Genomic DNA, 110,850 nt, shown 5'->3' on the forward strand with positions numbered 1-110,850 from the left:
CGAGTGCGATCGACCAGTTCGGATCGACCGTCGAGCACATCACGAAGGTGCTGCCGGCCGGCATCGCGGCGGCGGCACCGTTCTCGCCGAACAGCACCGATTCGGTCTGTGCCGCGTTCACGACCACCGACACCAGCACCGGGCAGGCGGCGGCCAGGGCGGCGGGCGATGCGCAGGCCACGCCGCCTTCGCTCGCGAAAGCGTCCGCCGCGCCGGGGCGCACGTCGCACACGTGCACGTTGAACCCGTTGCCGCGCAACGTCTTGGCAATGCCCAGGCCCATGGCGCCGAGCCCGATCACGCCGACATTTTTGGAAGTCATGCTGGATTGTTTCTCTGGAAGGATGAAGAGGGAAGGATCAGACGGCGCGGGTGACGCGCGTGGCGCCGTGCAGGAACTGCCGCAGGTATTGCAGCGTGCCGATCAGAAAGGGGTTGAGCGCGGCCTCGGCGATGGCGCGGTGAAAGCGCACGTCTTCGTCCGCACCGTTGCCACCGGCGGCCACCGCCGCATGCAGCGCCTCGATGGCCTCGCGGATGCGTTGCACGTCGTCGGGGGTGCGGCGCTCGGCCGCCAGCGCGGCCACTTCGGCTTCGAGCGCGCGGCGCAGCTCGACCATCTGGATCACCGCTTCGCGCGAGGCCACATGCGGCATTTCGAAGCGCAGCGGCTCGACGCCGGCGGCACGCACATACACGCCGCTGCCCTGGCGCGAATCCACGAGCCCCAGCGACTTGAGCCGCGAGACCGCCTCGCGCACCACGGTGCGGCTCACGCCGAACTGCTCGGCGAGCACCGCCTCGGTCGGCAGCCGGTCGCCTTCGGAGAGGCGCCCGCTGCGCACCTCGGCCGCGAGCGCATCGGCCACCTGGTCGGCCAGGCGGACGGTGGGGGCGAGGGATTGGAAGCGGGTTGCCATCGAACGCGCGACTCTAACGCAGGCCTGCGCGTCCTCCGCCCGCGGCAGGCTCAGCCCAGCGCGTGCCGCGCCGCCCGCGCGATGCTCTGCGCATCCACCCCGAAGAACCCGCGCAATGCCGCCCGCGTGTCGCTGCGGCCGAAGCCGTCGGTGCCCAGCGTGAGGTAGCGACGGCCTTCGGGCAGGAAGGCGCGCACGCTCTCGGGCACGCTGCGCACGTAGTCGGTGGCGGCGACGATCGGGCCCTTGCCTGCGCCGAGTTGCTGCGCGACGAACGGCACGCCGGCCTCTTCGCCGGCCTGTTCCCCCGCGATTGCCCGCTGTTCGCACGCCACGCCGTCGCGTGCGAGTTCGCTCCAGCTCGTGACGCTGAACACCTCGGCCTCGATGCCTTCGTCGGCCAGCAGCTGCGCGGCCTTCACGACCTCGGTGAGGATGGCACCCGAGCCCATCAGCGTGACCTTCTTCTTCGCCTTGCCCGAAGTGGGCGCGTAGACGCCGAAGCGATAGCACCCGCGCAGGATGTCGCCTTCCGCGCCCGCGGGCACGTCGGGCTGCGCGTAGTTTTCGTTCATGAGCGTGACGTAATAGAAAACGTCCTTCTGCTCGACCATCATTTCGCGGATGCCCGCGTCGACGATCACCGCCATCTCGCCCGCGTAGGCCGGGTCGTAGGCCTTGCAGTTCGGGATGGTCGCGGCCACCAGGTGGCTGCTGCCGTCCTGATGCTGCAGCCCTTCGCCGCCGAGCGTGGTGCGGCCCGAGGTGGCGCCCAGCAGGAAGCCGCGCGCACGCTGGTCGGCCGCGGCCCAGATGGCGTCGCCCACGCGCTGGAAGCCGAACATCGAGTAGTAGATGTAGAACGGCAGCATGGCCAGGCCGTGCACGCTGTAGCTGGTGGCCGCGGCCGTCCAGCTGGCGATGGCGCCGGCTTCGCTGATGCCCTCTTCCAGGATCTGCCCGTCGGTGGCTTCGCGGTAGCTCAGCACCGAGCCGATGTCTTCGGGCGCATAGCGCTGGCCCACGCTCGAATAGATGCCCACCTGCTTGAACAGGTTCGCCATGCCGAAGGTGCGTGCCTCGTCGGCCACGATGGGCACGATGCGCGGGCCCAGGGCCTTGTCCTTCATGAGGTTGCCCAGCATGCGCACGAAGGCCATGGTGGTGCTCATTTCCTTGCCGGCCGCAGCCGTCGCGAACTGCGCGTAGCTCGCGATGTCGGGCTTGGGCACCACGTCGCAGGCGGTCTCGCGGCGCGGCATGGCGCCGCCGAGCGATTCGCGGTGCTGGCGCAGGTAGCGCATCTCGGCGCTGTCTTCCGCCGGGCGGTAGAAGTCCATCGCGGTGGCCTGCGCGTCGGTGAGCGGCAGGTTGAAGCGGTCGCGGAATTCGATGAGGTCCACGTCGCCCATCTTCTTGTGCGAGTGCGTGGTCATCTTGCCCTGCGCGGCGCTGCCCATGCCGTAGCCCTTCTTGGTGTGGGCAAGGATGACGGTGGGCTGGCCCTTGTGCTTGGCCGCCGCGGCGTAGGCGGCGTGGATCTTCACGAGGTCGTGGCCGCCGCGCTTCAGGCGGTCGATCTGCTCGTCGGTCATGCCTTCGGCCAGGCGCGCGAGCTCGGGGTTCTGGCCGAAGAAGTTGTCGCGGTTGAAGCGGCCGTCCTTGGCCGCGAAGGTCTGCATCTGGCCGTCGACGGTTTCGGCGAACACGCGGGCCAGGGCACCGCTCACGTCTTGTGCGAACAGGCCGTCCCAGTCGCTGCCCCACACGAGCTTGACGACGTTCCAGCCCGCGCCGGCAAAGAGCTTCTCGAGCTCGTCGATGATGCGGCCGTTGCCGCGCACCGGGCCATCGAGCCGCTGCAGGTTGCAGTTGACCACCCACACGAGGTTGTCGAGCTTCTCGCGCGCGGCGAGCGAGAGCGCGCTCATCGACTCGGGCTCGTCCATCTCGCCGTCGCCGAACACGCCCCACACTTTCCGGCCTTCGCAATTGAGCAGGTTGCGGTGCGTGAGGTAGCGCATGAAGCGCGCGTGATAGATCGAGCTGATGGGGCCGATGCCCATCGAACCGGTGGGGAACTGCCAGAAGTCCGGCATCAGGTACGGATGCGGATAGCTGCTGAGGCCCCGCGCGCCGCTGCCTTCTGTGAAGGCCGGTGCGGTGAGTTCCTGGCGGTAGTGCTTCAGGTCCTCTTCGCTGAGGCGCCCTTCGAGGTACGCGCGGGCGTAGACGCCGGGCGCGCTGTGCGGCTGGAAGAACACCAGGTCGCCGCGGTGCTGCGCGCTGCGTGCATGGAAGAAATGGTTGAAGCCGGTCTCGAACAGGTCGGCCGCGCTGGCGTAGCTGGCGATGTGGCCGCCGAGTTCGCCGTAGGCCTGGTTGGCCTTGGCCACCATCGCGAGTGCGTTCCACCGCATCAGCGAGGCGAGCTTTTCTTCGAGGGCGAGGTCGCCCGGGAACGGCGGCTGGTCTTCCACCGCGATGGTGTTGACGTACGGCGTGGCCAGCTCGGGCTGCCAGCCGATGCGCTGCTGGCGCGCCAGGCGGGCCAGTTCGACCAGCATCTGCCGGGCGCGCTGCGGCCCCTGCGTTTGCGCCAGCGCCAGGAAGGCGTCGCGCCATTCGGCGGTTTCCGTGGGATCGGGGTCGTGCGACAGCGGGGTCTGCGACGTGTCGAGCAGCAGGGCGCGCATCTGGTCGGGCGAGATCGGGGCGTTCATACCGGCACTTTAGGCCGCACCCCGAAGAATTGGCTACCGGCGCAGGCAATTCCCTGCGCGCGTCGCAGCATAAAATTTTTCAAACACTATTGGAGACAGCATTTCATGCAACTCGACGCCATCGACTTGCGCATCCTCGACGAACTGCAGCGCGACGGCGCGCTGTCCAACGTGGAGCTCGCGCGCCGCGTGCACCTGTCGCCCTCGCCGTGCCTGTCGCGCGTGAAGGCGCTCGAAACCGGCGGCGTGATCGACCGCTACGTGGCGCTGGCGAACCCGAAGGCGCTGGGCCTGGGCCTGAACGTGTTCATCTCGATCAGCCTGCGCACGCAGAGCAAGCAGTCGCTCGCCGACTTCGAGCAGCGCATTGCCGAGCACGACGAGGTGATGGAGTGCTACCTGATGACGGGCGACCGCGACTACCTGATCCGCATCGCGGTGGCCGACATGGCGGCGCTGGAGAAATTCATCATGGAACAGCTCACGCCGATTCCAGGGATCGAGAAGATCCGCTCGAGCTTTGCGCTCAAGCAGGTCAGATACAAGACGGCGCTGCCGTTGCCGGCAGCGCCGTAAAGGCAGGCACTCCCCCAGGCTTCGCGCACTTCGTGTCGCTTCTTCTCCCCCCTCGCCGGGGGCAACACCGCAGGCCCGGCAAAGCCGGTTCCTCGGTGTTGCTGGAAAAGTGCCCGGGATTCTTCAGAGACCGATCAGGCCGCCATCGTTCTTGGTGATCACCACGGTCGCCGAGCGCGGGCGGGCGTTGCCGCCTTCCGGCCAGTGGCTGAGGAACTTGCCCGGGGTGCCGATGTCGGCCTTCGCCGTGTTCTCGCCCGGATGCTGGATGTTCACGAACAGCGCGCGGCCGTCGCCCGATTCGGCGATGCCGGTGATCTCGCAGTCCACCGGACCCACCAGGAAACGACGCAGGCCGTCGGTACCCGGGGCCTTGCCGACGAAGGTGGGCTGCTGGACCGTGGTGGCGCCGTTGAAGTTGGTGATGGTCTTGGCCCCACCGTCGCCGACCTTGCCCGGCAGTGCCGCCAGCAGCATGCAGTTGGTGACGTCGGTGTACTTGCCGTCGTCGGTCTCCAGCCACAGCAGGCCGGGCGCAGCCTGGCTGAACCACATGCCGTCGGGGCTGGAGAAGTCGTTGTCGGCACCCAGGGCAGACACATTCACGTCGGCAGACGCGGTCGAGCGCGCGCCGAAGAGGTACACGTCCCAGGTGAAGGTGACGGCCGCCGGGTTGTTGCCGGCGTCGGCGAAGCGCACGATGTGGCCGTTCGGGTTGCCCGTCTGCGCGGTCGCGCCCTTGGGGTCGTTGTAGTACCGCGGGTTGGCGGCGTCGATGGCGTTGACGCCGTTGATCGTGCGGGCTGCGTTGTTGGTCAGCGTGAGGTACACCTCGCCGTTCTTCGGATTGACCGCGGTCCACTCGGGGCGGTCCATCTTCGTGGCGCCAGCGACGTCGGCCGCCAGGCGGGTGTGGATCAGCACTTCGGTCGCGTCGGTGAACGCAAAGGCCGTGTTGGCCGCGGTGATGCCGTTGACGCCCAGCTTCAGCTCCAGCCAGTCGCCCGTGCCGTCGGCCTTGAACTTGGCGACGTAGAGCTTGCCGTCGTCCATGTACTTGTCGCCGGCCGCGATGCCGCCGCCGATGTCGGCCGCGTCCCAGGCCTTGGTGGAGACGAACTTGTACAGGTACTCGTTCTGCGAGTCGTCGCCCATGTACCAGACCAGCGGCTTGCCGGCCACGACCGGGCCGAGGCAGGCGCCTTCATGGCCGAAGCGGCCCAGCGCGGTGCGCTTCTTCGGCGTGCTGGCGGGCGCGAAGGGATCGATCTCGACCACCCAGCCGTAGGTGTTGGCGCCGTTGCGGAAGTCGTCGGTGGCGGTGGCGCCGAGCACTTCGGTGTTCCAGCGGCCATACAGGTTGTCGGCGGTGTCGGGCGTGACGGTGGCCCAGAGTTCGCGCCCGGTGCTGCTCACGCCGTAACGGCTGAAGGAGGCGAGCTCCTTGGCCGTGCGGTTGGCGTTGTCGTTCGCGGCAATGCGGCGGAAGTAGCCGGCCCAGTTCTCCTCGCAGGTCAGGTAGGTGCCCCAGGGCGTGGTGCCGTTGGCGCAGTTGTTGACCGTGCCGCGCGTCTTGCTGCCGTCGGAGGAGTACTTGGTCTTCAGGGCGTCGGTCTTGGCGGCCGGGCCCGAGAAGCTCATCTCGGTCAGGGTGTGGACGCGGCGGTTGAGGGCCGAGTCCTGCTTGTAGCTCCACGCGGTGCCGGCCTTGTTGACCTCGATCACGCTCACGCCGTGCAGGTAGAACTCGCGCAGCACCTCGTCGGCGACCGTGCGCACGGCCGCATTGCCGGTGCCGGTGGTGGTCTGGCCCGTGGGGTGCAGGAACACCGGTGTGATGGCTTCGTGGTTCATCACCAGCAGGCCGCGCGAGGCATTCACGGCGTCCCACTTGTTCGACGCGTTCATGCCGAAGAAGGTCATGCCGTCGTGGTGGTCGCCGGCGCGGCGATCGTAGGTGGTCGCGTCGTCGGTGCCGTCGTTCTTGTAGGCCGCGACGCCCGAGGCGATCGGGTCGCCCAGGCGGTAGAGCACGCTGGCGGTGTAGCCGGCAGGCACGGCGACCGCGTCGGCCAGGCTCTTGGCGACGGCATTGAAGCCGAGCTTCATCGGGGTGGGCGCGGGGGCAGGCGCCGGTGCCGGGGCCGGAGCGGGTGCCGGCGGCACGATCGGAAACGCCGCAGCGCCACCGCCGCCGCCACCGCCGCACGCCTGCAGCAGGGCCGTGCCGGCGGTACCCACACCCAGGCCGAACAGGCTGCGGCGGCTCAGGCGCGAGGCGATCAGGTCGGAGAACGAGGGGTTCGACGTGGGGTTGGTGCCGATGTCGTCGAGGTCGACCGAGAGATCGTCGGTGCGGGTGTTTGCGGTCATGCGCAATGTCTTTCTTCGTGGGTTGGAAAGGAAACCAGCCCGCGAAGTTAGGCACTTCGTATGACGACTTGGTGAAACGTTCAGCTGGCCGTCAGGTTGAATTGATCCACCTGACGGGTCGTGGGTTCAAGGCGCGGGCAGTTGCCGCGGCCACAGCGCCCACAGCCGCAGCGACTGGTTCATGCTCGCAGCCAGACGCCCGGCATCGGCGCCGGTGCCCGCGAAGTAGTCGGCGCGCACGGCGCCGAGGATGGCGCTGCCGGTGTCCTGCGCCACCACCAGCTTCTGCAGCTGCGCCGCCGGCCCGTTGGACGCAAGCCACACCGGCGTGCCGTACGGAATGCTTTCGCGGTCGACCGCGATGGAGCGCCCGGCCGTGAGCGGCACACCCTGTGCACCGCGCGGACCGAAGGCGGCGTCGACCTCGCTCATGGTTTCCTCGCGGAAGAACACGTAGCGCGGGTTGCTCCACAGCAATTGCGGCACGCGCTGCGGGTTTTGCACGGCCCAGGCCTTGGTGTCGTCGGGCCACTTGCCGACCTTGCTCACGCCCTGGCTCATGAGCCACTGCTGCACGCTGCGGTAGGGCTGCTCGTTGGTGGCCGAGAAGGCCACGCGCACGGTGTGCTGGTAGCCGTTGGCCTCGGTGATGCGCAGCCGCCCCGAGCCCTGGATGTGCAGCATCAGCGCGTCGATGGGGTCGGCCATCCACGCGATCTCGCGCCCGCGCAGGGCCGCCTGCGCCTCGGGCAGGGTCTCGATTTCCTGGCGGGTGTACCAGGGGCGGCGCGGCACAAGGCCGTCCGGCGCCTGGTAGATCGGCACGCTGAAGGCGGCGCTCGGCACGCGCGAGGCCTCGTACACGGGCTCGTAGTAGCTGGTGAGCTTGCCTTCGGTCTGCCCGTTGAGCGCCTCGACGCGGTACGGCTGCAGCCGGTCGGTCATCCACTGGCGCTGCTCTTCGGGGGTGGCGATGGTGAGCTGGCGCACGTCGCGGCACAGCGGCGCGAAGGCGGCGTTGGGACGCGCGCAGTTGGCCAAGAGCGCGATCCAGGCCTCGTGCAGCGGGTCTTCGCCGAAGCCCGGCAGTTCCGCCCAGCCGACCGGCACCCAGCGGCTCTTGGGGTGCGCGAGCGAACCGGTGAGCGGACCGAGGTCGCGCGGCGGGGTGATGACGGGAGGGCGGGTGGGTGCGTCGGGCGCACGCGGGCCGGTGGAACAGGCTGCGAGCGTTGCTACGATCACGAGCCCTACCAGCCACTGGAGTCCATTTCTCATGGGTTTGATTCTGCTTGAAGCCCTCGCCGCGGGACTTGTGTTCATCTTGATCATCTGGTGGACCATGTTTTCCGGCCGCAGGAAGGGTGAATTGCACGACGAGGACGAGGCCGATGCCGGCCACGACGCCTCCGGGCCGAAAAACCCACCGCCGAAACCGTGAATTGCTCGTGTAGCCCGATGCCGCTGGAAGGTGTGGGAGAAGCACCTCGACGCTATTACTTTAGTAGCAATCATCGCAGCATTCATGCGCGTTTGCGACTCTTTTCTTATTTTCCTTAGGGCTTTGAGGTCGTACCATCGCGTGCGCCCCTGCCGCTAAGCTGCATCCCGATTGATTCAACCTTGAAAGGGCAATGCCATGAAAAAATTCGTACTCGCCACCTGCGCCACCGCCGTCATCCTGTCCGGCTGCGCCGGCGGCATGAGCGACACCCAACGCAACACCGGCATCGGCGCCGGCATCGGTGCCCTGGGCGGCGCGGCCATCGGCTCGGCCACCGGCGGCAACCGCGGTGCCATCGGCACGGGCGCGGTGGTCGGCGCGGCAGCCGGCGCACTGGGCGGCTACCTGTGGTCGCAGCGCATGGAAAACCAGAAGCGTCAGATGGAAGCCGCCACGCAGGGCACCGGCATCGCCGTGACGCAAACGCAGAACAACGAACTGAAGCTGCAGATTCCGAGCGACGTGTCCTTCGACGTGGGCCGCGCCAACATCAAGTCGAACTTCGCGCCCGTGCTCGACCAGTTCGCCAACGGCCTGCGCAACAACCCGAACGCCGAGGTGCGCATCATCGGCCACACCGACAGCACCGGCTCGGACGCCATCAACAACCCCCTGTCGGTCGACCGCGCGGCCAGCACGCGCGACTACCTGGTGGCGCGCGGCGTGAACGCGGCTGCCTTCCGCATCGAAGGCCGCGGCTCACACGAGCCGATTGCCGACAACAACAGCGACGCCGGCCGGGCGCAGAACCGCCGCGTCGAGATCTACGTGGGTGAACGCGCGCCGCGCGGCTGATCGGCGTTCACACCGCACCGGGAAACCGGCCGTGCCTGAAAAAAATAAAAGGCCGGTTCCCGCTACCGTTCCATTGGTCCATAGAGAGGGAAACTCATGAGGAAGTTTGTTGTTGCGAGTGCGGCCGCGGCCGCGCTGGTGTTCATTGCGGGCTGCGCATCGCAGACGCCGCCACCGGCTGCCGCCGCGCCGGCAGCCGCCCCGGCGGCGCCCGCCAACAGCTGGACGGCCCGGCTGGCCGCGCTGAAGACCGACCTCGAGACCTCGACCAAGGGCACGGGCGTGGTGATCGAACAGACCGCAGACAACCAGCTGCACGTGGTGATTCCGAACGAGCTGTCGTTCGACACGGGCCGCTCCAACGTCAAGCGCAACCTGGCGCAAGTGCTCGACAAGGTCGCCGAAGGCCTGAAGAGCGCCACCGCCGCCAGCGTGCGCGTGGTGGGCCACACCGACGCCACGGGCAGCGAGGAAGGCAACGAACGCCTCTCGGTGAGCCGTGCCGACAGCGTGCGCAACCACCTGGTGGGCCGCGGCGTGTCGACCACCGTCATCACCACCGACGGCCGCGGCTCGCGCGAACCGCTGGCGGACAACGGCACGGCGGCAGGCCGCGCGCAGAACCGCCGCGTAGAGATCTTCGTGGCGGAAAAAGCCTAAGCGCTCTAGAGGTCCCTGAGACGGTTCGCCAGCTCGACGGCCGACTTCACTTCCATCTTGTCGAACACGCGCGCGCGGTGGACCTCCACCGTGCGCACGCTGATCGCGAGCTGGTCGGCAATCAGCTTGTTGGGCAGGCCTTCGACCACGAGCCGCATCACGTCGCGCTCGCGGTCGGTCAGCTCGGCGACGCGCTCGGCCAGCCCGCGGCGCTGGCGCTGCACCTCGAGCGCCTGCAGCGACGCGCCGAGCGCATGCTCGATGCGGTCGACCAGGGCGTTGTCCGAGAACGGCTTCTCGCAGAAATCGAAGGCGCCGCGCTTCACCGCGTCCACGGCCGTCGGCACGTCGGCATGCCCCGTCAGGAAGATCACCGGCATCGCGGGCAGCAGGCCGCGCTCGGCCAGGCGGTCGAACAGCACCAGCCCGCTGGTGCCGGGCATGCGCACGTCCAGCAGCAGGCACAGCGGTTGCTCGGGCAGCGGCCCTTGGTCGAGGAACAGCTCGAACGCCTCGGCACTGCCGAAATGCTCGCTGGCCAGGCGCCGCGAGCGCAGCAGCCAGGCCAGCGCCTCGCGCACGCTGGCGTCGTCGTCCACGATGAAGATCAAGCCATCGATCAGCGGTTGCATGCCATGAAGTCCAGCAGAAAAAATGGTTGATGGAAAGCGCCGTCAGCCTGCGGCCGGAAGCGTGAATCGGAAGACGGTGCCCCGGGGCTTGTTCGGCTCGAACACCAGCGCCCCGCCATGTTGCTCCACCACCGTGCGGCACAGGCTCAGGCCTAGCCCCATGCCGTCGGCGCGCGTGGTGAAGAAGGGCGTGAAGAGCCGCTCGGCGACCTCGGTGCTGATGCCGCAGCCCAGGTCGGCCACCGAGAACTCGATCCAGCGCCGGCCGTCTTCCTGCCCGGTGCCGCCCACCGCCACGGCGCGCGCCACGCGCAGGCGCAGCACCCGGCTGCCGACATTGTCGGGGCCGTCCATGGCCTGCATCGCGTTGCGCGCCAGGTTCAGCAGCACCTGCTCGACCAGCGTGCGGTCGCACATGGCCGCGGGCAGGCGGTCTTCGAGCACCACCTCGATGATCACGCCCAGCTTGCGCGCCTGCAGCCGCACCAGCGGCAGCACGGCGTCGATCAGCGCCTGTGGCGCCACGGCCTCGCGCGTGCGGTCGCGCCGGCGCACGAAGTCGTGCACGCTGCGAATCACCTGGCCCGCGCGGTCGGCCTGCTCGGCGATGCGCTTCACGGCCATGGCCACCTCGCCCTGGTCGCCCGTCGCGTGCGGCCCGAGCAGGTTGAGCGAGCCGCTCGCATAGCTGGCAATGGCGGCCAGCGGCTGCGTGAGCTCGTGGCTCAGCAGCGAGGCCATCTCGCCCACGGTGGCCAGCCGCGCGCTGGCCTGCAGGCGCTCCTGGCTGGCGCGCGAGAGCTCCTCGATGCGGCGCTGCTCGCTCACGTCGATGAACGCGCTCATCCAACCGGTCTGCACCTTGTGCGCGTTGATCAGCGGCGCCTCGAAGATCAGCACCGGAAAGCGCGTGCCGTCCTTGCGCATGAAGACCGACTCGAAGCCCTCGCGCGGCGGCATGCCGCCGGCCAGGCGACGGGCCTGACGCTGCTGGTATTCGTGCGCCAGTTCGGTGGGCCAATAGGGCGCTTCCGTGTTGTCGGCCATGAGCTCTTCGGGGCTGAAGCCCACCATCTCGCAGAAGGCCGGGTTCACGTAGGTGATGCGGCCCTGCAGGTCGCGCGCGCGCAGGCCGGTGATGACCGAGTCTTCCATCGCCTTGCGAAAGGCCAGCGCGTCGGCCAGGTCGCGCTCGGCGCGCAGCCGGCGGCGCGTGTCGCGCGCCAGAAGCACCAGCACCGACACCAGCGCGATGGAAATCGCCGTGACCAGCGCGGTGAGCATGTTCGGGAACAGGTCGGGCGCGGCGCGCCAGCCGTCCACGCGCAGCATCAGCGCGGCGCCCGGCAGGTCGATGAGCTGCTGGGATGTGAACACGCGCGTGCCGGTGCGCCGCGAGGTGCCCAGCGCCACCAGCCGCGTGCCGTCGGCCTCGGTGAAGGCCACTTCCTGGCCGCGCGTGAGGGTGGGGCCGACCAGCTCGATGAGCGCGTCGCGCAGCGAATAGCTGGCCACGAGGTAGCCGCCCGCGTCGATCGGCACGCACAGCTCCATCACCTCGACGCCGCCGCCGCCGGCGATCGGCACGTAGTGGCTCGGCGAATAGGCCGGCGCGCCGAGCTTGCGGGCGGCAGCGCAGGCCAGCGCGACGTCGGACTGATCGGAGCCGCGGGTCGCCTCGTCGAGGATGCGCATGCGGTAGGGCGTGTTGACGGCCTGCAGCGGACGCAGCGCGGCGTCCCGCCATTCCAGGCGCAGCCATTCGCGGTGCTCGCGCAGCAGCGAGGCCGCGATGTCGGGCCACAGCGCGCGGTCGGCGCCCGGGGCCTGCGTGGCGCGCAGGCTCTGCGCGTTGCGCTGGAAGCCGCTGCGCAGGTCGGACACCGCATCGGCGGTGTCCCGGTCGAGCGCGGCCTGCACCTGCTCGACCTCGTGCCGCCCCGCGAGCCACACCACCGTGACGAGCAGCGCGGACACCAGCACCGCCAGCAGCAGCCACAGAAACCAGCGCTGCCACAGGGAGCGCAGCCGCGCGAACGCCAGCAGCGCCCCGCGCGGCGGCGCGACGGTCGGCAACGCGTCGGACATCGCTAGAGCACGCAGTGCGACAGCACGGGCAGTTGCGCCCGCATGCGCTCGACCTGCGCCGCGTCGATGTCGAACAGCACCACGCCTTCTTCGGTGGCCTGTTGCGCCACCACCGTGCCCCAGGGGTCTACGACCAGCGACTGGCCCCAGGTGTGGCGGCCGTTTTCGTGCGTGCCGCCCTGCGCGGGCGCGACCACCCAGGCCAGGTTCTCGATGGCGCGGGCGCGCAGCAGCACCTCCCAGTGGGCGGCGCCGGTGGTGCGCGTGAAGGCGCTGGGCACCAGCAGCAGGTCGGCGCCCTGCCGTGCGAGCGCGCGGTACAGCTCGGGAAAGCGCAGGTCGTAGCACACGCTCATGCCCACGCGCCAGCTGTGGCCGTCGCGCGAAGGCAGGTCGAACACCACGGGCTCGGTGCCCGGGGCGATGACGCGGCGCTCGTCGTAGCGCTCGGTGCCGTTGTCGAAGAAGAACAGGTGGATCTTGTCGTAGCGCGCCACGCACCTGCCCTCGGGCGAGAAGGCCAGCGAGCTGTTGAACACGTGCTCGGCGTCGGCGCTCTCGATGGGCAGCGTGCCGCCCACGATCCACAGGCCGAACTCGCGCGCCGCATCGGCCAGGAAGCCCTGCACCGTGCCCGCGCCGGCGGTTTCGCGCAGGCCCAGCTTGTCGGTGTCGCGCGCGCCCATCATGCAGAAATACTCGGGCAGCACGGCGAGTTCGGCGCCGGCCGCGGCGGCCTGCGCGAGCAGGGCGTGGGCGCGCGCGAGGTTGGTTTCGCGGGCGATGGCCGACACCATCTGGACGGCTGCGACTTTCATTGCGTGGTCTCCGGTTTCTTGCCTTCGTTCACGCCGGACAGGCCCGGCATCGAAGGAATGCCTTGCGGCAGCAGTTGCAGCGAGCGCGGCACCTTGGCGATCTTGGGGTCGGCCCAGGTGCCTTCGATGTGGAACTCCTGCGTGGCGGCCGCCGACAGCGGCTTGCTCAGCACCCATTGGGCCAGGAAGGTGCCCAGCCCGATGGCGGGGTTGATGGCCGTGGCCACCAGCGCGGCCGTGCCGGCGTTGATCTCGGGCACCACCACCACGCGCAGGTCCTGCGTCTCGCGCACGATGTCGGCCGAGCCGTCCATCAGCGCGGCGGCGTTCACACCCTTCATCTGCAGGTTGTTGGTGCTCGCGATGCCCTTGTTGATCTTCGCGTCGCCGCGGATGAAGTCGAAGGCGAAGCCCTGGCTGAACACGTCGCGGAAGTCGAGCGTGAGCCGGCGCGGCAGCGCCTGCAGGCTCAGCACGCCGAGCAGCTTGGCAAGGCCCGGGTCGGCCTTGAGGAACTGGCCCTGCTCCACGTCGACCTGCAGCTGCCCGCCCAGGCTCGGGTAGTCGAGCGAGAGCGGCGAGCCGCGCCAGTTGACGTCGCCCTCCAGCCGGCCCTTGCCGCGGCGCAGCACGCCCGGCATGCCGAAGCGCGCGAGCAGCTCGCCGGCGTCGGCAATGTCGAGCCTGAAGGTCATGCCGGTGCGGCGCTGGCCGGCCGCGCCGCCGGGCACGCCGGCCCAGGTGCCCTTGGCGGCGAAGCTCGCCTCGGGCATGGTGAAGGCAAGCTTGTTGAGCGCCCATTCGCGGCCCGCGCCGCCGCGGTTGACCGCGTCGATCTCGGCGCGGCCCAGGCGCTTGCCCAGCAGCTCGAAGTCGTCCACCACGATGTCGAGGGCGGGCAAGGTGCCCGGCTGTTCGTCGAGCAGGGTCTCGACCTGGGTGGCTTCGCTGGGCGCGATCTTCAACCGCGCAAGCCGCGCATACAGCCGCCCGGCCTGCGTGTGGCGGTACTCGGCGTAGCCGCTGAGTTCGGTGGCGTCGATGTTGGCGCGCCAGAGGTCACCGTCGCGCGTGCCGCCGAGCACCACGTTGTGCAGCGTGCGGCCTGCCACGGCGAGCTGCTGCGCGCGCACGGCGATGCGCGTGGGCAGGTAGGCCAGGGACGGGTCGTCGGCGCGCTCGCTGCCCTCGGCCGCAGTGGCGCCTGCGCCCGTCGTGCCGGTCGCCTCGCCCACCAGCGACTGCCAGGCGCCCATGTCGAGCTTGCCCACGTTGATGTTGGCGAACACGCCCTTGTCGGACTGGCTGGCGGTTTCGCCCGCCGCCAGGCCGATGCCGATGCTGCCGCGCACCACGCGCGCTTCGTTGCCCACGAGGTCGCGCACGTACTGCACGGCGCCGATGCGCCCGAGGTCGAGCGACAGCTGGTCCTGCGTGGCGGTGCCCGAGGCAACGCCGGCGCCCTGGCGGGTTTCGCGCGCCAGCACCTTCTTCTCGATGCGCAGCGGCATCTGCTCTTCGGCGCTCTTCACGAGCGGGGGCGGCAGTTGCAGGGCCAGGCCCTGCAGGCTGCTGGTGAGCGAGAACTCGGGCGTGCCGTCGCGCATCGAGAAAGTAGCCGCATACGGCGTGCTGCCGGTGGCCTTCTTCGCCAGGCGGGCGAGCCAGCCGACCTCGCGCGCGCCGCGCAGGCCGTCGGCGGTGGCGGTGCCCTGTGCCTTCAGCGCGACTTCGCGGTTGGGGCCGGTGAAGCGGCCGCGGCCTTCGATGCGGATGTCGCCGCCGAGCAGCCTGGCCTGCACGTTGGCCATCGTGAAGCCGGTCTCGGTGAAGCTCAGCGTGCCCTTGGCCTGCGTGAAGGTGGGGGCCTCGGGCACGATCTGCAGCTCGTTGCCGGACAGCACCACGCTGGCCTGCACCTTGGCGTTGTCCATGGCGGCCAGGGGCAGTTCGAGGTGCAGCTTGTAGTCGGCGGAGCCGGTGGCGCGCGCGCGCAGCATGATCTCGCCGGTGTCCCCGGCCAGCGGCGCGCCTGCGCGCAGCACCTCGCCCAGCGGCCCCTTGGCCTGGGCGTCCACACGCAGCGTCGAGGCGTGATGCGACATGTCGGCAATCTGCGCCTCGGCCCGGGTCACCTCGACGCCCGGCGCGCCCACCAGCCGGCCGCGCGCATTGCGCACCAGCATGCCGGCGCGCTCGAACACCAGTTCGCCCGACAGGCCGGTGAGCGGCGGCCACACCGGGGGCGGCACGCCGTTGCGCGCGGCGGATTGCGCGGTGCCGCTCGGGGTGTGGGGCGGCGCGTAGGCGTAGTCGACGTCGGCCACCTTGGCGGCGATGCGGAAGTCGCCCTGCTTCGGGTCCATGAAGGGCATGTCGTGCAGGTCGCCGCGCACGCGGAAGTCGACGCTGCTGGCGGTGCCCTTGGTGACGGCGTCGCGCACGTAGTCGCGCGTGTGCTGGGGAATGTCCAGCGGCAGGTAGCGGAACACGCGCGTGCCGTCGGCGCGCGTGAGCTTGCCCTGCAGGTCGAGCACGCCGGGGTAGCGGCCCTTGCCGCTGGAGACGGCCGGGTCGCTGGTGCGCCAGCTGGCCTCGGCATCGCCCTCGGCGTCGGCGTTGGCGAAGCGCAGCCTGGACACCTGCAGCTGCGCGTTGCCGTTGTCCAGCTTCCATTGCAGCTGGGTCGAGAGCCGGTCGATGGGGACCACGGGCTCTTCGAATACGCCGGGGAATTCGAGCGTGCCCTGTGCGATGGCCAGCGTGGCGGTGCCCCCGGTGTGGGTGGCGTCGAAGTCGACGGTGGCGCCGCTGAGGCCGGGGGTGCCGGGGTGGGCCCTGGGGGGAGCGGCGGTTGCGGCAGTGGTGGTCGTGGTCGCGGTCGTGGTGGTGCTCGCCGCGGGTTGCGAGGCCACGCGCAAGCCGCTGATGCGGCCCTTGGCCTGGTAGCGGTCGGGCGCGCCCGGCGAACCCTGCCAGTTCAGGTCGATGTGCTCGACCAGACCGCGCGGCGCATAGGCCTCCAGCACGCGGTGCGTGGCATCGCCCAGCGGCAGCCGGTCGGCGATGAGCGCCAGCGCGGCCAGGTCGAGGCGGTCGGCGCGCATGGCGCCGTGCTCGGGCGTGCGGCCCTTGGCCGGCGTGTGCTGCAGCCACAGGTTGCCGCCCGGCCAGCGCATGCCGTCGCTGGTGTCGAACTGCAGCGCGGTGGTCGAGAACTCGAGCGTGTCCTCGGTCCGCTGGCCGGCCAGGCGGCCGGTGACGGCGCGCAGCACCAGCGGCTGCAGGCCCTTGTCGAGCGAGACGTCGACCGTGTCCAGCCCCAGGTCGGCCGCGCCGCCGACGACCTGGCCGTCGTCCACGTCGGCCCACACGCGCAGCGCGCCGTTGCCTTCGCGGATGCGCGCGTCGAGCGACACGTACTGCCCCAGGCGCGTGACGTCGATGTAGGGCAGGTCGGCATAGAGCTGGCCGTCCCAGGTCTGCCAGTGGCCGCTGCGTATCGACAGCAGGGGCTGACGGAACTGGCCGCGCAAGGTGAAGCGCTCGCCCCAGCCGGCCGGCGGGGTGGCGTCGAGCCGCAGCCCGTGGCGGCGCGACGTGTTGCGCGCGACGAAGCGCACGTCGGTCAGCAGCAGGGGTTCGGCCTGTCGCTGCTCGTCGGTCCAGCGCACGGTGCCGCCTTCGATGACCAGCTCGCGCTGCGCGAAAAACCAGTCGGCGCCGCGGGTCTCTCCGGTGGTGTCGGTCGACATGTGCAAACCAGCCACATGGAGTTTTCCCTGAGTGTCGCGGCGCACGTCGAGCTGCGGGCCCTCGATGTAGAGCTGCTCGAAATTCAGCCGCCACAGCGAGCGCGGCGACACGCTGGCCACCACGCGCACGAGGCGCAACGCCTCGCGCTGGTCGGCGTCCTGCAGCACCACGTCGCGCAGTTCGAAGGCTGGAAAAAGCCCTTCGGAGCGGGCGGTGATCGAGCCGATGCGCACCGGCACGCCGATGGCCTTGCTAGCCTGTGCTTCCAGGGCGCCGCGAAAATCGCCGATTCGCGGCACAATCCACGCGTGTAGGACAACGACTGACAGCGCCAGAAGAAGCCATGCAGCGATCAACAGACCCAGCAGCCAGCGCGCCGTCACAGCGGTGATTTTGAGCAGACGTGAAGGGGGAGACGCCGTGTCGTTCATTGAGGATCGCGCTGTGTCGGGAATTATGACCGCCAGCATTCAGAGGGGTTCCACGGAAACCGACAGCAGTGTGAACCAGTTGCAAGCCACATCGACGCAAACCGCGTTCTCCTCCTACTCGCGCTTCGTGCAGCGCCTGCGTCGCAGGTACGCGGCCGAGCTTTCATGGCTTCCCCCTGGCGCGCCGCGGCGCGAATCGATGACTGTGGCTTACGAGGCATTGCGCCGACGTGGGGACAGCGTGGGCGATGCACTGCGAATTGTGCGGCAGCTGGTGATGGAGCGGCTCGTCACCCTCGATTGCGACGCGCAGGCGCCGCTGGCCGTGGTGACCACCGCGGTCACCGAGCTGGCCGAACTGGCCCTCGATGTCGCCTGCCAGGACGCCTGCCATGAACTCGATGCGGTGCACGGCGCCCCGCTCGGCCCCGAGGGCCAGCGCGCGCAGCTGTGGATCGTGGGCATGGGCAAGCTCGGTGCGCGCGAGCTCAACGTGTCGAGCGACATCGACCTCATCTACCTCTACGACGTCGACGGCGAGACGAAGGGCGACGCCGACGGCCGCGGCCGGCTGTCGAACCAGGAGTACTTCTCGCGCGCGGTGAAGCGCATCTACGCGCTGGTGGGCGACACCACCGAGCACGGCTTCGTGTTCCGCGTCGACCTGGCGCTGCGGCCCAACGGCAACTCGGGGCCCAGCGTGGTCTCGCTCGATGCGCTGGAAGAATATTTCCAGGTACAGGGCCGCGAATGGGAGCGCTTTGCCTGGATGAAGAGCCGCGTGGTGGCGCCGCGCGACATCGTGCTGGCGGGCCAGGCCCAGGGCCTGCGCGGCGCGGTGCTGCCTTTCGTGTTCCGCCGCTACCTCGACTACAGCGTGTTCGATGCGCTGCGCGTGCTGCATCGCCAGATCCGCGAGCAGTCGGCGCGCCGCAGCGCGGGCCGGCCCGAGCGCGCCAACGACGTGAAGCTGTCGCGTGGCGGCATCCGCGAGATCGAGTTCACCGTGCAGCTGCTGCAGGTGGTGCGCGGCGGCCAGTTCCCCGAACTGCGCACGCGGCCCACGCTCGACGCGCTGCAGCGGCTGGCGCGCGCCGGCCTCATGCCGCAGGAAAGCGCCGACGCGCTGGCGCAGGCCTACGAGTTCCTGCGCCGCGTGGAGCACCGCATCCAGTACCTGGACGACCAGCAGACCCACGTGCTGCCGGTGGCAGACGACGACCTGCGCTGGATCGCCCAGACCATGGGCTATGCCGACTGCTGCCCGTTCCTCGCGCAGCTCGACACGCACCGCGAGTTCGTCGCGCAGGAGTTCGACAAGCTGCTCGGCAGCGACAAGCCCTGCAGCGGCAAGTGCAGCGGCAAGAAGGCCGCCGCACCCGCCGAGCTGGCCGACCTGCTCGGCGACCTGCCCCCCGCCTTCGCCGAGCGCATCCGCGACTGGTGCGAGCAGCCGCGCGTGCTGGCCCTGCGCGAAGACACCCGCGCACGGCTGCGCCAGCTGGTGCAGCGCACCGGCGCGTGGTTGAAAGAGCCCGACGGCGACGGCGAAGGCCAGACGCCGCGCCACGTCGATGCCGCGCTGCGCTGGGCCGACTGGATCGAGCCGCTGATGCGCCGCGAGAGCTACCTGGCGCTGCTGGTCGAACGCCCGGCCGTGCAGGAGCGCCTGCTGCGCCTGCTGGGCTCGGCCAAGTGGCCCGCGCGCTACCTGATGCAGCACCCCGGCGTGATCGACGAGCTGGCCAGCGACGAAATGCTCTCGGGCCGCTTCGTCGCGGCCGAGTTCGAGCGCGAGCTCGAGGCGCGCCACGCCTCGCTCACCCGCACCGGCGAGGCCGACGAGGAGCGCCTGCTCAACCTGCTGCGCCATGCGCACCACGCCGAGGTGTTCCGCACCCTCGCGCGCGATGTGGACGGCCGCATCACGGTGGAGCAGGTGGCCGACGACCTGAGCGCGCTGGCCGACACCACGCTGCGCGTGACGGCCCGCTGGTGCTGGCCGCATGTGCGCAACCGGCACCGCGAGGTGGCGCAGTTCGCCATCATCGGCTACGGCAAATTGGGCGGCAAGGAGCTGGGCTACGGCAGCGACCTGGACATCGTGTTCGTGTACGACGACGACGACGAGCGCGCCGGCGAGGTCTACGCGGCCTACGTGCGCAAGCTGATCAACTGGCTCACGGTGAAGACGCGCGAAGGCGACCTGTTCGAGATCGACACGGCCCTGCGGCCCAACGGCAACTCGGGCCTGCTGACCACCAGCTTCCAGGCCTACGAGAAGTACCAGCTCGGCCGCGGCAGCAACACGGCGTGGACCTGGGAGCACCAGGCCATGACGCGCGCGCGCTTCGTGCTGGGCAGCGAGGACCACGGCGCCGAACTGGGTGCGCGCTTCGACCAGGTGCGCGAGGCCGTGCTGGTGGCGCCGCGCGACCGCGAGGCGCTGAAGGCCGAGATCATCGCCATGCGCGACAAGCTGCGCGGCGCGCGGCCGGTGAAGGCCGGGCGCTTCGACGTGAAGCACAGCCCCGGCGGCATGGTCGATGCCGAGTTCGCGGTGCAGTTCCTGGTGCTGTCGTCGTCCGGCGAACACCCCGAGCTGATTCCGAACGTGGGCAACATCGCGCTGCTGCTGCGCGCCGAACTGGCCGGCATGCTGCCCGAGGGCGTGGGCCGCAGCGCGGCGCGCGCCTACCGCGAGCTGCGCCGCGTGCAGCACCGCGCACGCCTGAACGAAGAACCGACGCAAGTCACCCCGCCCGCACTGGCCGCCGAGCGCGACGCCATGCTGGCGCTGTGGAAGGCCGTGTTTGGCTGATCTGGCTCACCCCCGGGCTTTGCGCACTTCGCGTCGCTTCGCCACCCCGCTCACCGGGGGCAACACCGGCGGCCCGGCAAAGCCGGTTCCGCGGTGTTCCTGGCGCGACCCGCGACAGGCACTCGCTGTGTGCGCAGTCGTGGTCGCCGTACTTCTGGCCGGCTGCGCAAGCAGCACACGCACCGGTGGCGGCGTCGCCAGCGGCCGCGACGGCCCCGGCAGCCACATTCCGCCGGACCTCGCCAGCGTGCCCGACGCCGAGCCCCGCATCGAGCCCATCCGCACCAGCGGCGGCACCAGCAAGCCCTACACGGTGCTCGGCCGCGGCTATGCGCCGGTCACCGACGACCGGCCGTTCCGCGAGTCCGGAATGGCCTCGTGGTATGGCAGCAAGTTCCATGCGGCGTCGACGTCCAGCGGCGAGCCCTACGACATGTACGCCATGACGGCCGCGCACAAGACACTGCCGCTGCCCAGCTATGTGCGCGTGCGCAATCCGGCCAACGGGCGCGAGGTGATCGTGCGGGTGAACGACCGCGGGCCCTTCGTCGACGGCCGCGTCATCGACCTGAGCTACACGGCCGCGCTGAAGCTCGACCTGCTGCGCGGCGTGGCACCGGTGGAGATCGAACGGATCACCAACGAGGACATCCGCACCGGCGCCTGGCGGCGCGACTCGGACGCGGCGTACGCCGCCGCGGCACCTGCTGCCGCGCCCACTGCCGCACCCATGGCCGTTCCCGTGCGCATGCCGGCGACGCGCGTGGCGAGCGCCCCGCAGGTGCGCGTGCCGGCCGAATGGGTGGCGCCGGTCGGTGCGGCGTACAACGACATTCCACCGCCGGCCTCGACGATGCCGGTCGCGCCGCAGACGCCGATGACAGCGGCCCCATCCGCCGCGTCCGGTGCCTCGGCGGGGGCCGAGACGGAATCGGCGCAGTGGCCGCCCTCCACGCCGCCGTCGCGGCCGGCCATCGTGGTCAACGACCTGGCGCCGCTGCAGGCGGCGCCGTCGTCACCCCCGCCGTTGCCGCCCGGCGCGCCCGCGCCGTCCGCCGCGCTGCAGGGCTTCTGGGTGCAACTGGGCGCGTTCCGCGAACGCGACGGCGCCGAGAGCCTGCTGAACCAGGCCGCGCGCGGCCTGCCTTCGCTGGCGCCGCAGTTGCGGGTGTTCAGCGAAGCGGGCACGCACCGGCTGCAGGCCGGGCCCTTCCCGTCGCGCAACGCGGCCGGCGAAGCCGTCACGCAGCTGCGCGACAGCCTGCGCATCTCGCCGATGGTGGTCGAGCGGCGCTGACCGAGCCCACGCCCGTACGGGGCAGCACCGCTCAGTCGATCGGCTTGGCAGCCACCGGCAGCTGCATGCCCACGCCCAGCCGGTTCCATGCATTGATCTGCGCGATGGCCACCGAGAGCTCCACGATTTCGAGCTCGTTGAACTGGGCCTTCACCGCTTCGTACTCCACGTCGCGCGAGCCGTGGTCGCTGGACAGGCGCGTCAGGCTCTCGGCCCAGCCGAGTGCGGCGCGTTCGCGCGCGTCGTAGAAGCTCACCTCGCGCCAGGTGGCCAGGCTGTTGATGCGCTGCCAGTCTTCGCCCTGCACGCGCAGGTCGCGCACATGCATGTCCAGGCAGTAAGCGCAGCCGTTGATCTGCGAGACGCGGGCGAAGACCAGGTCGACCAGCTTCTTGCCGAGCGTGGTCGATTCGATGGCGCCGTTGACGCCGAGCATGGCCTGGAAGGCCTTGGGCGCGATCTTGAACCAGGCGAGGCGGGGGGCGGTGTTCATGGTGACTATCTCCAGGGTGGTTGACGATGAAATCTGCTTACCCACTGAAGACGGGCGAACCCTGCGCCCTGTGACACGCCGCGCGAATTATTTCGATGCAACGCCCCGGGCGATGCGCGCGAGCTTGTCCGGATTGCGCTGCGCGCGGATGCGCACGATGCGGTCGTTCTCGATTTCGAAGGTCTGCGCCGATTCGAGCTGGCCGTCGATGAAACGCAGCAGGCCGGGCTCGCCATTGATGTCGACCACCTCCACGCGCACGGCCGCGGCCCCCATGCGCCGCCAGACGGCGAAGTAGAGCTGGGCCAGCCGCTGGCTGCCGCGCAGGATCTTGCCGAAGCTCGGCACCTTGCCGCCGCCGTCGCTCAGCAGTTGGGCGTCTTCCGACATCAGCGCCTTCAGGTCCTGCAGGCTGCCGCGCGCGGCCGCATCGGCGAAGGCGCGCAGCAGCCGCTGGTGCGTCTCGCGCGGCACGCTGAAGCGCGGGCGCGCGTCCAGCACCTGGGCCTTGGCGCGGTGCACCAGCTGGCGGCAGGCGGTCTCGGTCTTTCCGAGGGTGCGGGCAACGTCCTCGTAGTCGGCGTCGAACACCTCGCGCAGCAGGAAGGCGGCACGCGCTTCGGGCGCGAGGCGTTCGAGCACGGCCAGGAAGGCGACCGAGACGTTGTCGGCGCGCTCCAGCAGTTGCTCGGGGGTGTCGGGGGCGCCCGTCAGGGTGGGCTCGGGCATCCAGGTGCCGATGTAGTGCTCGCGCTCGACCTTGGCGGCGCGCAGCCGGTCGATCGACAGGCGGGTGACCACCGTCACGAGCCAGGCGTCGGCGCTGTCTAAAGTGTCCCGGGCGGCTTCATGCCAGCGCAACCAGGCGTCCTGCACGACCTCTTCCGCCTCGGCCATGGAACCGAGCATGCGGTAGGCAATGCCCTGCAGCCGGGGGCGCAGGCGGTTGAAAGTGAGGGTGGCGTCGTCCATGAGGGCTAGACGGCTGGCAGTGCCCGGTTGTGACGGCGGCCTCAAAAAAAACGCCCCGGGGTGCGGGGCGTTTCTTGAATCAGGCGCCCTGGTATTCGGGCTTGGGGCCGAGAGTGGCCGAGATTTCCTTGCGGTAGCGGTTGAGCTCCTGCACGGTCTTGAAGCTGCGGTCCATCAGCAGGCTCAGGTTGTGCAGGATGCGTTCGCCCACCTTGGTCTCCCAGACGGCGTCGAACTTGATCTGCTTGTCGAGCCAGTGCTCCAGCCAGTCGGGGTCGGGCATGCGGCTCTGGATGGTGTCGTTGGGAAACAGCGCCTTGTTGACGTGCAGGTTGGTCGGGTGCAGGGCCTGCGCGGTGCGCCGGGCGCTGGCCATCAGGACGCCGACCTTGGTGAACGCGGCACGGGCCTCGTCGCCGAACTTTTCCATCGCGCGCTTCATGTAGCGCAGGTAGGCGCCGCCGTGGCGGGCTTCGTCCTGGCTCAGCGTGGTGTAGATGTGCTTGATGACCGGCTCGGTGTGCCACTGGGCGGCACGGCGGTACCAGTGGTTCAGGCGGATCTCGCCGCAGAAGTGCAGCATGAGGGTTTCGAGCGGGGGGGCCGGGTCGAAGTCGAAGCGCACTTCGTGCAGTTCCGCCTCGGTGGGCGCGTGCTGGGGGCTGAAACGCTTCAGGTACTCCATGAGCACCAGCGAATGCTTCTGTTCCTCGAAGAACCAGATCGACATGAAGGCGGAGAAGTCGCTGTCGTGGCGGTTGTCGCGCAGGAACATCTCGGTGGCCGGCAACGCCGCCCACTCGGTGATGGCATTCATCTTGATGGTTTGCGCCTGCTCGTCCGTCAGCAAGGAAGCGTCGAACGATTGCCAGGGAATGTCTTTTTCCATGTCCCAGCGGACGGATTCGAGTTGTCTGAAGAGTTCCGGATAGAGCATCAATGTCTTTCTATGGCCGTCGATTTTAGTCGGCACGTTTGGCGCGACCATGACAGAAGCGCGATGATGCGAATACGTGCGCCGTGGCAACGCGGATGCACACCCCCCTTTTTCGAACCTGGAGCCCGCCATGCGACCCCTCTCCCGATTGTCGATGCGGTGGCACTGCGTACCGGCTATTTCCCTCGTGGCGAGCCTTATTTCAGCCCTGCCCGCCGGTGCCCAGACCACACCCGCCGCCTCCGCCGCGGTGCAACCGTCGGGTTGCCCCGTGGTACTGCAACACACCTTCCCGCGGCTGCAGGATGAAAAACCCCAAAGTCTCTGCCAGTACTCCGGCAAGGTGGTCCTGGTCGTCAATACGGCCAGCTTCTGCGGTTTCACGCCGCAATACAAGGGTCTGGAGGCGCTGGACCTGAAATACCGCTCGCGCGGCCTCGTGGTGCTGGGCTTCCCGTCGAACGATTTCTCGCAGGAATCGGGCTCCAACAAGGAAATTGCCGACTTCTGCGAAAGCACCTTCGGCGTGAAATTCCCGATGTTCGCCAAGTCGTCGGTGCGCGGCACCGACGCCAATCCGCTGTTCAAGCAGCTGGCGCAGGCTTCAGGCACCACGCCGAAATGGAATTTCTACAAGTACCTGATCGGGCGCGACGGCAAGGTCGTGCAGGCATGGTCGAGCATGACGGCGCCGGACGAAAACGGGTTCGTGAACGTCATCGAGAAGCAACTCGGACCAAATTAAGACTGAACAGTTCACAGAACGACGCATCGGTAATATTATCTACCGATGCGTCCAAGCCATTGTGAACTCGTAGAAACAAACGTTTACCAAACGCGAGGGAACCGTGCCTCGGGTGCCGCGCTCCTAACTCGAGTGGGCAGTGAGTGCCCACAGGTTTTCATGTTGCGAGGTCTTCCGGGCGCCTGCCGTCCGGTCGAAATCCCGAGGCGATTCTTCTCCTCCTCCCTCCCTCCCTCCTTCGCGTCGGGGCGCCTCGCAACATTTTTGTCTTCCGGCCGGACGGCGGGTGCCCCGTGACGCACACCACCCGCATCGCCGTCGTCGGCGCCGGCATCTCGGGACTGGCCGCTGCCCACGCCCTGCGCGACGTGGCCGCCGTCACCCTCTTCGAAGCCAGTGACTACTTCGGTGGTCACGCCCACACGGCGACGATCGAGCTTGCGCGCTCCGCCGCAGACGCCACCCGTGTCGCCCATGGCGTCGACACCGGCTTCCTGGTCTACAACGACCGCACCTACCCCCAGTTGATCCGCCTGTTCTCGGAGCTCGGCGTCGAGACGGCGCTGTCCGAGATGTCGTTCTCGGTGCAGGCCACGCGCGACGACGGCGGCGGCCCGCTCGAGTGGAGCGGCAACAACCTGGGCACCGTGTTCGCGCAGCGGCGCAACCTGTTCGACGCCCGCTTCCTCGGCATGCTGGGCGACCTGCTGCGCTTCAACCGCCTGACCACGCGCATCGCGCAGGCCGGCACCGAGGGCGAACTGGCCCAGCCGCTGGGCGAGTTTCTCGACGCCCATCGCTTCGGCGCGGCCTTCAGAGACTGGTACTTCCTGCCCATGATGGGCTGCATCTGGAGCTGCTCGACCACGCAGATGCTGGCGTTCCCGGTGGCCACCATGATCCGCTTCTGCCACAACCACGGCCTGATCCAGATCGCCAACCGGCCGCAGTGGCGCACCGTGCGCGGCGGCTCGCGCAACTACGTGCAAAAGATCGTCGCCGGCTTGGCCGACAAGCGCCTGAACACACCGGTGCGCCACATCAGCCGTTCGGGTGTCGACGTGCTGGTGACCACCGACGCAGCCGGCACCGAGCATTTCGACCACGTGGTGATGGCCACCCATTCAGACCAATCGCTCGCCCTGCTGGGCGACCCCAGCCCTGCCGAGGCGGCGGTGCTGGGCGCCATCCGCTACCAGGCGAACCACGCCGTGCTGCACACCGACGCCGCCGTGCTGCCGCAGCGACGGTCGGCCTGGGCCGCCTGGAACTACGAGCGCGCGGCCGCCGGCGAGCGCGAAGCGGGCCGGGTCTGCCTGCATTACCTGCTCAACAAGCTGCAGCCGCTGCCGTGGGAGCAACCGGTCGTCGTTTCGTTGAATCCGGTGCGCGAGATCCAGCGTAGTCAGGTGATGGCCGAATACGACTACGACCACCCGGTGCTCGACCTTGCCGCCATCCGCGCGCAAGGCGAGGTGCCCGCCCTGCAAGGCCAGCGCAACACCTGGTTCGCAGGCGCGTGGATGGGCTACGGTTTCCACGAAGACGGCCTGAAGGCCGGGCTGGCCGCGGCCCAGGGCCTGCGCGAGCACCTGGCGCGCCAGGACGCACCGATCGACGCCATGGGGAGTGCGCTGGTATGACCCAGGCGCAGCCGATGCCGACCCCGCTGGTGGGCTTCGGCGAGGTGCGCCACACGCGCTTGCGCCCGGCGCGCAACGCCTTCGCCTACCCGACCTATTTCCTGATGCTGCCGATGCGGGCCCTGCGCGCGCGGCCCGCCGGCACGCTGGCGCTCAACCGGTGGGCGCCGCTCTCCTTCCACGACGTCGACCACGGCGACGGCCGCGCGCCCGCGCAGGGCGGCGCGCTGGGCTGGCTCGACGAGCTGCTGGCCGCGCACCAGATCCACGACGCCACCGGCGAAGCCTGGCTGCACTGCTACCCGCGCGTGTTCGGCTACACCTTCAAGCCGGTGAGCTTCTGGTACTGCCACACGCCCGAAGGCGTGCTGCGCACCATCGTGGTCGAGGTGAACAACACCTTCGGCGAGCGCCATTGCTACCTGCTCGACCGGCCCGTGTACGGCGCGGAACTGAAGGCGACCAAGGCCTTCCACGTCTCGCCGTTCTGCCGCGTCGCCGGCGACTACCGCTTTCGCTTCTTCGTCGATGCCGACCTCACGCGCACCGTGGTGCGCATCGACCACGACGACACCGACGGCCCGCTGCTGCAGACCAGCGTGAGCGGCGACCTCGTGCCGATGACCGCGGCCAGCGTGCGGCGCGCGCTGTGGCGCTACCCCGCCATGACCTTCGGGCTGATCGCACGCATCCACTGGCAGGCCGCGAAGCTCTGGCTCAAGCGCGTGCCTTTCGTGCCCAAGCCGGCACCGCCCATCCATTTCGTTTCACGCGACAACCCCCAGCAGCAGGCGAATTCGCGTGCGGCGCGCCGGGCCGCCCCAAGCAAGCTCGCACCATAGTGCGACGCACGAAGGCATTCGAATGACCTCCACCACCACGGCCTCCCGCTTTTCGCTTCCTCAGGACGCGCCCGGTTCCGCGCGCACCGTGCTCGGCCTGCTGCAGCGGCTGTCCTACGGCTCGCTCACCGTGCGCCTGCCGGACGACTCGGTGCGCCATTTCGGCGCCACGCCGGGCAGCGGCCCCACGGCCTCGCTCACGCTGCGCAACTGGAACGTGTGCCAGGCGGCGCTCAAGTCGGGCGACATCGGCTTTGCCGAGAGCTACATCGCCGGCGACTGGACCACGCCCAACCTCACCGAGCTGATCAAGGTCTTCATCGCCAACCGCCGCGCCATCGAGGACGTGGTGTACGGCAGCTGGTTCGGCCGGCTGGTGTACCGCGTGCGGCACATCATGAACCGCAACAGCAAGGCCGGCAGCTCGCGCAACATCCATGCGCACTACGACCTGGGCAACGCCTTCTACAAGCTCTGGCTCGACCAGACGATGAACTATTCGTCCGCGTGGTTCGAAGGCGACCTCGCCAAGCCGATGCCCGTGGCGCAACGCGCCAAGGTGCGCCGCGCGCTGGAACTGGCGCGCGTGAAACCAGGCGACCGCATGCTCGAGATCGGCTGCGGCTGGGGCGCGCTGGCCGAGATGGCCGCCACCGACTTCGGCGCCTCGGTGACCGGCGTGACGCTGTCCACCGAGCAACTGGCCTTTGCCCAGAACCGCACCGCCGGCATGGGCACCGACCTGCGCCTGCAGGACTACCGCGACATCAAGGACGCGCCCTTCGACGCCGTGTGCTCCATCGAGATGGTGGAAGCGGTGGGCCGCGAATACTGGCCGACCTACTTCCAGAGCGTGAGCCGGCTGCTCAAGCCGGGCGGGCGTGCCTGCGTGCAGAGCATCGTGATCGACGACGAGCTGTTCGACCGCTACATCGACTCGACCGACTTCATCCAGCAGTACATCTTCCCGGGCGGCTGCCTGCCGTGCCCGCGCGAGTTCCGCCGCGAGGCCGAGGCCGCGGGGCTGGACGTGGTGGACGAATTCGCGTTCGGCGCGGACTACGCCGAGACGCTGCGCCGCTGGCGCGAGAGCTTCCTGGCGCAGCGCGCCCACATCCTGCAACTGGGCTTCGACGAGCGCTTCATGCGCATCTGGGAGTTCTACCTGGCCTACTGCGAGGCCGCGTTCTCGCAGGCCAACATCGACGTGGTCCAGTACACGCTGCGCAAGCGATAGAAACACGCGGCCCTTCGTGCCCCCTGCCCCTTCTTCCTCCCGCTTCGGAACCGTCGACGGCCTGCGCTACGGGCTGCTCGGGCTGCCGCTCGCGTTCGTCGCGCTGCCGCTCTATGTGCTGCTGCCCAACCACTACGCACGCGCCTTCGGCGTGCCGCTGGCCACGCTGGGCGCGGTGCTGCTGGGCGCGCGGCTGCTCGATGCGCTGATCGACCCGCTGCTCGGGCGGCTCAGCGACCGGCTGCATGCGCGCTCGCCGCGGGCGGTGCTGGGCTTCGGCGCCTTCGCAGCGGGCGTGCTGCTGCTGGGCTTCGGGCTGCTGTTCTTTCCCCAGCTGCTGGTCGACCCCGCGCGCCACGGCGCGCTGCTGGCGGCGGCGGCCGTGCTGCTGGCCGTGACCTATGCGGGCTACAGCATGCTGAGCATCGCGCACCAGTCGTGGGGCGCGATGTTGGGCGGCGACGCGGTGCAGCGCGGACGCATCGTGGGCTGGCGCGAAGGCATGGGCCTGGTGGGCGTGGTGCTGGCGTCGGTCGTGCCGACCGTGGCGGGGCTGCCCGCGATGGTGGCGCTGTTCGGCGTGCTGCTGGCGGTCGGCTGGCTGATGTGGACGCAGGCGCCGCGCCCGGTGCGCACGCAGGCCCCGCATGTGACGGTCGACCTGCGCCTGCCGCTGCGCCGTCCGGCGTTTCGCCGGTTGCTGGCGGTGTTCGTGCTCAACGGCATCGCCAGCGCGGTGCCGGCCACGCTGGTGCTGTTCTTCGTGCAGGACCGGCTGCAGGCGCCGGCCTCGCTGGAGCCCGCGTTCCTGGGGCTGTACTTCGTGATGGCCGCGGCATCGATTCCCGTGTGGCTGCGCATCGTGCGGCGCTTCGGGCTGGCGCGCTCGTGGCTGGGCGGCATGTGCATGTCGGTGGTGGTGTTCGCATGGGCCGGCGCCATGGGCGCGGGCGACGCGGTGCCCTTCCTGGTGGTGTGCGCGCTGTCGGGCTTTGCCATCGGCTCCGACCTGGTGCTGCCGAGCGCGCTGCTGGCCGGAATCATCGCCGAGGCCGGCGACCAGCCCAACGCCGGCGCCTACTTCGGCTGGTGGAACTTCGCGACCAAGCTCAACCTGGCGCTGGCCGCCGGCTTGGCGCTGCCGTTGCTCGGGCTGGCGGGCTACGTGCCCGGCGCGCGCGAAGCCACGGCGCTGCAGGCGCTGTCCCTGGCGTATTGCCTGTTGCCCTGCGTGCTCAAGGTGGCGGCGGGGCTGGCGCTGTGGGCGCTGGTGATACGGCCGGTCCCCGCCCCTTCTTCTTCCTCGCCCCTGCCGAAAGTCTCTCCTTGAAGCCACTCAATCCGCCGCTGACCGACTGGCAGGGCAAGACGGCGTGGGTCGTGGGCGCGTCCTCGGGCATCGGCCGCGCCACGGTGCTGGCGCTGCTGGCGCGCGGCGCGCGCGTGGGCGTGTCCGCGCGCAGCGGCGAGGCGCTCGACGAACTGGCGGCGCTGCACAACGAGGCCGGCCAGCCGCCGCGCGTGATCGCGCTGCCGCTGGACGTGCGCGACGCCGCCTCGGTGGCCGCCGCCCACGCGCATCTGCTCTCGGTGACCGGCGCGATCGACTTCGTGCTGCACAACGCCGCCACCTACGACGCCCTGCGCGCGGACGCGTTCGCGCTCGACACGATGCTGGTGCACCAGCAGGTCAACTACGTCGGCGCGCTGCATGTGCTGGCGGTGGTGCTGCCCGGCTTCGTGGCGCGCAACGCGGGCCACATCGCCATCACGGGCAGCGTGGCCGGGTTCCGCGGGCTGCCGAAGAGCCTGGCCTACGGGCCGACCAAGGCGGCGCTGACCAACCTGGCCGAGGTGCTGTACGTGGACCTGCATGCGCGCGGCATCGGCGTGAGCCTGGTGCAGCCGGGCTTCGTCGACACGCCGCTCACGGCGAAGAACGATTTCAGGATGCCGGCACTGATCACGCCCGTAGCCGCCGCCGAAGCCATGCTCGAAGGCTGGCGACGCGGCCATTTCGAGATTCACTTTCCGCGCCGCTTCACCTTCTGGATGAAGCTCATGCGGCTGCTGCCGTACCGGCTGTACTTTCCGGCGGTGTCGCGGCTCACGGGGCTCTGACAACGAAAAAGGCGCCTTGGGGCGCCTTTTGTCAGGGTTTCGTGTCGATGAAGCTGGGCCGCAACATGAGCTTGTCGTACAGCTTGGCCAGGTTGCTGTGGTCGGCGCGCCAGTCGATTTCAGGAAAGCGCAGGGCCAGCCAGCCCAGCGTGCAGCCCACGGCGATGTCCGACAGGCTCAGGTGAATGCCGCTGCAGAAAGGCTTGTCGGCCAGGCCCTTGGCCATGGCGGCGACGCCGTCCTCGACCTTGGCGCGCTGGCGCTCGATCCAGGCGGCGCTGCGCTCGCCGTCGTTGCGCCCGGCCCAGGTGGCTTCCAGGCGCCAGAGCACGCCGGCGTCCATGACGCCGTCGGCCAGCGCTTCCCAGGTCTTGACCTCGGCACGCTCGCGGCCCTGCTGCGGAATCAGCTTGCCGACCGGCGACAGGGTGTCGAGGTACTCGACGATCACGCGCGAGTCGAACATCGCCTCGCCGCCTTCCATGATCAGGCAGGGCACCTTCCCCAGGGGATTGGAGCTGGAAATGGTGGTCTCGGGAGCCCAGACGTCTTCGATGACAAACTGGTAATCGAGCCGCTTTTCGGCCAGCACCACGCGCACCTTGCGCACATACGGGCTGGCGGCGGATCCGATCAGTTTCATGAAGGCTCTCTCCCTAAGATTTACAACATTCGTTAATAGTCATTTTAGGTGAACGGGAAAACCAGGGCCCCAAATCGACGCCGATGTGTAGGTACCGCCCCACGGAGCGGCAGCCGCCTAAAATTCGGGCATGAGCTTTTCCACCGTTTCCGCCCTCTCCCCCCTTGACGGTCGCTACGCGGCCAAACTCGCGGCGTTGCGCCCGCTGATGAGCGAGCAGGGCTATATGCACCGGCGCGTGCAAGTCGAGGTGGCGTGGTTCATTGCGCTGTCCGACTGCGGCTTCGCCGAATTCAAGCCCCTGACGGGCGGCGCCCGCAAGTACCTGCTGGGCCTGGTCGCACACTTTTCCGAGGCCGACGCGCTGGCCATCAAGGAAATCGAAAAAACCACCAACCACGACGTGAAGGCGGTCGAGTACTGGATCAAGTCCAAGTTCGAAGCCCGCCCGGAGCTGCTGGCCGCGGCCGAGTTCGTGCACTTCGCCTGCACCAGCGAAGACATCAACAACACCAGCCACGCCCTGCAGATCCAGGCCGCGCGCGAAAAGGTGATGCTGCCGGCCATCGACGGCCTGATCGCCAAGCTGCGCGAAATGGCGCACCAGTTCGCCGATGTCTCGATGCTCGCGCGCACCCACGGCCAGACCGCCAGCCCGACCACGGTCGGCAAGGAAATCGCCAACGTGGCGGTGCGCCTGGCCAAGGCCCGCGCGCAGATCGCCTCGGTGCAGCTGCTGGGCAAGATGAATGGCGCGGTCGGCAACTACAACGCCCACCTGGCCGCCTGGCCCGAGTTCGACTGGGAAGCCTTCAGCCGCAAGGTCATCGAAACGCCCGCGCCGCTGGGCCTGGGCCTGAGCTTCCAGCCGTACAGCATCCAGATCGAGCCGCACGACTATATGGCCGAGCTGTTCGACGCGGTGGCCCGCGCCAACACGATCCTCATCGACTTCTCGCGCGACATCTGGGGCTACGTGAGCCTGGGCTACTTCAAGCAGCGCCTGAAGAAGGGCGAGATCGGCTCCTCGACCATGCCGCACAAGGTCAACCCGATCGACTTCGAGAACGCCGAAGGCAACCTGGGCCTGGCCAACGCGGTGCTGCGCCACCTGAGCGAGAAGCTGCCCATCAGCCGCTGGCAGCGCGACCTGACCGACAGCACGGTGCTGCGCAACATCGGCGTGGCTATCGGCTATGCCACGCTGGCCTATGCGAGCCTGGCCACGGGTCTTGGCAAGCTCGAGCTCAACGAGGAGGCGCTGGCCGAAGACCTCGACGCCTCGTGGGAAGTGCTGGCCGAGCCGATCCAGACCGTGATGCGCCGCTATGGCGTGCAGGGCGCCTACGAGCAGCTCAAGGAAGTGACGCGCGGCAAGACGGTGACGGCCGAGGCGCTGCACGGGCTGATCCGTTCGCTGGAAATTCCGGAAGAGGAAAAGACCCGTCTGCTGGCCATGACGCCGGCCAGCTACGTCGGCAAGGCTGCCGAGCTGGCCAAGCGCATCTGATGGCCCTCAAGTCCACCATCTTCAAGGCCACCCTCGCGGTGGCCGACATCGACCACGGCTACTACGCCGACCACGCGCTGACCCTGGCGCGCCACCCCAGCGAAACCGACGAACGGATGATGATCCGGCTCGTGGCGCTCGCGCTCAATGCGCACCAGCTGCAGGACATCTGCAACGGCGACGGCACGCTGGCCTTCGGCGCCGGCCTGTCGAACGTCGAGGAGCCCGACGTGTGGCTGCGCGACTTCACCGGCCAGGTCAAGATCTGGATCGAGGTCGGCCAGCCCGAGGACAAGCCCGTGCTCAAGGCCTGCGGCAAGGCGGACGAGGTGATCGTCTACTGCTTCAACCACGCGGCCGAGATCTGGTGGCGCGGCATGGAGAACAAGCTCGCGCGGCCGAAGAACCTGAAGGTCTACCGCGTGCCGACCGATGCCTCGCAGGCGCTGGCCGCGCTGGCGCAGCGCAGCATGCAGCTGCAGGCGACCATCCAGGAAAACACGCTGACGCTGGGCGACGGCACGAACAGCGTCGACGTCGAACTGCTGCGCTGGAAATAGCGCCGCGCGGCTAGGCCGCCGGCATCATCTCGCCGCACTGCCAGCACTGCTCGAAGCCGCCTTCGACCTGCTCGCCGCACACGCACAGCCAGTTGCGCTGCGGCCGGTTCTGCAGTTCGTGCAGCAGGCGTTGCGCCAGCTCGAACTGGGTCTCGTCGTCGATCCATATCTCGGGCAGGCACTGGTCGGGCGGCAACTGGCCCATGACCGCCCCCAGGAACTCGCGCTGCACCGTGGCGGCCACGCCCTCTTCGCGCAAGGCGTGCGCCCACACGGTGGCGATCGCGAGGTTGGGGGCTTGCGCGAGACGGCGCATCGTCAGGGCGCCCGGTTCTTTTCGTCGTCGGGGTCGAACTCGGGCTCGGCGGCGGACGCCGGCCCCTCGTCACGCGCCTCGCGCGCCCGCTCCGCATAGCGGTTGAAGCGCCAGGCCGAATCTTCCATGGTGATGCGGCGCCACGTGGCGCGCTTTTCGACCGCGGTCATGGCGGGCCAGAACTGCACTTCGTCGAAGCTGCGCCCGCAGCCCTTGCATTCGTCGTCGCCCTGGCTGGTGGAGCAGATCGCGATGCAGGGCGTGTCGGGCGTGCTCTCGTACCAGGCCATCCAGGCGGCCCAGGCCTTGGGCGGAAAGCCGACCTCGTCGACCTCGTCCTCGTGGTGAAAGACCATCAGCGCGTAGACCTCGGCCAGCGCGCGCAATTCGGGACCGAGCGTGATGCCGTCGGGCGAGGGCGTCTTCTCGCGCCAGTGGTTGATGGCGGCCTCGATGTCGGTGATGTGTATGGCGGCCATGAAAGGTGAAAAAACAGCGGACGGCGATCATAGTCCGGCAATGTCCCGAAGCGTCGAAGGGACAAGATCGCTACAAAAGAAATAGCATCACACGCCCTGTTCATGCGCCTCTCCAGGCTGTTCTCTTCAAGCCCCTGAAAACTTTCGATTGCGCGGCCGCGGGCTTCGATGCTCTAATCCGCCCCACGAAGGGGAGTAGCTCCCGACCGCTGTCCACGGCAGCGCGAATCGTCAGGTCGTCAATACGAAGCAAAACACTTCCGGCCTGCCGGGCAACGTACGCGCGCTCGCGCGGGCGCTGTCGAGCAAGACCTTCGATTTGAACCTGTGCAGGTTTGGTCGAAGCGTTTGCAAGCTCCCGGCGGTCCCCAAAGTCTCCGGCCTTCATCCCCCGCTTTCGATCCTTCCCGCCCAGGATGAATCGAAACGCATCGGCATGCGCCTTCCGTCGTCACCCCTGCAGGGAGAGACAGGGGCGCGAAGACAAAGAGGAATCTATGGAACTGTTCATGACCCCGGAATTCTGGGTCGCTGTCGGTCAGATCATCATGATCGACATCCTGCTCGGTGGCGACAACGCCGTCGTGATCGCGCTGGCCTGCCGCAAGCTGCCGCCCGCACAACGCACCAAGGGCATCCTTTGGGGCACCGCCGGCGCCATCATCCTGCGCGTGATCCTGATCTTCTTCGCGCTCACGCTGCTGGCCATTCCGTTCCTGAAGCTGGTCGGCGCGATCCTGCTGGTGTGGATCGGCGTGAAGCTGCTGGCGCCCGAGCATGACGACGCGCACGGCAACATCACCGGCAGCGACAAGCTGTGGGGCGCCGTCAAGACCGTGATCGTTGCCGACCTCGTGATGAGCGTGGACAACGTCATCGCCATTGCCGGCGCCGCCCAAGGCGCGGGTGAAGGCCACCAGATGCCGCTCGTGATCTTCGGCCTGCTCGTGAGCATCCCGATCATCGTGTGGGGCAGCCAGCTCGTCATCAAGCTGATGGACAAGTTCCCGATGATCATCACGCTGGGCGGCATGCTGCTCGGCTGGATCGCCGGCACGATGGCCGTGTCCGACCCGGCCCTGGCCAACGCCGCGGCCTGGACCTGGGTGCCGAAGGTGCCGCAGACCGACGTCATCAAGTACGCTGCCGGCATTGCCGGTGCGCTGCTGGTGCTGGCCCTGGGCAAGTGGATCGCCGCGCGCAATGCACGCAGCCGGCCCGCAACGGCCGTGGCGGCCGACTGAGCCCGCGCCACCGCCCGGAAACCTGCCGCCCCGCACAGTCTCTGTCACTCTAACTACCTGAAGGAGCACGCCATGGAAAAGATCATTCTTTACGTCGACGACGTCACCTACGCCAGCGAGCAGTTCGCCGAACTCGCGCCGGACGCGGGCAGCGTCGTGGCGCGCCATTGGGTGCTGGTGGCCTGCGCGCCGCGCATGACGCATCGCATCAGCAAGTGGGTGAGCCACAGCGCGCGCGAGAACTGGCGCGCCAAGTGGTTCAGCAAGGTGCAGGCGCAGATGCTGCCGCTGCTGGAGCGCAACGGCGGCCAGGTGACCCCGGTGCTGGCCAAGGGCCCGCTCACCGAGCTCACGGCGCTGCTCAAGCGCGAGCATGGCGCGGTCCACGTGGTCGATGCGCGCCGCCCGAAGATCGGCGTCGACATGGAGCCGGTCACACCCGACCAGAAGCCTGCGCACCAGTCGGGCTGGGCTTTTCCCGGCGCCGTGATGGGCATGGGCGCGCTGCTGGTCTTGGCGAACGAGCTGGCCGAGTAAGACAGGCCCGGTCATTCGTGCAGCGAGCCCCGGTGCGGCAACGCACCGGGGCTCGTTGTTTTTCGGGCCCTGCGTTATCCTGCGCCGCATGCGCATCATCATCAAATGGCTGCTCAGCGCTGTCGCGCTGCTGGCGGTGGCTTATCTCTACAGCGGTGTCCAGGTCAACAACTTCGGCTCCGCGCTGATCGCGGCCGCGGTGATCGGCCTGCTCAACATGATCGTGCGGCCGGTGCTGGTGGTGCTGACGCTGCCCGTCACCATCGTCACGCTCGGGCTGTTCCTGTTCGTGATCAACGCGCTGCTGTTCTGGGCGGCTTCGGGCCTGCTCGGCGGCTTTCACGTCAACGGCTTCGTGGCCGCGCTGATCGGCTCGCTGCTCTACTCGCTGCTGGGGCTGGTGATCGAGGCCGCGCTGGGCGGCCTGCTTTCCAAGCGCTGAGCGTCCCGGCTACCTGAGAGGCGGCTCTGCCGCCTGCTCCTTCACCAGCGCCTCCACGGCCCGCGCACGGGTGTCGATGATCGACGCCTCGTAGTGGTCGACCACCCTGGACTGGCGCACCAGTTCCTGCGCCGCCTTGAAGCGGTCGCGCGCGGCGGGGTAATCGAGGATCGCGACGTTCGCCTCGGCATCCGCACGCACCGCGCGCAGCGTGTCGTTCTCCGCGCCATACAGGTTGCCGAGCGCACGCCAGGCGGTCGCATCGCGCGGGTTCGCGGCGACCCAGTCGCGCAGCACCGGAACCATCGGCGCGGGCTGGCGCGTGGCGGTGGCGGCTTCGGCGGACAGCAGCATCTCGGGGCGCTCCTTCGACCTGGCGTCGAGCAGCGCCGCCGCCCTGGGCGCGGCGCCCGCGGCCAGTTCGATCTCTGCAGCGAGCCAGCGTGCCTGCCTGGCTGCGGCCTTGTCGTCGGCCGTGCGCGCGATCAGCCGCTCGGCCAGGGCACGCGCCGTCTTGTAGTCGCGCATCTCCTTGGCCGACAGCGCCGCCGCGTAGAGCATGCCGGCCTGCTGGGCGGGCGAGCTCCTGGCGAACTCGCCGCTGGAGGCGGCATCGATCCACAGCCGCAGCACGTCGACACCCGGGCGCGTCAGCACGCGGGCGCGCGAAGCGACCATCGCGTGGTCCATCACCAGCGGGACAGGCGGCGCCGCGTCCATGCGGAACTGGAAGCGGCCCTGCATGTCGGAAATGCGCTCGGTGGTCAGCGGGTGGCTGCGCAGGTAGGGAAACGAGCCGTTGTCGTTCAGGCGCGAGGCGTACTGCAGCCGCTCGAACATGGCGGCGGCGCCTTGGGGCGCGAAGCCCGCCTGTGTCATCACGCCGAAGCCGATGCGGTCGGCCTCGCGCTCCATGTCGCGCGAGAAGCTCAGCTGGCTCTGCATGAACAGGGCCTGGCTGCCCATGATCACGGCCTGGCCGGCGTCGCCGCTGCGGCTGCGGCCCGCGGCGATCATCCCGAGGATCAGCCCGGCGATCATGAGCGGCATCTGCTTGCCCTGCTTGTCCATGATGCGCGAGATGTGGCGCTGCGTGACGTGCGAGAGCTCGTGCCCGAGCACCGTGGCCAGCTCGTCGCGGCTGCCCACCGCGGCCACCAGGCCCAGGTTGAGCCCCAGGTAGCCGCCAGGCAGCGCGAAGGCGTTGATGTTGCGGTCGCGGCCCAGCAGGATCGTCCAGGCAAAGCGCTCGTCGAGTTCGGGCGTGAGCTCGCCGCGGGCGCGTGCGGCGGCCAGCAGGCGCTGCCAGATGTCCTGCACGTAGGCGGCGATCACCGGGTCGTCGATGTAGTCGGTGTCGCGGTACAGCTCGCGGGCGATCTGGTCACCCAGGTGGCGCTCGGCGCTGGCGGTCATTTCGCCGCCGTCGCCCAGGCCGGGCAGCACGGTTTGAAAGGGCTGCAGCTGCGCCAGGGCCGGCGTGGGAAGCAGCGCCTGCGACGCTACCAAAACAGTAGCGCACAACGACCGCAGGACGTGCGTCAATTGTCTTTTTTGGGAATGTTCGGGAGTCAAGCGCGGCAGTCCTCGTCAGTGGCTCGGGCTCGTATGATGCATCTTCAACTCGATTGTTCAACCATGAGCTCTCTCACCCATTTCGACGCCCAGGGCCAGGCCCACATGGTCGACGTCGCGGCCAAGCCCTCCACCCACCGCGTGGCCGTGGCCACGGGCCGCATCGAGATGCAGCCGGCGACGCTGGCGCTGATCGAGTCGGGCACCGCGAAGAAAGGCGACGTGCTGGGCATCGCACGCATCGCGGGCATCCAGGCGGCGAAGAAGACCAGCGACCTGATTCCGCTGTGCCATCCACTGGCGCTGACGCGGGTGGCGGTGGCGTTCGCGCTGGCCGACGCGGGCAGCGCTCCCCAGGTGGCCTGCACGGCGACAGTCGAGACCGTCGGACCCACGGGGGTCGAAATGGAGGCGCTGACGGCGGTGCAGGTGGCGCTGCTGACCATCTACGACATGTGCAAGGCAGTGGACCGGGGCATGCGGATCACCGATGTGCATGTGCTGGAGAAGCATGGGGGGAAGTCGGGGAGCTGGGTGGTGAAGGAGCGGGTGGGTGGGGAATGACGCCAATCGGCCCCCGTTGATTTGTATGATCCAGAAGTTTTTCTGCCCAGGGTCCGACATGCCGAAGTCTTTCATCTTGGTGAGCCTTGTTGCTCTACTGTCCTCTCCCGCGTTCGCCAACACGCTCAGCGACAAGGTGGATGCCATGTCCGAAAACGGGCGTCGCAACTTCACCGCCGTGCTGGTGCAGCAGAGCGGCGCGCAGTGCCCCGCCGTGCAGCGGGTGTTCTTCCAGGGCCTGCTGGACAAGGCAGCCGTGTGGAACGTGCGGTGCAGCGGCAAGAACGCGGACTTCGGCGTCATCTTCTACGACGACCAGGCCAACACCACCCGCGTGATGCCGTGCGCGCAGCTCAAGGAGCTGGGCGCACCCGGCTGCTTCAAGAAATTCTGACCGGCGCTGCGCGTTCAGCGCGGCGGGGCCGCCGGCTGCAGCGGCGCGGCCGACCCTGAAACCGACATGCCGGTGGCGCTGTACTGCACCGCCACCCGCATGCGCGCCGCTGTCGGCACGCCGGCACGCATGCCGGGTGCGAACCGGGTCCCGACGAAGGCGGAAATGGCGGACGCCTCGAACAGGCCCACGGGCGTGGCCTCGATGATCTTGACGTCTTCCACCGCGCCGCCGGCACCGATCAGAAGGTCCAGCACCACTTCGCCCTGGCGCATGCCCGCACCGGGCGGGTACACCAGCCGTATTTCGGTGAGCGGTCGTGGGGGCGGGTCGAGTTCGGACGCGGGCAGGTAGGCCGAGGTGGGCGCCGCGGAGGCAGCGGCGTTGGCTTCCGATTGCGCGGGCGAAATCGATGGCGACGATGCAGGCGGCGGAGCCGGCACGGCCGCTTGCGGCGTCGGCGCCTCGGCGGGCGGTCGCTTCTCCGGCTGCGGTGTTGACGGGAGCGGCGATACCGGTACGGACAAGGCCGGTGCCTCGCGCGCCGGCACAGGGCTCTGCACGGGCAGTTGCGGACTCGGCACCGAGGGCTGTTCTACAACCAAGGGCGTGGCGTCCGCCATCGGTGGCGCACTGGCCGCCGCCGCCTGGGCCGCAGGCGGCGCCAGCAGCCGCGCCTCGATCACCCGCACCTTCGACTGTGAGGCGACCGGCGGCCGCGGCCACGCCGCGTACAGCAGCACCGCATGCAAAGCGACCGACCCCAGCACCGCGGCAGACAGGGACCGGCGCGGCGCCGGGGCAAGCCTCAACGCACGAGCTCGCGCCAGCTGATGCGCTTGCCCTGCGGCGGTGGGCTGCCGACCGGAATGTTCACCGACCGGGTGTTGCCCGAGGCGTCGCGCCCCAGCGCCCGGAACGTGCCGTCCGGCAGCCCGATGATGCCCAGGCCCACCACCACCGAGTTGGCGAAGAACTGCACCGACGTCACGCCGTTCGGGCTGGAACTGACAGGCAGGCCAGTGATGAGATCGACGTAGTTCAGCCAGCTGTAGCCACCGCCCGAGCACATCGTGTTGCTCGGCACGTTGGACGCGAACACCAGGGTGCCGAGGACGCTCTGCATGTCCACGTTCACGCGCTCGCCGTTGTCGGGCAGGTCGATATACCAGCCCTTGGTCTGCTGCGTGCAGGCGCCCACGCCGGTGGTCGCGCACGCCACAGTGCGCGTTGCCGAGCTGCCCGAACCGCTCTGCACCAGTGCCAGGCCTTTCAGCTCCGTTCGCAGGTCGGCGTAGACCGAGGGACCCGGATCCGCCGCCGTCAGCGCGTCCTGGAACGCGTAAACAGTCTGCGCGCTAGTGTCAGTCAGGTCGTCCGTCGACAGCAGCCGTCCCGTGGCCACCAACACCATGGTGGTGCCGTTGACCTCGGCCAACTCGGGCCGCGTGGTGATCGGTTGCGGGTTGTCGCTCTTGTCCTTCGCCGTGGCGAGCAGCGTCGCCTCGTACCCCGTCGGCGCAACGACATTGTTGATGTCGAAGCGCCAGACGTTGCCCAGCAGGTCGACGCCATAGGCGCGCTCGGCTGTGTTGTTCAAGGCGTAGTTGTTCACGAAGATGTTGATCTCGCGCAGGCCGCTCGGCGTCGTGCTGTCGCCCGCCGTGGTGGCGATGCGCTGGATGATCGCGCCGGTGCCGGCGTTCAGCACATACAGATAGCCTTTGCCGTTGCCGCTTACAGAGTTGTTGTAGCCGGACGTGACCAGCACCACCCATGTGCCGTCGCGCAGCTTGGTGATGATGGGGCGTCCGTAGCTCAAGCCCACGTTGCAATCCGAGGTCTCACCGATCGGGTTGCCCGCACAAGCGGCGCTCATGTTGAACTCCCACATCGACTTGGGCGCGGCCGGGTCGGTGACGTCCAGCGCGTAGAAGCCGTTGCCGCCATGGCCCAGGCCGCCGACGATCATCGTTTTCCATTGGCCGCCGGTGTACACGTCCCCGGCAATCGGCGAGCCGTCCACGAAGAACTGGTGCTTGTCGGAATAGTTCGTGTCGGCCAGCTTCCACATGTCGGGCATCACCACCTGCGGGACATAAGCCCAGGCTTCCTGGCCGGCCTTGGCGTAGTTGGCGTCGGCCGAAGTCGCCGGTGCATAGAAGGCATGCACCATGCCGTCGTTGGCCCCCACGTACACCATGGGGGTGCGGTCCTTGTTCGTGGTCTTGAAGGTGTCGTAGCCGGCGTCCTGATAGAACTGGCTGGGCGGCTTCACGAAGGCCGGCTGCGAATTGACGATATCGCCCAACACGTGCGCCCGCGCCCGGTAGAGCTTGGGGGTGTTGTAGACATAGCCTTCGCGCTTGCGCTGGCCGCGCAGGTAGTTCAACAGGTTTGCACCGGTGGTGGCGCCGCGTTGATCAATGGTGCCGGAGCTGCCGTCGCTCATGAACGGGTACTGGCTCAGCCCGGTGGCGATGCCCGAGGCGGTGAACGCCGCCTGCATGGCGCTGCTCAGCCCGGTTGCCGCCGCGCCGGTGGGCAGCCCGCTGGTGGTGTCGCAGGCCTTGGTGTTCCAGGTGAAGTCGACCAGCGCACGGGTCGCCGGATCGCGTGCATAGATCTTCCGGTTGTCGCACTCGTCGCCCACCTTGGCGTCCAGCAGTCCGCGGGCCGTCCACCTCACCGTGGTCGACAGGCTGCCGGTGATGGTGTCCAGTTCTTGCGCCTGGACTTCACCGGTCCAGTCCAGCGTGGTGAAGCTGGCGGTATAGGCAATGTTGTCGCCTGCGGTCGGCGTGAGGCTGGAGGTCGATGCGCCCGCGCCGGCACCGGCTTGCGCCTTGATGCCCGAGAGTGCTTCCTTCAGGCCGTCCACTACCGACTGCGGATCGCGCGCGCTGAAGTACTTGCCGCGGCCGTTGACGGCGGCATGCCAGAAGTCGTCAATGGAGCGCGGGTCGTTGTACTGCAGCTGCGACAGATTGGTGCCGTTGGGCCAGATCGGCCAGTTGACCGGCGGCGTGTTGGCGTAGTCGCGGATCTTCGAGAAATCGCCCGTGGTCGCGCTCTTGTAGTTTTCCAGGTAGTTCAGGTTCCCGGAGACGCCCAGGCCGACGACGAAGGTGGTCATGTGCTGCCACGGGGCACGGTCGTCCTCGATGCCTTCGCCCAGGCGAGGAATGTCATCGGACATACCAGGACGCAGGTCGTTGACGTAGTAGTACTGCGCCACGTCGGCCAGTGAATCGATGCTGCCCTGCACGCCGCTGCCTGTGACCGGTCCCTTGGCCGTCGTCGTTCCACCCCATGCGCCGGACACATCGACCACAGGCGGGGAGGCCGGGCTGGCGTAGCAGATGCCGGTCGCGTCGGTCCAGTCGGTCTCGGTGGTGGACTTGTCGCGCACGCTGGAATCGATGGCTGTGTCGCCGCTCACGTCATAGGTCGCGGTGATGGTCTGCGTGCGGCGCTGCACTTTCGTGCCCGGAATGGCCACGCAGGTCGTGGAACGGTAGCCGTTGTCTGCCGTCGGCGTAACGGGCGAGCAGCTGGTCACGCGGTCCGGGCCTTGCGTGTCGGCGGTGCAGCTGGTCGTCAGGAAGCTGGCGTCCGTGCCGGGCGTGCAGGCCGCCACCGGCGTCGGGGTGGTGGTTACCGTTGCGCAGGACACGACCGGCAGCACGCCACGCGGCGAAGGCACGCAGGTGTCCGCAGGCACACCGACCGTGGTGTCGACCGCGGTGCAGGTGGTACGCGTGAAATTGTTGCCGCTGGTCGGTGCTTCGCTGGTGCAGGCGGTGCCCGGCGTCAATTGCTGCGGCTGCGAGGTGTTGACCGTGCAGCTGGTGACCTTGAAATTGGCATCCACGCCGTTCGAGCAGGCCGCCACCAGCGTGGGGCCCGTATTCACCGTGTTGCAGCTGGTGGTGGTGAAGTTGCCGCTGGTGCCGGCGGTGCACGAGCCTTGCGCGACGAAGGTCGGGCCGGTCGTGACCGTGTTGCAGCTCACTTGCGTGAAGCCGTTGCCCGAGGCAGCCGTTTGCGCCACGCAGCTGCCGGCAGACACACCCACCGTCCTGACATTGGGAACGCAGTTCACCGTGGTGAAGCCATTGCCGGGCGCTGCCGTTTGCGCCGTGCACGACCCCGGGACCACATTGGTCACCGGCGTGTTGTTGGTCGAGCAGGTCGTGATGGTGAAGTCGGTAGGGTTCGTGCCGCCCGTGCAGCTCGCCACCGGCGCGGGGGTCGTCGGCCCGTTCATCGTGCAGATCGTTTGCGTCCAGCCGTTCCCCACTGTTGCGGCTGCGTTCGTGCAGCTCCCGAGCGCTACGCCGGTCGGTCCGGTTGTCGCGGGTGCGGGGCAGGTCGTGGTGACCCAGTTGTTGCCGAGGTTGCCGGTCTGGGGCACACACGTCCCGGGTGCGATCGGCTGGGTGTCCGTGTGCGGGTAGCACACGGTCGCCGTGTTGCCGTTGCCCGTGCCGGCGTTCGCCGGCGTACAGGTCTGCACATTCTGCTCGGGCGTGTCCGCCGTGCGGCAGCTCGTGATGACCCAGTTGGTGCCCGCGCCGCCGCCAGGCGTGCACGATGCGACCAGCGTCTCAGGCGTCGTGACGGTACGGCAGCTCACGAAGCTCGGACCGGTGGTGTTGGGTGTGCACGACGACACCGCGGTCTCGGGCAATACCACAGGGGTGCAGGTCGTCTTGACGCCGCCGCCGGTGGTGTTGGGGGTGCATTGCGCCGGCAAGACCTGGGTCAGCGTGGGCGTGGTTTCCTGGCATGCGCGCTCGAGAAAACCGTTCAATGCAGTGGGCGCTTGCGCGACGCAGCTTCCCACGTTGCTCCAGGCGCTGAAGGCTGTACCGCCGCAGGCGGTCTTCACGTGGTTATTGGCATCGGTCGCGTTCGCGGCATTGCAACTGTCGACCGCCTGGTTGGAAACCAGTGTCTCGGTATCGCACACCGTTGCAATGAAGTTGGGCGACGAGCCCGCGTTGGCAGTGCAACTGTTGACCAAGGTCCGCGGGCTGATGGTGGCGGTGTTGCACGCCGTATCCGTATAAGCGTTGCCCGAGCCGGCGCCTGCCGGCGTGCAAGACGTCTTCTGGGTGAAGGTGGGGGTGACCTTGGTCGTGCACGATGTCGTCACCCAGTTGTTGGCAGCATTGGCCGATGACTGGTTGCACGACTGCACGCCCGTCGGCCCGCTGTTGTTGTTGCCGCAGGTGGTAACCACTTTCGTGGACGCATTCGTTCCTGCACTGCAGGACTGCACAGGCGTGCTGGAGCTCGTCGTGGTGCAGGTCGTGGTCGTGAAACTGGCGTCCGTGCCCTGCACGCAAGCCGATGCGGGCGCGATCGGGGTGGCAGGGGTGGAGTTCGCCGAGCAAGTGACCTGGGCCCAGCCGTTGCCGGCGCTGGGGCTGGCCGGCGTGCAGCTGGCCGCGGCGGTCGGACCGACTACCCGCGGAGCGCAGGTGGTGCTCACGAAATTGTTGCCCTGACCCGCCGACTGTTGCGTGCACGTCTGGACCGCTGTCGGTCCCGTCGTCGTTGGCGTGTCGCAAGTGCGATTGACGTAGTTGTTTCCCGAATTGGCAGACTGCGCCGTGCATGAAGCGACCGCCGTCGGGCCCGTCGTAAGGGTGAGGCAGGAAATGTTGCCGCCGTTGGTGCACGAGGCCACAGGCGTCGTCGTTTCGGTGGAACCGTTGTACGCGAGGACCTGCGTCGTACGCTGGAATTCCTGGCGAGTCGACTGCATCTGGTAGGTCTGGGTGACCAGCGGCTGGTTTGTGGAACGCTTGGTCAGCGTGTCGATCTGCAGTGCCTGGGCCGTGGTCCGTTGCAGCTGCGTCGTGGTCTTGGTCGTCTGCTCCTGCGTCTGGAATTGACGCGTCTGCGTCATCGTCTGCGTCCGGGTCCGCGTCTGGATCTGGGACACCGCCTTTTGGGTGTAGGAGGTGGTCTGCAGCTGCTGCGTGGTCGTCGCAAACACCTGGCGCGTGCCCCGGCCTGTCCAGGTGCGGGTCACCAGTTCCTGTCGCGTTGCGCGGGTCTGCTGCTGCGTGCTGGCCAGGTTCTGCAGGCTCTGGCGTGTTTCGGTGCTGGTGGTCTGCCGGTCTTGCGTGGTCGAGCGGCTGGTCTGCACAGTAGAGGCAAGGACTTGTTCCGTGGTCTTCGTCAGCGACTGGACGCGCTGCGTCGGCTGCGAAGTCGAACGCGACACCACCGAGCTCGTGCGGAAGAACTCGCCGCTGATGCAAGGCTGGTAACGGTTCATCGTCGACGTGGTCGTGTCGGTGCGGCTGCCGGACGTGGTGCCGTCCCAGATGGGGCGGTGGCTGTACAGCAGCGGGTCGAAGCGGTCCAGGATGGTCTTGGGCGTGAGGTTGCCGTCCTGGTTGCCCACGCGCGTCGTGCCGTCGATGCCGACCGGGCCGCGCGTTTCCTGCGCGGTGTTCCAGTAGCCGTCCGTGGTCATGATGGTGAAGTTCTGCTGGCAGCTGTACCGCACCGGGTCGGGCGTCATCTCGGCATTGATGCCGTCCGTGCGGCCGGCGTAGTGCCGACCCACCCGGGCCAGGCCTTCGCGGGCCGGCGACGAACCGTCGGGCGTCTGCCCGTACAGCTTGGCGTACCACGCGGACTTGTGCGTGTCATTGAAGTCGTCGATGGCCAGGTACTTGGTCGGGCTCACGCCGCTGTCGGCGTTGGCCGAGTCGCGCAGCGGGTTCATGCTCACCAGGCCGACGCGAAAGCCGTCGTTGATGGGGTTGAACGCAAGGCTGATGCTGCTCTTCACCATCGCCATGCGGGTGCGATAGAAGGTATACCAGACCGCGAAATTGCGCCTTTCGTCGGCGCCTGCCGCACCCGTGCCCGAGCTGGCGGTGACCAGCTTGCGGCGCCACAGGCCGCCCGTGGTGTTGGCCGTGACATTCGACTGCGTCAGGTTGACGCCGGCGAAGCGCACGCTTTCCATGTCGGTGCAGGGCGCCGCGTCGTAGCGCAGTGACTGGGTGCCTTCGTACGTGTAGTAGTACGCGGCCTGCGCCGGGTCTTCGGCGTCGTTCGCAACCTGAAGCTGGCGCGTGTTGCGGTCGTAGGCCCTGAAGCTGGTCGCCAGGTTGGTGCTGGTGGTGGCGGCCGAATAGAAGTCGTAGCGCGCGGCCCCGAAATCGACGTTGGTCGGCGGGTTCACCAAGTAGTAGCCGTCAGCGCCGCGCGGCACCTCGTAGACCTTGGCCGGGTCGTAGTACAGCGCATTGCACTGCGCGCTGCGATAGCCGATGGGCATTTCGTAGCTTGGGTTGCCGCCGGGAAACTCCAGCTCGTCAGGCATGTGCGTGAACGCCATGGACCGCGAGGTGTCCATCAGCAGCATGACATTGGGCTTGGGCACGGCCTGACCCGTTCCGGCAACAGGCACGGTGGACAGTTGCGTCTGCGCTGCCTGCACGTCGGTCGTCGACGCCCCGTTCCCCCACAGGAGCACGCCGGCAATGGCCGACGCGACAACCGCAAAACCCTTGGAGCGATTCATTTCCCCGGCCCTCATAGCATGATTATTTGTGTGTAGCTGACAGCGCCTCGCACTCCGTCCACGCGCGCCGTGATGCGGTAGTAGGGCGACTTGGGTCGCGAGAATCCCCCCCCGACACCGCCACCGGTGCCCAACCCTGCCGTGGATTGCGGGATGACGCACTTCTGGCTCGCATCAGTCGGCGGCCCCGGCGTGGCGCAAAGCCGGTGGATCACGTAGCGCACGCGATTGCCCGTGCCGTCGTTTGCCGTCACTTCCTTGGCGGTCGACCAGTCGAACGTCATCGGGTCGAAGGTTTCGTTCCAGGTCGCGAAATACGCCGCGGCGGGAACGTCGGCATTGAGCACGTTGGGGTTCGTGCGCTGGTCGTAGACCCACTTGAACCCCGACTCGGTGCCCAGGTCGGCTATCGAGGTGGCGTTCTGCTTGAAGCCCACGTTGCCGGCCACCTCCACGCCAGTGCCGGTGCTGCGGAACATCAGCAGGCCGGTGACCGTCATGACGACCAGCACGACCAGCGCAATGATCAGCACGATGCCGTGCTGCGCCTTCGCGCGCGGTCGCCCCTGTGCACAGGTTCTTCTCATGGCGCAGTTCCCCAGATCATGTTGCGCAACGGCACGACCGTGTCGTACACCCGGTACCGGTAATTGCGCCAGTTGTTGGCTGCGGTATCGCCGTCGATGCCAGAGGCACCCGAATCGGCGGTGTTGTCGACGTTCCTCATGGCGAAAGAGATCGAGCCATTGGCCCACTTCGGCGCCGACGCGGTCACCGGCACGGACGGACTCGTCTCCGTGTTCGGCCGCTCGAAAAGCCGGCTGCGAATCAGCAGGCCGAAGCGCACGGCGAGCAGGCGGCTGTAGTCGGCGGAACCGGGCAACGCGTCATACCACTCGTTGGCAGCGATGATGCCGTCGCCGGAGGCGTCGTAACCGTACTGCGCCTTGAGCGTGACGACGTCCGTGACCACGTCGGATACATCCGTAGGGTTCTCGGTCAGGCTGTTGTAGCGCTGAAGCGACTGGCGTGTCGGGCTGACCTTCCAGACCGTGAGGGCCGGTGCCAGCCCCAGGTTGAACGCGTAACCCGTGCCGATGTTGGTTTCGGTGCCGGTCGCGCTGTTCATCACAGCCGTCTTGTTCACCCCCTGGTTCGTGGTGTACGTATAGGCCGCCTTGTGCTCGACGGCGTTCAGGTCGCTCAGCGACATTCCGGTGAGCTCGACCAGATAGCATTTCAATGCGCCCGAGCTGGTGCTGGTCAGGATTGTCTTGTCGCCGGCAAGAAATCCCTCGCGCGACTTCAGCGTATTGCTCTCGGCGGTCGACGACATGATCGGCTGGCGAGAGACGAAAAACGCCGAGTTTCCGTAGAGCACGTGGATCTCGTCAGGCTTGTCGTCCTCCTTGATGATCTGCACCGGAACAAGGTCGAAGCTGATGTCCTGGGTCGCGAGGCTCGTGTTGATCGCGTTCACCCTGCACCCCATCACGCCGCTGTTGGCCTCGTCTGGATCGCCACCGGCCAGGCCGATGCCGAAGCCTGCCTGCCGAAGGTCACGGTCTAGCGCGAAGGCGCCCAGGGTGCCGCTGATCTGCGCGTCGTTGCCTGCGCCGACCGAGCGCTTGCGCGCGTCCCACAAGGTCTGCAGCTGCACGATGATGAGCACGCAGACCAGCCCGACAACAAGGCCGACCATCAGTTCGATCAATGACACGCCGCTTTGCCGGCGCGCGGAGCCGCCCAAGAAATGCGAACGAGGATGCATGTCGTCTTTGCGCACGGTACTTTTCTCAGTTGATCAGGGTGGCAAAAACATGGCGGCGCTTGACCGGATTCGACGGCACTTTCCAGCACACCGTGATGGTCAGCTTGTTGTGGCCGTCGGCGGTCGTATCCACGCGGATCTGCTGCATGAACGAGTCGGAGCCTGGCAAGCCGCCGTGGGCCGCATCCTGCACGGCCGCAGCCCACGAAGTCACCACGGCGCTGGTCGCAGCACCGCCGGAGAAGTTGCAGTCATCACCGGTGGCCTGGTGCTGGAAGGTGGCAAGCGCGGTCTGCACCGACGTGGCGCGCGCCGCGCTGTCCACGCCGGCCCGGCTCACGCTGATCCACGCCTCCTGGCCGATCTGGCTCGCCCATTGCGCGGCCAAGGTGCGGTACTCGGCATCGGACTGCGTGGCAACGGCCTGCGCGCTGAGGCCCACCATGCCGACGATGCCCAGCATGAACAGCAGGATGGCGACCACGGCCTCGATGAGGAACATGCCGCGTTGGCGCAACGGGCCGCGCCTCATGCGCGGACGCATTGGTATCCGGTTCGAACGCAGCTTCAGCATTTGCGTGTTTCCCCCGCGCCTGTGGCAGCCGGATCGCACATGCGTACCTGGCCGCCGGCGCTTGCCATCACCCGCAGGCAACGTGCAGGGCCGCCGGCGTCCGCGCAAGTGGCGCCCTGCTGTCCGAAGTTCACGACGGCACCCGCGCCGACCAAGGCGCCCGCCGCATTGAAGCGGATGCTGGAAGCGCCGGTCGTACTGATGACGACCGACGTTCCCTGCCCGGAGCGCCCTCCGCCCTCTGCGCCAGCCTTGCCCTCGATAAAGACATGCGGATCGTCAGCGGTCTCGGGTGTCTGGCGTACCAGCCAGTTGGGGCCGCTGGTGGTCAGCGCCGAGGTTTCCACATTGGCGGGCACCGGAGAAGCGGTGGTCAGGACCAGTTCCACCGGAACGTTTCGGCGAATCGCCTCGGCGCGCGCTTGCTGCAACGAGGCAGAAAAGGCCTCCGCGGTCGCGAGGGTCTTCATGTTCTCGGCGTACTGGCGCATCGAAGGCACCGCCATCGCCGCCATCACCGCGAAGATGACCAGCGTGACCATCAGCTCGATGAGCGAGAAGCCGCTCTCACGAGCGGAGTTCAGCATGTGCCGCCCTTGCTCGTGATCCAGCAAAGATCCGTGGGAGCCCCAGTCCAACCGGCGTCGAGGGTCGCAGTGCCTTTGGCTCCAGTTTCTTTCAGGGTATACACAAAGCCTGCTGTGCTCGTGCCGGTTTTACCAGTTGCAGTGATCGTGTATGTGGTGGCGGTCGGAGTGCCACAGTCAAAGTCGAACCCTTTCGTACTGGCTGGCTTCGTTGCAACAGTGCCTGAATCGCAAGCCCCTGCAAAAGTACGGTTGTCTTGAAAGAACTGCTCCATCCGCGGGCGCATGCCAGCCAGCAGCCCAAGCGCCTCGGAGACCCGCGCACGACGCACATAGTCCGAATACTGCGGAAGCGCAATCGCAGCCAGGATGCCGATGATCGCGACAACGATCATGACTTCGACAAGCGTGAAGCCGGCGCGGCGATGGCGGTTTTTGTAGATGGTCATGAACAAGGCCCAAAGCACCCACAGGGGGCGACAGACACAAATGTGTATCTTTGTGGCCTAGCTTACGCTTCTTTACCTTCTGTAAAGAAGCCGCTTATCTGGAGATAAACGCCGCTCGTCATACCCAAGGCGACGCTGGACAGTGCTCAAAGGGCGGAAGAATCGACCGGTTTGCCTTGGAGCCAATGTTCGTACTGACGTGGAAACGCAACGCTGAAACGTTGCGCTTCCGCCCGCGCCTCGTCGTGCATGCCCATCAGTTCGGCGCTTTCTATCAGCTTCACGATCACACGAGGTTCGGGCGAAAAGTGCACAAGTCGTCGAGCCAGCGCATGGATTTCCGTCGCGTTGGAGGCGGTCACCGTGGTCAGGGTGAGCCTGGCAAAGTCGACCTGATTCGCAAACAGCCACGAGCCTTGCGCTGCTTCGAGGGGATGCTCCTCGTACTGAGGCAACCGCTCGTCCCGAGGCAGATAGATCTGGCTGATGCGGATGTAGTCCCAGCTTGCATAGCCGACGGTGGCGATCAACACCGCCGCAGCTACCGACGAAAAGGCCTGAAGCCTGGGCCGGGGTCGATCTCGATCTGCTACCGCTCGCTTGGCGGGCCAGAGTACGCCGAGGCAAAGACCGAACACCATCTGGAACGGCCCGTACCACAACGGATATTCGAGCAGGCTGTGCAGGACGATCACGCCCAGCAGCCCCCAGGCCATGACGCGGAACGGATCGCGCTCGCGCCACGGCTGCGCGGTGATGACGAACCAGATGAAGCCACCACACACGAGCACCGCCGCCGGAATGCCGAGCTCGACCGCAAGGTGCAGGGGCAGGTTGTGGGCGTTGTCGAGGATCTCGACGAAGCGCGCTCCCGGGTACAGCGTGCTGTGCATGTAGTGCGCGAAGCTCAGTTCGCCCCAGCCCCATCCCCGCCACGGACGCTCCGCGATGAGCGTCAGCACGTTGTGCCAGAGAATCAGCCGGCTGTGGCTGACCGGTGCCCCTTCGCTCAGGCGCTGCGCCATGCTCTCGGTTCCACTGCCGACGAGTTGCGGCAGGACCCAAGCGGCTGCGAAATACAGGGGAATCAGGGACAGGAGAGCCAGCGGGGCGGGCAAGCAGGGCAACGCCTCCGGCCGGGCCTCCCCCCGGGCCTCCCCCCTGCGGCGCGGGTCACGTCTCTCACGACGCGCCATCCAGGCTGCGGTGCCAACGATCAGCAGAAACTCCAGCAGGCCCGTTCGCGACGTGGACGCTGCGGCGGCCAGCACCAGCAAGACGACCGCTACAAGCCACGCGAGGCGCTTGAAGGAGGCCCCATTTTTTCGCGTCGCGTGAAGCCAGAGCGCCGCAATCAAGGCCATGCTGATCAGGCTGGCGAACTGGTTGCGTTGGCGCAGGTTGCCGAAAGCCTGTCCGACTGCCGGCGAGGTCGTCCAGGGCTCAAGATGTTCTGCCAACCCGTAGTATTGGAGCAGGCCGAGCACAGTGCTGATGAGTCCGGCGCCTAGTAAGCCATGTGCGATGACCGCGTGCCATCGAGCACCACGATGGACAAAGCTCGCGCCAACGTAGACAGTCATGACGGTGACCATGACGACGATTGCTGCGGGGATGCGAGCGCTGAGGCCGAGCCGGGAGTCGGGAGAAGCGGCGACAAGGAGCGCAATTACGGTAAGCCAAGCTACGGCCCAAGGGCTCACGAGACCGAACCTTGCCTTCGCCAAGACCAGCAAAGGCGCTACGCAGAGCCACGACGCCAACTGCTGCCAAACGTTGACCGAAGGGCCTGCAGCTACAGGAAAGATGAAAGGTAACGCGATCAGCGCGCTACATAAAGCTGGTGCGCCAACTGGATCGGGCAAATTCTCTGTGACGAAGCAAGATGACGGCGCCAACTTCATTGGACTGATTCTGCCCTCGATGCTATTGGTGTTTAACGCGATGTGCGTCGAGCGTCGACGTAGTTGCGATATCGGGCAGAGAGGTAGCCACACCAAACCCCAGAAAACGCGATGGGCGAAAAATACGTCGCCATATTCGCGTTTTGGTTTACCAAAGATACGTGGCTCTTCAACTCGATTAGCCAACTTTTGTCAATAAACGCTGGAATAGATTTAGTCTAACCTTTTCAGATTCACAACTTATTGAATACTTTTTTTGCCATGGCATCAATGATTAGGAACACTGAAACAAAAAGCCGCCCGAAGGCGGCTGATCGCAGAACCGATGTGAAATTTACGACGAGGCTGCAGCTACGCCCGGGCATTCCTTCGGAGCCAGCTTCGCTGCCACAGTCGATGCGCAAGTCCAAGCGCCGGTGGTCCCAGAAGCGCCTTGCGTGTCGGCTGCACGAGTCCAAGTAATTGAAAGGCCGTTGACTTGAGCATTGCCCTTCAACGTGCAAGCGATAGTGCCACCCGAGTTTGCGGGAGATGTCGTGCCTTGAAAGCCGGTGATCGCGATAGCCGAGCAGCGCGCTGTCGATGCTTGAATACCCAAATCCGTCACTGCGGTGGGAGGCGTGCCGGAAGCGATGCGATCTTCCACATTCACTTTGGCGGGAGTAATTTCTGCGAGGCCACCAGCGACTTGGGACTTCGCAACATAGTCCTGATACGCCGGCAGAGCCACAGCAGCCAAGATGCCGATGATCGCCACAACGATCATCAATTCGATAAGGGTAAAGCCGGCCTGTGCGCGGCGGGCGAGAGTGCGATGGTTCATGAACTAACTCCAGGTTGGTTGGTTGAGCCCGGGAACCTGCCCGGAGCGCAGTACCTTCCGCAGCATCTGTGCCAAGCGGCTTTCAATCGTTTACAGATTGAAAGTAGTGCATTTGTTCACACTTCAGTTACAGAGAGTGACACTTCTTGGCCGTGCTCGCAACAACAGGTGACAAATTTGTCACTCTCAACGACCCGCGAACTCAAAACGTCAGCACCCCATCCGCCTTCAGCCAGCGAATGTCCCGCTGCGCCAGCCCCGCCACCTGCCGGGCCGCCAGCCCTTCGATCTGGCTCATGATTTCCTCGGTCTCCGCGGGCTTGGTGTGCGTGATGTAGATCGGGTACTGCTTGCCCGGATCGATCTGCGCCAGCTCATCGGCCAGCACCGACGGCGACAGGTGCAGGCTGCGCTCGGCCAGCGCCTGCTCGCGGCTGCTGAAGGCCGTCTCTATCACCAGCATCGCCACGTCCAGCGCGTTCACGCGCTTCCAGAAGGGCGCGTTGCGCTCGGTGTCGCCGGTGAAAACCCAGTGAGCGCCTCCTTCGGCGCGCCGTACGGCGAATCCGCAGGCCGGCACGGTGTGCACGGCTGGCAGCACCTCGATGCGCTTGGGCACGCGGCTGCCCAGGTGCAGCGACTGCCCCACCGCGATGTCGTGAAAGCTCACGAAGGGCGCGTCCTGGCTCGGAATGCTCTCGAAGTCCGGCCAGATGACGTTGTTGAACACATGCGTGCGCAGTGCCTCGATGGTGGCCCTCAGCGCATGCACCCGCAGCGGCTGCGCGCGGCGGCTGCCGACGGCGTCGAGCATCAGGGGCAGCGCGGCAATGTGGTCGAGGTGGCTGTGGGTGAGCACCACGTCGTCGATGGCGGCCATTTCATCGAGCGTGAGGTCTCCGACCCCCGTGCCCGCATCGACGAGCAGGTCGGTGTCGACCAGAAACGAGGTGGTGCGGCAGCCTTTGGCGATGGCGCCCGAGCAACCCAGCACACGAACCTGCATTGTGAGAGACCCCTTGTGTGTGTCTGCCGTCATTTGGTTTCGAACCGGGTTGCGCCGTCCCAGTTCGGGTCTTGCGGACGCAACGCCATCGAGGCTAAACGCTGGGCGTAGAGCTGGTAAAGGACTTTTTTGGCATCCTCGGCGAGCAAGGGGGCGAGCAGGCTTCGGCCCAGGGCCCAGTCCTGGCGCCGGTAGGCGGCGAGCACGTCGCTCCAGCGCTCGAGCATGCGGCGGGCGTGCTCTACGGACTCGGGGGTGCGTGCGACCAGCGGCGTGAACACGGCCACCGCCTGGGCCTTGCCCTTGACGCGCACGCTGTCGAGCTCCTGCCAGAGATGGCCCGGCGCCATGGCCCGGGTCGCGCTGCTGGCGACAATTTCGACGCCGTAGTGCCCGCTCAGGCCCTCGAGCCGGGACGCAAGGTTGACCGCGTCGCCCACCACGGTGTAGCTGCGGCGCTCGGTGGAGCCCATGTCGCCCACGCTCATCACGCCGCTGTTGATGCCGATGCCCACGCTGATCTCCGGCCGGCCGCTGTCGCGGTGGATGCGGTTGATGTCGCGCACGGCGTCGCCCATGTCCAGGGCGGCCTGCACGGCGAGCGTGGCGTGGTCGGGCGTGTCGATGGGCGCGCCCCAGAAGGCCATGACGCAGTCGCCCATGTACTTGTCGACGGTGCCGCGGTGCGCGCTGATGACGTCGGTGAGCCGGCTGAACACAGTGTTGAGAAAGGCCTGCAGCTCGGCCGGCGCCATCTGCTCCGACAGGCGGGTGAAGTCGCGCATGTCGCAGAACAGCACGGTCATGGGCTTGCTCTCGGCGCGCATGCTGTAGCGGTCGGGGTGCGCCATCATTTCGTTGACCAGTTGCGGCGGCACATAGGTGCCGAAGAGCCGCGCCAGCCCCCGCCGGGCGCGCGATTCGACGAAGTAGCCCCAGCTCATGTTGAGCACGAACGCCAGCGCCGTCATGGCCAGCGCCGACGCCAGCGGCAGGACGAGCCCGTGGCCCACGTAAAGCCAGAGGTTGAGGCCGACCAGCGCGGCGACGGTGCCGGCGGCCAGCAGCACGGCGCGCGACGCCGACAGCAGCGACAGCCCGAAGGCCAGCACGAGCCCGGCCGCCAGGACCAACAGCACCTCGTAGCCCGGCGCGTAGTCCGGCACGCTCAGCAGGCGGTGATCGAGCAGGCCGGAGACGACGTTGGCATGCACCTCGACGCCCGGAAACGCTGCGTCCACGGGGGTGGCGCGCAGGTCCTGAAGGCCCGGCGCGGTGGCGCCGAGCAGCACGATCTTGTCTTTCAGCTCGCCCGGTGCGAGCTTGCCTTCCAGCACCTCGGCGGCGGGTACGTAGCGAAACGATCCGCCGTTCGCGCCGCCGGGTCCGCGAAACGGCACTTGCATGCTGGCGCCCTGGTCGACCGGAATGCGCAACGGGCCCAGCCGCAGCGACGCGAGCCGGGGCAACCCCGCGCCGGCGCCCGACGCGAAGGCCGGCAGCACCGCCGGCGAGCCGTTGGCAAGCCGGTAGACCGCGAGCCCCAGCGATTCGTAGTACCCAGGCTGCGCCTGGTCGCCTTCGTAGCGGGCGAGCAGCGGCACGCTGCGGATCGCGCCGTCGCCGTTGGCGCCGACCAGCATGTTGAGAAAGCCGGCGGCCGGCGCGGCCTGGGCCAGCGCAGGCAGGCTGGCGCCGAACCCGTTCCAGGTCGTGCCGTAGGTGCCGCCCGCGGGAAAGGCGCCGGCCGGCAGCAGCGGCGTGGCGGGCAACTGGCCCTCGGCGCGGGGCGGCTGCGTGCGGTTGAAGTAGTAGCCGAGCGCCACCCGCTGGCCTTTCAGGGCTCCGGCAAAGGTGGCATCGTGGTCCAGCGAGGGCGCCAGCCGCTCGACCTCCGACGCCAGGCCGGGCATGCCCTGCAACGGCCCGTTCGCCATTTCGCGCAGCCGTTCGAGGCCGGAGCTGCGGTCGGGTTCGAGAAACATCACGTCGAAGCCGAGCACGGCGGCCTGCTGGCGGGTCAGCAGCTCGGTGGTGAGGCGGGCCATCTTGTCGCGCGGCCAGGGCCACTGACCCTGGCGCGCCAGGCTGGCGTCGTCGACGTCGACGATCACCACGCGCGGATCGGCCGTGCGCGGCATGGTGGCGCGCAGGCGGATGTCGTAGATCAGCAGGTCAAGGCGTTCGAGTGCGCTCAGCGGCCAGGCGCCGGTGGCATGCGCCAACGCCAGCAACAGCGGCAACAGCGTGATGGCGATGCGCGGCCAGTGGCGCCGCAGCTCGCTCCACTTGCTCACGACAGCCCGTCCTTGCGGGCGTTGCCGCGGCAGGCCACGGGGGGAAATTCAGATGCGAACGAACTGCATGCGCGTGGCGCCGCCGAGCTCGAGCACGTCGCGCTCCTGCAAGGCGACCGCCTCGGTGCCCAGCTGCAGGCCGTTGAGCGTGACGTTGCCCTCGACGCCAGCGGCCACGTAGCCCTGCCGGCGGCGCGTGACGACGGCCACGGCGACGCCGGGCTTGCCGATGGTGGTGACGACCTTCTGCAGCGCAACGTCCTGGCCTTCGTTGGCGCCAGCCAGCACCCGCAGCACCGGAATGCCCAGCTCGACCAGCGCGCCGGACTCGGTGGGCGCCGACGACAGCGGCACGGCACCCGAATGCCCCGAGTGCTCGGGCAAGGTGGTGCGCACGGAACCGGGACCGATGGCCAGGTTGCTTCGCGCCCGGAAGTGGATGCGGCAGCCACCGACCTCGATGACGTCGTTGTCCTTGAGCGCCTGCTTCTGGATGGCGAGCGCATTGACGTACGTACCGTTGGTACTGTTGAGATCTTCAATTTCGACTTGACCATCGCCATCGCTCATGTGCAGCACGGCGTGCTCGCCGCTGACCGCCAGATTGTCGATCACGATGTCGTTGTAGGCACGTCGTCCCAACGTCGTGCGTTCCTTGGCGAGTGCCACTTGTCCGATGACAACGCCATCGACAGAGATGATCATCTTCGGCATTGCCGACTCCCCGATTGCAAAGCTTGAGTGAGGGCAAGCGGGACGGTGGGGTGCCGTCCAGGCCTGCTACTTGGCCGCGCGAGACGTTTCCAGGACGCTCGCCCGTGCCAGAACAACCGAAATATTGTCCCGTCCGCCATTGTCGTTTGCAATTGCAACTAAAAGTGAAGCTTTTTTCTGAAGCGCGATATCGTGCGCAAGAAGCGTGAAAAGCTGCTCATCGGAAATCATCTCGCTCAGTCCGTCGGAGCAGAGCATATAGAGATCGCCCGGTCTTGCGCTGTGTTCGTGCATTTCCAGCATGACCTGCGGCTCCACGCCCACCGCGCGGGTCACGAGGTTGCGGGTCGGCGAATTGAGCGCTTCCTCGGCGGTGATGGCGCCGGCGTCGAGTTGCTGCTGGCGCAGCGAATGGTCGCGCGTGAGCAGTTCGAGCTTGTCGTTGCGCACGCGGTAGCAGCGCGAATCGCCGATGTGGCCGACCACCACGCGCTGCGGCCGGAAGGCCGCCAGCACCAGCGTGGTCCCCATGCCCTGCAGCTCGGGGTTGGTGGTGCCGGCGTGCAGGATGGAGCCATTGGCCTCGTCCGTGGCGGCCTGCAGCGCCCGGCGGACCACCCGGGCCGGCGCCTGCATGCCGGCCTGGGCGAACCAGCGGCCGAAGCTGGCATGCATCAGCGACACGGCCATGGCACTCGCCACTTCGCCGCCCTTGTAGCCGCCCATGCCGTCGGCCAGCAAGGCCAGCCCGAGCGCGGAATCGACGTGGACGGCGTCTTCGTTGTGGGCGCGCAACCGCCCGACATCGGTCAGGGAGGCGAACTCCCAGGTCAGCGCGGGGCGGGTCGAGAACAGGGAAACGCCGACACTCGCCATGGTTTGCCAGTGCCGACTTCTCAGAAACTCAGTGTGCCGCGGCGTGCGCGCGCCGTTGCAACAGGCGGCCGACGGCCACGACGAACAGGGCACCGGCAGCAGCTGCCGCATAGTGCAACCAGGGATTGGCCGCGAGCGTGTCGCGCAGCGCCACGTCGCTCACGATGGTTTCGCCACCGACCCAACCGATCAGCGCGGCACCGAGCATGACGATGATCGGGAAGCGTTCCATGAGCTTGATCATGAGGGTGCTGCCGAAAATGACCAAGGGAATACTGATCGCCAGGCCCAGCACCAGCAGCACCATGCTGCCCTGCGCGGCGGCCGCCACGGCAATGACGTTGTCCAGGCTCATCACCAGGTCGGCCAGCAGGATGGTGCGCACGGCGACCATCATGCTGCCGTATTCCTTGGACTCGCCCTCGCCCTCGTCGTCGCCGCTGAGCAGCTGCGTGCCGATCCACAGCAGCAGCAGGCCGCCGACGATCTGCAGGAAGGGCAGCGCGAGCAGCTTGGCCGCCACCACCGTGAGCACGATGCGCAGCACCACGGCCGCGCCCGAGCCGAACATCACGGCCTTTTTCTGCTGTGCGGGCGGCAACGAGCGCGCCGCCATGGCGATCACCACGGCGTTGTCGCCCGACAGGATGATGTTGATCCAGACGATCTTGAGCAGACCTATCCAGAAATCTGTGCTTTGAAGGAGTTCCATGTCTCTGATCCCACTGTGTTTTATTTGAAAAAAGCGCCCGCAATCCAGTGCGGGCGCTTTTTTTGTTTCTGCGTGGTCCTCGCATGACCCGGCTCTGCGGCCGGTGTCGTGGAGCGTCTCTTACAGACGTGCCTTGAGCAGCTTGGCCAGCTCGGAGAAGTTGCGCGTCACGGTGAAGCCGCACTCTTCCATGATGGCGAGCTTGGCATCGGCCGTGTCGGCGCCGCCCGAGATCAGCGCGCCGGCGTGGCCCATGCGCTTGCCGGGAGGGGCGGTGACACCAGCGATGAAGCCGACGACCGGCTTCTTCATGTTGTCCTTGCACCAGCGGGCGGCGTCGGCCTCGTCGGGTCCGCCGATTTCGCCGATCATGATGACGGCGTCGGTGTCCGGATCGTCATTGAAGGCCTTCATCACGTCGATGTGCTTCAGGCCGTTGATCGGGTCGCCGCCGATGCCGACTGCCGACGATTGGCCCAGGCCGATTTCCGTCAGTTGAGCCACGGCTTCGTACGTCAGCGTGCCCGAGCGCGAGACCACGCCGATGCGGCCCTTGCGGTGGATGTGGCCGGGCATGATGCCGATCTTGATTTCGTCGGGCGTGATCAGGCCGGGGCAGTTCGGGCCCAGCAGCAAGGTCTTCTTGCCGCCGGCCGCTTCCTTGGCCTTCATCTTGTTGCGCACTTCGAGCATGTCGCGAACAGGAATGCCTTCGGTGATGCAGATCGCCAGGTCCAGGTCGGCCTCGACGGCTTCCCAGATGGCGGCCGCTGCGCCTGCCGGCGGCACGTAGATCACCGACACGGTGGCGCCGGTCTGCGAAGCGGCTTCCTTCACCGAACCGAAGATCGGGATGTTGAAGATCGACTCGCCGGCCTTCTTCGGGTTCACGCCCGCCACGAAGGCGTTCTTGCCGTTCGCGTATTCCTGGCACTTTTCCGTGTGGAACTGACCGGTCTTGCCGGTGATGCCTTGGGTGATGACTTTGGTGTCTTTGTTGATGTAGATCGACATGACTTGTTCCTTAGGCCTTCTTGACTGCTGCCACGACCTTCTGGGCCGCGTCCGCCATGGTGTCGGCGCTGATGATCGGCAGGCCCGAATCGGCAAGCAGCTTCTTGCCTTCGACTTCGTTGGTGCCCTTCATGCGCACGACCAGCGGCACTTGCAGGTTCACGGCCTTGCAGGCCGCGATCACGCCGGTGGCGATGGTGTCGCACTTCATGATGCCGCCGAAGATGTTCACGAGGATGGCTTCCACGTTCTTGTTCTTCAGCATGATCTTGAAGGCTTCGGTGACCTTCTCGGGAGTGGCGCCGCCGCCCACGTCCAGGAAGTTGGCCGGCTCGCCGCCGAACAGCTTGATGGTGTCCATGGTGGCCATGGCCAGGCCGGCACCGTTCACCAGGCAGCCGATGTTGCCGTCCAGCGAGATGTAGGCGAGGTCGAACTTGGAGGCTTCGACTTCGGCCGCGTCTTCTTCGTCGAGGTCGCGCAGGGCCACGATTTCGGGGTGGCGGAACAGCGCGTTGCTGTCGAAGTTGAACTTGGCGTCCAGCGCCATGACGTTGCCCTTGCTGTCACGGTTGAGCGGGTTGATCTCGACCAGCGAGGCGTCCGTCTCCATGTAGCAGGTGTAGAGCTTCTTCAGGATGTCGACCGTTTGGGCGGTCGAGTCGGCCGGCATGCCGATGCCGTCGGCGATCTGCTTGGCCTGTTCGTCGGTCAGGCCCTTTTCGGGGTCTGCGAACACCGTGATGATCTTCTCGGGCGAGGAGTGGGCCACTTCCTCGATGTCCATGCCGCCTTCGCTCGAAGCGATGAAGGCCACCTTCTGGGTGGCGCGGTCGGTCACGGCGGAAATGTAGTATTCCTTGTTGATGTCGGCGCCGTCCTCGATGTACAGGCGGCGGACCTTCTGGCCTTCGGGGCCGGTCTGGTGCGTCTTGAGCTGCATGCCGAGGATTTCACCGGCGAGCTTCTTGACGTCTTCGATGGTCTTGGCGACCTTGACGCCGCCGCCCTTGCCGCGGCCACCCGCGTGAATCTGGGCCTTGATGACCCAGACCGGGCCTCCAAGTTTCTGGGCGGCTTCGACCGCCTCCTGGACCGTGTAGGCCGGAATGCCGCGCGGCACTGGCACGCCGAACTTGGCAAGGATTTCCTTGCCTTGGTACTCGTGAATCTTCATGAGGGATGTCTCTCGGAAGGAGGAGGTTGAGAACGGGAATCTGCGGGTGAGAGTGTTTCTGCTCTGTTGCTCGCGGGCGACGGCAGCCTGACGGCTGGGGGCGGCGAACAACCGCGGACTGTATCATGGTGCGCCGCACCAATACTGTACGTGGGGTTGCGGTCAATACGTACTTTCTTCTAGACCCCCTCCCCCGGAACACAGAGCACTCCACCATGGCCAAGGTTTTCATCGACGGCGAAGCCGGTACCACCGGCCTGCAGATTCGCGAGCGGCTCCAGACGATGCCCCAGATCGAACTCGTGAGCATCGCGCCCGAGCTGCGAAAGGACGTCAACGCCAAGCGCGACCTGATGGCCGGCGTCGACCTGGTGGTGCTGTGCCTGCACGACGACGCGGCGCGCGAGTCGGTGGCGCTCATCGACCAGTTGCCGGGCGCCAAGCCCAAGATCATCGACGCCTCCACGGCCCACCGCATCGCGCCGGGCTGGGTATTCGGCTTTCCCGAACTGGCCGAAGGCCACTGGCAGGCCGTGGCCAAGGCCGAGCGCGTCGGCAACCCCGGCTGCTACGCCACCGGCGCCATCGCCATGGTGCGCCCGCTGGTCGACGCAGGCATCCTGCCGGCCGACTTTCCGATTTCGCTGCCCTCCGTGAGCGGCTACTCGGGCGGCGGCCGGACCATGATCGAGGCCTACGAAAAGGGCGAGGCGCCCCTGTTCGAGACCTACGCGCTGGGCCTGAAGCACAAGCACATTCCTGAAATCATGGCCTACACCGGCCTGACCCGCCGCCCGGTCTTCATTCCGTCGGTGGGCAATTTCAAGCAGGGCATGCTGGTGCAACTGCCGCTGCACCTCGACCTGCTGCCCGGCAAGCCGAAGGCCGCCGACCTGCACGAAGCGCTGGCTGCGCACTACGCGAAGAGCAACACGCCCGAGCAGTTCGTGAAGGTGCTGCCGCCTACCGAAGACGGCAAGCTAGAGCCGCAGGCGCTCAACGACACCAACGAACTCGAGATCCGCGTGTTCCCGAACGAGGACCACCACCATGCCGTGGTCATCGCCCGCCTGGACAACCTGGGCAAGGGCGCCAGCGGCGCCGCGGTGCAGAACCTGAAGCTGATGCTGGCGCTCTGAGCGCCCGGCCTCGCTTCCCCTGGCTCAGTTGACGAGCCAGAGCCCCACGCCCAGCAGCGCCGCGTGCGCGCCCAGCGCGATGTACAGCGGCGTGCGCGAGGGCTCCGCCATGTCCTGCAGGGTTTCGTTGATGCGGCGCGTGAGCAGCGCACGCAGCGCCGGGTCCTGCACCGGGCCTTCGCCGGGTGAAACGACCGGCTCGCCATGCGCGGCACGGCTCTCCTGCCACTCGGCCATCATTTCGCTCAGCGGCAGCCGGTTGAGCACAAAGCCCACCACCGAACGCACCGCCTTGCCCTCGCCCAGCACGGGCGCGAGCTGCTTGCTCAGCGCATCGGCCGACAGCCAGTCTGCCGCGCGGTGCAGCGTGCCGTGGGCGCGCGGCATCGCCTCGATGCGGGCGGCAATCGCGCCGGACAGCCGCTGCGACACCGCCTCGCCGCGCGCCGCGACCAAGTGCTGCATCGCGCGTGCGCGCCCTTGCGCCACACCCAGCATCACGTAGACGACCACGAACAACAGCAGCAAAAACGCCACCAGCACCGACGGCGTGGTGATCAGCGCAACGATGGCGCCCGCACCGCCGGCCCGCGCCGCGACGTTGCCCGGCCCATTCAGCTGGCTCAGGTAGAAAAAGAAGACGCCCCCGCCCAACACCACGCCGAGCAAACCGCCCTTGACGACGGAGCCGGCAAAAGCCAGCCCGGCCTTGGCGCCGGTGCGAACAAGGGACGGCTGGGCATCGGGACCGGTAGAACCTGTGGACATGCGGGAACTCCTCCAACTAATTTATTAATTCAGTTCCGCAAAGCACTTGGGATAGATGCGGATCGGTACGGATCGACGCTGAAAAATTCAGCAAATGCGAACAAGTGCAGCATCGCACACACGCGTTGGATCATGCCATCGGCCCGCTCCACCAGAATCGCCCTCCACAAACACAAAGGGAGGAATTCAATGGACCGCACATTTCAAAAACCCACGGGCGCCTTCATTGCGGCGTCCTGGACCGCGCTGCTCGCAGGCGCGGTCGCTTACCTGATCGGGCTCTGGAATGCCACGATGCAGCTCAATGAAAAAGGCTATTACTTCACCATCCTGACGTACGGCCTCTTTGCCGCCGTGTCATTGCAAAAGAGCGTGCGCGACCGGCTCGAGGGCACGCCCGTCACGGGCATCTATTACGGCCTGTGCTGGATTTCTATGCTGCTCGCCATCGGGCTGCTGGCTGTCGGCCTGTTCAATTCGACGCTGGCCCAGAGCGAAAAAGGCTTCTACGCCATGGCCTACCTGCTCAGCCTGTTCGGCGCCGTGGCGGTCCAGAAGAATGTGCGCGATCTCACGGCGCGCCGTACCGAGGCGCCATCGGCCGCGGAGATGCCCGAAGCCGGGTGACGCCCACCCCGCGCCCACGCCCCGCGGCTCACTCGTTGTCGTTGTAGCCGCTCGCCCCCATCAGCGCCGACAGCCGCGCGGCGATGTTGCCGACGATGCCGCGCACCTGCACCGCGTCGGGCGCCGACTTCTGGTCGATGCGCTCGATGTACGGCACGTTGATCGACGCGATCACGTGGTCGGCCGCACCCATCACCGGGTACGCGATGTTGGTGATGCCGCGCGTCTGCTTGCTCGGCATGGCCGAGTAGCCGCGCGCGCGCACCTCCTGAAGAATGGCGAACAGCTCGCCCGGGTCCATGTCGAGTTCGCCTTCCACGCCGATGTGGGCGCGCAGCATGCGGGCGCGGTCGATCTCGTCGCGAAACGCCAGCAGCACGTGGCCCGAAGACGTGTCCGTCAGCCCCATCACCACGCCCACCTTGAGCCCGAACGACCAGCGCTCCGGGCTCTCGACCTGCGCTATGACGACCACGCGCCCGCCCTGGTACATGGTCAGGTGGCACGACTGGCGCGCCCGGTTCGCCAGCTCGCGCAGCAGCGGCAGCGCGGCGCTCACCAGGCTTTTCAGCGGCTGCTGGCGGTGCGCCAGCTCGAACATGCGCAGCGTGAGCGTGTAGCGGTCGTTCTCGTCGACCTGCACGTAGCCGCGCCGCTGCAGGGTCACGGCCATGCGGAAGATCTCGCTGACCTTGCGCCCCACCTTCTGCGCCAGTTCGTTGAGCGTGTAGCCCCCGGGGCTGTCGGCCAGCGCCTCCAGGATGTCCAGCCCCTTCTCGAGCGCCGGCGCGGCATAGCGCAGCGCGCCCTCGCCCTCAGGCGCTGCCTCGTCCTGGCCCTGTTGTTCTTCCGGCGCTGGTGCTTGCTTCATTGTTCCCTGCTCAGTTCGACCATCCACCGTCGATCATATGGACCGCGCCGGTGGTGAAGGCCGACTCGTCGGACGCGAGGTAGACCACCAGCGCCGCGATCTCTTCCGGCTTGCCGACGCGCCCCAGCGGCTGGCGGGCCACGAAGGCGGCGCGGACCGTGGCCTCGTCGGCACCGGCCTGCTCGGCCTGCGCCGCGATGCGGTCGCGCAGCGAGGGCGACTCGACCGTGCCCGGGCAGATGGCGTTGCAGCGTACGCCCTGCTGGATGAAGTCGGCCGCCACCGCCTTGGTCAGCCCGATCACCGCCGCCTTCGAGGCGCCGTAGACGAAGCGGTTCGGCACGCCCTTCACGCTCGACGCGGCCGAGGCCATGTTGATGATCGAGCCGCCGCGCTCCAGCATCGCCGGCAAAAAGGCGCGGATGGTGCGGTACATCGACTTGGCGTTGAGGTCCATGCTGAAGTCCCAGTCGGCCTCCTCGCAGGCCAGGATGTTGCCGCTGTGCACGAAGCCGGCGCAGTTGAACAGCACGTCGAGCCGGCCCGCGGTCGGTGCGAAGGCCTGCAGTTCGGCGCTGTCGCGCACGTTGAGCGTGGCGGTCTTCAGGCCCGACAGGCCTTCTTCGTGGGCCAGCGCGGCGAGCTCGGCCAGCGCCGCCTCGTCCACGTCGGTGGCCCACACCGTGCCGCCTTCGCGCGCCAGCGCCAACGCGCTGGCGCGGCCGATGCCCTTGCCGGCGGCGGTGACGAGGATGTTCTTTCCCTGAACGCGTGAAGTCATTGCGCAATGTCCTTGAGTGAGTTGTCGGCTGTTTCGATGCACAAGTGAAATACATATTTCACTGATGAAATTGAATATACGCGACATATCCGCGCTGGCAGCCTCTCAGAAACCCGCGCTTGTCTGCCAATTCATTGGTAATTACCCTCGAATTGGCGCAAACCCCAGCCGCAATCGCGCACGCCGCTGCTAACCTTATTTCTGAAAATTAGTTTCACCTAAGAAAACGAAAGCCGCCATGCCTCACGATTCCGCACTGCTCCCTCGCCTGCAAGCCTGCTACACCGGCATCCTTCACGACGTGATGCGCGCGGCCGGCCTGCGCGACTTCACGCTGCCGCCCACGCTGCGCCCGCTGATCGCCGGCCAGAAGCTGTGCGGTCCGGCTTTCACCGTGAACGGCCGCGTCGACCCCACGGCCGATCCGCACGAGACGCTGATGGCCTGGACCGGCTTTCTCTCGCGCGCCAAGCCCGGCCACATCGCCGTGATCCAGCCCAACGACTCGACCGTGTCGCACATGGGCGAGCTCTCGGCCGAGACGCTGGGCCGCAAGGGCGTGCTGGGCGTGATCGCCGACGGCGGCGTGCGCGACGCCGAATTCATCCTGCAGCAGGGCTTCCAGGTGTGGCACCGCTACTTCACGCCGCGCGACATCGTGGGCTACTGGCTGCCTGACGCGATGGACGTGCCGGTGCGCATCGGCGAGGTCACGGTGAACCCCGGCGACCTGCTGCTGGCCGACACCGACGGCGTTGTGTGCCTGCCGCTGGCGCAGGCCGAGGCCATCGTCACCGAGGCCGAGCACATGATGGGCCGCGAGAACCTCGTGCGCACGGCCATCCTTGCGGGCACCGACCCGCAAGAGGCCTACCTGAAGTACCGCAAGTTCTGAGCGCCGGATGCCCCACACATCCTCCACGCCCGCCATCGACGCCCGGCTGGTGCTGCTCTCGCCGGCCGACAACTGCCTGATCGCCTGCACCCACCTGGCCGCCGGCACCGCCGTGCAGCTCGAAGGCGGCACGGTGGCGCTGGACAAGGACATCGGCCTGGGCCACAAGCTCGCGCGCCATGCCATCGCCGCCGGACAGCAGGTGCGCAAGTACGACGCCGTCATCGGCAGCCTGCGCACGCCGGTCGAGGCCGGCGCGCACATCCACACGCACAACCTCGACAGCGACTACACGCCCACCTACACGCTGGACGAGGGCAAGACCTTCGTCGGCCACGCCTGAGGCGCCCCACCTTCGCATGAACGGCATGAACACTCCCAACCCGCTCCAGATCCAGGGCTTCCCGCGTGCCGACGGCCGCAAGGGCATCCGCAACGTGGTGGTCGTGGCCTACCTCGTCGAGTGCGCGCACCACGTGGCGCGCGAGATCACGCTCAACTTTCGCCAGCAGGACGGTGAATCCGAAGTGCACCTCGTGGGCTTCCCCGGCTGCTATCCGAACGAGTACGCCGAACGCATGATGGAGGCGATCGCCACGCACCCCAACGTGGGCGCGACGCTGCTCATCTCGCTGGGCTGCGAGAGCATGAACAAGCGCAAGCTCGAGCAGGCCGTGGCGGCGTCGGGCCGGCCGGTGCACACGCTCACCATCCAGCAGAAGGGCGGCACGCGCAGCACCATCCGCGAAGGCACGGAATGGGTGCAATGGGCGCTGGCCGAGCTCGCGCAGCAGCAGCGCGTGCCCATGGAGCTGAGCGAGCTGGTGGTGGGCACCATCTGCGGCGGCTCCGACGGCACCAGCGGCATCACCGCCAACCCGGCCGTGGGCCGCGCCTTCGACCTGCTGATCGCGCAGGACGCGCGCTGCATCTTCGAGGAAACCGGCGAGCTGATCGGCTGCGAGTTCCACATGCAGCGCCGCGCCGCCACGCCCGAGCTGGGCCAGGCCATCGTCGACTGCGTGGCCAAGGCCGCGCGCTACTACAGCACCATGGGCCACGGCAGCTTCGCGCCGGGCAATGCGGATGGCGGCCTCTCGACCATCGAGGAGAAGTCGCTCGGCGCCTACGCCAAGAGCGGCGCCTCGCCCATCAACGGCATCGTGAAGCCCGGCGACGTGCCCGCGCAACCCGGCCTCTACCTGCTGGACGTGGTGCCCGACGGCGAGCCGCGCTTCGGCTTTCCGAACATCAGCGACAACGCGGAAATCGTCGAACTCATCGCCTGCGGCGCGCACCTGATCCTGTTCACCACCGGGCGCGGCTCGGTGGTGGGCTCGGCGGTGTCGCCGGTCATCAAGGTCTGCGCCAACCCCGACACCTACCGCCAGCTCGGCGAGGACATGGACGTGGACGCCGGCCGCATCCTCGAAGGGCGCGGCACGCTGCAGGAGGTGGGGCAGGAGATCTTCGACGCGGTGCGCAGCGTGGCGAACGGCGCGGCCAGCAAGTCGGAGGCGCTGGGCCATCGCGAATTCATCCTGACCTACAAGGCCTTCGAACCGATCGGGCCTGCGTGCCTGCCTATCGCCCAAGTGGCTCGCGTCGCGCACGCCGCCTGAGCGTCTTGCGCCGCGCCCTCCCCGCCTTTTTGCTGGCCTTCCGGAGCCCCCATCCTTGAACTACCAGTTCGACTTCGCGCCCGTGCTCGCGCAGTGGCCCTTGCTGCTCGACGGCGCCTGGACCACCGTGCAGCTGTCGTTCATTGCCACCGTGCTGGGCTTCGCGCTCGGCACGGCCTGTGCGCTGGGCCGCAACAGCCGCCATGGCTGGCTGCGCCACCTCACGGGCGGCTACGTGGAGGCGGTGCGCAACACGCCGCTGCTGATCCAGAGCTACTTCCTCATCTTCGGCCTCTCCAGCGCGGGCGTGACGATGCCGATCATGGTGGGCGCGGTGCTGGCGCTGGTGGTGAACATCGGCGCATACAGCTGCGAGATCATCCGCGCGGGCATCGAGTCGATCCACAAGGGCCAGCTCGAAGCGGCGCAGTGCCTGGGGCTGTCCAAGCTGCAGGTGTTCTGGCACGTGATATTGCGACCCGCCGTGGAGCGCGTGTACCCGGCGCTCGCGAGCCAGTTCGTGCTGCTGATGCTGGCCTCCAGCATCATGTCGTCGATCGGCGCGGAAGAGCTGTTCGGCGTGGCCAACCGCATCCAGTCGGACACCTTCCGCAACTTCGAGATCTTCATCGTGCTGTGGGTGGTGTACCTCGCGCTGTCGTACGCCATGCGCCTGGGCTTCTGGCTGCTGGGCATGCTGATCTTCCCGCGCCGGCGCAAGCTGGGCACGCCTCTGTGAGCCGGGCGAAAGAGGTTTCGACATGAGCTTCATGCCCATCGATCACTTCGGCTTCCTGTTGATGGGCGCGTGGGGCACGGTGCAGCTGTCGGCGCTCGCGTTCGTGGGGGGCGGGCTCATCGGCCTCGCGGTGGCGCTGGCGCGCGTGTCGCCGATCAAGGCCGTGCGCGTGGCCGCCGCGGGCTACATCCAGGTCATCCAGGGCACGCCGCTGCTGGTGCTCATGGGCGTGTGCTTCTTCGGGCCCAACATCGCGGGCATCGGCTCGGTGCCCGCGCTTGCCGCGGCGGCGCTGGCCATCACCATCTATGCGAGCGCCTTCCTCGGCGAGATCTGGCGCGGCTGCATCCAGTCGGTGCCGCGCAGCCAGTGGGAGGCGGCCGAATGCCTGGCGCTCACGCGCTGGGAGCGCATGCGCCGCGTGATCCTGCCGCAGGCGCTGCGCATCGCCACGCCGCCCACCGTGGGCTTCCTGGTGCAGATCATCAAGAACACGTCGATCGCATCGCTGGTGGTCGGCTATGCCGAGCTTTCCTACAACGCCAAGGTGCTGAACAACTCGACGTTCCAGCCCTTCCTGTATTTCGGGTGCGCGGTGGTGCTGTATTTCATTCTTTGTTATCCGCTCTCGCGATGGAGTCGCGCCCTTGAAAGGAAGCTCAATGCAGCCCGTGGTTGAACTGAACGAGGTCCACAAGCACTTCGGCAAGCTGCATGTGCTGAAGGGCGTGTCGTTCTCCGTCACGCGCGGGCAGGTGGTGGCCATCATCGGCCAGAGCGGCTCGGGCAAGAGCACGGCGCTGCGCTGCATCGACCGGCTGGAGACCATCGACAGCGGCACCATCCAGTGCTGCGGCCACGCGGTGCACGACAACGCGCTGAACCTGCGCGACCTGCGCCAGGACGTGGGCATCGTGTTCCAGAGCTACAACCTGTTCCCGCACCTCACGGTGAAGCAGAACATCACGCTCGCGCCCAAGTCGGTGAAGAAGATGAGCGGCTCGCAGGCCGACGCCGTCGCCATGGAAGTGCTGGAGCGCGTGGGCCTGGCCGAGAAGGCCGACGCCTACCCCGAGCAGCTCTCCGGCGGCCAGCAGCAGCGCGTGGCCATTGCGCGCTCGCTCGCGATGAAGCCCAAGCTGATGCTGTTCGACGAAGTCACCTCCGCGCTCGACCCGCAGCTCACCGGCGAAGTGCTCAAGGTGATGGAGAAGCTCGCGGCGGAGGGCATGACCATGATCCTCGTCACGCACGAGATGGCCTTCGCGCGCGGCGTGGCCGACAAGGTCATCTACATGCACCAGGGGCTGGTGTGGGAGCAGGGCGACGCCAGCATCCTCGGCAACCCGCAGACGGCCGAGCTGCGCGAGTTCATTGGCACCGGGCTTTGATTTTTTCTTCTTCAGACAACTCCAGGAGACTCTCGATGACTTCCCCCTTCTCGTTCCCGCGCCGCGGCGCCCTGCTCTCGGCGCTGATGCTCGCGCTGCCGCTGGCCTTTGCCGGCGCCTCGGCACACGCCGACCAGCTCGACACCATCACCGCCGCCAAGAAGATCCGCATCGCCATCGACCTCGCAGTGCCGCCCTACGGCCTGAAGGACGAGAAGCTCAACGCCACCGGCTCCGACGTGGAAACCGCGCGCCTGCTGGCCAAGAGCCTGGGCCTGGAGCTCGAGATCGTGCCCACCACCGGCGCCAACCGCATTCCGTTCCTGCAGACCGACAAGGCCGACATCGTCATCTCCAGCATGTCGGTCACGCCCGAGCGCGAGAAGGTGGTCGACTTCTCGGTGCCCTACGCCGCCATCCTGGCCGTGGTGGGCGCACCCAAGAGCATGACCATCACGGGGCCCGCCGATCTGGCCGGCAAGAAGGTGATCGCCACGCGCGGCACCACCAACGACCAGGAACTGACCAAGGTGCTGCCGGCGGGCGCGCAGGTGATCCGCTTCGACGACGACGCCACCTCCATCACCGCCGTGGTCAGCGGGCAGGCCGACATCTTCGCGACCGCGCCGCCGCTCTTGAAGACCATCAACGAGAAGAACCCGGCCAAGCAGATGGAGCCGAAGTTCACCATGAAGGTCAACTTCCTGGCCATCGGCATGCGCAAGAACGAGCCGCGCCTGAAGGCCAGGCTCGACGACTTCGTGAAGGCGCAGCTCAAGAGCGGCGAGCTCAACACCATCTACAAGAAGTTCCATGGCGCCGACCTGCCGGCCGACGTGACGCGCAACGGCGCCTGAGCACGATGGCAAAGATCGACCAGGTCGAAATCGCGCAGATCGACATCGCGCCCAAGGTCAAGCGCACCGACGCCATCCAGTCCTTCGTGACGCAGGAGACCGTGATGGTCACCGTGCGTTGCGACGACGGCTCCGCGGGCACGGGCTACACGTACACCATCGGCACGGGCGGATCGTCCATCGTGGCGCTGCTGCAAGACCACCTAGTGCCGCGCCTGATCGGGCGCGACCCGCAGCAGTACGAGGCCATCTGGCGCGACCTGTTCTTCCACACGCACGCCACCGCCGTGGGCGCCATCACCAGCTTGGCGCTGGCGGCCATCGACACCGCGCTGTGGGACCGCAATGCGCGCGCGGCGGGCCTGCCGCTGTGGCGACTGGCGGGCGGTGCGCAGCCGCGCGTGCCGGTCTACACGACCGAGGGCGGCTGGCTGCACATCGAGCCGGCGCAACTGGTGGAGCAGACGCTGGCCGCAAAGGCCGACGGCTTCCTGGGCGCGAAGATCAAGGTCGGCAAGCCGCACGTCGCGCAGGACATCGCGCGCCTGTCGGCCGTGCGCGAGGCCGTGGGCGCTGGCTTCGAGCTGATGGTCGACGCCAACCAGAGCTTCACCGTGGCCGAGGCCATTCGCCGCGCGCGCCAGTACGCGCCGCTCGACCTCGCGTGGTTCGAGGAGCCGATGCCGGCCGAGCATGTGCGCGGGCATGCGCAGCTGCTGGCGAGCACCTCGGTGCCGATTGCGGTGGGCGAGTCGATGTACCACCCTTCGCAGTTCGCGGAATACATCCAGCAGGGCGCCTGCTCCATCGTGCAGGCCGACGTGGCGCGCGTGGGCGGCATCACGCCGTGGCTCAAGATCGCGCACCTGGCCGAGGCGCACAACATCGCGATGTGCCCGCACTTTCTGATGGAGCTGCACGTGAGCCTGTGCGCTGCGGTGCCGAATGCGCGCTGGGTGGAGTACATCCCCCAACTCGACGACCTGACGACGAGCCGGCTGCGCATCGAAGGCGGCCACGCGGTGGCGCCGGAGACGCCGGGCCTGGGCATCGAATGGGATGCGGACCAGCTGAAGGCGCGGCGCAAGTTCGCGCCGATCGTGGTGCGCGGCTGAAGAAGCCCGGCCGCCTCGCTCAGGCTTCCAGCAGATTGCGCAGCGCCAGCAGGTCGCGCGCGATCCACTGCGCATCGCGCTCGAAGGCCGCGTCGTCCATGTGCGGCTGGCGCAGCAGCGTGAACTGCAGCTCGCAGGCGTCGGGCGCGACGCCGATCACGCGAAAGGGCAGGTAGACCTCGCTCACGCCTTCGGGCGTGACCCAGTGGTCGAGCACGCCGAAGTCGTTGCGCGGCGCGAAGCGCATGCGGGCGTCGCCGCTCTCGGGCGTGCGCACGATCCAGTGGTCGCCGTGCGGCACCAGCGCGCTCTTCGCCAGGCCGCTGGCCCAGTCGGGCAGCCGCTTCGGGTCGGCCGCCAGCACGTAGGCGCGGCGCCATTCGCAGGCCACGCGCAGCGTGATCACGCGGGAGGGCGCGCCGGGGTCTTCATTCGTCTGCTGTTTCATCGAAATCGCTCCTGAGGACCTTGGACACGACGGCGCCGGAGAAACCGCGCGCCATCAGGAACCGCATCTGCTTCGCTCGCGCCTTCGCATCGGCGGGCGGGGCGTCGAAGCGGCGGCGCCACAGGGCCGTGGCGCGTTCGACTTCCGTTTCCTGCAAGCTGGCCACCGCCTGCGCGATGGCCTCGGGCGCGATGCCCTTGGCCTGCAGCTCCTGCCTCACCCGCAGCGCGCCCGAACGGGCCGCACGCTGGTGGAGCACCGAGGCCACCACGCGCGGCTCGCTGATGAAGTCCTTGGCGGCCAACTCGTCGAGCGCCTTGGCCAGCGTGCCGGGCTCTTCTTCGTGCTTTGCGAGCTTGCGCTCCAGTTCCAGGCGCGAATGCTCGCGCTGGCTCAGCAGGCGCAGGGCGCGGCCTTTGAGGGAGGGGGCGTTGAATGCCATGCCGGGGTCGCTCGCGCGGCCCCGCATGAGGCCGCGGAGCCGCGCGGGGTCTTATTCGCCCTTGTCTGCCTTCTCGGCCTTGTCCGCCTTGGCGGCCTTCTGCGGCTTCTCGGGCGTGGCGCCGGCGTCGGCGGCCAGCAGCGGGATGCCCAGCGACTCGCGCACCTTGTTCTCGATCTCGCGCGACAGCTCGGGGTTCTCGCGCAGGAACTCGCGGGCGTTGTCGCGGCCCTGGCCGATTTTTTCGCCGTTGTAGGCGTACCAGGCACCCGACTTGTCGACGATCTTGGCGGTGACGCCCATGTCGATGATCTCGCCTTCGCGGCTGATGCCCTCGCCGAACAGGATGTCGAACTCCGCCGTCTTGAACGGAGGGCTGACCTTGTTCTTCACCACCTTCACCTTGGTTTCGTTGCCGATGGCCTCGTCGCCCTTCTTGATGGTGCCGATGCGGCGGATGTCCAGGCGCACCGAGGCGTAGAACTTCAGCGCGTTGCCGCCGGTGGTGGTTTCGGGCGAACCGAACATCACGCCGATCTTCATGCGGATCTGGTTGATGAAGATGACCATGCAGTTGGTCTTCTTGATGGTGGCGGTGAGCTTGCGCAGCGCCTGACTCATCAGGCGGGCCTGCAGGCCGGGCAGCGAGTCGCCCATTTCGCCTTCGATTTCGGCCTTGGGCGTGAGCGCGGCGACCGAGTCGATGACGATCAGGTCCACGGCGCCCGAGCGCACCAGCGAGTCGACGATTTCGAGCGCCTGTTCGCCGGTGTCGGGCTGGCTGATCAGCAGGTCGGACAGGTTCACGCCGAGCTTCTGGGCGTACTGCACGTCGAGCGCGTGCTCGGCGTCAACGAAGGCGCAGGTGCCGGCCTGCTTCTGCATGGAGGCGATGACCTGCAGCGTGAGCGTGGTCTTGCCCGACGATTCAGGGCCGTAGATTTCGATCACGCGGCCGCGCGGCAGGCCGCCGACGCCCAGGGCGATGTCCAGGCCCAGCGAACCGGTGGAGACCACCTGGATGTCCTCGAGCGCCTCGCCTTCGCCGAGCCGCATGATCGTGCCCTTGCCGAACTGCTTTTCGATCTGCGCCAACGCGGCCTGCAGGGCCTTGGCCTTTTCACTGTTGGCGACCGAGATGCTTGCGCCCTTGACAACTGCGTCCATGTGGAAATCTCCTTGAATATCAACGGTTTGTGTGAGGTTTCATCCGATCTGCTTTTAACCACAGGCTGGATGCTTGAACAGTAGTGTAGGGGCTCATTGGTTCGAGTAAACCCATTTTTTGATCAGTTTGCTTTACCATTTGGCGCCATGTCCGAAGCCGCTTTTCCGCCCGACACCGACGCCTGGCGCCAGACCCACCTGGGCCGCCTGCTCGGCCATGCCATGCGCCGTTTCGACGCGCGCGTGCTCGAACTGATGGCGCACGACGTCGACGTGCCGCTGGCGCTGTCGAACCTCGCGGCGCGCGCGCAGGTGAGCGCGGCGCACATCCACATCACGCGGCACCTGGCGCGCGAGGGCTCGCGCCTGACCGAACTGGCCGAGCGCGCGGGCATGACCAAGCAGGCGATGGGAGCGCTGGTCGACCAGTGCGAGGCCTGGGGCCTGGTCACGCGCGGGCCCGACCCGCTGGACGCGCGGGCGCGGCGCGTGCTGTTCACGGCCGACGGCCTGGCCTGGCTCGACGCCTTCCGAAGCGCGGTGACGCAAGCCGAGCGAGAGTTCAGAAACAGCGTGGGCAACGACATCGCCACCGTGGTAACCATCGGTCTGGAAGCCTATACGGCCGCGTAGACTCCGCCGCAGAGACAAATGTGAACGGCGCCGGCACGGCGCCCGAAACCGGCCGGAGGTGCCTCATGCGGATTCTGATTGCCGAAGACGACCAGGTGCTTGCCGATGCCCTGCTGCGCAGCCTGCGCACCTCGGGCGCGGCGGTCGACCACGTGGCCAACGGTTCGCAGGCCGACACCGCGCTCATGACCCATGACGAGTTCGACCTGCTGATCCTCGACCTCGGGCTGCCCGGCCTGCATGGCATCGAGATCCTCAAGCGCCTGCGCGCGCGCGGCTCGCAGCTGCCGGTGCTGGTGCTCACCGCGGCCGACAGCGTGGAAGAACGCGTCAAGGGCCTGGACCACGGCGCCGACGACTACATGGCCAAGCCCTTCAGCCTGCAGGAGCTCGAGGCGCGCGTGCGCGCCCTCACGCGGCGCGGCATGGGCACCACCAGCAACACCATCCGCCACGGCCCGCTGGTGTACGACCAGGGCGGTCGCGTGGCCACCATCGACGGCAAGATGGTCGAGCTGTCGGCGCGCGAACTCGGCCTGCTCGAGGTGCTGCTGCAGCGCGCCGGCCGGCTGGTAAGCAAGGACCAGCTGGTCGACCGCCTGTGCGAATGGGGCGAGGAGGTGAGCCTGAACGCCATCGAGGTGTACATCCACCGCCTGCGCAAGAAGATCGAGAAGGGCCCGGTGCGCATCGCGACGGTGCGCGGGCTGGGCTACTGCCTGGAGAAGATCCCGGGCTGAACCCTTCGGGCCCCTGCGCCTTGGCCGTTGCGCCTTACGGCTGCTTGCGCAGCGCCGCCGACAGGGTTGCGCCGGTGGTCGTCTTCACCATGAAGAAGATGCTGCGGAAATAGCCGTTGCTGTCGAAGTTGCCCGCGGGCAGCAACACGATGGCGGCGGGCCCCGAATAGGGCAATACGGCCGTGAGCTTGCAGGCATCCTTGCCGTCGGCATTGGCATCGACCGCGGTGAACTTCAGGCCGTACATGTTCTTGGAGGTGCCGGGCTGCGCCTGTGCGAGCGTGCCCGAGATGCTGCAGTTGCCGACTTGCACGCCGGCCGTGGTGCCCGTGAACGCGCCCGAGGCGTCGACGTCGATCGACAGGCCCACGCCAAAATTGCGGTCCGGGTTGGCCCACTTGCCGACCACGCTGTCCTGCGTGACCGCCAACGCGTTTTCCTTGATGTAGTCCAGCGGACCGAATGCCGAGGGCTCGCGCGTTCCGTAGGCGTAGGTGCCGCTCATCGTCTTCCTGGGTGCGAAGGTGCCCGAGCCCGTGACGGGCGAGGCCTTGATGAAGTAGTAATTCGTGTCGGGGTTGAAGGACCAGCCGAGGCCGTCGACCTTGATCGATCCCCACATCGTGCCGATGTGATCCTTGCTGGCAATCGATCCGTCGGCGCCGACCAGGGCGACATCGAGCAGCGAGAGGTAGATGCCTTCGCTGTCGTTGCCGGTCTGCGCGGTCGATCCGGGCTGGGGTGCGTCCAACGACGGCATCGGCTCGCTGCCCGGCACCGGATCGCGGTTCGGCGCGGGCGCCGGCGCGGGGGGTGGCGCGGGCGCAGGTGCCGGGGCCGCCGCAGGCAAGACCGGCAGCATCGGCATGCCGCCGCCCTCACCGCCTCCGCCGCCCCCTCCACAGCCCGCAAGGCCCGCGACACACACGGACGCGACGATCCACAACGGCTGCACGCAGCCGTTCAATGACTTGTTCTTCATGACTCACTCCCTGATGCTTTTTTGAATTGCAGAAACTGCACGCCGAGACTACAGCCGGGCCCCGCAGGGACGCCGCTGCGCGGGCTCACCACCACACCACTAAGTCACGCCCGGCGGAGATTTCTTGCCTGCCTCTGCGAACGGGGCGACCCGCAGCGGAGGAGCCGCGGCGCGCCGCTGTGCCACCGCGGTCGACGACAGCCAGCCGACTCTCCGCCGGCGGATGCGGCAAGAAAACCCGCCTCAGCACTGCTCAGCAATGCGCAGCATTGAGCTTCTGAAAAACCTCGCGAACGCTTGTTGCCCCGGCCCCCGGCACAAGCGTCAACAAGATCCTGGATTTCCTCGGGCAAAGAAATCCGGCCATCACCATCCCGTTGGCAGCAAGATCGATTTCTCCGCCCTTGTACCCATAGGTTTTCTCCGCTGTCGGTCCCGCGCCGGTCCTGGAGGACACGACGACCGGCATCTTCCTGGCCACCGCTGCAAGCGCATCGGCCCACTGCACGGACACGTGACCCGCTCCGAAAGCCCCGATCACCAAGCCGTCGTAGCCAGAATTCCCGACGTGCTCGATCAAGTCGGTATCGGCGGAAAGGGTGGCCTCGATCAATGCGACCTTCCGTGTGACCCGGGCCGGCGCTGGAAATGTCAACCGTGCAGCTGGCGGGCGGTAATAGCGAATGGCGTCTTCGATCAGCGCCCCGCACGCGCCAAAAATCGGGGACTCGAACGCCGCAACCGACAGGGTGTTGTTCTTGCGTATGCGTTTGGCCTCATGGACCTGATCGCTGAACGCGACCAGCACGCCCCGATGGCGACTTTCCCGCTCCAGGGCGACCAGCGCGGCCGTCCACAGATTGGCCGGGCCATCCGCGCCAGGCTGAGATGCGTTGCGCATCGCGCCTGTCAGAACCAGCGGCTTTTCGCTGTCCCACAGCAGGTCGAGGAAGAACGAGGACTCCTCCAGGGTGTCCGTTCCCTGCAGGATCACCACGCCGTCGGCGCCGCTGGCGACTTGCGTTTTCGCCCACTTCAGCACATCGAGCAGGATCGAGAAATCCAGCGACGCGCTGGGAAGAAGCTGGATGGTCTCGGCCCTGAAGCGCGCAACGCCTGCGAGCTGGGGAACCGTCAACAGCAACTCCTCCACCGAAAGGGTAGGCCTGACGCCGCTGTGCGCGGCCTGCGCCTGCATGCTGACAGTCCCGCCGATGGAGCCGATGGCGATGAGTGGAAGCGTCATTTATCTCGCTCCCTTTGGTCCGGCCATCACGCCCGGACGAACGACCAGCATGGCCAAGGCGCCCACCGCGGCTGCAACGGATGCCGCGACGAACATCGAGTCGTAGCCGTACTTCGCAACGAGCACGCCCGTCAGCGTGGGCGCGAGAACCACGCAGCTGTTGGCGAGGAAATGCGTGATGCCGCTGAAGGTGCCGACCCGGGACGACGGCACCGTGTCGATGACGACGGCCCAGAACACCGCGTTGGGCAGCGCATTCAGGGCATTGCCCAACGTCATCAATGCAATGACTGCCACCGCGCTGTCGGCCATCGAAATGGAGCCGAACACCAGCGCCGTGCAAACGAGCGACGCCGCGGCAAACCAGCTTCTCGCGATCCTGAGGCTGGACGTGCGCCGGTAGAGCCAATCCGAGAGCTTTCCACCCAGCAGGACGGTGAAACATGCGCCCACCCAGGGAATCATGCCCAGGTACCACAGCGAAGAAAGGCTGTAGCCGAAGTGGTCCTGCAGGTATTTCGGCGTCCATGTCAGCAGCAGAAAATTGACATAGATGTACGCGCCGTAGCCCAGGGCATTGAAGACGAGCGTGCTGCTGCGGAAAAATTTCCACCAGGGCAGTTCCTTGCCAGAGACGGATGCGCCCGGCTGGTTCTCTTGCTGGCGGCCCGCACGGATCAATGCGAGTTCTTCAGCGCTCACCCGGGAATTTTCCTCGGGGCGGCTCGTGAAGACGCGCATGAAGAAAACGAGGAACAGAAGCCCGCTCACCCCCAGGACGATCAACATCACGCGCCAGCTTCCGGTGAAGACCAGCAGGCCGACGGCAATGGGCGCGGTGAGCAGGGCACCCAACGGGGTGGAAAGCAATCCGATGCTCACCACGAGGCCGCGCTCGCTTTGGGTCGCCCAATTGGAATTGGTCTTGTTGATGATCGAATACGCCGGCCCTTCGGCCAGTCCGAAAAGTATTCGAATGCACGCAAATCCCGCCAAGGCGGACCCACCAAAGAACATCAGGCCGATTTCGCCGGCAAAGGCCGTCGCCACCTCGAAGATCGACCAGGCCACCCCGGCAATGATCCATACCTTTCGCGGCCCGAGGCGGTCCGCCATTGCGCCTCCGAACAGGGCACCGAACATGTAGCCATAGCCGAAATAGCCCATGACGGCACCCCAGGAGGCCTTGTCCAGGCCGTATTCCCTGATGATGTCTCCGGATGCATATGAAATTGCGCCCCGGTCAACATAGTTGATCAGTGCGAGAACAAACACCATGAAAAATATGGTGTATCTGTAATTTGGCGAACCTGCCTTCATTCCACCGGCCTCCATCTGAAAATCAAAATGAAAATGCCGCGCAGTGTCTACTTCTGGACGTCAACGCGGCTTTGAAAAAGCCGTCATTGTTTCGAACCCTTAATCACACGACAAAAATTAACCATTGCCGCCTATTAAAGGCGAAGAATCACTGAACGCAGCTTGTGTGCGGATTCTAAAAACAGGAATCTGACCCACAATCCACATTTTGGTTTTTTCAATGTGCACACTTCATGAACAATATGCCGACACCCGAAGATTTGAGGGTGTTTGTCGCCGTGGTTCGAAAAGGCGGTTTTTCTCTTGCGGCAAATGAAATGGGTACGTCGCCCGCCTACATCAGCAAGAGGATCCGCATTCTCGAGGAAATCTTAAATTGCAGGCTTTTTGCACGGACCACGCGCGTGGTGGCCATCACGCAGACAGGGGAGCGCGTCTATCGATGGGCCGAGAAAATACTGAACGACGTCAACCTCCTGTATGAGGAAATATCGGACCACAAACAGCAGCCTCGCGGCCCGATTCGCATCTGCAGCAGCTTCGGGTTTGGCCGAAATCACGTAGGGCCCGCAATTTCATCGCTGATGGACAGATATCCGCTTCTGAGCGTACGGTTCGAAGTCTTCAGCCACCTTGTGGATCTGGCGGAGCAGGGCTTCGACCTCGACATCAGAATTGGCGACGAAATTTCTCCGCAACTTATTGCAAAACGCCTTGGAAGCAATCACAGAATTCTCTGCGCCTCGCCGTCTTATCTGAAAAAATTTGGCGCGCCCGCTTCCATCACGGAATTGGAACTGCATGATTGCCTGATCATCAAGGAGCGCGACCACCCATTCGGGATTTGGCGTCTTTGTGGTGCAGCCGGAGAAGAATCCGTCAAGGTCAAAGGAAAACTCTCGACGAATCACGGTGAGATAGCGGTTGCCTGGGCTATTGAAGGCCACGGCATCGTGCTGCGTTCGGTATGGGATTTGAATCCTCATATCGACACCGCCCAGCTGATTCAGGTGCTTCCGGCCTATTCGCAGCCGGCCAATATCTGGGCCGTCTATTCCGAGCGCGCCGACAATTCCGCAAAAATATCCGCCGCGGTCGCATTTTTTTCGGACTACTTCTCGAAGTTCGAGTGAGGCTTCCCCCATTGAACTGCAGGCACCGGCGGTACGAACACATTCGCGCCGCCCTTCGAGCGGATCACGAGCAATGCGGGCGCGGGCACCTGCGTGTCGGTGCGCCCTGGTACCTCTGCATTGCGGAAACTTCGCACCGAAGCTACAACCGGTCGCCCTCCTCAACGGCACGCAGCCCTTGCGGATCAGCACCTTCGTTCATGCGCGTCAGCGTTGTTTCGTCCAGCCAGGAAGCCCCTTGAAGCTCTTTCAGCGCGCCCAGCGTTCTCTTTTCGGCGAAATCCTCGACTGGATGCTCACCCCGCTGCTGCTGCTCGTGCCCGTGAGCATCGGCGTCACCTGGCTGGTGGCACAGGGCATCGCCAACGCACCGTTCGACCGCGCGCTCGAGCACAACGTCAAGGCGCTGGCCGAACTGGTGACGGTGAAGGACGGGCAGACGCAGTTCGTGCTCTCGCAGCCCGCGCGCGAGATCCTTCGCGCCGACAACGCCGGCCACGTGTACTACCAGCTGCTCGATGGTCATGACACGCTGCTCAGCGGCGATCGCGAACTTCCGATGCCCGGCCTGGACGAGCCGCTGCCGCCCGGCCAGGTCTTCCTGCACAACAGCGCCCTGCACGGCAAGGAGGTGCGCGTGGCCTCCCTGTGGATCGCCAGCGGCAGCGACGACGTGCCGCCCACGCTGCTGCAGCTGGCCGAGACGCGCGAGAAGCAGTCGGTGCTGGCGGCCGAGATCATCAAGGGCGTGCTGCTGCCGCAGTTCGCGATATTGCCGCTGGCGGTGCTGCTGATCTGGCTGGCGCTGGTGCGCGGCATCAAGCCGCTGTCGGTGGTGGAGGCGCGCATCCGCGAGCGGCGCCCAGGCGACCTGAGCCCGCTGGACGAATCGTCGGTGCCGCTGGAGGTGGTGCCGCTGGTGTCGTCGGTGAACGAGCTGCTCGACAAGCTCAACGACTCCATCGGCACGCAGAAGCGCTTTCTGGCCGACGCGGCGCACCAGCTGAAGACGCCGCTGGCGGGCCTGCGCATGCAGGCCGACCTGGCGCAGCGCGAAGGCGCCAATGCCGACGAACTGAAGCAGTCGCTCAAGCAGATCGGCCGCGCCAGCAAGCGCGCCACGCACACGGTGAACCAGCTGCTGTCGCTGGCGCGCGCCGAAGGCAACAGCGCCCACGCGCACCACCAGCCCTGCGACCTGGCGCGGCTCACCATCGAGGTGGTGCGCGAGGCCGTGCCGCGCGCGATCGAGAAGCGCATCGACCTGGGCTACGACGGCGCGGAGGCCGGCGCGCCCGGCGTGGTGTTCGACGGCAACGTCACGCTGCTGAAGGAGCTGGTGCGCAACCTGGTGGACAACGCGATCAACTACACGCCCTCGACGCCCGAGCGCCCCGGCCTGATCACCGTGCGCGTGCTGGCCGACCCCTTCGGCCATGTGCAGCTGCTGCAGGTGGAGGACAACGGCCCGGGCATCGCCGAGACCGACCGCGAGCTGGTGTTCGAGCCGTTCTATCGCGTGCTCGGCAACGAGGCCGACGGCTCGGGGCTGGGGTTGCCGATCGTGCGGGAAATTGCCAACCAGCACCGTGCGCGGGTGAAGCTGGAGGATGCGCATCCGGGCAAGCATCCGCCGGGGGCGCTGTTCACGGTGCGCTTCGAGGGCGAAGCGGCGCCTTGAGCCGCGGCGTCAGGGCGAGGGCGCTTGGGCTGGCGCCGAGGCGGGCGCGGGTGTCGATGCGGGCACGGCCGCGGCCGGCTTGACGTCCTTGCGGATCTGCAGCCACTCGGGGTGGATCTGGCGCGCAACGCGCTGCGGCTCGCGTTCGTACAGGCTCGCGGGCGCCAGGCCGAAGCCGGCGAGATCGCCGCGCGTCCACAGGAAGTAGCCGGCGTTGGCCAGCAGCAAGACGACGAGCAGTGCGCGCAGCTTCATGCCGGTCAGAAGGCCATGCCGCGAGGGCGCACGCTCACTTCGTCGCTGGAGATCAGCTGCAGGCCGGCGTCGGTGCGCACCTGCAGTTCACCGCCCCAGGCCACGCCTTCGCACATGCCGGCGGTGCCGTCGCTGAGCACCACCTCGCGCCCGCGCAGCACGTCGCGCGCGGCAAAACGTTCGGCGAAGGGGGCGAAGCCGCGGGCCTCGAACTCGCGCACGCTGCGCACCAGCGGCTCGGCCAGTTCGCCCAGCACTTCGGGTGCGCTGGCGTCGGGACGCCACTGGCGCAGCCACGCGGGCGGCGTGCGCATGCCGTCGGCTTCGCGCGGGCCGATGTTGATGCCGATGCCGATCACCACGTAGCGCTGCGCACCGGGTCTGCCGGCGTGCGGCATTGCGGTTTCGATGAGGATGCCGACCAGCTTGCGGTCGTTCACCCAGATGTCGTTGGGCCACTTGAGGCCGATCCCGTGCTCGCCCGACGGGTCGAGGCTTTCGGCCACGCTGACGCCGACGGCGAGCGACAGGCCCGACCAGTCGGCCGGTGCGAGAGGCAGGCCAAGCGAGAACAGGAGCGACGTCTGCTCCCGGCTCTGTTGCTCGCTCTGCCACGCGCGGCCAAGGCGGCCGCGGCCCGCGGTCTGGTGCTCGGCCACCAGCAGCACGGGCTCGACGCGGCCGGCGCGCGCGCGGCGCATGAGCTCGGTGTTGGTGGAATCGATCTCGGCCACGGCCTCGACCGCGAACCCGGGCAGCAGCGGCGCCACCGCAGCGGCGATCCGGTCCTCGTGCCAGGCAGCCGTGGTGTTGCCCATGCTCAGTCCTTGTCGGACTTGTCCTTTTCGGACTTGTCCTTTTCGGACTTCTTTTTCCCGTCTTTTTTCTCAGCCTTCTTGTCGGCTTTCTTGTCGGCCTTCTTGGCTTCCTTCATCTCGGCCTTCTTTTCGGCCTTCTTTTCGGCCTTCTTCTTTTCAGCCTTCTTCTTGGCTTTCTTCTTCTTTTTCTTTTCTTCGTCCTCATCCTTGGGTGTCAAGAGCGTGCCGCGGCACTCTTCGGAGCCGCACCAGCAAGGAAACTCCGACAGCAGCTTGGGCGTGTACGGCTCGTCGATGATCAGGCCGTAGTCGTAATTGAGCTCTTCGCCTGCAGCGATGTTGCGCAGCGCCTTGATATAAACGCGCCCATCGACTTCGTCGGCCTCGCAGTTCGGTTCGCACGAGTGGTTGATCCAGCGTGCGTCGTTGCCCTTGACGTTGCCGTCGATCACACGCCCGTCATCGATGTGGAAGTAGAACGTGTGGTTCGGCTGGGCCGGGTCGTGCGGATGGCGACGCAGCGCCTCCTTCCAGTTGATGACTTCGCCCTTGTATTCGATCAGCGTTTCGCCTTCGGCCAGGTCCTGCACGGCGAAGACGCCGTTGCCGTGGACATCGGAGCGGCGCATCTGAATTCGGCGGCCGCCGGAAATGGGGGTTTTGGAAGGCATTGCCGAAGTCTGTTAGTTTGAATGTGCACACATGCGCGTGTACGCGTGCGCACGCGGGAAGCCGCACAGTATAGAGAGCCCTTAGATGACAAAGACGTTGGTAATCGCAGAAAAGCCGTCGGTGGCACAGGACATCGTCCGTGCCCTCACGCCGGTGGCCGGCAAATTCGACAAACATGACGAGCATTTCGAGAACGACAGCTACGTCGTGACCAGCGCCGTCGGTCACCTGGTCGAAATCCAGGCGCCCGAGGAGTTCGACGTGAAGCGGGGCAAGTGGAGCTTTGCCAACCTCCCCGTGATTCCGCCGCACTTCGACCTCAAGCCGGTCGACAAGACGAAGACGCGCCTGAACGCCGTGGTCAAGCAGGCCAAGCGCAAGGACGTGACGCAGCTCATCAACGCCTGCGACGCGGGCCGCGAGGGCGAGCTGATCTTCCGCCTGATCGAGCAGTACGCCGGCGGCAAGACCGGGCTGAACAAGCCGGTCAAGCGCCTGTGGCTGCAGTCGATGACGCCGCAGGCCATCCGCGAGGGCTTCGATGCGCTTCGCACCGAAAAGCAGATGCAGGGCCTGGCCGACGCCGCGCGCTCGCGCTCCGAGGCCGACTGGCTGGTGGGCATCAACGGCACGCGCGCCATGACCGCGTTCAATTCGCGCGACGGCGGTTTCTTCCTCACGACCGTGGGCCGCGTGCAGACGCCGACCTTGTCCGTCGTCGTGGAGCGCGAGGAGCAGATCCGCAAGTTCGTCTCGCGCAACTATTGGGAAGTGCACGGCAGCTTCGCCGCCGAGGCCGGCGCGTACCCCGGCAAGTGGTTCAACCCCGACTGGAAGAAGGCCAACGCGCCGCTGCAGGCCAACGGCGAGCCCGACCCCGAGCAGCGCGCGGACCGCGTGTGGAACGAGCAGGAAGCGCTGGCCATCGCCAACGCCGCGCGCGGCAAGCCCGCCACGGTCACCGAAGAAAGCAAGCCCACCACGCAGGCTTCGCCGGGCCTGTTCGACCTGACCTCGCTGCAGCGCGAGGCCAACGGCCGCTTCGGCTTCAGCGCCAAGACCACGCTCGCGCTGGCGCAGAGCCTGTACGAACGCCACAAGGCGCTGACCTACCCGCGTACCGATTCGCGCGCGCTGCCGGAAGACTATCTGCCGGTGGTCAAGGACACCATGGCCATGCTCGCCGACAGCGGCATGAAGCACCTGGCGCCGTTCGCCAAGCAGGCGGTCGACGGCAACTACGTCAAGCCCAACAAGCGCATCTTCGACAACGCCAAGGTGTCGGATCACTTTGCGATCATCCCGACCCTGCAGGCCCCCAGCGGCTTGAGCGACGCCGAGCAGAAGCTCTACGACTTCGTGGTGCGCCGCTTCATGTCGGTGTTCTTCCCGAGTGCCGAGCACCAGGTGACCACGCGCATCAGCACGGTGGAGCAGGATGGCAAGAAGTACCCGTTCCGCACCGACGGCAAGGTGCTGGTCAAGCCGGGCTGGCTCGCGATCTACGGCAAGGAAGCCCAGGACGACGAGAAGGAAGACGACAAGGACGGCAAGCGCCTCGTGCCGGTGAAGCCGGGCGAGATCGTGCAGACCGAATCGGCCGACATCAAGGGCCTGAAGACACGCCCACCCGCGCGCTATTCCGAGGCCACGCTGCTCGGCGCCATGGAAGGCGCGGGCAAGACCATCGACGACGACGAACTGCGCGAAGCCATGCAGGAGAAGGGCCTGGGCACGCCCGCCACGCGCGCGGCCACCATCGAAGGCCTGATCGCCGAGAAATACATGCTGCGCGAAGGCCGCGAGCTCATTCCCACGGCCAAGGCGTTCCAGCTCATGACGCTGCTGCGCGGCCTGGGCGTGGAAGAGCTCTCCAAGGCCGAGCTGACCGGTGAATGGGAATACAAGCTCGCGCAGATGGAGAAGGGCGCGCTCAGCCGCGACGCCTTCATGCGCGAGATCGCCGCGATGACCGAGCACATCGTGAAGAAGGCCAAGGAGTACGACCGCGACACCGTGCCGGGCGACTACTCGACGCTGCAGACGCCGTGCCCCAACTGCGGCGGCGTGGTGAAGGAAAACTACCGCCGCTATGCCTGCACCGGCAAGAGCGGCACGGGCGAGGACGCCTGCGGCTTCTCGTTCGGCAAGTCGCCGGCCGGGCGCACCTTCGAGGTGGCCGAGGCCGAGGCGCTGCTGCGCGACAAGCACATCGGCCCGATCGACGGCTTCCGCTCCAAGGCCGGCTGGCCCTTCACCTCCGAGATCGTCATCAAGTACGACGAGGAGGCGAAGAACTGGAAGCTGGAGTTCGACTTCGGCGACGACAAGAACGCCGAGAGCGGCGAGATCGTCGACTTCAGCGAGCAGGACACCGTGGGCCCGTGCCCGGTGTGCGGCGCGCCGGTGTTCGAGCACGGCAGCAACTATGTGTGCGAAAAGTCGGTGCCCACCAACGCGCAGCCCACGCCGAGCTGCACCTTCAAGACCGGCAAGATCATCCTGCAGCAGCCGGTGGAGCGCGCGCAGATGGAAAAGCTGCTCGCCACCGGCAAGACCGACCTGCTCGACAAGTTCGTGAGCATGCGCACGCGCCGTGCCTTCAAGGCCTTCCTGACGTGGAACGCCGAAGAGGGCAAGGTGACCTTCGAGTTCGCGCCGCGCGAGGGCGGCAGCAAATTCCCGCCGCGCAAGACCTTCGGCAAGCCGGCGGCGAAGACCGCGGCCGCCAAGAAGGTGGCCGCCAAGAAGACGCCCGCGGCCAAGAAGGCACCGGCCGCGAAGAAGGCTGCGGCACCCCGCAAGCCGGGCGCGGGCCTCAAGCCCAGCGACTCGCTGGCCGCGGTGATCGGCGCCGATCCGGTGGCGCGCACCGAGGTCATCAAGAAGCTGTGGGACTACATCAAGGCCAACGGCCTGCAGGACGCGACCAACAAGCGCGCGATCAATGCCGACGCCAAGTTGAAGCCGGTGTTCGGCAAGGACCAGGTCACGATGTTCGAACTCGCGGGCATCGTGGGCAAGCACCTCTCGGCGCTGTGAGCCGCATGCAGCGCCGTCACTTCGCCACCCTGGCCGCGGCCGCGGCCGCGATGCTGCTGGCCGCCACGGGCGCGGCGCAGGCCGCCGCCTGGCCCGACAGGCCGATCAAGCTCGTGGTGCCCTTCCCGCCCGGGCAGGCCACCGACATCTTCGCCCGCGCGGTGGCCGAGCAGCTCGGCAAGCGGTTGGGCCAGCCGGTGATCATCGACAACAAGGCCGGCGCCGGCAGCAACATCGGCACCGAGTTCGTGGTGCGTTCGGCGCCCGACGGCTACACGCTGGTGGTGGCGGGCAGCGCGATGGCGGTGAACCAGACGCTCTACGCCAAGCCGGGCTTCGACCCCAGAAAGGACCTGGTCGGCATCTCGCTGGTCGCCAAGGTGCCGCTGGTGTTCCTGGCCACGCCCGAGAGCGGCATGCGCACGCTGGCCGACCTGACCGCGCGCGCCAAGGCCGAGCCCGGGCGCCTGAGCTATGCGAGCGCCGGCATCGGTGGCACGCAGCACCTGTCGGGCGAGATGTACAAGGCGGCGGCGCATGTGTTCATCACGCACATTCCCTACCGCGGCAGCGGGCCGGCGCAGTCGGACTTCCTGGGCAACCAGGTACCGTTGATGATCGATTCGGTGACGGCCGCGCTGCCGCACATCAAGTCGGGCAAGGCGGTGGCGCTGGCCGTGACCTCGGTCACGCGCTCGTCGCAGCTGCCCGAGGTGCCCACGGTGCGCGAGACCGGCGTGCCGGGCACCGCGAATTTCGAGGCCGTGGGCTGGCTCGGCCTGATGGCGCCGCGCGGCACGCCGGCAGACATCGTCGAGCGCCTGAACCACGAGGTGACCGACATCCTGAAGGGCGAGCAGATGGCGCGCTTCATCCGCGAGCGCGGCTCGGAGCCCGCCCCCACGACGCCGGCCGAGTTCGACCGCTTCGTGGCGAGCGAGATCGGGGTCTGGGGTGCGGCGGTGAAGGCGTCGGGCGCCAAGCCCGAGTAATCACTGCAAGGGCAGGGCGCGGGCACCTTGCCGCGCCTTGCCCGCGCCTTGTCGCCGTCAGCCCGGCGCGGCGGTCAACGCGTCCTTGCCCCGGTCGACCTCGGCCAGCAGCCAGCTGCGGAAATGGTCGAGCGTGGCCAGCTGGCCCCGCCCTTCGGGGTAGCAGAACCAGTAGCCCTGGCCGCCGCGGTAGCCGCCGCCGGGCAGCGGCTCGTCCACCAGCCCCGAGGCGATCTCGTCCTGCACCAGGCAGCGCGGCACCAGCGCCACGCCCATGCCCACCATCACGGCGCGGATCATGGTCTGGAACTGGTCGAACTGCGGGCCGGCGAGCGGGTCGAGCCCGCGCACGCCGTGCGCCTCGCTCCATTGCAGCCACGACTGCGGCACCGTCACGTGGCGCAGCAGCGTGCAGCGCGCCACGTCCTGCGGCGAGCGGATGACCACCTCGGCCTGCGCCGCGCGCGGTGCGATCAGCGCCACGTCCTGTCCCGCGAGGTAGTGCGAACGGGCGCCGGGCCAGTGGCCGTCGCCGAAAAGAATGGCGCAGTCGAGTTCGGGCCGCTCGAAGTCGTAGCCGTGCACGAAGGGCACGAAATGCAGCGTGATCTGCGGATGCAGGCGCTGGAAATCGGGCAGCCGCGGAATCAGCCACTTGGCGCCGAAGGTGGGCAGGGTCGACAGGTGCAGCGCGCCACCGCCGTCGCCGCTGGTGATGAGTTCCAGCGTGGCCGCCTCCAGCTGCGCGAGCGTGGCGCGCACCGCCTTCTCGTAGCGTTCGCCGGCGGGCGTGAGTGCCAGGCGCTTGCGGCTGCGCTCGAACAGCGGCGCGCCGATCCAGCGCTCGAGCTCCTGCACCTGCTTGCTGACGGCGCCCTGCGTGAGGTGCAGCGCTTCGGCCGCGCGCGAGACGCCGCCGAAGCGCACCACGGTCGAAAAGGCGCGCAGCAGATTCAGGGGAGGGTTGAGACGGCGCAGCGACATGGCAAGGACCTTGAAGGATCGCGATTAAAACATTCCGAATCGGAATATTAGCGGGTATATCCTTTGCTTCAAGTGAGGTGGCAAATCGCTTCTTCACCCTCAATGCACATTGGAATACACCCCATGCAACGTCGTCATTTCATTTCCACGCTGGCTGCCGCTTCTATCCTTCCAGGAATATCCTTTGCCCAAGGCAAGCCGATCCGTCTGGTCGTGCCTTTCCCGCCCGGCGGCGCCACCGACATCACGGCCCGCGTGCTCGGCGAGCCCATTGCCAAGATCCTGCAGCAGCCCGTGGTCATCGACAACCGCGCCGGCGCCGGCGGCTCCATCGGCATGGCCGAGCTGGCCCGCGCCACGCCGGACGGCCTGAGCTTCGGCATTGCCACGCTGTCCACGCACGGCGTGAACCCGGCCGTGTACCAGAAGCTGCCGTACGACCCGATCAAGGGCTTCGCCGCCGTGACCGAGATCGTCAAGGCGCCGGGCGTGATCGTCATCAACCCCGCCAAGCTGCCGGTGGCCAACTTCGCCGAACTGGTGAAGTACCTGAAGGCCAACCCGGGCAAGGTGTCGTACGCCTCGCCGGGCAACGGCACCATCGGCCACATGTGGGGCGAGCTGTTCAAGAGCAGCACCGGAACCTCGATGGTGCACATCCCCTACCGCGGTGCGGGCCCGGCCATCAACGACGTGCTCGCGGGCGAAGTGCCGGTGTACTTCGACCAGGTGGCCTCGTCGCTGCCGCACGTGAAGTCGGGCAAGCTGAAGGCGCTGGCCGTGTCCTGGACCGGCCGCCTCGACGTGCTGCCCGACGTGCCGACCTACGGCGAGCTCGGCTACCCGGCGAACAACGACCCGTCGTGGTTCGGCATGATCGCGCCCGCCGGCACGCCGGCCGACCTGGTGCTGCGCATGCAGCAGGCCGTGGCCACCGCGCTGAAGGACGCCTCGGTGCGCGAGCGCCTAGCGCTGCAGGGCCTGTACGCCTCGGGCACCACGCCGGCCCAGTTCACCAAGCAGATCGCCAGCGAGATCGACAAGATGAAGAAGGTGGCCGAATTCGCGCGCGTCCGATTGGACTGAGCCGCACCTGCCTATGCATCCAGTCCTGAAACTGATTCAAAACCGCGCCCAGGTGACCAGCGTCGCCGGGCACACGCCGCTGGTGCTGGACTCCCCGCACAGCGGCACCGTCTACCCCGAGGACTTCGGCACGGTGCGCGAACTCGCGACGCTGCGCCGGGCCGAGGACACGCACGTGGAGAAGCTCTACGCCTTCGCGCCCGAACTGGGCGCGGCCTGGGTGGAGGCGCACTTTCCGCGCAGCTACCTCGACGCCAACCGCGACACGACCGAGATCGACACCACGATGCTCGACGGCGAATGGACCGACCCGGTCTCCACCGACCCGCGCGTGCTGTCGAAGGTGCGCCTGGGCAAGGGCCTGATCTGGAAGCTCACCGACGAGGGCCTGCCGATCTACGACCGGCAGTTGCCGGTCGACGAGGTGCGCCGGCGCATCGACAGCTGCTGGCGCCCGTACCACGCGGCCGTGGCGCAGGCGGTGGACGAGGCGCATGCGCGCCACGGCTACGCCATCCACATCAACTGCCACTCGATGCCGGCCATCGCGGCCAGCCACGCGACCGACTTTCCGGGGCTGGCGCATGCCGACTTCGTGATCGGCGACCGCGACGGCAGCACGGCCGACCCGGCGCTGTCGCGCAAGATCTGCGAGCACCTGCGCGGCCTGGGCTACAGCGTGGACTACAACCACCCTTACAAGGGCGTGGAACTGGTGCGCCGCAACGGCAACCCGGCGGCGAACCGGCACAGCATCCAGGTGGAGATCAACCGCAAGCTCTACATGGACGAGGCCACGCTGGCGCTGGACGAAGCCGGTGCGGCACGACTGCAGGCGCACCTGCAGTCGATGGCCGAGATGCTGCTGGCCACGGACCCGCGGCGATGAAACCGGCCCTGTCACAACAACCCTGCCGCTGGCGGGCTTGTTGTGACAGGGCGGGCCGCCGCGCGGCCTATAGTGAACCGGCAGTGTCCATCCCCTCTCTCTTGGAGTTTCCAGTGAAGCCATTCATTTCAGCCGTGTTCGTGATCGCCATGGGCGCGCTGGTGTCGGGCTGCGCGGGCACGGGGTCGGCCGGCAGCGGCGCGAACGCATCGGGCGCGACCGGCGGCAGCGGCATCACGGTGTTCGGCACCATCGACGCCGGCGTGAGCAACACGACGAACAAGTCGCGCTGACACGCCCGGCCGCTCAGGCCACGCCGGCCAGGTAGCCGTGCAGCGCGCCGCGCAGCTGCCGTGACAGCGCCTGCAGGTCGGGCCGCCCGCCGGTGCCGATGTACGTGTGCGCCACCAGGCCGTAGAGGAGGGTCTGGCACACGCGAGCCATCTCCTTCTTCTCGATGCCGTTCCTGCAGCCGTCGGCCGCCAGGTCGCAGGCGGCGTCGAGCGCGCCCACCCATTCGCCCACGAAGCGGTCGTACATCTTTCGGTAGGCCTCGGGGCTGGAGAGATGGCGCTCCAGCAGGTAGTGCGCACCCCAGGCCAGCGGCTGCTCGCGGTGGGCGTCGAGCTGCGCATCGATCACCGCGTCCACGATGTCGCGCAGCGGCCGGCCCGCATGCGAGGCGACCGCCGCGCGCATGCCCAGCAGCAGCGCCTTGGAGCGCAGGTGCAGGCACACGCGCGCGAGGTCGTCCTTGTTCTCGAAATACTCGTAGAAGCTGCCGAGCCCCGTGCCGGCCACGGCCGCGATCTCGCGGATGGTGACTGCCGCGTAGCCCTTCTCGACCCAAAGCCGAACAAAGGCCTCCTGCAGCGCCTGCGAGGTGTGGCGCGCGCGGGACTGGCGCGGCTTTCTCCTCGGGGCGGCGGCCGCGGCGCGAGGGCTTGTCATGCGCACCGAACCCGAACACCCTGCGGGCGTGTTGTTCCTAGAATTTTCGAACCCATCGAACGGATTCTGCAGTGGCCTTGCGCGAAAGGGCGCCGCCTGAACCTTTCCGGAGCTTCTTCTCCGATACAGCCGACACAAGGAGACACCCATGACCACCGCCACCGGCATCCACCCCGACAACCAGGTTCCCGAACTCAAGGACTACAACGTCTACACCAGCGACCCCGCGCTGCGCGGCGCGGTGGCGCGCGGTGGCGCCGAATGGCGCGACGCCGAACTGGTGCGCCAGGGCGCGGAGTACGGCGCCGAAGCCACGCTGCGCGCCGCCGAGAACGCCAACCGCCACGAGCCCGAGCTGCACACGCACTCGCGCATCGGCGAGCGCATCGACCAGGTGGAGTTCCACCCCGCCTGGCACACCATGATGACCATCGCGCGGCGCAACGGCATCGCCAACCTGCCCTTCTTCGACGAGCGGCCCTCGGCCTGGGTGGGCTACGGCGCGTCGCTGTACATGCACAGCCAGATCGAGTCGGGCTCGACCTGCCCGACCACCATGACCAAGGCCTGCATCCCGGTGATGCGGCGCAACGCGGCGCTGTACGCGGCCGTGCGCGACAAGCTTGCCTCCAATGAACACGACCCGCGCGACATCCCGCTCGAGGGCAAGGCCTCCATGACGGTCGGCATGGGCATGACCGAGAAGCAGGGCGGCAGCGACGTGCGCAGCAACACCACGCGCGCCGTGCCGGCCGGCAGCGGCCCGTGGGGCGAGGAATTTCTCATCACCGGCCACAAGTGGTTCTTCTCGGCGCCGATGTGCGACGGCCACCTGGTGCTGGCCAAGACCGACGAGCACGGCGCCTCGTGCTTCTTCGTGCCGCGCTGGCGGCCCGACGGCAGCAGGAACCCCGTTCACATCCAGCGCCTGAAGGACAAGGTGGGCAACCGCTCCAACGCCAGCAGCGAGGTGGAGTTCAAGGAGGCCTGGGGCGTGCGGGTGGGCGACGAAGGCCGCGGCATCCCGACCATCATCGAGATGGCGACCGTCACCCGGCTCGATTGCGCGCTCTCCAGCGCCGGCTTCATGCGCCAGGCCTTCGCGCAGGCGCTGCACTACACGCGCAACCGCTACGCCTTCGGCAAGGCGCTGGTCGACCAGCCGGTGATGACCGAGCTGCTGGGCGACATGGCGCTGGAGTCCGAAGGCGCCACGCTGCTGGCGATGGGCCTGGCCTCGCGCTTCGGCTCCGCGGCGCCGATCGACACGGCCTGGCGCCGCCTGCTCACGCCCGCGGCCAAGTTCTGGAACTGCAAGCGCGCGGTGGCGCTCACCGGCGAAGCCATGGAAGTGTTCGGCGGCAACGGCTACGTGGAAGACGCGCCGATGGGCCGCCTGTTCCGCGAGGCGCCGGTCAACTCGATCTGGGAAGGCTCGGGCAACGTGATGTGCCTCGATGTGCTGCGCGCCGTCTCGCGCAATCCCGACGACGTGCACCTGGTGCTCGACCAGCTGCAGGGCATCGCGGCCGGCGAGCCGCGCCTGCTGGCCGAACTGCAGGCCGTGCGCCGGATGGTGCAGCTGCCGCCGCAGGACCTGGAGCGCCAGGCCCGCCGCTTCACGCAGCGGCTGGTGCTCTCGACGCAGGCCTGCCTGATGCTGGAACACGCGAGCGCGCAGGCCTCGGCCGCGTTCGTGTCCAGCCGCTTCGACCCCGACTGGGGCGCGGTGACGGGCATCAGCGCCGGCACCAGCGACCCGGTCGCGCTGGTGCGCGCCGCCTGGCACTGAGACGGCGTTGCGGCGCTGTCAGCGCCTGAGCAGCGCGCGCTGCAGCATCCGCGCCGCGCGGTCGCGGATCTTGCCGGTGTTGGAGCGAAGCGACGAGCGCGGCGCGACCTTGGCGGTGGCGCAGGCCCACAGGAAGTCGTGGAGGATGGGCGTATCGTCGACCGTCTCGTTGCTGCCGTACTTGTGGAACTCGGGGTGCCACTGGGTGGCGGCGATGTAGCTGCGGCCCCGGTCCGGCCGGCGGCGGATGGCCTCGGGCACGCGGTCGGGCAGGCTCCAGGCCTCGATGTCGAAGCCGGGCGCAATGTCCTTCACCCCCTGGTGGTGGATGCTGTTGACGCGCGCCGTCTTCGTGTCGGGAAACAGCTTGGACAGGCGCGTGCCCTCCACCACCTCGATCTGGTGGAAGTTCTGGTCGTAGGTCACCGGGTCGCGGTGGCGCAGCCCGCCGTCGTGCTGCGCCTCGATGTCCTGGTAGAGCGTGCCGCCGAAGGCCACGTTGATGAGCTGCAGCCCGCGGCACACGCCGAAGATGGGCTTGCCGGCCTGCTCGAAGGCCTCGACCAGCGCCAGGTCGTAGAGGTCGCGGATCTGGTCGCCGATCCACGCATCCTTGAGCGGCACCTCGCCGTAGCTGCCGGGCCACACGTCGGCACCGCCGTGCATCACCACGCCGTCGAGCCACTCGGCGTAGTGCGAGAGCTTGGTGTCGCCGCGCGCGGTCTCGCCGGTGGGGCAGGGCACCATCACCACCATGGCGCCGGCGGACATGAGCCAGTGCGCGATCGATTGCTCGACGTACTGCAGCGTCTTGTTGGTGAAGAGAGAGCGGGCCGGGTCGGCGTGCGAGAAGCAGGCGGACAGGCCGATCTTGAGCCGGGCGGAAACAGGTTGTGTCATCGCGGGACTGTCGACGGTGCGAACCGGACGAGGGGTGCGAAAAGGAAAATCCATTGTGGCTCTTTGGCCTCTCGCACGGGGTCGGACGACACGCCAAGTATGCTTTCAACGCTGCCCCAACGCATAAGGAAGACAAGCCGATGAAAACCATCCAGGGCCCCGCCATTTTTCTGGCCCAGTTCGCCGGAGACACCGCCCCGTTCAACACGCTCGACGGCATCGCCAAATGGGCGGCCGGCCTCGGCTACAAGGGTGTGCAGATTCCCAGCTGGGACGCACGCCTGTTCGACCTGAAGAAGGCCGCGCAAAGCCAGACCTACTGCGACGAGGTGACGGGCACCCTCGCTGCGCACGGGCTGCAGATCACCGAACTCTCGACCCACCTGCAAGGCCAGCTGGTGGCGGTGCACCCGGCCTACGATGCGGGCTTCGACGGCTTCGCGGCGCCCGAGGTGCGCGGCGACCCGGTGCGGCGCCAGCAGTGGGCGGTGGAGCAGTTGCACTTCGCGGCGAAGGCTTCCGCCAACCTCGGCCTCAAGGCGCATGCGACCTTCTCGGGTGCGCTGGCCTGGCCGTACCTGTACTCGTGGCCGCCGCGCCCGCCGGGGCTCATCGAGGAAGCCTTCGACGAACTGGCGCGCCGCTGGCGCCCGATCCTCGACGCATTCGACGCCGCGGGCGTGGACGTGGGCTACGAGATTCACCCCGGCGAAGACCTGCACGACGGCGTGAGCTACGAGATGTTCCTGGAGCGCGTGAACAACCACCCGCGCGCCTGCCTGCTGTACGACCCGAGCCATTTCCTGCTGCAGCAGCTCGACTACCTGGCCTACATCGACCATTACCACGAGCGCATCAAGATCTTTCACGTGAAGGACGCCGAGTTCAACCCCAGCGGCAAGCAGGGCGTGTACGGCGGCTTCCAGAGCTGGATCAACCGCGCCGGGCGATTCCGTTCGCTGGGCGACGGGCAGGTGAACTTCAAGGCCATCTTCTCGAAGATGGCGCAGTACGACTTTCCGGGCTGGGCGGTGCTGGAGTGGGAGTGCTGCATCAAGCATCCGGAAGACGGGGCGCGCGAAGGCGCTGCGTTCATCGCCGATCACATCATCCGCGTGGCGGACCGGGCGTTCGACGACTTCGCGGCGGGCGGCGTCGATGTGACGGCGAACCAGCGGATGCTGGGCATCGGCTGAAGCGGCTGCCAGACCTCAGCGGTGCATCGGGCAACCGTTGCGCTCGCTTCGGAAGCTGGAAGACGCCGCATAAGCCACCTTGCGCGCGCGCATCACGTTGCCCAGTGGGCGATGTGCGGCCAGCGCGTGCCAGGGGTTGAAGGCCATGCCGTCATCGAACTCGCGCGCCAGCGCCTCGCTCCAGACTTCCTGCGGATCGGCGGTGATGCGCGCGACCGCAATGAACGGGCTGAGCTCTTGCGACCACTCGACCGAGGCGTCTTCGATGGGCATGCGCTCGAGGTCCACGCACAGTTGCACGCGCAGTTCCCACACCGCCGGCTGCTGGCGCATGAAGTCGGCGACGGCCTCGCGCGTGCCGTCGGGCTTGTCGGTCAGGTCGATGGGCGCGTTCTCAAGCGCCTGCAGCGCGGGCGACACCGGCACCAGCTGCAGCTTGGCGATGTAGTTGCCGTAGCGCATCGGCACCTGCGTGAAGAAGGTGGCACCGAGCGGATGCGTCTCCGGGTGGCCGCCCATGGCAATGAGCGTGCCGCTCTTGCCACCGACCGCCTCGACCGCTTTCTCCACGCCCTGCAGCACGCTGGACAGCACCCGCTTGGCGTTGGGCGCCTTGTCGGTGGTGCTGGCGAGCAGCTTCAGGCTGCGCAGGAAGCCCTTGGCGTCGGGCGCGGCGAAGACCGGGCCGTCGACGAAGAGAAAGTCCTGCGTGCGCTGGTCTTCGGAGCCGTCGACGCGCGCCCCCTCGACGTCAAGCACCTTCACGGCCATGCCGCGCGGCAGCGAGACGCGGTCGTCGAGCACTTCCGCCGGCGGCGTCGACAGCCGCATCACCACCGGGAAGCGGCGCGCCGCCGCGAAAAGGCCCTGAGCCAGCGGCTCGGGCAGGCCGTCGAGCACGCGCAACTCGCCGCGCAGCAGGCCGTGGCTCTTGGCGTGCACGGCGCGCATGGCATGGCCGGTGTGGTCGGCCATGGTCTTCTCCATGTCGACGAGGGTGGCGACAAGTTCCGTCTGCGTCTGGGCCTCGTCGTCGTGGAAGGTCTCCACGGCGGGGTCGTAGCGAACGGGGGCGGTGGCGAGCATCGTGATCGTGTTCATGGCGCGATTGAGCGCACCGGCGCTGCGCACGGCTGTAGGAGCGCTTCGGCAAAGCGTGCGCTCGAACGCCTGCGGGTCCCGCGCAGGGTGCTCATGACCTGTGCTTCGGCTGCAACGCTATGCTTTTGATAGCTAACAGCGCTTGGTCAACGGTCATTCAGGGCCTTTTTCACGGGACCGTTGTTATTAAGACAAGCAGCCGTCACGCCCCGCAAGCTATAATGTCGGGTTCGTTTCGATACCACGACGAAGAATTTCGTCAATACCGCCGGCTGACCTGCATCGTCCCTTGGACCTTCAGGCCTCTCATTCCCAAGCCGGCTTGCACAGTGTGTTGGAGCGCCAGACCGGGCGCCCATGATTGCCACCACTGCCTTCGTTCATGTTGAAGCGAATAGCGCGTCCGCCGCGCCGTTCTGGCAGGCCCACGCCCGTTTTCAATCATTTTTCAGGCATTTCGCGTTCCACATTTGCGCGCTGTGCCAAGGCTTCATGGACATCATTCAACACAGTATCGCGGTCGGCAAGTACCTTGTTTCCCCGCTCATTCGACACCAGGACGACGGCAACTACGCCGCCTCCGTCTCGATCCGCTCCGGCCACGGCAGCGGCATGCACGACCGCGTGATGCGTTTCACGCCGCGCTTTGCCAGCCACGCCGCCGCCGCGGGCTACGCCATCGACCAGGGCCTGGGCTGGGTGAGCGAACGCGCCCCCCGCAACGCCCCGCTCGCGCTGCCCTGCGCAGGCTGAAACAATCACGCCGAATTCCATCTCCAACACACATCGAACGATTCAGAGGTAATCACCCATGCCCAAGGAAGAACTGATCGAAATGAACGGCGCAGTGACCGAAGTGCTGCCCGATTCGCGCTACCGCGTCACGCTGGACAACGGCCATCAACTGATCGCCTACAGCGGCGGCAAGATGCGCAAGCACCACATCCGCATCCTGGCGGGCGACAAGGTGTCGCTCGAGCTCTCGCCCTACGACCTGACCAAGGGCCGTATCACCTTCCGTCACCTGGAACGTCGCGGCCCGCCGCCGACCTCCGGCGGCAACAACTCACCCCGCCGCTGATCCGCGACGCACGAAAGGCCTTGCGGCGCCCCGCGAAGGGCGCCGGCAAGGCTTTTTGTCTTTCATGGACCACGGCTGCTGAACGATGACCACACCCACTCCCCCAGCCGGCGGCCCGCAAGCCCAGGCCCCTGCCGACCACGGCTTCGCCACGCTGGCGCTCTCGCCCCAGATGCTGGCCAACCTCACGCAGCTCGGCTACACGCAGATGACGCCGATCCAGGCCGCCAGCCTGCCGCCGGCGCTGCTCGGCAAGGACCTGATCGCCCAGGCCAAGACCGGCAGCGGCAAGACCGCCGCCTTCGCCCTGGCGCTGCTCTCCAACCTGAACCCGCGCCGCTTCGCCGTGCAGGCGATGGTGCTGTGCCCCACGCGCGAACTGGCCGACCAGGTCACGACCGAAATCCGCCGCCTGGCGCGCGCGGAGGAGAATATCAAGGTCGTCACGCTGTGCGGCGGCGTCGCGCTGCGCGGGCAGATCGCCAGCCTGGAGCACGGCGCCCACATCGTGGTCGGCACGCCCGGGCGGCTGATGGACCACCTGGAGCGCGGCAACCTCGACCTGTCGGCGCTCAACACGCTGGTGCTCGACGAAGCCGACCGCATGCTGGACATGGGCTTCTTCGAAGACATCGTGAAGGTGGCGCGCCAGTGCCCCAAGGAACGCCAGACGCTGCTGTTCTCGGCCACCTACCCGGAAGGCATCGCCAAGCTCGCGCAGCAGTTCATGAAGAACCCCGAGCAGATCACGGTGCAGGCGCAGCATGAAGGCAGCAAGATCCGCCAGCGCTGGTACCAGGTCAAGGACAGCGAGCGACTGCACACCGTGAGCCTGCTGCTCGACCATTTCCGCCCCGTCAGCACGCTGGCCTTCTGCAACACCAAGCAGCAGTGCCGCGACCTGGTCGAGGTGCTGCAGGCCCAGGGCTTCAGCGCGCTGGCGCTGTTCGGCGAGCTGGAGCAGCGCGAGCGCGACCAGGTGCTGGTGCAGTTCTCCAACCGCAGCTGCTCCGTGCTGGTGGCCACCGACGTGGCCGCGCGCGGCCTGGACATCTCGCAACTCGAAGCGGTGATCAACGTCGACGTGACGCCCGACTCCGAAATCCACATCCACCGCGTCGGGCGCACCGGCCGCGTGGGCCAGCAGGGCGGCTCGGAAGGCCTGGCGCTCAACCTGGCCAGCATGAACGAGATGGGCCACGTCGGAAAGATCGAGCAGTTGCAGGGCCGCGAATCCGAATGGCACGACCTCGCCGAGCTCACGCCGGGCAAGGGCGAGCCGATGAAGCCGCCCATGGCGACGCTGCAGATCGTGGGCGGGCGCAAGGAAAAGATCCGCGCTGGCGATGTGCTGGGCGCGCTCACGGGCGACTGCGGCTACGCCAAGGACCAGATCGGCAAGATCAACGTCAACGAGTTCTCGACCTATGTGGCGGTCGACCGCGCCATCGCCGAGGAAGCCGTGCGCAAGCTCTCGAGCGGGCGCGTGAAGGGCAAGTCGGTCAGGGTTCGGCTGCTGACGCTGCAGGACCTGGGCGAGTAAGCCCCCCAGGCTGCGGCGTGGCGAGCGCCGCAGCCTCGCCGTGCGCCGAGGTCGGCGCCACTGGCGCGTCGAGCACCGGCACAGGCGCCGAATCGGGCGCTTGCTGCCGCGCCAGCTTCGCGGCCAGCCGGAACGCCACCACCACGGCGAACAGCCCGAACAGCGACGAGCCCACCGCCTGCCCGACCAAGACGCCGGCCGCGCCGTGGTGCGAGCCCCACCAGGCGAACGGAATCGTCCCCATCGTGGCGCGCCCCCAGTTGAACGCGGTCGACAGCAGCGGATGCCCCAGGTTGTTGAACGACGCATTCGCCACGAACAGCCCGCCCGCGAAGAAGAAGCTCGGCGCCAGCCAGCTGCAGAACAGCGAGATCAGCTCCGCCGCCAGGCCTTCGGCCGAGAACGCGCGGATCAGCACGCCCTGGCTCAGCGCCAGCACCAGCCACGCCGCGGCCACCGACGCCACCATGAACAGCAGGCTGTCGCGCAAGCCCTCCTGCACGCGCCGGTACTGCCCCGCGCCCAGGTTCTGCGCCAGGATCGGCCCGACCGCGCCGCTCAGCGCATAGACCAGCCCGAAGGCCACCGGCGTGAGCCGGTCGATGGTGGCCGCGCCCGCCACCGCCGAGGGGCCGAACTGCGCCACCGCGTGCGTGACGAAGGCCGCGCCCACGGGCGTGGCCAGGTTGGTCAGCACCGCGGGCCCGGCCACGGTGCCGAGCGCACGCGCATCGCCGCCCAGGCGCGACGCGTCGAAGCGCCCCAGCATGCGGTGCGTGACCATCACGCCGTGCAGCCCGATGGCCGCCAGCACCAGGCGCGAGACCACCGCGCTGATGGCCGCGCCGTCGAGCCCCAGGCCGAAGCCGAAGATCAATATCGGGTCGAGCACCGCCGTCACGAAGGCCGCCGCGAGCGTCACCGTCATCGAGCGGCGCGCATCGCCGACCGAACGCAGCAGCGCCGAGCAGGCCATGCCGATGCCCAGCAGCGGCAGCGTGTGCACCGTCACCGAGAGGTAGCGCTGCGCCAGCCGAGCGGTCTCGCCCTGGGCCCCCAGCGCCTGCAGGGCCGGGTGCAGGAAGAAGGCCGTGCCCGAGCCCACCGCCACCGACAGCACCGCCATCAGCACCAGGCTCGACGTGCCGATGCGCCGCGCATCGGCCAGGCGGCCCGCGCCCACCGTGCGCGACACCACCGCCGCGATGCCGATGGTCAACCCGATGCACAGCGACGCATGAAAGAAGCCCACCACGCCCGCGAAGCCGACGGCGGCCGCCGTCTCCTTCTCGCCGAGCAGCGAGATGTAGAACAGGTTGATCAGGTCGACTGCGAACACGGCGATCAGCCCGACGGCGCCGGTGCCCGCCATGACGCAGACGTGGCGCAGCAGCGACCCCGAAACGAAGCGCGGCCCCTCGACACCGCCGGCTGTTTCGGTTATTGGCATGTGAAATCCTTGAATGTGGCCTAATTGCGCCTCGAACATTCATTACTTTTTACCCGAGCTTTTCATGCCCAAGACATTCCGTACCGAAGCCGAACGCGTTGCCACCCCCAAGCCGACGCCGCTGCCCGGCTACACCGCGCCTCGCTCCGGTGGCGGCCAGAAGGTCAGCCTCGAACGCGGCACCGCAACGCGCAGCAAGAAGAACCCCGGCAAGCGTCCCAAGAAGGGCGGCTGATCCAGCACCCATGGCTCCCACGGGCCACGACGAACGCGCCCCTGGGCGCGTTTTGTCATTGGGGCCTCCGAAAAAACCGCCATGTCCGACGACAACCAGATCTTCATTCCGCCCTCGTTCTTCGCGGTGTACAGCGACGCGCGCCAGCGCCTGAGCGAGCCGATCGCCGTGGTGCGCGCGCGCTACGAGATCTGCGAAGACCTCGCCAGCCACCTCGTGGGCCACGCGCAGATCCAGCACCACACCGAGGTGCCCGTCGAGAGCGAGATCCTGCGGCGCATCCACGCCGGGCTGGCGACAGCCGAGTCGGGCGTGTCCGCGGCCGAGGCCACGTGGATCGTGCAGCGGCTGGCCGAGCTGCTGGGCTGGCCGGGCTGGCAAGAGCCCGAGCCGGAACCCGCGCCGAGCGAAGACTGACCGGGCCTGCGGCTACCGCCTCCGTCGCGTCAGGCCGGCTGAGCCGACGGCGACGTGGCCCGCTTCAGCAGGCTCAGGTACCCAGGCTGCACCTCCATCCGCACAGTCGCGCCCTGACGTTGCAGCAGGCGGTGCGCCTTCGGCAGCGCCCAGCACGGCAGGCTGGTGAACATGTGGTGCTCGCAGTGGTAGTTGACCCAGTAGGGCGCCACCAGCAGGCGCTCGAGCCAGCCGGCATGCGTGGTGCGGGCCTGGCGCAGCGGGTCGGATTCGTTCTGCGCAACCAGCGCATGCTCGGCGATGTTGCGCACGCGGCTCACCAGCGGCAGCCAGGTGGCCATCGGCAGCAGCCACATCAGCAGCCATGCCCACCCGTAGCCCGCCAGCGCGAAGGCGAGGAAGCCGAGGCCGTTCGCGAGGAGGAAGCGCCGGTCCTTCGCAAGCTCCCGGCCGAACGCCTTCAGCGCCGATTCGCCCGGCGCCCGTTCGCGGATGCCCTGTGCGATGTGCCCGAAGCGCTGCTTGTAGAACGTCTGCCCGCTCAGGTCGCGCGCCACCTTGCGCCACATCGAGGCGCGCGTGATCGGAAAGGGCGCCGACAGCACGAGGTCGGGGTCCTCGGTCTGCTGCACGAAGCGGTGGTGCTGCAGGTGATAGGGCCGGTAGTCGCGCAGCGACGACGAGCACAGCCAGTGGCCGACCCAGTCGTTCACCTTGCGGTGGCGGTGCAGCCCCGCATGCGCCGCGTCGTGCATGAGGATGAACAGGCCCAGCTGCCGCGTGCCCACGATCGGCACCATGAGCGGCACGGTCCACGGCCACACGATGCCCACGAGCATCGCCGCGCCGATGGTGCCCCAGCAATGCGCCACCAGCCACAGCCCCTTCCACGACGAACGGGCGGTGAGCGCGCGCCACTCGTCGGCGGTGAAGAAGTCTTCGGGTTGGGCACGGGGGGCGGCGGCCATGCGTTTCAGTATGCGCCGGCAGCCCCGGCGGCACACGCGGAATTCCCCGGGGTACGGACAGGGGCCGCAGGGCCTACTTGTCGATGATCTTGCGCGCGAAGACCTCGAGGTAGTCCATCAGCCGTTCGGCGCCCGCGACGGCGGCGGCTTCGTCGCCGGTGGCAATGCCCTGCGCCAGTTCGAGGTGCGCGTGGGCCCCTTCGACGATCTCGCCCTCATGCTGGTAGGCGTACCAGAAGCGCCTGCACTGCACGATCAGCGGCACCACCGCCTGCACCGCCGAGTCGTTGTGGCTGGCCTGGTGGTTGACGAGGTCGAGCGCGTGGTCGGCGCGCATGTAGTCGGTCAGGTCGCCGCGGTCCGCGGCCTCGACCATGGCCTGCGCGCACTGCACGATCTGCTCGCGCTGCAGCGCGGTGGCGCGGCGCGCCGAGCAGGCGGCCACCAGCCGTTCGAGCACGCGCCGGGTCTGGATCACGTCGAGGTGGTCGGCCAGGTCGATCGCCGACACCAGCAGGCCGCGGCGCGGCTGCTGCACGATGAGCCCGATGGACACCATGCGCATCAGCGCCTCGCGCACCGGCGTGCGGCCCAGGCCCGTGCGCTCGGCCAGTTCGGCCTCCACGACCTGGCTGCCGGGCTGGATCTGCAGGGTCGACAGCAGCGCTTCGATGGCGTCGTAGGCCACGTCGGCGGCACGGCGCTTGGGAAGAGGGCGGGAGTCGGGGGTCGGGGCGGCCATGGGGTGGTTCTGCGGATGCGGCGGCGTCATTGTCGAGGGTCGCCCGGCCCGGCAAGCGCGGCCAGTGTCGCGATGCGGACCGGCGACAAGGGCGGGCGCGGCACCGGGGGCGTCCAGCCGAAGAGAAACTGCCCCGCATCGCCGCAGACGCGGCCCTGGCAGGCGCCCATGCCGCAGCGGCGGTGCAGCTTGGCGTCGGTCCAGCCGGTGCTTGCCGAGAGCGCGGACAGCGGCACGTCTTCGCAGCGGCACACGAGCGTGTCGGGCCAGGGCATCGCGCGCAGGTCCGGTGCCAGCGCAAAGCTGCGGTGCAGTTGCGCGGCAAAGGCATCCCAGCTGGCGCGTTCGCGCTGGTGTGCCTTGGCTTCGGCTTCGTTGCCGACGGCCGCATGGCCGGCGATGCGGCCCTGGGCCAGCGCGCGTTCGCTGCCGCCGAAGCCAGTGCACTCGCCGGCGGCGTAGATGTCCGCGACGCCCGTGGCCTGCAATGCATCGACCGACAGGCCCTGTGCGCCCTGTGCGCCGTATGCGCCGTGTGCGCCGTGTGCCCCGAGCGCGCAACCGAGCAACTGGCCCAGCTGCGTGTTCGGCACGAGGCCGAAGCCGCAGGCCACCCGGTCGCAGGCGATCTCGGCCTCGCGGCCGCCCTGCCTGAGCCGGACCGATTCGACCTGCGCCGTGCCCTGCACCGACACGATGCGCGACGCGGTGCGGTACTGCGCGTTGACCAGCGTCACGGCCTGCGCCGCCTTGCCGGGCCAGCGCACAAGGCCGGCACCGAAGCGCGCGACCGATGCGAACGAGGCCTGCTCGGCGATGCGCAGCACCTTCGCACCGGCCGCGCGCGCCGTCGCCGCGGCGGCCAGCAGCAAGGGCCCGCTGCCCGCGATGACGATGCGCTCGCCCTCCACCGGCATGCCCGCCTTGACGAGCGCCTGCAGACCGCCCGCGCCCGTCACGCCGGGCAGCGTCCAGCCGGGGAAGGGCAGCAGCAGCTCGCGCGCGCCGGTGCAGAGGATGAGCTTCTTCCACCGCATGCGCGCGGCGCCCTCGGCGTCCTCCAGCAGCAGTTCATGGGCGGCGGACACGGCCACGACGCGCGTGCCGCTGCGCACGCGGATGTTGGCGTGGCGCCCGAGCGCATCGCGCCATCGTTGCGCGGCAGGTGGCAGCGCCGCAAAGGGGCCGTCGCGCCAGATCTGTCCGCCGGGCGCGGGGTTGTCGTCGATGACGACGACCGATACACCGCTCTTCGCAGCCGCCACCGCCGCAGCCATGCCGGCCGGGCCCGCGCCCACGACCAGCACATCGCAGTGTTCGCCAGCGATGCCGCTCATTCCGTGATCTCCACGCGCATGCCTTCGGCGCACACCGTCTGGCACGCCAGCCTGCGCCGGCCGTCGACCCACACGCGGCATTCCTGGCACACGCCCATGCCGCAGAACGGCGCGCGCGGCTGGCCGGTGACCGAGGTCCGCGCCACGCCCATGCCGCCGGCCACGCACAGCGCGGCGGCGACAGAGCTGCCCGCCTTCACGCGCACGAGATGGCCGTCGATGTGCAGCAGGGTGTGACCGCTCATGTCATTTCCCGCAGACCGCGCGGCGCATACGGCGCCGCGTCGACATCGGGCGTCGTGCCGGTCATCAGTGCGGCCAGCAGATGCGCGCTGCCCGGCGCGGTGGTCACGCCCAGGCCTTCGTGCCCGACGGCGAGCCAGAGCCTCTCGCGCCAAGGGTGCCTGCCCAGCAGCGGCAGGCCGTCGGGCGATGCGGCGCGCAGGCCGGTCCATGCGCGCACCGCGTTCAGGTTCGCAAGGCCCGGCAGGTAATCGAGCGTGCGCTGCAGCATGCGCGCCAGCATCGGCGCCTCGACGGCCGGGTCCGTCGTGTCGAACTGGCGCGACGAGCCGACCAGCAGTTGCCCCGTCGGCCGCGGCTGCACGTTGAAGGCCACCGAGTCGCCGTCGCTGTGGTGCGCGCTGGTCACGTAGCCGAGCTCGACGAGCTGGTGGTGCACCGTGTCCGGGTACCGGTCGGTGATGAGCAGGTGGCCCTTCTTGGGGCGGATCGGCAGTTCCGGGCACAGCGCCGTTGCCTGGATGCCGTTGGCCAGCACCACCCGCGGCGCGCTGCGGCGGTTGCCGTCGGCCAGGCGCAGCGTGCCGTTGTCTTCGATGGCCTCGACCTTGGCGTGCTCGATGCGGACCGATGACGCTTCCTGGGCGAGCAGCCAGCGCGCCGCATTCGGCGCATAGAGAATGCCGTCGCCCGGCACTTCGAGCGCGCCCGCGAGGCCCTGACGCAGTGCGGGTTCGGCGCTTGCCAGTTCGCGCCCACTGAGCAGGCGGCTGTCGATGCCGTGCGCACTCAGCCGCTGCCGCTTGCGCTCGGCCTCGGCCATCTCTTCGTCGTTGGCGGCGATCCACAGCGTGCCGCAGGGGCTGTACGCGCAGTCCTCGCCCATGCGCGGGGCCAGCGCGCGCCAGCGCGCCACCGAATCGCGGCTCAGCGCCAGCTCGGCCGGGTTGTCGTCCATCACCACGAGGTGGCCCATGCCCGCGCCGGTGGCGCCGCCCAGGCGCGCATCGAGCACCAGCACGCGCGCGCCCTTTTGCGCCAGCGCCTGCGCGCAGGCCGCGCCGACGATGCCGGCGCCGATGACGATGACGTCCGCGTCCATGCCGAGCAGCCCGGCGTCAGCGCCGGATGCCCCAGCCGAAGGGGTCTTCGTCTTCGATCAGCAAGGTGGCTTCGGCGCTGATGTGCGCGCGGCCGCGCAGCGTGGGAATGACCTTGCCGCCGTCCATCGCGTAGCGGGCCTCGAACACGCTGCCGATCACGCTGGCCTGCTTCCACACGGCCCCCGGTGCGAGCTTGCCGTCGGCCGCGAGGCAGGCGATCTTGGCGCTGGTGCCGGTGCCGCAGGGCGAGCGGTCGTAGGCGTTGCCGGGGCACAGCACGAAGTTGCGGCTGTCGGCGCCTTCGTCATCGTCCGCGAAAAGCTCGATGTGGTCGATCTCCGCGCCGTCCGCGCCCGTGATGCCCTGCGCCGCCAGGGCAAGGCGCAATGCGGCGGTGTAGTCGGTCAGGGCGGCGAGGTTGTCGCTGGCCACGCGCTGGCCGTGCTCGCTCTCGCTCACCAGGAAGAACCAGTTGCCGCCATAGGCCACGTCGCCACGCACCGTTCCGTGGCCCGGCAATTCGACCGCCACCTGGTGCAGGTGCCGGTAGGCGGGCACGTTGCGCACGCTCACCGAGCCGTCTTCGTGCAGCGTGGTCGTCACCGTGCCCACGGGTGTCTCGATGCGGTGCTCGCCCACGCCGATGCGCCCCATGTGCGCCAGGCTCGCGACCAGCCCGATGGTGCCGTGGCCGCACATGCCGAGGTAGCCGGCGTTGTTGAAGAACACCACGCCGGCCGCCGCATCGGGCGACACCGGCGCGCACAGCAGCGCACCCACCACCACGTCGCTGCCGCGCGGCTCCAGCACGGCGGCCGCGCGCCACTTGTCGTGGCGCTCGGCCAGCAGCGCGCGGCGCTCGGCCATGGGGCCGGTCCCCAGCTCGGGAAAGCCGCCGATCACGAGGCGCGTGGGTTCTCCGCCCGTGTGGGAGTCGATGACCTGGATGCGTTGCATGGGCCTGGTTCCGTTCAGTAGCTGGCGATGGGCACGGGGACCGCGTTCTTGAAGGTGAAGACGGTGATGGGCGCCTGCTTCATGTTGCCCTTGTCGTCGTAGGCATACGTGGCAGCCACGCCCTTGTAGGTGGCCTTGTAGAGCTCGGCACCCACCTTGTCGGGGTCGATGGAGTTGGCCTTCTTCATCGACTCGCCGATGAACAGCACCTGGTCGTAGTACGAGGCCGCGTACGCATCGGGGTCGGCGTTGAAGCGCTTCTTGAACTTCTCCTTGAAGGCCGGGCCGGTCTGCGCCTTCTCGAGCATGGAGCCGCCCTGCGCGCAGAACACCAGGTCGTTCACCGCGTCGCCGCCGAGCTTGCCGGTGGCCGGGCTGCACACGGTGTCGCCGCCCAGCAGCTTGCCGGGCACGGCCAGCTGCTTCATCTGGCGCGCCATGGGCGCGGCCTGCGGCGCATAGCCGCCGAAGAAGATGGCCTCGGGCGCCTTGGCCTTCATGTTAGTCAGGATGGCGGTGAAGTCCACGGCCTTGTCGGTGGTGAACTCCTGGCCGACCACGGTGAGGCCCTGCTTCTTCGCCTCCTTGGTGAACTCTTCCGCCAGGCCCTGGCCGAAGGCGGTGCGGTCGTCGATGACGCCGACCTTCTTCACCTTCAGCTCCTTGGCCGCGTACACGGCCATGGCGGAGCCGATCTGGTTGTCGCTGGCGATGATGCGGTAGAGGTTCTTGTAGCCGCCCTGCGTCACCTTCGGGTTGGTGCCCACGGTGGAGACCAGGGTGCCGCCGTCGCTGTAGAGGCGCGAGGCCGGAATCGCCACGCCCGAGCAGTACGGCCCCATGACGTACTTGACGCCGTCGTCCACGAACTTCTGCGCCACGCTCACGCCGGTCTTGGCGTCGCACTGGTCGTCTTCGGAGACCAGCTCGAACTTCAGCGTCTTGCCGCCCACGCTGAGCTTCTTCGCGTTGAGCTCCTCCACCGCGAGGCGCACGCCGTTTTCGTTGTCCTTGCCCGCGAAGGCGTTGGGGCCCGACAGCGGCCCGCTGTGACCGATCTTGACCACCTGCTCCTGCGCGTGCGCCTGGCCGGCGAGGGCAAGGGCCGCCAGGCCGGCAAGACTGAAAGATGAAACCATGCCTGCTCGTGTCTTCATGCTTCTTCCTAGGTTGGGACAATGAAAAGTGCGAAGGTTCGCGGTGACTACATGACCGACTGGTACTGCGCGGGCCGCGTGGCCAGCGCCTTCTTCACGATGTTCTCGATGAAGGCGCGCTCCTCGCCGATCAGCGGCAGGCGCGGACGGCGCATATGTTCGGTGCCCACGCCCACCAGCACGTCGATGAGCTTCAGGTTCTGCACCAGCTTGGTCGACACGTCCAGGTGCAGCATCGGCGTCATCCACTGGTAGAGCTTGAGCGCCTCGGCAAACTTGCCGGCCTTCATCAGGTCGTACAGCGCCACCGTCTCGCGCGGGAACGCGCAGCCCACGCCGGCCAGCAGGCCGTTGCAGCCCAGCGCCAGGCCTTCGTAGGCGAGGTCGTCCACGCCCAGGAAGAGCTGGTAGCGCTCGCCCACGGTGTTGCGCAGGTCGGTGATGCGGCGGATGTCGTCGGTGCTTTCCTTGATGGCCGCGATCCATTCGCAGTCGGCCAGCTCCACCATGTGCTGCGGTTTCAGGTCGACGCGGTAGGCCACCGGGTTGTTGTAGACCATGATGGGTTTCTGCGCGGCGTTGGCGATGGTGCGCACGTTGAGCATGGCCTCGCGCGCGTCGGCCACGTAGATCACCGAGGGCATCACCATGAAGCCGGCCACGCCCAGCTTGTTGGCGCCGTCCACGTAGCGCAGCGCCTCGCGCGTGCTGGTCTCCGACACGTTGGCCAGCACCGGGACGCGGCCGTCGGCGGCGTCCAGCGCGATCTTGGCGACCTGCAGTTTTTCTTCGAGCGACAGCGTGCTGGCCTCGCCCAGCGAGCCGCAGGTGACCAGGCCGTGGATGCCGTTGCGGATCTGGAAGTCGATGTGGCGCGCCGTGCCTTCGGCATCGATGCTTTCGTCGGCGTTGAACTTGGTGGTGACGGCGGGAAAGATGCCTTGCCAGCGGGGATTGCTCACTTGATCGCTCCTTGTGGATGTGCGGTGTGGAAGCGTCGCACTTTAAATATATTAAGGATATATCGTCAAGATATCCGTGGGGCAAGCGAGCTTCCGGTGCCGGTGCTTCTGTGATATCGGGGAGAAAACGCCGGGCCGCGTGGCGTCGGGCGGCCCGGCTCGCGGCTACTTGTGGCCGTCGACAGGGCGCAGCACGCCGCGTTTGAGCGTGACCGGCTTGCCGAGAGGCGGCGCGGACTTCGTCTCGACGGTGCGCACCGTCCCGTTGTCCATGCGTACCGCCACCTCGTAGACCGTGACGGTGCGCACGTGCTTCTCGATCTCGTTGCCTGCGAAGCCGCCGCCCACCGCGCCCAGCACCGTGGTCGCGGCGCGCCCGTTGCCGTGCCCGAACTGGTTGCCGACAAGGCCCCCCACCACGCCACCGGCCACGGCGCCGACGCCGCTGGTGCTCTGCAGGCGCTTCTGCACCGGACGAACCGACTCGACGCGCCCGCAGACCGCACAAGGCGCAGGCGCGGGCGCTGCAGCCGCCAGCGGCGCATTCACGCCCGGCGCCGGTCCCGGCTGGACGGCCTGGGCGGGCAAGGGAGCGGGCGCAGGCACCGGCGCGGCTGCCATGGCCTGCGGAGACTGCCCCGCCGCCGTGGGCGGCACGGCAGCCGCCGGCGGCATGGCTTCAGGCTTGAAATCGTCCGGTGCGGCCGGTGCGGTAGGCGACGCAGCGGCCACGACCGGCGGCGCGCCCGCGCTCACGGCAGGCCCCTGCTTGTAGAGCAACACGCCGCCGAGCGCGACGACGGCCACGGCCAATGCGCCGATCACGGCCCACAACGCCTTGGGCGACTTGCTCACGGGCTGGCCCGGGGGCGGGTTGAATGGTGAAGACGAGTCCATGGAAATTCCCTAGTCCGTCCGAAGCGACATCCTTCGGAACCCACCAGGGAGCATGAGCGCGGGCGGCGTGTTGTCAATTGACCGGTGTCCTACAGCGCGGCCCGTGCGCGCACCCCGGACAAGGTCAGTCGATCTTCGCGCCCGAGGCCTTCACCACGGCACCCATGGCATCCCAGTCGGAGCGCAGCAGCTTCTGGAATTCTTCAGCGCTCTGCGTGCGCGGCTCCACGCCCAGGCGCTTGAAGCGTTCCTGGATCACCGGGTCCGCCAGCACCTTGTTGGCCGCGACGTTGATGCGCTCCACCTCGGCCTTCGGCGTGCCGGCCGGCGCGAGCAGGCCGATCCACGAATCGAAGGCGTAGCCCGGCAGGCCGCTCTCGGCCACGGTCGGCAACCTGGGCAGGAAGGGGCTGCGCGACTGCCCGGTGGAGGCCAGCAGCTTCATGCGCGCATCGTCCTGGAAGCCGATCACGCCGATGCTCGACGAGATCACCGCCTGGACCCGGCCCGCGAGCACTTCGTTGACCGCCTCGCCGGTCGACTTGGTCGGGATGTGCGTCATCTGCAGGCCCGCCTTGGCCAGGAACGACGCCATGGCCAGGTGCGTGGCGCTGCCGTTGCCCGCCGAGGCGTAGTTGTACTTGCCCGGGTTGGCCTTGACCTCCTTGATGAAGTCAGCCGTGTTCGACACGTTCAGCCCGCTCGCCACCGCCAGAACGTAGCCCGCATTGCCCACGTTCGCAACGCCCACGAAGTCCTTCAGCGGGTCGTAGCTCAGCTTGTTGTACAGAAAGCCCGCGATGTTGTGGCTCGCCGCGGCCAGCACCAAGGTGCTGCCGTCGGCCGGCGCGCGCGCCACCATCGCCGCGCCCACGGTGCCGCCCGCGCCCGCGCGGTTCTCGACGATGGCGCTGGCGTTCAGCGCCGCGCCCAACTCGTTGTTGAAGGCGCGCGCCACCGTGTCCTGCACCGCGCCGGTGCCGAAGGGCACGACGATGTGGATCACGCGCTGCTGCGCATGCACGGGGGAAAAGGCGCACAGCGCTGCCGCCGCAGCGGCAAGCGCGCCGAGGGAACGTCGGGTGAACGGGGTCGAGGGCATCGGGGTGTCCGCTTTCTTCATCGTCAACAGGGGAATGGATTTCAGGTGCCCGACGGCAGCCAGCGCTGCGCGAGCTTCACGAAGTAGCTGGCACCGATCGGGATGATCTCGTCGTTGAAATCGAACGAGGTGTTGTGGATGATGCAAGGGCCGGGCCCGTGGCCGTCGAGCCGGTGGTCGCCGTCGCCGTTGCCCAGGAACGCGTAGCAGCCGGGCCGTGCGATCAGCATGTGCGCGAAGTCTTCGGCGCCCATCACGGCGGGGAAGTCGTCGGTGACCATGTCGTCGCCCACCACCTCGCGCATCACGCCGGCGGCAAAGCGCGCCTCCGCCGCGTGGTTCACGGTCGGCGGCGACGAACGGTTGAAGTACACCTCGGCCGTGCAGCCGTGCGCCGCCGCCACGCCGGCGGCCACCTCGCGCAGGCGGGCCTCGATCTTGTCGATGGCGTCGAACGAAAAGGTGCGGATGGTGCCGCCCACCGTGGCCACGTCGGGAATCACGTTGGGCGCGTCGGAGCCCTGCAGCTGCGTCACCGCGAGCAGCGCGCGCTCGGTGCTGGGAATGGTGCGCGGCACGATGGTCTGCAACTGCTGCGCCAGCGTGACCACCGCCGCCACCGGGTCGATGCCCGTGTGCGGCATCGAGGCATGCGTGCCGCGCCCGCGCACGGTGATCTTGTAGGTGTTGCTCGAGGCCATGAGCGCGCCTTCGTTGAGCGCGAAGCGCCCCACGTCGCCCACGGGGAAGTTGTGCAGCCCGAAGACCGCGTCGCACGGAAAGCGCTCGAACAGGCCCTCGTCGATCATCTTCTTGGCACCCGCCTTGCCCATCTCCTCGGCGGGCTGGAAGATGAAGTTCACCGTGCCGTCGAAATCTTCCGGGCCCTGTTGCGACAGGTGCCAAGCGGCGGCCAGCAGCATGGTGGTGTGGCCGTCGTGGCCGCAGGCGTGCATGCGCCCGGGGTTCGTCGACTTGTGGGCGAAGTCGTTGGCCTCGTGCAGGGGCAGGGCGTCCATGTCGGCGCGCAGGCCGATGGTGCGCGTGCCCTTGCCCTTGCGCAGCACGCCGACGAGGCCCGTGCCGGCAATGCCGCGATGCACCTCGATGCCCCACTCGGTGAGCAGGTTCGCCACCTTCTCGGAGGTGCGGTGTTCTTCGAAGCCGAGTTCGGGGTGGGCGTGGATGTCGCGCCGGATGTCGACGAAGCGGGCGGCGTTGGCAAGGAAGGAGTCGGCGATGTTCATGGCAGGGCGTTGTGCGGGAAGTCG

The 110,850-nt window shown here is 67.7% G+C and carries 104 protein-coding genes and 1 pseudogene (1 of these 105 only partly in view); 45 read left to right on the plus strand and 60 right to left on the minus strand.

The annotated features are described in order from the left end of the window. The 3 genes and pseudogenes from ltnD to mdeB form a co-directional block, all read right to left on the minus strand. Positions 1–322 carry the 5' end (the start) of an L-threonate dehydrogenase gene (ltnD, locus tag AC0IYU_RS02920; protein WP_472112856.1) on the minus strand. The gene continues 578 nt to the left of window position 1, outside the view, so the window shows 322 of its 900 coding nt (coding positions 1–322); it begins with the start codon at positions 320–322; its stop codon lies beyond the left edge, outside the window. A 43-nt stretch (positions 323–365) separates the two neighbouring features. Next, positions 366–920: pseudogene (locus tag AC0IYU_RS02925) on the minus strand (FadR/GntR family transcriptional regulator); the annotation flags it as partial. A 50-nt stretch (positions 921–970) separates the two neighbouring features. Continuing rightward, positions 971–3,643: an alpha-ketoglutarate dehydrogenase gene (mdeB, locus tag AC0IYU_RS02930; RefSeq protein ID WP_472112858.1), complete on the minus strand. Its 2,673-nt coding sequence runs from the start codon at positions 3,641–3,643 to the stop codon at positions 971–973. Between the two features lie 105 nt (positions 3,644–3,748). On the opposite strand from mdeB, the gene AC0IYU_RS02935 reads away from it, so the two are divergent. After that, the gene (locus AC0IYU_RS02935; protein WP_435495822.1) at positions 3,749–4,219 is read left to right on the plus strand and encodes an Lrp/AsnC family transcriptional regulator; all 471 of its coding nucleotides are present in this window, start codon (positions 3,749–3,751) and stop codon (positions 4,217–4,219) included. A 123-nt stretch (positions 4,220–4,342) separates the two neighbouring features. On the opposite strand, the gene AC0IYU_RS02940 is transcribed toward AC0IYU_RS02935, so the two are convergent. After that, entirely contained in the window at positions 4,343–6,592 is a 2,250-nt protein-coding gene (locus AC0IYU_RS02940; protein WP_472112860.1) for a PhoX family protein, read from the minus strand. 126 nt (positions 6,593–6,718) lie between these two features. Beyond that, positions 6,719–7,870, minus strand: coding sequence for a murein transglycosylase A (gene mltA, locus AC0IYU_RS02945; RefSeq protein WP_472112863.1), 1,152 nt, complete (start codon positions 7,868–7,870; stop codon positions 6,719–6,721). On the opposite strand from mltA, the gene AC0IYU_RS02950 reads away from it, so the two are divergent. The 3 genes from AC0IYU_RS02950 to AC0IYU_RS02960 all read left to right on the plus strand — a co-directional run bounded on the left by AC0IYU_RS02950 (position 7,869) and on the right by AC0IYU_RS02960 (position 9,551). Further along, positions 7,869–8,033, plus strand: coding sequence for a hypothetical protein (locus tag AC0IYU_RS02950; protein WP_472112866.1), 165 nt, complete (start codon positions 7,869–7,871; stop codon positions 8,031–8,033). The genes mltA and AC0IYU_RS02950 overlap by 2 nt on opposite strands. 198 nt (positions 8,034–8,231) lie before the next feature. Beyond that, positions 8,232–8,891 (plus strand): YiaD family glycine zipper/OmpA-like lipoprotein, encoded by a 660-nt coding sequence (locus AC0IYU_RS02955; RefSeq protein ID WP_472112867.1) that lies wholly within the window; start codon positions 8,232–8,234, stop codon positions 8,889–8,891. Between the two features lie 96 nt (positions 8,892–8,987). Next, positions 8,988–9,551: an OmpA family protein gene (locus AC0IYU_RS02960; RefSeq protein ID WP_435437399.1), complete on the plus strand. Its 564-nt coding sequence runs from the start codon at positions 8,988–8,990 to the stop codon at positions 9,549–9,551. Between the two features lie 5 nt (positions 9,552–9,556). Here AC0IYU_RS02960 and AC0IYU_RS02965 read toward each other — a convergent pair whose 3' ends face one another. Genes AC0IYU_RS02965 through AC0IYU_RS02980 form a run of 4 tightly spaced genes read right to left on the minus strand, consistent with a single transcriptional unit; the run spans position 9,557 to position 17,276 of the window. Further along, positions 9,557–10,183, minus strand: coding sequence for a response regulator transcription factor (locus AC0IYU_RS02965; RefSeq protein WP_435437398.1), 627 nt, complete (start codon positions 10,181–10,183; stop codon positions 9,557–9,559). A 42-nt stretch (positions 10,184–10,225) separates the two neighbouring features. Then, on the minus strand, positions 10,226–12,271 hold the full coding sequence (locus AC0IYU_RS02970; protein ID WP_472112869.1) for a two-component system sensor histidine kinase NtrB: 2,046 nt from the start codon (positions 12,269–12,271) through the stop codon (positions 10,226–10,228). Positions 12,272–12,273: 2 nt separating this feature from the next. Then, entirely contained in the window at positions 12,274–13,089 is an 816-nt protein-coding gene (locus tag AC0IYU_RS02975; RefSeq protein ID WP_472112870.1) for a carbon-nitrogen hydrolase family protein, read from the minus strand. Continuing rightward, entirely contained in the window at positions 13,086–17,276 is a 4,191-nt protein-coding gene (locus tag AC0IYU_RS02980) for a YhdP family protein (RefSeq protein ID WP_472112871.1), read from the minus strand. Before AC0IYU_RS02980 ends, AC0IYU_RS02975 begins: the two co-directional genes overlap by 4 nt. 25 nt (positions 17,277–17,301) lie before the next feature. Between AC0IYU_RS02980 and glnE the strand changes: the two genes are divergently transcribed. Both glnE and AC0IYU_RS02990 read left to right on the plus strand, forming a co-directional pair. Then, complete coding sequence (gene glnE, locus AC0IYU_RS02985; protein ID WP_472112873.1) at positions 17,302–20,097, plus strand: bifunctional [glutamate--ammonia ligase]-adenylyl-L-tyrosine phosphorylase/[glutamate--ammonia-ligase] adenylyltransferase; 2,796 nt, start codon at positions 17,302–17,304, stop codon at positions 20,095–20,097. Positions 20,098–20,236: 139 nt separating this feature from the next. After that, complete coding sequence (locus AC0IYU_RS02990; protein WP_472112875.1) at positions 20,237–21,394, plus strand: septal ring lytic transglycosylase RlpA family protein; 1,158 nt, start codon at positions 20,237–20,239, stop codon at positions 21,392–21,394. A 31-nt stretch (positions 21,395–21,425) separates the two neighbouring features. On the opposite strand, the gene AC0IYU_RS02995 is transcribed toward AC0IYU_RS02990, so the two are convergent. From AC0IYU_RS02995 to AC0IYU_RS03005, 3 genes are all read right to left on the minus strand, one after another. Beyond that, positions 21,426–21,887, minus strand: a complete 462-nt coding sequence (locus AC0IYU_RS02995; RefSeq protein ID WP_435486775.1) for a carboxymuconolactone decarboxylase family protein — start codon at positions 21,885–21,887, stop codon at positions 21,426–21,428. An 87-nt stretch (positions 21,888–21,974) separates the two neighbouring features. After that, entirely contained in the window at positions 21,975–22,859 is an 885-nt protein-coding gene (locus AC0IYU_RS03000) for an RNA polymerase sigma-70 factor (protein ID WP_472112877.1), read from the minus strand. 79 nt (positions 22,860–22,938) lie between these two features. Further along, positions 22,939–23,796 carry a ferritin family protein gene (locus AC0IYU_RS03005; protein ID WP_472112880.1) on the minus strand — a complete coding sequence of 286 codons (858 nt, stop codon included), beginning with the start codon at positions 23,794–23,796 and terminating at the stop codon, positions 22,939–22,941. Between the two features lie 130 nt (positions 23,797–23,926). Between AC0IYU_RS03005 and AC0IYU_RS03010 the strand changes: the two genes are divergently transcribed. From AC0IYU_RS03010 to AC0IYU_RS03035, 6 genes are all read left to right on the plus strand, one after another. Then, positions 23,927–24,541: a glutathione peroxidase gene (locus AC0IYU_RS03010; protein WP_435495816.1), complete on the plus strand. Its 615-nt coding sequence runs from the start codon at positions 23,927–23,929 to the stop codon at positions 24,539–24,541. 293 nt (positions 24,542–24,834) lie between these two features. After that, entirely contained in the window at positions 24,835–26,184 is a 1,350-nt protein-coding gene (locus tag AC0IYU_RS03015; RefSeq protein ID WP_472112882.1) for an NAD(P)/FAD-dependent oxidoreductase, read from the plus strand. A gap of 14 nt (positions 26,185–26,198) precedes the next feature. After that, complete coding sequence (locus tag AC0IYU_RS03020) at positions 26,199–27,026, plus strand: DUF1365 domain-containing protein (RefSeq protein ID WP_472112884.1); 828 nt, start codon at positions 26,199–26,201, stop codon at positions 27,024–27,026. Positions 27,027–27,048: 22 nt separating this feature from the next. Then, positions 27,049–28,263 carry a class I SAM-dependent methyltransferase gene (locus tag AC0IYU_RS03025; protein ID WP_472112886.1) on the plus strand — a complete coding sequence of 405 codons (1,215 nt, stop codon included), beginning with the start codon at positions 27,049–27,051 and terminating at the stop codon, positions 28,261–28,263. A 16-nt stretch (positions 28,264–28,279) separates the two neighbouring features. Next, positions 28,280–29,593, plus strand: coding sequence for an MFS transporter (locus AC0IYU_RS03030; RefSeq protein WP_472112888.1), 1,314 nt, complete (start codon positions 28,280–28,282; stop codon positions 29,591–29,593). Further along, on the plus strand, positions 29,590–30,384 hold the full coding sequence (locus AC0IYU_RS03035; RefSeq protein WP_472112890.1) for an SDR family NAD(P)-dependent oxidoreductase: 795 nt from the start codon (positions 29,590–29,592) through the stop codon (positions 30,382–30,384). The genes AC0IYU_RS03030 and AC0IYU_RS03035 overlap by 4 nt, the downstream gene beginning before the upstream one ends. Before the next feature lie 31 nt (positions 30,385–30,415). On the opposite strand, the gene AC0IYU_RS03040 is transcribed toward AC0IYU_RS03035, so the two are convergent. Next, on the minus strand, positions 30,416–31,027 hold the full coding sequence (locus AC0IYU_RS03040; RefSeq protein ID WP_472112892.1) for a glutathione S-transferase N-terminal domain-containing protein: 612 nt from the start codon (positions 31,025–31,027) through the stop codon (positions 30,416–30,418). Positions 31,028–31,157: 130 nt separating this feature from the next. On the opposite strand from AC0IYU_RS03040, the gene purB reads away from it, so the two are divergent. Together purB and AC0IYU_RS03050 are read left to right on the plus strand one after the other, a co-directional pair. Then, on the plus strand, positions 31,158–32,537 hold the full coding sequence (purB, locus tag AC0IYU_RS03045; protein ID WP_472112894.1) for an adenylosuccinate lyase: 1,380 nt from the start codon (positions 31,158–31,160) through the stop codon (positions 32,535–32,537). Then, positions 32,537–33,097, plus strand: a complete 561-nt coding sequence (locus AC0IYU_RS03050; RefSeq protein ID WP_435486766.1) for a YaeQ family protein — start codon at positions 32,537–32,539, stop codon at positions 33,095–33,097. Before purB ends, AC0IYU_RS03050 begins: the two co-directional genes overlap by 1 nt. A gap of 10 nt (positions 33,098–33,107) precedes the next feature. Here the strand turns inward: AC0IYU_RS03050 and AC0IYU_RS03055 are convergent, their stop codons facing one another. Beyond that, positions 33,108–33,413: a putative signal transducing protein gene (locus AC0IYU_RS03055; RefSeq protein ID WP_435437380.1), complete on the minus strand. Its 306-nt coding sequence runs from the start codon at positions 33,411–33,413 to the stop codon at positions 33,108–33,110. 2 nt (positions 33,414–33,415) lie between these two features. Beyond that, positions 33,416–33,892, minus strand: coding sequence for a DUF3717 domain-containing protein (locus AC0IYU_RS03060; protein ID WP_472112896.1), 477 nt, complete (start codon positions 33,890–33,892; stop codon positions 33,416–33,418). Positions 33,893–34,389: 497 nt separating this feature from the next. Here AC0IYU_RS03060 and AC0IYU_RS03065 point away from each other — a divergent pair, with 497 nt between their 5' ends. From AC0IYU_RS03065 to AC0IYU_RS03075, 3 genes are all read left to right on the plus strand, one after another. Continuing rightward, positions 34,390–35,136 carry a TerC family protein gene (locus AC0IYU_RS03065; protein ID WP_435486764.1) on the plus strand — a complete coding sequence of 249 codons (747 nt, stop codon included), beginning with the start codon at positions 34,390–34,392 and terminating at the stop codon, positions 35,134–35,136. Positions 35,137–35,208: 72 nt separating this feature from the next. Next, positions 35,209–35,673 (plus strand): hypothetical protein, encoded by a 465-nt coding sequence (locus tag AC0IYU_RS03070; protein ID WP_435486763.1) that lies wholly within the window; start codon positions 35,209–35,211, stop codon positions 35,671–35,673. An 88-nt stretch (positions 35,674–35,761) separates the two neighbouring features. Next, complete coding sequence (locus AC0IYU_RS03075; RefSeq protein WP_435437376.1) at positions 35,762–36,115, plus strand: phage holin family protein; 354 nt, start codon at positions 35,762–35,764, stop codon at positions 36,113–36,115. 9 nt (positions 36,116–36,124) lie between these two features. Here the strand turns inward: AC0IYU_RS03075 and AC0IYU_RS03080 are convergent, their stop codons facing one another. Then, positions 36,125–37,699: a M48 family metalloprotease gene (locus tag AC0IYU_RS03080; RefSeq protein WP_472113620.1), complete on the minus strand. Its 1,575-nt coding sequence runs from the start codon at positions 37,697–37,699 to the stop codon at positions 36,125–36,127. A gap of 54 nt (positions 37,700–37,753) precedes the next feature. On the opposite strand from AC0IYU_RS03080, the gene moaC reads away from it, so the two are divergent. Beyond that, complete coding sequence (gene moaC, locus AC0IYU_RS03085) at positions 37,754–38,254, plus strand: cyclic pyranopterin monophosphate synthase MoaC (protein WP_472112899.1); 501 nt, start codon at positions 37,754–37,756, stop codon at positions 38,252–38,254. 58 nt (positions 38,255–38,312) lie between these two features. Then, positions 38,313–38,648: a hypothetical protein gene (locus AC0IYU_RS03090; protein WP_472112902.1), complete on the plus strand. Its 336-nt coding sequence runs from the start codon at positions 38,313–38,315 to the stop codon at positions 38,646–38,648. A gap of 14 nt (positions 38,649–38,662) precedes the next feature. On the opposite strand, the gene AC0IYU_RS03095 is transcribed toward AC0IYU_RS03090, so the two are convergent. From AC0IYU_RS03095 to sucC, 16 genes are all read right to left on the minus strand, one after another. Then, a complete protein-coding gene (locus AC0IYU_RS03095; protein ID WP_472112904.1) occupies positions 38,663–39,460 on the minus strand; it encodes a TonB family protein in 798 nt (265 codons plus the stop codon). Continuing rightward, positions 39,457–46,206, minus strand: coding sequence for a PilC/PilY family type IV pilus protein (locus AC0IYU_RS03100; protein WP_472112906.1), 6,750 nt, complete (start codon positions 46,204–46,206; stop codon positions 39,457–39,459). Before AC0IYU_RS03100 ends, AC0IYU_RS03095 begins: the two co-directional genes overlap by 4 nt. An 11-nt stretch (positions 46,207–46,217) precedes the next feature. Further along, on the minus strand, positions 46,218–46,793 hold the full coding sequence (locus tag AC0IYU_RS03105; protein WP_472112908.1) for a pilus assembly PilX family protein: 576 nt from the start codon (positions 46,791–46,793) through the stop codon (positions 46,218–46,220). Further along, a complete protein-coding gene (locus AC0IYU_RS03110; protein WP_472112910.1) occupies positions 46,790–47,992 on the minus strand; it encodes a PilW family protein in 1,203 nt (400 codons plus the stop codon). The genes AC0IYU_RS03105 and AC0IYU_RS03110 overlap by 4 nt, the downstream gene beginning before the upstream one ends. A gap of 10 nt (positions 47,993–48,002) precedes the next feature. Further along, a complete protein-coding gene (locus tag AC0IYU_RS03115) occupies positions 48,003–48,509 on the minus strand; it encodes a type IV pilus modification PilV family protein (RefSeq protein WP_472112912.1) in 507 nt (168 codons plus the stop codon). A 35-nt stretch (positions 48,510–48,544) separates the two neighbouring features. After that, positions 48,545–49,138 carry a GspH/FimT family pseudopilin gene (locus AC0IYU_RS03120; RefSeq protein ID WP_472112915.1) on the minus strand — a complete coding sequence of 198 codons (594 nt, stop codon included), beginning with the start codon at positions 49,136–49,138 and terminating at the stop codon, positions 48,545–48,547. After that, a complete protein-coding gene (locus AC0IYU_RS03125) occupies positions 49,132–49,587 on the minus strand; it encodes a type IV pilin protein (RefSeq protein WP_472112918.1) in 456 nt (151 codons plus the stop codon). The genes AC0IYU_RS03120 and AC0IYU_RS03125 overlap by 7 nt, the downstream gene beginning before the upstream one ends. Before the next feature lie 146 nt (positions 49,588–49,733). Continuing rightward, positions 49,734–51,182 carry a PglL family O-oligosaccharyltransferase gene (locus AC0IYU_RS03130; protein WP_472112920.1) on the minus strand — a complete coding sequence of 483 codons (1,449 nt, stop codon included), beginning with the start codon at positions 51,180–51,182 and terminating at the stop codon, positions 49,734–49,736. Between the two features lie 643 nt (positions 51,183–51,825). Next, a complete protein-coding gene (locus AC0IYU_RS03135) occupies positions 51,826–52,314 on the minus strand; it encodes a pilin (RefSeq protein ID WP_472112923.1) in 489 nt (162 codons plus the stop codon). 202 nt (positions 52,315–52,516) lie between these two features. Then, entirely contained in the window at positions 52,517–53,320 is an 804-nt protein-coding gene (locus AC0IYU_RS03140; protein WP_472112926.1) for a 3',5'-cyclic-nucleotide phosphodiesterase, read from the minus strand. 29 nt (positions 53,321–53,349) lie between these two features. Continuing rightward, positions 53,350–55,617: a CHASE2 domain-containing protein gene (locus tag AC0IYU_RS03145; RefSeq protein WP_472112930.1), complete on the minus strand. Its 2,268-nt coding sequence runs from the start codon at positions 55,615–55,617 to the stop codon at positions 53,350–53,352. 48 nt (positions 55,618–55,665) lie between these two features. Next, positions 55,666–56,331 carry an FHA domain-containing protein gene (locus tag AC0IYU_RS03150; RefSeq protein WP_435486751.1) on the minus strand — a complete coding sequence of 222 codons (666 nt, stop codon included), beginning with the start codon at positions 56,329–56,331 and terminating at the stop codon, positions 55,666–55,668. Between the two features lie 66 nt (positions 56,332–56,397). Then, on the minus strand, positions 56,398–57,207 hold the full coding sequence (locus tag AC0IYU_RS03155) for a Stp1/IreP family PP2C-type Ser/Thr phosphatase (protein ID WP_472112933.1): 810 nt from the start codon (positions 57,205–57,207) through the stop codon (positions 56,398–56,400). Between the two features lie 28 nt (positions 57,208–57,235). Continuing rightward, positions 57,236–57,919: a TerC family protein gene (locus AC0IYU_RS03160; RefSeq protein WP_116910421.1), complete on the minus strand. Its 684-nt coding sequence runs from the start codon at positions 57,917–57,919 to the stop codon at positions 57,236–57,238. A 120-nt stretch (positions 57,920–58,039) separates the two neighbouring features. Beyond that, positions 58,040–58,933: a succinate--CoA ligase subunit alpha gene (sucD, locus tag AC0IYU_RS03165; RefSeq protein ID WP_435437361.1), complete on the minus strand. Its 894-nt coding sequence runs from the start codon at positions 58,931–58,933 to the stop codon at positions 58,040–58,042. A gap of 10 nt (positions 58,934–58,943) precedes the next feature. After that, positions 58,944–60,110 carry an ADP-forming succinate--CoA ligase subunit beta gene (sucC, locus tag AC0IYU_RS03170; RefSeq protein ID WP_472112936.1) on the minus strand — a complete coding sequence of 389 codons (1,167 nt, stop codon included), beginning with the start codon at positions 60,108–60,110 and terminating at the stop codon, positions 58,944–58,946. Positions 60,111–60,325: 215 nt separating this feature from the next. Between sucC and argC the strand changes: the two genes are divergently transcribed. Further along, a complete protein-coding gene (gene argC, locus AC0IYU_RS03175) occupies positions 60,326–61,249 on the plus strand; it encodes an N-acetyl-gamma-glutamyl-phosphate reductase (RefSeq protein ID WP_472112939.1) in 924 nt (307 codons plus the stop codon). Positions 61,250–61,273: 24 nt separating this feature from the next. Here argC and AC0IYU_RS03180 read toward each other — a convergent pair whose 3' ends face one another. Then, positions 61,274–62,017, minus strand: a complete 744-nt coding sequence (locus tag AC0IYU_RS03180) for a hypothetical protein (RefSeq protein ID WP_472112941.1) — start codon at positions 62,015–62,017, stop codon at positions 61,274–61,276. Between the two features lie 189 nt (positions 62,018–62,206). Here AC0IYU_RS03180 and yiaA point away from each other — a divergent pair, with 189 nt between their 5' ends. Then, positions 62,207–62,644 carry an inner membrane protein YiaA gene (gene yiaA, locus AC0IYU_RS03185; RefSeq protein WP_435486747.1) on the plus strand — a complete coding sequence of 146 codons (438 nt, stop codon included), beginning with the start codon at positions 62,207–62,209 and terminating at the stop codon, positions 62,642–62,644. Between the two features lie 28 nt (positions 62,645–62,672). On the opposite strand, the gene AC0IYU_RS03190 is transcribed toward yiaA, so the two are convergent. Continuing rightward, positions 62,673–63,515, minus strand: coding sequence for an IclR family transcriptional regulator (locus AC0IYU_RS03190; protein WP_472112944.1), 843 nt, complete (start codon positions 63,513–63,515; stop codon positions 62,673–62,675). 10 nt (positions 63,516–63,525) lie between these two features. Further along, positions 63,526–64,296 carry an SDR family oxidoreductase gene (locus AC0IYU_RS03195; protein WP_472112947.1) on the minus strand — a complete coding sequence of 257 codons (771 nt, stop codon included), beginning with the start codon at positions 64,294–64,296 and terminating at the stop codon, positions 63,526–63,528. Positions 64,297–64,534: 238 nt separating this feature from the next. Between AC0IYU_RS03195 and AC0IYU_RS03200 the strand changes: the two genes are divergently transcribed. From AC0IYU_RS03200 to AC0IYU_RS03235, 8 genes are read left to right on the plus strand one after another with little or no spacing between them, the layout of a single operon-like run. Further along, entirely contained in the window at positions 64,535–65,191 is a 657-nt protein-coding gene (locus AC0IYU_RS03200; protein ID WP_472112950.1) for an RraA family protein, read from the plus strand. 7 nt (positions 65,192–65,198) lie between these two features. Next, the gene (locus AC0IYU_RS03205) at positions 65,199–65,534 is read left to right on the plus strand and encodes a UxaA family hydrolase (protein ID WP_472112953.1); all 336 of its coding nucleotides are present in this window, start codon (positions 65,199–65,201) and stop codon (positions 65,532–65,534) included. 16 nt (positions 65,535–65,550) lie between these two features. Continuing rightward, entirely contained in the window at positions 65,551–66,813 is a 1,263-nt protein-coding gene (locus AC0IYU_RS03210; RefSeq protein ID WP_472112956.1) for a UxaA family hydrolase, read from the plus strand. A gap of 55 nt (positions 66,814–66,868) precedes the next feature. Beyond that, a complete protein-coding gene (locus AC0IYU_RS03215) occupies positions 66,869–67,552 on the plus strand; it encodes an amino acid ABC transporter permease (protein ID WP_435486740.1) in 684 nt (227 codons plus the stop codon). A gap of 22 nt (positions 67,553–67,574) precedes the next feature. Then, positions 67,575–68,231 carry an amino acid ABC transporter permease gene (locus AC0IYU_RS03220; protein WP_435486739.1) on the plus strand — a complete coding sequence of 219 codons (657 nt, stop codon included), beginning with the start codon at positions 67,575–67,577 and terminating at the stop codon, positions 68,229–68,231. Then, the gene (locus AC0IYU_RS03225) at positions 68,215–68,943 is read left to right on the plus strand and encodes an amino acid ABC transporter ATP-binding protein (RefSeq protein ID WP_472112958.1); all 729 of its coding nucleotides are present in this window, start codon (positions 68,215–68,217) and stop codon (positions 68,941–68,943) included. The genes AC0IYU_RS03220 and AC0IYU_RS03225 overlap by 17 nt, the downstream gene beginning before the upstream one ends. A gap of 35 nt (positions 68,944–68,978) precedes the next feature. After that, positions 68,979–69,800 carry a transporter substrate-binding domain-containing protein gene (locus tag AC0IYU_RS03230; protein ID WP_472112961.1) on the plus strand — a complete coding sequence of 274 codons (822 nt, stop codon included), beginning with the start codon at positions 68,979–68,981 and terminating at the stop codon, positions 69,798–69,800. Between the two features lie 5 nt (positions 69,801–69,805). Beyond that, positions 69,806–70,915, plus strand: a complete 1,110-nt coding sequence (locus AC0IYU_RS03235) for a mandelate racemase/muconate lactonizing enzyme family protein (protein ID WP_472112964.1) — start codon at positions 69,806–69,808, stop codon at positions 70,913–70,915. Between the two features lie 19 nt (positions 70,916–70,934). On the opposite strand, the gene AC0IYU_RS03240 is transcribed toward AC0IYU_RS03235, so the two are convergent. Genes AC0IYU_RS03240 through recA form a run of 3 tightly spaced genes read right to left on the minus strand, consistent with a single transcriptional unit; the run spans position 70,935 to position 72,972 of the window. Next, a complete protein-coding gene (locus tag AC0IYU_RS03240) occupies positions 70,935–71,363 on the minus strand; it encodes an SRPBCC family protein (protein ID WP_435486736.1) in 429 nt (142 codons plus the stop codon). Then, complete coding sequence (recX, locus tag AC0IYU_RS03245; RefSeq protein WP_472112966.1) at positions 71,344–71,805, minus strand: recombination regulator RecX; 462 nt, start codon at positions 71,803–71,805, stop codon at positions 71,344–71,346. Before recX ends, AC0IYU_RS03240 begins: the two co-directional genes overlap by 20 nt. 51 nt (positions 71,806–71,856) lie before the next feature. Beyond that, complete coding sequence (gene recA / locus AC0IYU_RS03250; protein WP_435437346.1) at positions 71,857–72,972, minus strand: recombinase RecA; 1,116 nt, start codon at positions 72,970–72,972, stop codon at positions 71,857–71,859. 147 nt (positions 72,973–73,119) lie between these two features. Between recA and AC0IYU_RS03255 the strand changes: the two genes are divergently transcribed. Together AC0IYU_RS03255 and AC0IYU_RS03260 are read left to right on the plus strand one after the other, a co-directional pair. After that, positions 73,120–73,605: a MarR family winged helix-turn-helix transcriptional regulator gene (locus AC0IYU_RS03255; RefSeq protein WP_435486734.1), complete on the plus strand. Its 486-nt coding sequence runs from the start codon at positions 73,120–73,122 to the stop codon at positions 73,603–73,605. Between the two features lie 65 nt (positions 73,606–73,670). Next, positions 73,671–74,345, plus strand: a complete 675-nt coding sequence (locus AC0IYU_RS03260; RefSeq protein WP_435437344.1) for a response regulator — start codon at positions 73,671–73,673, stop codon at positions 74,343–74,345. Positions 74,346–74,379: 34 nt separating this feature from the next. Here AC0IYU_RS03260 and AC0IYU_RS03265 read toward each other — a convergent pair whose 3' ends face one another. The 3 genes from AC0IYU_RS03265 to AC0IYU_RS03275 form a co-directional block, all read right to left on the minus strand. Beyond that, entirely contained in the window at positions 74,380–75,327 is a 948-nt protein-coding gene (locus AC0IYU_RS03265) for a hypothetical protein (RefSeq protein WP_472112969.1), read from the minus strand. Positions 75,328–75,580: 253 nt separating this feature from the next. Beyond that, complete coding sequence (locus AC0IYU_RS03270) at positions 75,581–76,573, minus strand: asparaginase (RefSeq protein ID WP_472112972.1); 993 nt, start codon at positions 76,571–76,573, stop codon at positions 75,581–75,583. Next, positions 76,574–77,893: an MFS transporter gene (locus tag AC0IYU_RS03275; RefSeq protein ID WP_472112975.1), complete on the minus strand. Its 1,320-nt coding sequence runs from the start codon at positions 77,891–77,893 to the stop codon at positions 76,574–76,576. Between the two features lie 233 nt (positions 77,894–78,126). Here AC0IYU_RS03275 and AC0IYU_RS03280 point away from each other — a divergent pair, with 233 nt between their 5' ends. After that, the gene (locus AC0IYU_RS03280; protein ID WP_472112977.1) at positions 78,127–79,026 is read left to right on the plus strand and encodes a LysR substrate-binding domain-containing protein; all 900 of its coding nucleotides are present in this window, start codon (positions 78,127–78,129) and stop codon (positions 79,024–79,026) included. A 238-nt stretch (positions 79,027–79,264) separates the two neighbouring features. Continuing rightward, positions 79,265–80,707, plus strand: a complete 1,443-nt coding sequence (locus AC0IYU_RS03285; RefSeq protein WP_472112979.1) for a sensor histidine kinase N-terminal domain-containing protein — start codon at positions 79,265–79,267, stop codon at positions 80,705–80,707. A gap of 9 nt (positions 80,708–80,716) precedes the next feature. Here AC0IYU_RS03285 and AC0IYU_RS03290 read toward each other — a convergent pair whose 3' ends face one another. Genes AC0IYU_RS03290 through AC0IYU_RS03300 form a run of 3 tightly spaced genes read right to left on the minus strand, consistent with a single transcriptional unit; the run spans position 80,717 to position 82,451 of the window. After that, positions 80,717–80,962, minus strand: a complete 246-nt coding sequence (locus tag AC0IYU_RS03290; RefSeq protein WP_472112982.1) for a sporulation protein — start codon at positions 80,960–80,962, stop codon at positions 80,717–80,719. A gap of 5 nt (positions 80,963–80,967) precedes the next feature. Continuing rightward, the gene (locus AC0IYU_RS03295; protein WP_472112984.1) at positions 80,968–81,780 is read right to left on the minus strand and encodes a biotin--[acetyl-CoA-carboxylase] ligase; all 813 of its coding nucleotides are present in this window, start codon (positions 81,778–81,780) and stop codon (positions 80,968–80,970) included. A gap of 2 nt (positions 81,781–81,782) precedes the next feature. Continuing rightward, positions 81,783–82,451, minus strand: coding sequence for an SET domain-containing protein (locus AC0IYU_RS03300; protein ID WP_472112987.1), 669 nt, complete (start codon positions 82,449–82,451; stop codon positions 81,783–81,785). 85 nt (positions 82,452–82,536) lie between these two features. Here AC0IYU_RS03300 and AC0IYU_RS03305 point away from each other — a divergent pair, with 85 nt between their 5' ends. Further along, the gene (locus AC0IYU_RS03305; RefSeq protein ID WP_472112989.1) at positions 82,537–85,494 is read left to right on the plus strand and encodes a DNA topoisomerase III; all 2,958 of its coding nucleotides are present in this window, start codon (positions 82,537–82,539) and stop codon (positions 85,492–85,494) included. A gap of 5 nt (positions 85,495–85,499) precedes the next feature. Continuing rightward, the gene (locus tag AC0IYU_RS03310; RefSeq protein WP_472112992.1) at positions 85,500–86,486 is read left to right on the plus strand and encodes a tripartite tricarboxylate transporter substrate binding protein; all 987 of its coding nucleotides are present in this window, start codon (positions 85,500–85,502) and stop codon (positions 86,484–86,486) included. Positions 86,487–86,543: 57 nt separating this feature from the next. On the opposite strand, the gene AC0IYU_RS03315 is transcribed toward AC0IYU_RS03310, so the two are convergent. Then, the gene (locus AC0IYU_RS03315) at positions 86,544–87,470 is read right to left on the minus strand and encodes a LysR substrate-binding domain-containing protein (protein WP_472112995.1); all 927 of its coding nucleotides are present in this window, start codon (positions 87,468–87,470) and stop codon (positions 86,544–86,546) included. Positions 87,471–87,593: 123 nt separating this feature from the next. Here AC0IYU_RS03315 and AC0IYU_RS03320 point away from each other — a divergent pair, with 123 nt between their 5' ends. The 3 genes from AC0IYU_RS03320 to AC0IYU_RS03330 all read left to right on the plus strand — a co-directional run bounded on the left by AC0IYU_RS03320 (position 87,594) and on the right by AC0IYU_RS03330 (position 89,738). Beyond that, positions 87,594–88,556, plus strand: coding sequence for a tripartite tricarboxylate transporter substrate binding protein BugE (locus AC0IYU_RS03320; RefSeq protein WP_472112999.1), 963 nt, complete (start codon positions 87,594–87,596; stop codon positions 88,554–88,556). Positions 88,557–88,569: 13 nt separating this feature from the next. After that, a complete protein-coding gene (locus AC0IYU_RS03325) occupies positions 88,570–89,445 on the plus strand; it encodes an N-formylglutamate amidohydrolase (protein WP_472113002.1) in 876 nt (291 codons plus the stop codon). A gap of 113 nt (positions 89,446–89,558) precedes the next feature. After that, positions 89,559–89,738: a hypothetical protein gene (locus AC0IYU_RS03330; protein WP_435486720.1), complete on the plus strand. Its 180-nt coding sequence runs from the start codon at positions 89,559–89,561 to the stop codon at positions 89,736–89,738. Between the two features lie 13 nt (positions 89,739–89,751). On the opposite strand, the gene AC0IYU_RS03335 is transcribed toward AC0IYU_RS03330, so the two are convergent. Then, entirely contained in the window at positions 89,752–90,396 is a 645-nt protein-coding gene (locus tag AC0IYU_RS03335; protein WP_472113005.1) for a TetR/AcrR family transcriptional regulator, read from the minus strand. Positions 90,397–90,544: 148 nt separating this feature from the next. Here AC0IYU_RS03335 and AC0IYU_RS03340 point away from each other — a divergent pair, with 148 nt between their 5' ends. Further along, positions 90,545–92,188 carry an acyl-CoA dehydrogenase family protein gene (locus tag AC0IYU_RS03340; RefSeq protein ID WP_472113008.1) on the plus strand — a complete coding sequence of 548 codons (1,644 nt, stop codon included), beginning with the start codon at positions 90,545–90,547 and terminating at the stop codon, positions 92,186–92,188. An 18-nt stretch (positions 92,189–92,206) separates the two neighbouring features. On the opposite strand, the gene AC0IYU_RS03345 is transcribed toward AC0IYU_RS03340, so the two are convergent. Next, positions 92,207–93,088, minus strand: coding sequence for a gamma-glutamyl-gamma-aminobutyrate hydrolase family protein (locus AC0IYU_RS03345; RefSeq protein ID WP_472113011.1), 882 nt, complete (start codon positions 93,086–93,088; stop codon positions 92,207–92,209). Positions 93,089–93,228: 140 nt separating this feature from the next. On the opposite strand from AC0IYU_RS03345, the gene AC0IYU_RS03350 reads away from it, so the two are divergent. Continuing rightward, complete coding sequence (locus tag AC0IYU_RS03350) at positions 93,229–94,284, plus strand: sugar phosphate isomerase/epimerase family protein (RefSeq protein WP_472113014.1); 1,056 nt, start codon at positions 93,229–93,231, stop codon at positions 94,282–94,284. Positions 94,285–94,299: 15 nt separating this feature from the next. Here AC0IYU_RS03350 and AC0IYU_RS03355 read toward each other — a convergent pair whose 3' ends face one another. Then, positions 94,300–95,385 carry a catalase family protein gene (locus tag AC0IYU_RS03355; RefSeq protein ID WP_472113017.1) on the minus strand — a complete coding sequence of 362 codons (1,086 nt, stop codon included), beginning with the start codon at positions 95,383–95,385 and terminating at the stop codon, positions 94,300–94,302. Positions 95,386–95,877: 492 nt separating this feature from the next. Between AC0IYU_RS03355 and AC0IYU_RS03360 the strand changes: the two genes are divergently transcribed. The 3 genes from AC0IYU_RS03360 (at position 95,878) to dbpA (ending at position 98,009) form a co-directional block, all read left to right on the plus strand. Continuing rightward, positions 95,878–96,138, plus strand: a complete 261-nt coding sequence (locus AC0IYU_RS03360; RefSeq protein ID WP_472113020.1) for a hypothetical protein — start codon at positions 95,878–95,880, stop codon at positions 96,136–96,138. A gap of 58 nt (positions 96,139–96,196) precedes the next feature. Continuing rightward, the gene (gene infA / locus AC0IYU_RS03365) at positions 96,197–96,466 is read left to right on the plus strand and encodes a translation initiation factor IF-1 (protein WP_013544282.1); all 270 of its coding nucleotides are present in this window, start codon (positions 96,197–96,199) and stop codon (positions 96,464–96,466) included. Between the two features lie 85 nt (positions 96,467–96,551). Further along, entirely contained in the window at positions 96,552–98,009 is a 1,458-nt protein-coding gene (gene dbpA, locus AC0IYU_RS03370) for an ATP-dependent RNA helicase DbpA (RefSeq protein WP_472113023.1), read from the plus strand. On the opposite strand, the gene AC0IYU_RS03375 is transcribed toward dbpA, so the two are convergent. After that, positions 97,969–99,459 (minus strand): MATE family efflux transporter, encoded by a 1,491-nt coding sequence (locus AC0IYU_RS03375; RefSeq protein WP_472113025.1) that lies wholly within the window; start codon positions 99,457–99,459, stop codon positions 97,969–97,971. The genes dbpA and AC0IYU_RS03375 overlap by 41 nt on opposite strands. Positions 99,460–99,523: 64 nt before the next feature. Here AC0IYU_RS03375 and AC0IYU_RS03380 point away from each other — a divergent pair, with 64 nt between their 5' ends. Further along, positions 99,524–99,694 carry a hypothetical protein gene (locus tag AC0IYU_RS03380; protein ID WP_165840364.1) on the plus strand — a complete coding sequence of 57 codons (171 nt, stop codon included), beginning with the start codon at positions 99,524–99,526 and terminating at the stop codon, positions 99,692–99,694. An 81-nt stretch (positions 99,695–99,775) separates the two neighbouring features. Next, the gene (locus AC0IYU_RS03385; RefSeq protein ID WP_472113028.1) at positions 99,776–100,111 is read left to right on the plus strand and encodes a hypothetical protein; all 336 of its coding nucleotides are present in this window, start codon (positions 99,776–99,778) and stop codon (positions 100,109–100,111) included. A 29-nt stretch (positions 100,112–100,140) separates the two neighbouring features. Here AC0IYU_RS03385 and AC0IYU_RS03390 read toward each other — a convergent pair whose 3' ends face one another. The 11 genes from AC0IYU_RS03390 to AC0IYU_RS03440 all read right to left on the minus strand — a co-directional run bounded on the left by AC0IYU_RS03390 (position 100,141) and on the right by AC0IYU_RS03440 (position 110,826). Then, positions 100,141–101,079, minus strand: a complete 939-nt coding sequence (locus tag AC0IYU_RS03390; RefSeq protein ID WP_472113031.1) for a fatty acid desaturase family protein — start codon at positions 101,077–101,079, stop codon at positions 100,141–100,143. A 73-nt stretch (positions 101,080–101,152) separates the two neighbouring features. After that, entirely contained in the window at positions 101,153–101,821 is a 669-nt protein-coding gene (locus AC0IYU_RS03395) for a GntR family transcriptional regulator (protein ID WP_472113034.1), read from the minus strand. A 26-nt stretch (positions 101,822–101,847) separates the two neighbouring features. Then, positions 101,848–103,158, minus strand: coding sequence for an FAD-dependent oxidoreductase (locus AC0IYU_RS03400; RefSeq protein ID WP_472113037.1), 1,311 nt, complete (start codon positions 103,156–103,158; stop codon positions 101,848–101,850). Next, the gene (locus AC0IYU_RS03405; RefSeq protein ID WP_472113040.1) at positions 103,155–103,403 is read right to left on the minus strand and encodes a (2Fe-2S)-binding protein; all 249 of its coding nucleotides are present in this window, start codon (positions 103,401–103,403) and stop codon (positions 103,155–103,157) included. Before AC0IYU_RS03405 ends, AC0IYU_RS03400 begins: the two co-directional genes overlap by 4 nt. Beyond that, entirely contained in the window at positions 103,400–104,503 is a 1,104-nt protein-coding gene (locus tag AC0IYU_RS03410; protein WP_472113043.1) for an NAD(P)/FAD-dependent oxidoreductase, read from the minus strand. The genes AC0IYU_RS03405 and AC0IYU_RS03410 overlap by 4 nt, the downstream gene beginning before the upstream one ends. A gap of 16 nt (positions 104,504–104,519) precedes the next feature. Beyond that, positions 104,520–105,461: a 4-hydroxyproline epimerase gene (locus AC0IYU_RS03415; protein ID WP_472113046.1), complete on the minus strand. Its 942-nt coding sequence runs from the start codon at positions 105,459–105,461 to the stop codon at positions 104,520–104,522. Between the two features lie 14 nt (positions 105,462–105,475). Beyond that, on the minus strand, positions 105,476–106,618 hold the full coding sequence (locus AC0IYU_RS03420; protein ID WP_435486705.1) for a branched-chain amino acid ABC transporter substrate-binding protein: 1,143 nt from the start codon (positions 106,616–106,618) through the stop codon (positions 105,476–105,478). A gap of 47 nt (positions 106,619–106,665) precedes the next feature. Continuing rightward, a complete protein-coding gene (locus tag AC0IYU_RS03425; protein ID WP_472113049.1) occupies positions 106,666–107,580 on the minus strand; it encodes a dihydrodipicolinate synthase family protein in 915 nt (304 codons plus the stop codon). 165 nt (positions 107,581–107,745) lie between these two features. Further along, positions 107,746–108,477, minus strand: a complete 732-nt coding sequence (locus tag AC0IYU_RS03430) for an outer membrane lipoprotein (RefSeq protein WP_472113051.1) — start codon at positions 108,475–108,477, stop codon at positions 107,746–107,748. Between the two features lie 124 nt (positions 108,478–108,601). Continuing rightward, the gene (locus AC0IYU_RS03435; RefSeq protein ID WP_472113054.1) at positions 108,602–109,579 is read right to left on the minus strand and encodes a tripartite tricarboxylate transporter substrate-binding protein; all 978 of its coding nucleotides are present in this window, start codon (positions 109,577–109,579) and stop codon (positions 108,602–108,604) included. 41 nt (positions 109,580–109,620) lie between these two features. Continuing rightward, positions 109,621–110,826 (minus strand): M20 aminoacylase family protein, encoded by a 1,206-nt coding sequence (locus AC0IYU_RS03440; protein WP_472113057.1) that lies wholly within the window; start codon positions 110,824–110,826, stop codon positions 109,621–109,623. Positions 110,827–110,850 lie beyond the last annotated feature (24 nt).

This window comes from Variovorax sp. AC103, from assembly GCF_979254005.1.

What these genes read in the sequence shown, in the direction of transcription:
- mdeB (WP_472112858.1), bottom strand. Translation starts at nt 3,643, where the DNA reads ATGAACGCCCCGATCTCGCCCGACCAGATGCGCGCCCTGCTGCTCGAC.
- AC0IYU_RS02935 (WP_435495822.1), top strand. Translation starts at nt 3,749, where the DNA reads ATGCAACTCGACGCCATCGACTTGCGCATCCTCGACGAACTGCAGCGC.
- AC0IYU_RS02940 (WP_472112860.1), bottom strand. Translation starts at nt 6,592, where the DNA reads ATGACCGCAAACACCCGCACCGACGATCTCTCGGTCGACCTCGACGAC.
- AC0IYU_RS02950 (WP_472112866.1), top strand. Translation starts at nt 7,869, where the DNA reads ATGGGTTTGATTCTGCTTGAAGCCCTCGCCGCGGGACTTGTGTTCATC.
- mltA (WP_472112863.1), bottom strand. Translation starts at nt 7,870, where the DNA reads ATGAGAAATGGACTCCAGTGGCTGGTAGGGCTCGTGATCGTAGCAACG.
- AC0IYU_RS02955 (WP_472112867.1), top strand. Translation starts at nt 8,232, where the DNA reads ATGAAAAAATTCGTACTCGCCACCTGCGCCACCGCCGTCATCCTGTCC.
- AC0IYU_RS02960 (WP_435437399.1), top strand. Translation starts at nt 8,988, where the DNA reads ATGAGGAAGTTTGTTGTTGCGAGTGCGGCCGCGGCCGCGCTGGTGTTC.
- AC0IYU_RS02965 (WP_435437398.1), bottom strand. Translation starts at nt 10,183, where the DNA reads ATGCAACCGCTGATCGATGGCTTGATCTTCATCGTGGACGACGACGCC.
- AC0IYU_RS02970 (WP_472112869.1), bottom strand. Translation starts at nt 12,271, where the DNA reads ATGTCCGACGCGTTGCCGACCGTCGCGCCGCCGCGCGGGGCGCTGCTG.
- AC0IYU_RS02975 (WP_472112870.1), bottom strand. Translation starts at nt 13,089, where the DNA reads ATGAAAGTCGCAGCCGTCCAGATGGTGTCGGCCATCGCCCGCGAAACC.
- AC0IYU_RS02980 (WP_472112871.1), bottom strand. Translation starts at nt 17,276, where the DNA reads ATGAACGACACGGCGTCTCCCCCTTCACGTCTGCTCAAAATCACCGCT.
- glnE (WP_472112873.1), top strand. Translation starts at nt 17,302, where the DNA reads ATGACCGCCAGCATTCAGAGGGGTTCCACGGAAACCGACAGCAGTGTG.
- AC0IYU_RS02995 (WP_435486775.1), bottom strand. Translation starts at nt 21,887, where the DNA reads ATGAACACCGCCCCCCGCCTCGCCTGGTTCAAGATCGCGCCCAAGGCC.
- AC0IYU_RS03000 (WP_472112877.1), bottom strand. Translation starts at nt 22,859, where the DNA reads ATGGACGACGCCACCCTCACTTTCAACCGCCTGCGCCCCCGGCTGCAG.
- AC0IYU_RS03005 (WP_472112880.1), bottom strand. Translation starts at nt 23,796, where the DNA reads ATGCTCTATCCGGAACTCTTCAGACAACTCGAATCCGTCCGCTGGGAC.
- AC0IYU_RS03010 (WP_435495816.1), top strand. Translation starts at nt 23,927, where the DNA reads ATGCGACCCCTCTCCCGATTGTCGATGCGGTGGCACTGCGTACCGGCT.
- AC0IYU_RS03020 (WP_472112884.1), top strand. Translation starts at nt 26,199, where the DNA reads ATGCCGACCCCGCTGGTGGGCTTCGGCGAGGTGCGCCACACGCGCTTG.
- AC0IYU_RS03025 (WP_472112886.1), top strand. Translation starts at nt 27,049, where the DNA reads ATGACCTCCACCACCACGGCCTCCCGCTTTTCGCTTCCTCAGGACGCG.
- AC0IYU_RS03040 (WP_472112892.1), bottom strand. Translation starts at nt 31,027, where the DNA reads ATGAAACTGATCGGATCCGCCGCCAGCCCGTATGTGCGCAAGGTGCGC.
- purB (WP_472112894.1), top strand. Translation starts at nt 31,158, where the DNA reads ATGAGCTTTTCCACCGTTTCCGCCCTCTCCCCCCTTGACGGTCGCTAC.
- AC0IYU_RS03050 (WP_435486766.1), top strand. Translation starts at nt 32,537, where the DNA reads ATGGCCCTCAAGTCCACCATCTTCAAGGCCACCCTCGCGGTGGCCGAC.
- AC0IYU_RS03055 (WP_435437380.1), bottom strand. Translation starts at nt 33,413, where the DNA reads ATGCGCCGTCTCGCGCAAGCCCCCAACCTCGCGATCGCCACCGTGTGG.
- AC0IYU_RS03060 (WP_472112896.1), bottom strand. Translation starts at nt 33,892, where the DNA reads ATGGCCGCCATACACATCACCGACATCGAGGCCGCCATCAACCACTGG.
- AC0IYU_RS03065 (WP_435486764.1), top strand. Translation starts at nt 34,390, where the DNA reads ATGGAACTGTTCATGACCCCGGAATTCTGGGTCGCTGTCGGTCAGATC.
- AC0IYU_RS03070 (WP_435486763.1), top strand. Translation starts at nt 35,209, where the DNA reads ATGGAAAAGATCATTCTTTACGTCGACGACGTCACCTACGCCAGCGAG.
- AC0IYU_RS03075 (WP_435437376.1), top strand. Translation starts at nt 35,762, where the DNA reads ATGCGCATCATCATCAAATGGCTGCTCAGCGCTGTCGCGCTGCTGGCG.
- moaC (WP_472112899.1), top strand. Translation starts at nt 37,754, where the DNA reads ATGAGCTCTCTCACCCATTTCGACGCCCAGGGCCAGGCCCACATGGTC.
- AC0IYU_RS03090 (WP_472112902.1), top strand. Translation starts at nt 38,313, where the DNA reads ATGCCGAAGTCTTTCATCTTGGTGAGCCTTGTTGCTCTACTGTCCTCT.
- AC0IYU_RS03100 (WP_472112906.1), bottom strand. Translation starts at nt 46,206, where the DNA reads ATGAATCGCTCCAAGGGTTTTGCGGTTGTCGCGTCGGCCATTGCCGGC.
- AC0IYU_RS03105 (WP_472112908.1), bottom strand. Translation starts at nt 46,793, where the DNA reads ATGAGAAGAACCTGTGCACAGGGGCGACCGCGCGCGAAGGCGCAGCAC.
- AC0IYU_RS03115 (WP_472112912.1), bottom strand. Translation starts at nt 48,509, where the DNA reads ATGAGGCGCGGCCCGTTGCGCCAACGCGGCATGTTCCTCATCGAGGCC.
- AC0IYU_RS03120 (WP_472112915.1), bottom strand. Translation starts at nt 49,138, where the DNA reads ATGCTGAACTCCGCTCGTGAGAGCGGCTTCTCGCTCATCGAGCTGATG.
- AC0IYU_RS03125 (WP_472112918.1), bottom strand. Translation starts at nt 49,587, where the DNA reads ATGACCATCTACAAAAACCGCCATCGCCGCGCCGGCTTCACGCTTGTC.
- AC0IYU_RS03130 (WP_472112920.1), bottom strand. Translation starts at nt 51,182, where the DNA reads ATGGTCACCGTCATGACTGTCTACGTTGGCGCGAGCTTTGTCCATCGT.
- AC0IYU_RS03135 (WP_472112923.1), bottom strand. Translation starts at nt 52,314, where the DNA reads ATGAACCATCGCACTCTCGCCCGCCGCGCACAGGCCGGCTTTACCCTT.
- AC0IYU_RS03140 (WP_472112926.1), bottom strand. Translation starts at nt 53,320, where the DNA reads ATGCAGGTTCGTGTGCTGGGTTGCTCGGGCGCCATCGCCAAAGGCTGC.
- AC0IYU_RS03150 (WP_435486751.1), bottom strand. Translation starts at nt 56,331, where the DNA reads ATGCCGAAGATGATCATCTCTGTCGATGGCGTTGTCATCGGACAAGTG.
- AC0IYU_RS03155 (WP_472112933.1), bottom strand. Translation starts at nt 57,207, where the DNA reads ATGGCGAGTGTCGGCGTTTCCCTGTTCTCGACCCGCCCCGCGCTGACC.
- AC0IYU_RS03160 (WP_116910421.1), bottom strand. Translation starts at nt 57,919, where the DNA reads ATGGAACTCCTTCAAAGCACAGATTTCTGGATAGGTCTGCTCAAGATC.
- sucD (WP_435437361.1), bottom strand. Translation starts at nt 58,933, where the DNA reads ATGTCGATCTACATCAACAAAGACACCAAAGTCATCACCCAAGGCATC.
- sucC (WP_472112936.1), bottom strand. Translation starts at nt 60,110, where the DNA reads ATGAAGATTCACGAGTACCAAGGCAAGGAAATCCTTGCCAAGTTCGGC.
- argC (WP_472112939.1), top strand. Translation starts at nt 60,326, where the DNA reads ATGGCCAAGGTTTTCATCGACGGCGAAGCCGGTACCACCGGCCTGCAG.
- AC0IYU_RS03180 (WP_472112941.1), bottom strand. Translation starts at nt 62,017, where the DNA reads ATGTCCACAGGTTCTACCGGTCCCGATGCCCAGCCGTCCCTTGTTCGC.
- yiaA (WP_435486747.1), top strand. Translation starts at nt 62,207, where the DNA reads ATGGACCGCACATTTCAAAAACCCACGGGCGCCTTCATTGCGGCGTCC.
- AC0IYU_RS03190 (WP_472112944.1), bottom strand. Translation starts at nt 63,515, where the DNA reads ATGAAGCAAGCACCAGCGCCGGAAGAACAACAGGGCCAGGACGAGGCA.
- AC0IYU_RS03195 (WP_472112947.1), bottom strand. Translation starts at nt 64,296, where the DNA reads ATGACTTCACGCGTTCAGGGAAAGAACATCCTCGTCACCGCCGCCGGC.
- AC0IYU_RS03200 (WP_472112950.1), top strand. Translation starts at nt 64,535, where the DNA reads ATGCCTCACGATTCCGCACTGCTCCCTCGCCTGCAAGCCTGCTACACC.
- AC0IYU_RS03205 (WP_472112953.1), top strand. Translation starts at nt 65,199, where the DNA reads ATGCCCCACACATCCTCCACGCCCGCCATCGACGCCCGGCTGGTGCTG.
- AC0IYU_RS03210 (WP_472112956.1), top strand. Translation starts at nt 65,551, where the DNA reads ATGAACGGCATGAACACTCCCAACCCGCTCCAGATCCAGGGCTTCCCG.
- AC0IYU_RS03220 (WP_435486739.1), top strand. Translation starts at nt 67,575, where the DNA reads ATGAGCTTCATGCCCATCGATCACTTCGGCTTCCTGTTGATGGGCGCG.
- AC0IYU_RS03225 (WP_472112958.1), top strand. Translation starts at nt 68,215, where the DNA reads ATGCAGCCCGTGGTTGAACTGAACGAGGTCCACAAGCACTTCGGCAAG.
- AC0IYU_RS03230 (WP_472112961.1), top strand. Translation starts at nt 68,979, where the DNA reads ATGACTTCCCCCTTCTCGTTCCCGCGCCGCGGCGCCCTGCTCTCGGCG.
- AC0IYU_RS03235 (WP_472112964.1), top strand. Translation starts at nt 69,806, where the DNA reads ATGGCAAAGATCGACCAGGTCGAAATCGCGCAGATCGACATCGCGCCC.
- AC0IYU_RS03240 (WP_435486736.1), bottom strand. Translation starts at nt 71,363, where the DNA reads ATGAAACAGCAGACGAATGAAGACCCCGGCGCGCCCTCCCGCGTGATC.
- recX (WP_472112966.1), bottom strand. Translation starts at nt 71,805, where the DNA reads ATGGCATTCAACGCCCCCTCCCTCAAAGGCCGCGCCCTGCGCCTGCTG.
- recA (WP_435437346.1), bottom strand. Translation starts at nt 72,972, where the DNA reads ATGGACGCAGTTGTCAAGGGCGCAAGCATCTCGGTCGCCAACAGTGAA.
- AC0IYU_RS03255 (WP_435486734.1), top strand. Translation starts at nt 73,120, where the DNA reads ATGTCCGAAGCCGCTTTTCCGCCCGACACCGACGCCTGGCGCCAGACC.
- AC0IYU_RS03260 (WP_435437344.1), top strand. Translation starts at nt 73,671, where the DNA reads ATGCGGATTCTGATTGCCGAAGACGACCAGGTGCTTGCCGATGCCCTG.
- AC0IYU_RS03265 (WP_472112969.1), bottom strand. Translation starts at nt 75,327, where the DNA reads ATGAAGAACAAGTCATTGAACGGCTGCGTGCAGCCGTTGTGGATCGTC.
- AC0IYU_RS03270 (WP_472112972.1), bottom strand. Translation starts at nt 76,573, where the DNA reads ATGACGCTTCCACTCATCGCCATCGGCTCCATCGGCGGGACTGTCAGC.
- AC0IYU_RS03275 (WP_472112975.1), bottom strand. Translation starts at nt 77,893, where the DNA reads ATGAAGGCAGGTTCGCCAAATTACAGATACACCATATTTTTCATGGTG.
- AC0IYU_RS03280 (WP_472112977.1), top strand. Translation starts at nt 78,127, where the DNA reads ATGAACAATATGCCGACACCCGAAGATTTGAGGGTGTTTGTCGCCGTG.
- AC0IYU_RS03290 (WP_472112982.1), bottom strand. Translation starts at nt 80,962, where the DNA reads ATGAAGCTGCGCGCACTGCTCGTCGTCTTGCTGCTGGCCAACGCCGGC.
- AC0IYU_RS03295 (WP_472112984.1), bottom strand. Translation starts at nt 81,780, where the DNA reads ATGGGCAACACCACGGCTGCCTGGCACGAGGACCGGATCGCCGCTGCG.
- AC0IYU_RS03300 (WP_472112987.1), bottom strand. Translation starts at nt 82,451, where the DNA reads ATGCCTTCCAAAACCCCCATTTCCGGCGGCCGCCGAATTCAGATGCGC.
- AC0IYU_RS03305 (WP_472112989.1), top strand. Translation starts at nt 82,537, where the DNA reads ATGACAAAGACGTTGGTAATCGCAGAAAAGCCGTCGGTGGCACAGGAC.
- AC0IYU_RS03310 (WP_472112992.1), top strand. Translation starts at nt 85,500, where the DNA reads ATGCAGCGCCGTCACTTCGCCACCCTGGCCGCGGCCGCGGCCGCGATG.
- AC0IYU_RS03315 (WP_472112995.1), bottom strand. Translation starts at nt 87,470, where the DNA reads ATGTCGCTGCGCCGTCTCAACCCTCCCCTGAATCTGCTGCGCGCCTTT.
- AC0IYU_RS03320 (WP_472112999.1), top strand. Translation starts at nt 87,594, where the DNA reads ATGCAACGTCGTCATTTCATTTCCACGCTGGCTGCCGCTTCTATCCTT.
- AC0IYU_RS03325 (WP_472113002.1), top strand. Translation starts at nt 88,570, where the DNA reads ATGCATCCAGTCCTGAAACTGATTCAAAACCGCGCCCAGGTGACCAGC.
- AC0IYU_RS03335 (WP_472113005.1), bottom strand. Translation starts at nt 90,396, where the DNA reads ATGACAAGCCCTCGCGCCGCGGCCGCCGCCCCGAGGAGAAAGCCGCGC.
- AC0IYU_RS03340 (WP_472113008.1), top strand. Translation starts at nt 90,545, where the DNA reads ATGACCACCGCCACCGGCATCCACCCCGACAACCAGGTTCCCGAACTC.
- AC0IYU_RS03345 (WP_472113011.1), bottom strand. Translation starts at nt 93,088, where the DNA reads ATGACACAACCTGTTTCCGCCCGGCTCAAGATCGGCCTGTCCGCCTGC.
- AC0IYU_RS03350 (WP_472113014.1), top strand. Translation starts at nt 93,229, where the DNA reads ATGAAAACCATCCAGGGCCCCGCCATTTTTCTGGCCCAGTTCGCCGGA.
- AC0IYU_RS03355 (WP_472113017.1), bottom strand. Translation starts at nt 95,385, where the DNA reads ATGAACACGATCACGATGCTCGCCACCGCCCCCGTTCGCTACGACCCC.
- AC0IYU_RS03360 (WP_472113020.1), top strand. Translation starts at nt 95,878, where the DNA reads ATGGACATCATTCAACACAGTATCGCGGTCGGCAAGTACCTTGTTTCC.
- infA (WP_013544282.1), top strand. Translation starts at nt 96,197, where the DNA reads ATGCCCAAGGAAGAACTGATCGAAATGAACGGCGCAGTGACCGAAGTG.
- dbpA (WP_472113023.1), top strand. Translation starts at nt 96,552, where the DNA reads ATGACCACACCCACTCCCCCAGCCGGCGGCCCGCAAGCCCAGGCCCCT.
- AC0IYU_RS03375 (WP_472113025.1), bottom strand. Translation starts at nt 99,459, where the DNA reads ATGCCAATAACCGAAACAGCCGGCGGTGTCGAGGGGCCGCGCTTCGTT.
- AC0IYU_RS03380 (WP_165840364.1), top strand. Translation starts at nt 99,524, where the DNA reads ATGCCCAAGACATTCCGTACCGAAGCCGAACGCGTTGCCACCCCCAAG.
- AC0IYU_RS03385 (WP_472113028.1), top strand. Translation starts at nt 99,776, where the DNA reads ATGTCCGACGACAACCAGATCTTCATTCCGCCCTCGTTCTTCGCGGTG.
- AC0IYU_RS03390 (WP_472113031.1), bottom strand. Translation starts at nt 101,079, where the DNA reads ATGGCCGCCGCCCCCCGTGCCCAACCCGAAGACTTCTTCACCGCCGAC.
- AC0IYU_RS03395 (WP_472113034.1), bottom strand. Translation starts at nt 101,821, where the DNA reads ATGGCCGCCCCGACCCCCGACTCCCGCCCTCTTCCCAAGCGCCGTGCC.
- AC0IYU_RS03400 (WP_472113037.1), bottom strand. Translation starts at nt 103,158, where the DNA reads ATGAGCGGCATCGCTGGCGAACACTGCGATGTGCTGGTCGTGGGCGCG.
- AC0IYU_RS03405 (WP_472113040.1), bottom strand. Translation starts at nt 103,403, where the DNA reads ATGAGCGGTCACACCCTGCTGCACATCGACGGCCATCTCGTGCGCGTG.
- AC0IYU_RS03410 (WP_472113043.1), bottom strand. Translation starts at nt 104,503, where the DNA reads ATGGACGCGGACGTCATCGTCATCGGCGCCGGCATCGTCGGCGCGGCC.
- AC0IYU_RS03415 (WP_472113046.1), bottom strand. Translation starts at nt 105,461, where the DNA reads ATGCAACGCATCCAGGTCATCGACTCCCACACGGGCGGAGAACCCACG.
- AC0IYU_RS03420 (WP_435486705.1), bottom strand. Translation starts at nt 106,618, where the DNA reads ATGAAGACACGAGCAGGCATGGTTTCATCTTTCAGTCTTGCCGGCCTG.
- AC0IYU_RS03430 (WP_472113051.1), bottom strand. Translation starts at nt 108,477, where the DNA reads ATGGACTCGTCTTCACCATTCAACCCGCCCCCGGGCCAGCCCGTGAGC.
- AC0IYU_RS03435 (WP_472113054.1), bottom strand. Translation starts at nt 109,579, where the DNA reads ATGCCCTCGACCCCGTTCACCCGACGTTCCCTCGGCGCGCTTGCCGCT.
- AC0IYU_RS03440 (WP_472113057.1), bottom strand. Translation starts at nt 110,826, where the DNA reads ATGAACATCGCCGACTCCTTCCTTGCCAACGCCGCCCGCTTCGTCGAC.